At 51.8% G+C, this 115,343-nt stretch carries 105 protein-coding genes and 1 pseudogene (1 of these 106 running past the window's edge); 51 read left to right on the top strand and 55 right to left on the bottom strand.

Annotated features, from left to right (window positions below):
- Together OPC11_RS19910 and OPC11_RS19915 are read right to left on the bottom strand one after the other, a co-directional pair.
- A partial coding sequence (locus tag OPC11_RS19910; protein ID WP_264783096.1) for a hydantoinase B/oxoprolinase family protein occupies nt 1–1,303 on the bottom strand: 1,303 nt, incomplete at its 3' end.
- Between the two features lie 156 nt (nt 1,304–1,459).
- Complete coding sequence (locus OPC11_RS19915) at nt 1,460–3,631, bottom strand: hydantoinase/oxoprolinase family protein (RefSeq protein ID WP_264783097.1); 2,172 nt, start codon at nt 3,629–3,631, stop codon at nt 1,460–1,462.
- Between the two features lie 303 nt (nt 3,632–3,934).
- Here OPC11_RS19915 and OPC11_RS19920 point away from each other — a divergent pair, with 303 nt between their 5' ends.
- Entirely contained in the window at nt 3,935–4,219 is a 285-nt protein-coding gene (locus OPC11_RS19920; protein ID WP_264783098.1) for an SWIM zinc finger family protein, read from the top strand.
- A gap of 24 nt (nt 4,220–4,243) precedes the next feature.
- Nucleotides 4,244–4,813 carry a SprT-like domain-containing protein gene (locus OPC11_RS19925; protein WP_264783099.1) on the top strand — a complete coding sequence of 190 codons (570 nt, stop codon included), beginning with the start codon at nt 4,244–4,246 and terminating at the stop codon, nt 4,811–4,813.
- A 231-nt stretch (nt 4,814–5,044) separates the two neighbouring features.
- On the opposite strand, the gene OPC11_RS19930 is transcribed toward OPC11_RS19925, so the two are convergent.
- Together OPC11_RS19930 and OPC11_RS19935 are read right to left on the bottom strand one after the other, a co-directional pair.
- On the bottom strand, nt 5,045–5,404 hold the full coding sequence (locus OPC11_RS19930; protein ID WP_264783100.1) for a HalOD1 output domain-containing protein: 360 nt from the start codon (nt 5,402–5,404) through the stop codon (nt 5,045–5,047).
- A 255-nt stretch (nt 5,405–5,659) separates the two neighbouring features.
- Nucleotides 5,660–6,022: a HalOD1 output domain-containing protein gene (locus OPC11_RS19935; RefSeq protein ID WP_264783101.1), complete on the bottom strand. Its 363-nt coding sequence runs from the start codon at nt 6,020–6,022 to the stop codon at nt 5,660–5,662.
- A 946-nt stretch (nt 6,023–6,968) separates the two neighbouring features.
- Between OPC11_RS19935 and OPC11_RS19940 the strand changes: the two genes are divergently transcribed.
- Nucleotides 6,969–7,226, top strand: a complete 258-nt coding sequence (locus tag OPC11_RS19940) for a hypothetical protein (protein WP_264783102.1) — start codon at nt 6,969–6,971, stop codon at nt 7,224–7,226.
- A gap of 1,043 nt (nt 7,227–8,269) precedes the next feature.
- Nucleotides 8,270–8,782: a helix-turn-helix domain-containing protein gene (locus OPC11_RS19945; protein ID WP_264783103.1), complete on the top strand. Its 513-nt coding sequence runs from the start codon at nt 8,270–8,272 to the stop codon at nt 8,780–8,782.
- On the opposite strand, the gene OPC11_RS19950 is transcribed toward OPC11_RS19945, so the two are convergent.
- The 5 genes from OPC11_RS19950 to OPC11_RS19970 all read right to left on the bottom strand — a co-directional run bounded on the left by OPC11_RS19950 (nt 8,774) and on the right by OPC11_RS19970 (nt 17,880).
- Nucleotides 8,774–11,599 carry a type IV secretion system DNA-binding domain-containing protein gene (locus tag OPC11_RS19950; protein ID WP_264783104.1) on the bottom strand — a complete coding sequence of 942 codons (2,826 nt, stop codon included), beginning with the start codon at nt 11,597–11,599 and terminating at the stop codon, nt 8,774–8,776. The two genes, OPC11_RS19945 and OPC11_RS19950, sit on opposite strands and share 9 nt — an antisense overlap.
- Before the next feature lie 83 nt (nt 11,600–11,682).
- A complete protein-coding gene (locus OPC11_RS19955) occupies nt 11,683–12,750 on the bottom strand; it encodes a hypothetical protein (protein ID WP_264783105.1) in 1,068 nt (355 codons plus the stop codon).
- Nucleotides 12,735–15,953 carry a hypothetical protein gene (locus tag OPC11_RS19960; RefSeq protein ID WP_264783106.1) on the bottom strand — a complete coding sequence of 1,073 codons (3,219 nt, stop codon included), beginning with the start codon at nt 15,951–15,953 and terminating at the stop codon, nt 12,735–12,737. Before OPC11_RS19960 ends, OPC11_RS19955 begins: the two co-directional genes overlap by 16 nt.
- 55 nt (nt 15,954–16,008) lie before the next feature.
- Nucleotides 16,009–17,361: a hypothetical protein gene (locus tag OPC11_RS19965; protein ID WP_264783107.1), complete on the bottom strand. Its 1,353-nt coding sequence runs from the start codon at nt 17,359–17,361 to the stop codon at nt 16,009–16,011.
- A 27-nt stretch (nt 17,362–17,388) separates the two neighbouring features.
- Nucleotides 17,389–17,880 carry a hypothetical protein gene (locus OPC11_RS19970; protein ID WP_264783108.1) on the bottom strand — a complete coding sequence of 164 codons (492 nt, stop codon included), beginning with the start codon at nt 17,878–17,880 and terminating at the stop codon, nt 17,389–17,391.
- 371 nt (nt 17,881–18,251) lie between these two features.
- Here OPC11_RS19970 and OPC11_RS19975 point away from each other — a divergent pair, with 371 nt between their 5' ends.
- The gene (locus OPC11_RS19975; protein WP_264783109.1) at nt 18,252–18,542 is read left to right on the top strand and encodes a hypothetical protein; all 291 of its coding nucleotides are present in this window, start codon (nt 18,252–18,254) and stop codon (nt 18,540–18,542) included.
- A 12-nt stretch (nt 18,543–18,554) separates the two neighbouring features.
- On the opposite strand, the gene OPC11_RS19980 is transcribed toward OPC11_RS19975, so the two are convergent.
- Nucleotides 18,555–19,679 (bottom strand): hypothetical protein, encoded by a 1,125-nt coding sequence (locus tag OPC11_RS19980; RefSeq protein WP_264783110.1) that lies wholly within the window; start codon nt 19,677–19,679, stop codon nt 18,555–18,557.
- 559 nt (nt 19,680–20,238) lie between these two features.
- Entirely contained in the window at nt 20,239–20,949 is a 711-nt protein-coding gene (locus OPC11_RS19985) for a phosphoglycerol geranylgeranyltransferase (RefSeq protein WP_264783111.1), read from the bottom strand.
- A 91-nt stretch (nt 20,950–21,040) separates the two neighbouring features.
- On the opposite strand from OPC11_RS19985, the gene OPC11_RS19990 reads away from it, so the two are divergent.
- The 11 genes from OPC11_RS19990 (at nt 21,041) to OPC11_RS20040 (ending at nt 31,346) form a co-directional block, all read left to right on the top strand.
- On the top strand, nt 21,041–21,730 hold the full coding sequence (locus OPC11_RS19990) for an SOS response-associated peptidase (protein WP_264783112.1): 690 nt from the start codon (nt 21,041–21,043) through the stop codon (nt 21,728–21,730).
- A 592-nt stretch (nt 21,731–22,322) separates the two neighbouring features.
- A complete protein-coding gene (locus OPC11_RS19995) occupies nt 22,323–23,081 on the top strand; it encodes an SDR family oxidoreductase (RefSeq protein ID WP_264783113.1) in 759 nt (252 codons plus the stop codon).
- 418 nt (nt 23,082–23,499) lie between these two features.
- Nucleotides 23,500–24,174: a helix-turn-helix domain-containing protein gene (locus tag OPC11_RS20000; RefSeq protein WP_264783114.1), complete on the top strand. Its 675-nt coding sequence runs from the start codon at nt 23,500–23,502 to the stop codon at nt 24,172–24,174.
- A gap of 135 nt (nt 24,175–24,309) precedes the next feature.
- Complete coding sequence (locus OPC11_RS20005) at nt 24,310–25,074, top strand: SDR family oxidoreductase (RefSeq protein WP_264783115.1); 765 nt, start codon at nt 24,310–24,312, stop codon at nt 25,072–25,074.
- A gap of 147 nt (nt 25,075–25,221) precedes the next feature.
- Complete coding sequence (locus OPC11_RS20010; RefSeq protein ID WP_264783116.1) at nt 25,222–25,512, top strand: SDR family NAD(P)-dependent oxidoreductase; 291 nt, start codon at nt 25,222–25,224, stop codon at nt 25,510–25,512.
- 52 nt (nt 25,513–25,564) lie between these two features.
- Nucleotides 25,565–26,713, top strand: coding sequence for an MFS transporter (locus tag OPC11_RS20015; RefSeq protein WP_342765962.1), 1,149 nt, complete (start codon nt 25,565–25,567; stop codon nt 26,711–26,713).
- Nucleotides 26,714–27,102: 389 nt separating this feature from the next.
- Nucleotides 27,103–27,504 carry a cupin domain-containing protein gene (locus OPC11_RS20020; RefSeq protein WP_264783118.1) on the top strand — a complete coding sequence of 134 codons (402 nt, stop codon included), beginning with the start codon at nt 27,103–27,105 and terminating at the stop codon, nt 27,502–27,504.
- Between the two features lie 189 nt (nt 27,505–27,693).
- Nucleotides 27,694–28,077, top strand: a complete 384-nt coding sequence (locus OPC11_RS20025; protein ID WP_264783119.1) for a DUF2255 family protein — start codon at nt 27,694–27,696, stop codon at nt 28,075–28,077.
- A gap of 700 nt (nt 28,078–28,777) precedes the next feature.
- On the top strand, nt 28,778–30,031 hold the full coding sequence (locus tag OPC11_RS20030; protein ID WP_264783120.1) for an MFS transporter: 1,254 nt from the start codon (nt 28,778–28,780) through the stop codon (nt 30,029–30,031).
- A gap of 286 nt (nt 30,032–30,317) precedes the next feature.
- Nucleotides 30,318–30,824, top strand: a complete 507-nt coding sequence (locus OPC11_RS20035) for a halocyanin domain-containing protein (protein WP_264783121.1) — start codon at nt 30,318–30,320, stop codon at nt 30,822–30,824.
- 138 nt (nt 30,825–30,962) lie between these two features.
- Complete coding sequence (locus OPC11_RS20040) at nt 30,963–31,346, top strand: DUF6220 domain-containing protein (RefSeq protein ID WP_264783122.1); 384 nt, start codon at nt 30,963–30,965, stop codon at nt 31,344–31,346.
- A gap of 138 nt (nt 31,347–31,484) precedes the next feature.
- Here OPC11_RS20040 and OPC11_RS20045 read toward each other — a convergent pair whose 3' ends face one another.
- The 4 genes from OPC11_RS20045 to OPC11_RS20060 all read right to left on the bottom strand — a co-directional run bounded on the left by OPC11_RS20045 (nt 31,485) and on the right by OPC11_RS20060 (nt 35,389).
- Nucleotides 31,485–32,480 carry a glycosyl hydrolase gene (locus tag OPC11_RS20045; RefSeq protein WP_264783123.1) on the bottom strand — a complete coding sequence of 332 codons (996 nt, stop codon included), beginning with the start codon at nt 32,478–32,480 and terminating at the stop codon, nt 31,485–31,487.
- 74 nt (nt 32,481–32,554) lie between these two features.
- Nucleotides 32,555–33,640: a hypothetical protein gene (locus tag OPC11_RS20050; protein ID WP_264783124.1), complete on the bottom strand. Its 1,086-nt coding sequence runs from the start codon at nt 33,638–33,640 to the stop codon at nt 32,555–32,557.
- Between the two features lie 169 nt (nt 33,641–33,809).
- Nucleotides 33,810–34,412, bottom strand: coding sequence for a superoxide dismutase (sod, locus tag OPC11_RS20055; RefSeq protein WP_264783125.1), 603 nt, complete (start codon nt 34,410–34,412; stop codon nt 33,810–33,812).
- Between the two features lie 338 nt (nt 34,413–34,750).
- Nucleotides 34,751–35,389 (bottom strand): SDR family oxidoreductase, encoded by a 639-nt coding sequence (locus tag OPC11_RS20060; protein WP_264783126.1) that lies wholly within the window; start codon nt 35,387–35,389, stop codon nt 34,751–34,753.
- A gap of 215 nt (nt 35,390–35,604) precedes the next feature.
- Between OPC11_RS20060 and OPC11_RS20065 the strand changes: the two genes are divergently transcribed.
- The 6 genes from OPC11_RS20065 to OPC11_RS20090 all read left to right on the top strand — a co-directional run bounded on the left by OPC11_RS20065 (nt 35,605) and on the right by OPC11_RS20090 (nt 40,567).
- Complete coding sequence (locus OPC11_RS20065) at nt 35,605–36,663, top strand: hypothetical protein (protein ID WP_264783127.1); 1,059 nt, start codon at nt 35,605–35,607, stop codon at nt 36,661–36,663.
- 182 nt (nt 36,664–36,845) lie between these two features.
- On the top strand, nt 36,846–37,067 hold the full coding sequence (locus OPC11_RS20070) for a hypothetical protein (RefSeq protein ID WP_264783128.1): 222 nt from the start codon (nt 36,846–36,848) through the stop codon (nt 37,065–37,067).
- 139 nt (nt 37,068–37,206) lie between these two features.
- Nucleotides 37,207–37,779 carry a TetR/AcrR family transcriptional regulator gene (locus tag OPC11_RS20075; protein WP_264783129.1) on the top strand — a complete coding sequence of 191 codons (573 nt, stop codon included), beginning with the start codon at nt 37,207–37,209 and terminating at the stop codon, nt 37,777–37,779.
- Between the two features lie 590 nt (nt 37,780–38,369).
- A complete protein-coding gene (locus tag OPC11_RS20080) occupies nt 38,370–38,708 on the top strand; it encodes a metalloregulator ArsR/SmtB family transcription factor (protein WP_264783130.1) in 339 nt (112 codons plus the stop codon).
- Nucleotides 38,705–39,208: an SRPBCC domain-containing protein gene (locus OPC11_RS20085; protein WP_264783131.1), complete on the top strand. Its 504-nt coding sequence runs from the start codon at nt 38,705–38,707 to the stop codon at nt 39,206–39,208. Before OPC11_RS20080 ends, OPC11_RS20085 begins: the two co-directional genes overlap by 4 nt.
- Before the next feature lie 261 nt (nt 39,209–39,469).
- Nucleotides 39,470–40,567 (top strand): MBL fold metallo-hydrolase, encoded by a 1,098-nt coding sequence (locus OPC11_RS20090; protein ID WP_264783132.1) that lies wholly within the window; start codon nt 39,470–39,472, stop codon nt 40,565–40,567.
- 65 nt (nt 40,568–40,632) lie between these two features.
- Here OPC11_RS20090 and OPC11_RS20095 read toward each other — a convergent pair whose 3' ends face one another.
- The 4 genes from OPC11_RS20095 to OPC11_RS20110 form a co-directional block, all read right to left on the bottom strand.
- Nucleotides 40,633–41,169 (bottom strand): thioredoxin domain-containing protein, encoded by a 537-nt coding sequence (locus tag OPC11_RS20095; RefSeq protein WP_264783133.1) that lies wholly within the window; start codon nt 41,167–41,169, stop codon nt 40,633–40,635.
- A gap of 509 nt (nt 41,170–41,678) precedes the next feature.
- Nucleotides 41,679–42,194 (bottom strand): thioredoxin domain-containing protein, encoded by a 516-nt coding sequence (locus OPC11_RS20100; protein ID WP_264783134.1) that lies wholly within the window; start codon nt 42,192–42,194, stop codon nt 41,679–41,681.
- 366 nt (nt 42,195–42,560) lie between these two features.
- Nucleotides 42,561–43,097: a hypothetical protein gene (locus tag OPC11_RS20105; RefSeq protein ID WP_264783135.1), complete on the bottom strand. Its 537-nt coding sequence runs from the start codon at nt 43,095–43,097 to the stop codon at nt 42,561–42,563.
- The gene (locus OPC11_RS20110) at nt 43,094–43,900 is read right to left on the bottom strand and encodes a DsbA family protein (RefSeq protein WP_264783136.1); all 807 of its coding nucleotides are present in this window, start codon (nt 43,898–43,900) and stop codon (nt 43,094–43,096) included. The genes OPC11_RS20105 and OPC11_RS20110 overlap by 4 nt, the downstream gene beginning before the upstream one ends.
- Before the next feature lie 106 nt (nt 43,901–44,006).
- Here OPC11_RS20110 and OPC11_RS20115 point away from each other — a divergent pair, with 106 nt between their 5' ends.
- Nucleotides 44,007–44,357: a winged helix-turn-helix domain-containing protein gene (locus tag OPC11_RS20115; RefSeq protein ID WP_069450037.1), complete on the top strand. Its 351-nt coding sequence runs from the start codon at nt 44,007–44,009 to the stop codon at nt 44,355–44,357.
- Between the two features lie 1,614 nt (nt 44,358–45,971).
- On the opposite strand, the gene OPC11_RS20120 is transcribed toward OPC11_RS20115, so the two are convergent.
- The 3 genes from OPC11_RS20120 to OPC11_RS20130 form a co-directional block, all read right to left on the bottom strand.
- Nucleotides 45,972–46,826 (bottom strand): hypothetical protein, encoded by an 855-nt coding sequence (locus tag OPC11_RS20120; protein ID WP_264783137.1) that lies wholly within the window; start codon nt 46,824–46,826, stop codon nt 45,972–45,974.
- Between the two features lie 788 nt (nt 46,827–47,614).
- On the bottom strand, nt 47,615–48,646 hold the full coding sequence (locus tag OPC11_RS20125) for an ArsR family transcriptional regulator (protein ID WP_264783138.1): 1,032 nt from the start codon (nt 48,644–48,646) through the stop codon (nt 47,615–47,617).
- Nucleotides 48,647–48,879: 233 nt separating this feature from the next.
- Nucleotides 48,880–49,731: a geranylgeranylglycerol-phosphate geranylgeranyltransferase gene (locus OPC11_RS20130; protein WP_264783139.1), complete on the bottom strand. Its 852-nt coding sequence runs from the start codon at nt 49,729–49,731 to the stop codon at nt 48,880–48,882.
- 134 nt (nt 49,732–49,865) lie between these two features.
- Here OPC11_RS20130 and OPC11_RS20135 point away from each other — a divergent pair, with 134 nt between their 5' ends.
- The 4 genes from OPC11_RS20135 to OPC11_RS20150 all read left to right on the top strand — a co-directional run bounded on the left by OPC11_RS20135 (nt 49,866) and on the right by OPC11_RS20150 (nt 53,525).
- Nucleotides 49,866–50,321, top strand: a complete 456-nt coding sequence (locus OPC11_RS20135; protein ID WP_264783140.1) for a helix-turn-helix domain-containing protein — start codon at nt 49,866–49,868, stop codon at nt 50,319–50,321.
- Between the two features lie 167 nt (nt 50,322–50,488).
- On the top strand, nt 50,489–51,331 hold the full coding sequence (locus OPC11_RS20140) for a ParA family protein (protein WP_264783141.1): 843 nt from the start codon (nt 50,489–50,491) through the stop codon (nt 51,329–51,331).
- Nucleotides 51,328–51,717, top strand: coding sequence for a hypothetical protein (locus tag OPC11_RS20145; protein ID WP_264783142.1), 390 nt, complete (start codon nt 51,328–51,330; stop codon nt 51,715–51,717). The genes OPC11_RS20140 and OPC11_RS20145 overlap by 4 nt, the downstream gene beginning before the upstream one ends.
- 557 nt (nt 51,718–52,274) lie before the next feature.
- Nucleotides 52,275–53,525: a transposase gene (locus tag OPC11_RS20150; protein ID WP_264783199.1), complete on the top strand. Its 1,251-nt coding sequence runs from the start codon at nt 52,275–52,277 to the stop codon at nt 53,523–53,525.
- Nucleotides 53,526–53,866: 341 nt separating this feature from the next.
- On the opposite strand, the gene OPC11_RS20155 is transcribed toward OPC11_RS20150, so the two are convergent.
- The 4 genes from OPC11_RS20155 to OPC11_RS20170 form a co-directional block, all read right to left on the bottom strand.
- Nucleotides 53,867–55,093 carry an orc1/cdc6 family replication initiation protein gene (locus OPC11_RS20155; RefSeq protein ID WP_264783143.1) on the bottom strand — a complete coding sequence of 409 codons (1,227 nt, stop codon included), beginning with the start codon at nt 55,091–55,093 and terminating at the stop codon, nt 53,867–53,869.
- A gap of 867 nt (nt 55,094–55,960) precedes the next feature.
- The gene (locus tag OPC11_RS20160; RefSeq protein ID WP_264783144.1) at nt 55,961–56,503 is read right to left on the bottom strand and encodes a hypothetical protein; all 543 of its coding nucleotides are present in this window, start codon (nt 56,501–56,503) and stop codon (nt 55,961–55,963) included.
- Complete coding sequence (locus OPC11_RS20165) at nt 56,504–57,106, bottom strand: helix-turn-helix domain-containing protein (protein ID WP_264783145.1); 603 nt, start codon at nt 57,104–57,106, stop codon at nt 56,504–56,506.
- A 126-nt stretch (nt 57,107–57,232) separates the two neighbouring features.
- The gene (locus tag OPC11_RS20170; RefSeq protein WP_264783146.1) at nt 57,233–57,652 is read right to left on the bottom strand and encodes a hypothetical protein; all 420 of its coding nucleotides are present in this window, start codon (nt 57,650–57,652) and stop codon (nt 57,233–57,235) included.
- A gap of 331 nt (nt 57,653–57,983) precedes the next feature.
- Here OPC11_RS20170 and OPC11_RS20175 point away from each other — a divergent pair, with 331 nt between their 5' ends.
- The 6 genes from OPC11_RS20175 (at nt 57,984) to OPC11_RS20200 (ending at nt 64,486) form a co-directional block, all read left to right on the top strand.
- Nucleotides 57,984–58,223, top strand: coding sequence for a hypothetical protein (locus OPC11_RS20175; RefSeq protein ID WP_253234971.1), 240 nt, complete (start codon nt 57,984–57,986; stop codon nt 58,221–58,223).
- 336 nt (nt 58,224–58,559) lie between these two features.
- Nucleotides 58,560–59,015 carry a hypothetical protein gene (locus tag OPC11_RS20180; protein ID WP_264783147.1) on the top strand — a complete coding sequence of 152 codons (456 nt, stop codon included), beginning with the start codon at nt 58,560–58,562 and terminating at the stop codon, nt 59,013–59,015.
- Between the two features lie 1,640 nt (nt 59,016–60,655).
- Entirely contained in the window at nt 60,656–61,330 is a 675-nt protein-coding gene (locus OPC11_RS20185; protein WP_264783148.1) for a hypothetical protein, read from the top strand.
- Nucleotides 61,317–61,583 (top strand): hypothetical protein, encoded by a 267-nt coding sequence (locus OPC11_RS20190; protein ID WP_264783149.1) that lies wholly within the window; start codon nt 61,317–61,319, stop codon nt 61,581–61,583. The genes OPC11_RS20185 and OPC11_RS20190 overlap by 14 nt, the downstream gene beginning before the upstream one ends.
- A gap of 10 nt (nt 61,584–61,593) precedes the next feature.
- Nucleotides 61,594–63,693: a type B DNA-directed DNA polymerase gene (locus OPC11_RS20195; protein WP_264783150.1), complete on the top strand. Its 2,100-nt coding sequence runs from the start codon at nt 61,594–61,596 to the stop codon at nt 63,691–63,693.
- Nucleotides 63,694–63,847: 154 nt separating this feature from the next.
- Nucleotides 63,848–64,486 carry a hypothetical protein gene (locus tag OPC11_RS20200; RefSeq protein WP_264783151.1) on the top strand — a complete coding sequence of 213 codons (639 nt, stop codon included), beginning with the start codon at nt 63,848–63,850 and terminating at the stop codon, nt 64,484–64,486.
- A 35-nt stretch (nt 64,487–64,521) separates the two neighbouring features.
- Here the strand turns inward: OPC11_RS20200 and OPC11_RS20205 are convergent, their stop codons facing one another.
- The 6 genes from OPC11_RS20205 to OPC11_RS20230 form a co-directional block, all read right to left on the bottom strand.
- Nucleotides 64,522–67,386, bottom strand: a complete 2,865-nt coding sequence (locus OPC11_RS20205; RefSeq protein WP_264783152.1) for an HNH endonuclease signature motif containing protein — start codon at nt 67,384–67,386, stop codon at nt 64,522–64,524.
- A gap of 452 nt (nt 67,387–67,838) precedes the next feature.
- The gene (locus OPC11_RS20210) at nt 67,839–68,639 is read right to left on the bottom strand and encodes a hypothetical protein (RefSeq protein WP_264783153.1); all 801 of its coding nucleotides are present in this window, start codon (nt 68,637–68,639) and stop codon (nt 67,839–67,841) included.
- 381 nt (nt 68,640–69,020) lie between these two features.
- Nucleotides 69,021–69,353 (bottom strand): hypothetical protein, encoded by a 333-nt coding sequence (locus OPC11_RS20215; protein ID WP_264783154.1) that lies wholly within the window; start codon nt 69,351–69,353, stop codon nt 69,021–69,023.
- Entirely contained in the window at nt 69,350–69,730 is a 381-nt protein-coding gene (locus OPC11_RS20220; RefSeq protein WP_264783155.1) for a hypothetical protein, read from the bottom strand. The genes OPC11_RS20215 and OPC11_RS20220 overlap by 4 nt, the downstream gene beginning before the upstream one ends.
- Before the next feature lie 56 nt (nt 69,731–69,786).
- A complete protein-coding gene (locus OPC11_RS20225; RefSeq protein ID WP_264783156.1) occupies nt 69,787–70,281 on the bottom strand; it encodes a hypothetical protein in 495 nt (164 codons plus the stop codon).
- 554 nt (nt 70,282–70,835) lie between these two features.
- Nucleotides 70,836–71,390 (bottom strand): hypothetical protein, encoded by a 555-nt coding sequence (locus OPC11_RS20230; protein WP_264783157.1) that lies wholly within the window; start codon nt 71,388–71,390, stop codon nt 70,836–70,838.
- A gap of 280 nt (nt 71,391–71,670) precedes the next feature.
- On the opposite strand from OPC11_RS20230, the gene OPC11_RS20235 reads away from it, so the two are divergent.
- Nucleotides 71,671–71,850 carry an AbrB/MazE/SpoVT family DNA-binding domain-containing protein gene (locus OPC11_RS20235; protein ID WP_264783158.1) on the top strand — a complete coding sequence of 60 codons (180 nt, stop codon included), beginning with the start codon at nt 71,671–71,673 and terminating at the stop codon, nt 71,848–71,850.
- Nucleotides 71,851–72,011: 161 nt separating this feature from the next.
- On the opposite strand, the gene OPC11_RS20240 is transcribed toward OPC11_RS20235, so the two are convergent.
- Entirely contained in the window at nt 72,012–73,808 is a 1,797-nt protein-coding gene (locus OPC11_RS20240) for an ATP-binding protein (protein WP_264783159.1), read from the bottom strand.
- A gap of 971 nt (nt 73,809–74,779) precedes the next feature.
- Here OPC11_RS20240 and OPC11_RS20245 point away from each other — a divergent pair.
- The 5 genes from OPC11_RS20245 (at nt 74,780) to OPC11_RS20265 (ending at nt 78,265) form a co-directional block, all read left to right on the top strand.
- Nucleotides 74,780–75,040, top strand: a complete 261-nt coding sequence (locus tag OPC11_RS20245) for a hypothetical protein (RefSeq protein ID WP_264783160.1) — start codon at nt 74,780–74,782, stop codon at nt 75,038–75,040.
- 78 nt (nt 75,041–75,118) lie between these two features.
- On the top strand, nt 75,119–75,526 hold the full coding sequence (locus OPC11_RS20250) for a hypothetical protein (RefSeq protein WP_264783161.1): 408 nt from the start codon (nt 75,119–75,121) through the stop codon (nt 75,524–75,526).
- 52 nt (nt 75,527–75,578) lie between these two features.
- Nucleotides 75,579–76,217: a hypothetical protein gene (locus tag OPC11_RS20255; RefSeq protein ID WP_264783162.1), complete on the top strand. Its 639-nt coding sequence runs from the start codon at nt 75,579–75,581 to the stop codon at nt 76,215–76,217.
- Complete coding sequence (locus OPC11_RS20260) at nt 76,210–77,052, top strand: hypothetical protein (protein WP_264783163.1); 843 nt, start codon at nt 76,210–76,212, stop codon at nt 77,050–77,052. The genes OPC11_RS20255 and OPC11_RS20260 overlap by 8 nt, the downstream gene beginning before the upstream one ends.
- Nucleotides 77,036–78,265 carry a hypothetical protein gene (locus tag OPC11_RS20265; protein WP_264783164.1) on the top strand — a complete coding sequence of 410 codons (1,230 nt, stop codon included), beginning with the start codon at nt 77,036–77,038 and terminating at the stop codon, nt 78,263–78,265. Before OPC11_RS20260 ends, OPC11_RS20265 begins: the two co-directional genes overlap by 17 nt.
- A gap of 198 nt (nt 78,266–78,463) precedes the next feature.
- Here the strand turns inward: OPC11_RS20265 and OPC11_RS20270 are convergent, their stop codons facing one another.
- Nucleotides 78,464–78,661 carry a hypothetical protein gene (locus tag OPC11_RS20270; RefSeq protein WP_264783165.1) on the bottom strand — a complete coding sequence of 66 codons (198 nt, stop codon included), beginning with the start codon at nt 78,659–78,661 and terminating at the stop codon, nt 78,464–78,466.
- A gap of 345 nt (nt 78,662–79,006) precedes the next feature.
- On the bottom strand, nt 79,007–80,095 hold the full coding sequence (locus OPC11_RS20275; protein WP_264783166.1) for a hypothetical protein: 1,089 nt from the start codon (nt 80,093–80,095) through the stop codon (nt 79,007–79,009).
- 493 nt (nt 80,096–80,588) lie between these two features.
- On the opposite strand from OPC11_RS20275, the gene OPC11_RS20280 reads away from it, so the two are divergent.
- Entirely contained in the window at nt 80,589–80,786 is a 198-nt protein-coding gene (locus OPC11_RS20280; protein WP_264783167.1) for a hypothetical protein, read from the top strand.
- Between the two features lie 144 nt (nt 80,787–80,930).
- Here the strand turns inward: OPC11_RS20280 and OPC11_RS20285 are convergent, their stop codons facing one another.
- The 3 genes from OPC11_RS20285 to OPC11_RS20295 form a co-directional block, all read right to left on the bottom strand.
- On the bottom strand, nt 80,931–81,287 hold the full coding sequence (locus OPC11_RS20285) for a PIN domain-containing protein (RefSeq protein WP_264783168.1): 357 nt from the start codon (nt 81,285–81,287) through the stop codon (nt 80,931–80,933).
- Between the two features lie 47 nt (nt 81,288–81,334).
- Nucleotides 81,335–81,823, bottom strand: coding sequence for a hypothetical protein (locus OPC11_RS20290; protein WP_264783169.1), 489 nt, complete (start codon nt 81,821–81,823; stop codon nt 81,335–81,337).
- A gap of 299 nt (nt 81,824–82,122) precedes the next feature.
- Nucleotides 82,123–83,115, bottom strand: a complete 993-nt coding sequence (locus tag OPC11_RS20295) for an HNH endonuclease (protein ID WP_264783170.1) — start codon at nt 83,113–83,115, stop codon at nt 82,123–82,125.
- Nucleotides 83,116–83,175: 60 nt separating this feature from the next.
- Between OPC11_RS20295 and OPC11_RS20300 the strand changes: the two genes are divergently transcribed.
- Complete coding sequence (locus OPC11_RS20300) at nt 83,176–83,607, top strand: DUF6884 domain-containing protein (RefSeq protein WP_264783171.1); 432 nt, start codon at nt 83,176–83,178, stop codon at nt 83,605–83,607.
- Between the two features lie 94 nt (nt 83,608–83,701).
- Here the strand turns inward: OPC11_RS20300 and OPC11_RS20305 are convergent, their stop codons facing one another.
- The 3 genes from OPC11_RS20305 to OPC11_RS20315 form a co-directional block, all read right to left on the bottom strand.
- Nucleotides 83,702–84,187: an McrC family protein gene (locus OPC11_RS20305; RefSeq protein WP_264783172.1), complete on the bottom strand. Its 486-nt coding sequence runs from the start codon at nt 84,185–84,187 to the stop codon at nt 83,702–83,704.
- A gap of 38 nt (nt 84,188–84,225) precedes the next feature.
- Nucleotides 84,226–85,062 carry a DUF3578 domain-containing protein gene (locus OPC11_RS20310; protein WP_264783173.1) on the bottom strand — a complete coding sequence of 279 codons (837 nt, stop codon included), beginning with the start codon at nt 85,060–85,062 and terminating at the stop codon, nt 84,226–84,228.
- A 384-nt stretch (nt 85,063–85,446) separates the two neighbouring features.
- The gene (locus tag OPC11_RS20315) at nt 85,447–87,255 is read right to left on the bottom strand and encodes a DUF262 domain-containing HNH endonuclease family protein (RefSeq protein WP_264783174.1); all 1,809 of its coding nucleotides are present in this window, start codon (nt 87,253–87,255) and stop codon (nt 85,447–85,449) included.
- A gap of 210 nt (nt 87,256–87,465) precedes the next feature.
- Between OPC11_RS20315 and OPC11_RS20320 the strand changes: the two are divergent.
- Nucleotides 87,466–88,156: pseudogene (locus OPC11_RS20320) on the top strand (IS6 family transposase).
- 237 nt (nt 88,157–88,393) lie between these two features.
- On the opposite strand, the gene OPC11_RS20325 reads toward OPC11_RS20320, so the two are convergent.
- Entirely contained in the window at nt 88,394–91,888 is a 3,495-nt protein-coding gene (locus OPC11_RS20325; RefSeq protein ID WP_264783175.1) for a helicase-related protein, read from the bottom strand.
- Between the two features lie 799 nt (nt 91,889–92,687).
- Between OPC11_RS20325 and OPC11_RS20330 the strand changes: the two genes are divergently transcribed.
- Nucleotides 92,688–92,819, top strand: a complete 132-nt coding sequence (locus tag OPC11_RS20330) for a hypothetical protein (RefSeq protein WP_264783176.1) — start codon at nt 92,688–92,690, stop codon at nt 92,817–92,819.
- A gap of 46 nt (nt 92,820–92,865) precedes the next feature.
- Here OPC11_RS20330 and OPC11_RS20335 read toward each other — a convergent pair whose 3' ends face one another.
- On the bottom strand, nt 92,866–96,603 hold the full coding sequence (locus OPC11_RS20335; RefSeq protein WP_264783177.1) for a DNA methyltransferase: 3,738 nt from the start codon (nt 96,601–96,603) through the stop codon (nt 92,866–92,868).
- A 683-nt stretch (nt 96,604–97,286) separates the two neighbouring features.
- Between OPC11_RS20335 and OPC11_RS20340 the strand changes: the two genes are divergently transcribed.
- The 5 genes from OPC11_RS20340 (at nt 97,287) to OPC11_RS20360 (ending at nt 104,565) form a co-directional block, all read left to right on the top strand.
- Nucleotides 97,287–99,977, top strand: coding sequence for an AAA family ATPase (locus OPC11_RS20340; RefSeq protein ID WP_264783178.1), 2,691 nt, complete (start codon nt 97,287–97,289; stop codon nt 99,975–99,977).
- The gene (locus OPC11_RS20345; RefSeq protein ID WP_264783179.1) at nt 99,970–101,319 is read left to right on the top strand and encodes a hypothetical protein; all 1,350 of its coding nucleotides are present in this window, start codon (nt 99,970–99,972) and stop codon (nt 101,317–101,319) included. The genes OPC11_RS20340 and OPC11_RS20345 overlap by 8 nt, the downstream gene beginning before the upstream one ends.
- A 529-nt stretch (nt 101,320–101,848) precedes the next feature.
- Nucleotides 101,849–103,612, top strand: a complete 1,764-nt coding sequence (locus OPC11_RS20350) for a PQQ-binding-like beta-propeller repeat protein (protein ID WP_264783180.1) — start codon at nt 101,849–101,851, stop codon at nt 103,610–103,612.
- Nucleotides 103,613–103,896: 284 nt separating this feature from the next.
- Nucleotides 103,897–104,127, top strand: a complete 231-nt coding sequence (locus tag OPC11_RS20355) for a hypothetical protein (protein ID WP_264783181.1) — start codon at nt 103,897–103,899, stop codon at nt 104,125–104,127.
- Between the two features lie 9 nt (nt 104,128–104,136).
- Nucleotides 104,137–104,565 carry a PIN domain-containing protein gene (locus OPC11_RS20360; protein WP_264783182.1) on the top strand — a complete coding sequence of 143 codons (429 nt, stop codon included), beginning with the start codon at nt 104,137–104,139 and terminating at the stop codon, nt 104,563–104,565.
- Nucleotides 104,566–104,581: 16 nt separating this feature from the next.
- Here the strand turns inward: OPC11_RS20360 and OPC11_RS20365 are convergent, their stop codons facing one another.
- The 3 genes from OPC11_RS20365 to OPC11_RS20375 all read right to left on the bottom strand — a co-directional run bounded on the left by OPC11_RS20365 (nt 104,582) and on the right by OPC11_RS20375 (nt 105,839).
- Complete coding sequence (locus OPC11_RS20365) at nt 104,582–104,992, bottom strand: hypothetical protein (RefSeq protein ID WP_264783183.1); 411 nt, start codon at nt 104,990–104,992, stop codon at nt 104,582–104,584.
- 137 nt (nt 104,993–105,129) lie between these two features.
- Nucleotides 105,130–105,480: an SHOCT domain-containing protein gene (locus OPC11_RS20370; protein WP_264783184.1), complete on the bottom strand. Its 351-nt coding sequence runs from the start codon at nt 105,478–105,480 to the stop codon at nt 105,130–105,132.
- Nucleotides 105,481–105,542: 62 nt separating this feature from the next.
- Nucleotides 105,543–105,839 carry a hypothetical protein gene (locus OPC11_RS20375; protein ID WP_264783185.1) on the bottom strand — a complete coding sequence of 99 codons (297 nt, stop codon included), beginning with the start codon at nt 105,837–105,839 and terminating at the stop codon, nt 105,543–105,545.
- 327 nt (nt 105,840–106,166) lie between these two features.
- Here OPC11_RS20375 and OPC11_RS20380 point away from each other — a divergent pair, with 327 nt between their 5' ends.
- Nucleotides 106,167–106,910 carry a DUF4396 domain-containing protein gene (locus OPC11_RS20380; protein ID WP_264783186.1) on the top strand — a complete coding sequence of 248 codons (744 nt, stop codon included), beginning with the start codon at nt 106,167–106,169 and terminating at the stop codon, nt 106,908–106,910.
- A 130-nt stretch (nt 106,911–107,040) separates the two neighbouring features.
- Here the strand turns inward: OPC11_RS20380 and OPC11_RS20385 are convergent, their stop codons facing one another.
- Nucleotides 107,041–107,613 carry a MarR family transcriptional regulator gene (locus OPC11_RS20385; RefSeq protein WP_264783187.1) on the bottom strand — a complete coding sequence of 191 codons (573 nt, stop codon included), beginning with the start codon at nt 107,611–107,613 and terminating at the stop codon, nt 107,041–107,043.
- Between the two features lie 295 nt (nt 107,614–107,908).
- Between OPC11_RS20385 and OPC11_RS20390 the strand changes: the two genes are divergently transcribed.
- Complete coding sequence (locus OPC11_RS20390) at nt 107,909–108,238, top strand: hypothetical protein (protein ID WP_264783188.1); 330 nt, start codon at nt 107,909–107,911, stop codon at nt 108,236–108,238.
- Nucleotides 108,239–108,304: 66 nt separating this feature from the next.
- On the opposite strand, the gene OPC11_RS20395 is transcribed toward OPC11_RS20390, so the two are convergent.
- From OPC11_RS20395 to OPC11_RS20405, 3 genes are all read right to left on the bottom strand, one after another.
- Nucleotides 108,305–108,814, bottom strand: coding sequence for a hypothetical protein (locus OPC11_RS20395; RefSeq protein ID WP_264783189.1), 510 nt, complete (start codon nt 108,812–108,814; stop codon nt 108,305–108,307).
- Nucleotides 108,815–109,222: 408 nt separating this feature from the next.
- Nucleotides 109,223–109,654 (bottom strand): type II toxin-antitoxin system VapC family toxin, encoded by a 432-nt coding sequence (locus tag OPC11_RS20400; protein ID WP_264783190.1) that lies wholly within the window; start codon nt 109,652–109,654, stop codon nt 109,223–109,225.
- A complete protein-coding gene (locus OPC11_RS20405; protein WP_264783191.1) occupies nt 109,651–110,004 on the bottom strand; it encodes an HTH domain-containing protein in 354 nt (117 codons plus the stop codon). Before OPC11_RS20405 ends, OPC11_RS20400 begins: the two co-directional genes overlap by 4 nt.
- Before the next feature lie 183 nt (nt 110,005–110,187).
- Here OPC11_RS20405 and OPC11_RS20410 point away from each other — a divergent pair, with 183 nt between their 5' ends.
- Entirely contained in the window at nt 110,188–110,580 is a 393-nt protein-coding gene (locus OPC11_RS20410) for an SWIM zinc finger family protein (protein ID WP_264783192.1), read from the top strand.
- A 115-nt stretch (nt 110,581–110,695) separates the two neighbouring features.
- Here OPC11_RS20410 and OPC11_RS20415 read toward each other — a convergent pair whose 3' ends face one another.
- From OPC11_RS20415 to OPC11_RS20435, 5 genes are all read right to left on the bottom strand, one after another.
- Entirely contained in the window at nt 110,696–113,206 is a 2,511-nt protein-coding gene (locus tag OPC11_RS20415) for a hydantoinase B/oxoprolinase family protein (protein WP_264783193.1), read from the bottom strand.
- Nucleotides 113,207–113,266: 60 nt separating this feature from the next.
- Nucleotides 113,267–113,665 carry a hypothetical protein gene (locus OPC11_RS20420; RefSeq protein ID WP_264783194.1) on the bottom strand — a complete coding sequence of 133 codons (399 nt, stop codon included), beginning with the start codon at nt 113,663–113,665 and terminating at the stop codon, nt 113,267–113,269.
- Nucleotides 113,662–114,342, bottom strand: a complete 681-nt coding sequence (locus OPC11_RS20425; RefSeq protein WP_264783195.1) for a helix-turn-helix domain-containing protein — start codon at nt 114,340–114,342, stop codon at nt 113,662–113,664. Before OPC11_RS20425 ends, OPC11_RS20420 begins: the two co-directional genes overlap by 4 nt.
- 486 nt (nt 114,343–114,828) lie before the next feature.
- Nucleotides 114,829–115,251, bottom strand: a complete 423-nt coding sequence (locus OPC11_RS20430) for a VOC family protein (protein ID WP_264783196.1) — start codon at nt 115,249–115,251, stop codon at nt 114,829–114,831.
- Nucleotides 115,251–115,343, bottom strand: the 3' end of a protein-coding gene (locus OPC11_RS20435; protein WP_306421039.1) for an AMP-binding protein. 1,485 nt of this gene lie beyond the right edge of the window; the window shows 93 of its 1,578 coding nt (coding positions 1,486–1,578); its start codon lies beyond the right edge, outside the window; its stop codon occupies nt 115,251–115,253. Before OPC11_RS20435 ends, OPC11_RS20430 begins: the two co-directional genes overlap by 1 nt.

Raw genomic sequence — 115,343 nt, forward strand, 5'->3', positions numbered from 1 at the left:
GCGAGTAGTACCCTCGCGAGAGATGCTGCCAGAGTGGCGCCCACGCGGAGACGAGGAAGTGCCACGCATAGGCGTGTGCTGTCTCCGTGTTTTGTGTGTTGGCCCACGATCCGACCGGCAGGTGGAAGTCACAGCTGTAGTACGCGCCGTCGTTGACGTTCGAGTTGGGGATAACTGTCTGGGTAAGCATCACCCAGATTCCGCCTTGGATCGCGGCTGGTGTGCAATTATACGGATGCCAGCCCCATTTGTTCGCACCTTCGAAGGAAACCTGGAACGATCCATCTTCCCTGACGTGAAGTTCCGAGGGTGCGTGCATGAGATGGTTCTCGTTCGCGTACGCACGGGTTAAATTATCTTGACCCTCATACAGCGCATCGACGAACGAAACACCACGGTAGGTTCCCGGAAGCATCGTTTTTTGGATGCGACTACGGAAACCACGACGGCCGTCCTCGATCGCTTCTCGCGAGAGTTGTTTGAATTTCTCGACACCATACTCGTCGATGATATCGTTAACCGCATTACGAATCATTAGACAGCCGGTCATCCGTGTTCGTTCGTCCAGCTTCAGGAAGTCCGGCGTTCGGGTTTTGTCCGGGTAGTCTTTCTTCCAGGAGTTGTACAGTTTGAGATCTTCGCCGATCTTGCGGGCAGTGTAGTATGCCCCGTCACCGAATCGGGAAGCCTGCGAGACGTTCATGCTCCCTGGACCGATCGCCCCGGTATCGATGACGTGATTCACCCCTCCAGCCCAGGCAACGAGCTCTCCCCCGTGGAAGACCGGGATGAGCGTCATGATATCGCATGCGTGGACGTCTCCGACGTGGGTATCGTTATTTACGAAGACGTCTCCGGGTTCGATTCCGGGACTTTCTTCGTAATCGTGGTTGATCATGTACTTGATAGCTTCACTCATCGTGTGAATATGCACGATGATCCCCGTCGAGACGGCGATGGAGTCACCCTCCGGTGTGAACAGTCCGTAGCATAGTTCACCCTCCTGTTCGACGATTGGGGTCGCAGCAACCTCTTTGGACGTTTCACGCGCCGTAACGAGGTCGCCACGGAGTTGCGCAAACATCTGCTCGTACTCGATCGGCTGTTCCGTTTTCAGATCGAGTTTCTCGAAACCAGCGTAGTGGCCCGTTTCCTCCGTCTTGATCTCGAGGTCTTCAAGTTGCTCACGGAGCGTCTGTCCGCCCCAGCCGATTCCGATACCGTTTTCCTGTTGTTCATGAACCTTTTCCTTCTCACGTCGCATCCGGGGGAAGTTTTCCCCGTCCTGTTGTTTCGAACTCATAGTGTGGTTCTATTTACTTGTGGGTGTGGTGGACATCTGTTCGGAGCCAGATGCGGGCTCGCACAGTGCATCTCCCCCATCAGCGGACTCGCGCCATAGGTGCGAGAATCGCAAGAGAGGACAGATGCATTTCTGTCCAAAAACGATGACTCGGACTTATTGGGTCATGGTCAGGTGGTGGACGCGGTGTTCATCTAGCCACGTCTCACAGTCTGGTGGGAGTGCGTAGGTCGTGGCAGCACCTTCGAGAATTGCAGGACCGCTCAGTTCGTTCCCAGGTTGGAGAGCGTGAAGGTCGTAAATCTCGGTCTCCTTCCACTCTCCATCCCAGTACGCATCACGCGTTTCTTTGTAAGCCGCTTCTGGCGGTTCCGATCCCTGCGTCTTCTCCGTTGGAATCTCCGGCTTAACGACGTCTCGAACACCACGGACGGATGCTTGCGTGACGGTGTGGCCGAGCTCTGGTGAACGCGCCTCCTCGGAGTAGTGTCGTCGATATCCCTCTTCGAAAGTATCCAGTAACCGTTCGAGTTTCTCTGGTGTATCGACACGCCCCATTGGTGACTCGATGTCGATACTGTTGAGTTGACCTTGGTATTGGCCGAGAATGTGATACTGGAAATCGATCTCATTTCGACCGATGTTGCTGGTCTCGAATTCGTCTACGACCTTCTGTTCGAGATCCTTCCAGACCTCCGTTAACTCTTCTCCAGCGGTCTCGGCTGCCTCCTGCATCGACAAGTCGGCGTCGATATTGATGCTGGTGGTCTGGTCGTAACGATATTCATAGTCCGCGGCGCCACATCCGAAGGCAGAGAAGCCAGCCGCCCACTCGGGAATCAACACCTCGTCGAAGCCGAGGTCTCTAGTATATCCGGCTGTGTGAACAGGTCCGCCGCCACCGTAGGAGAGGCATTTGAAGTTCGACGGTGCGTACCCTTCACCAGTAACAACGGCTTCAAGATCGTTTCGGAGTTTGCTTTCGAGAATGTCGATCACTCCTTGGGCTGCCTCGTAGACACCCATTCCGAGCGGATCCGCGACCTGTTCTTTAATTTCTTGCTCGGCCACATCACGGTCAATCGGCATGTCGCCTCCCAAGAAATTCTCCGGGTTAATCCAGCCCATCGCAACGTGACAATCCGTTACTGTCACTGTCTCAACGTCCGTTTCAATCGCACTGACTCCCACTTGGTCGCCCGCACTTTCTGGCCCAAGCTCAATTTTCTCAAATGTTGGATTTACTCGGACGTAACTGCCCGTCCCCGCTCCGACGCTCTCCATGTTCACCATTGGCAACGACAGAAGCAGTCGTGCCATCTCCGGGCTGTAATTTATTTGCCAGTCGTTACCAATGATTATTCCCATGTCGAAACTCGTCCCACCGATGTCGGTACAGACCAGATTCTCGTAGCCGAGTTTCTTACCGAAGTAGTTGGCACCAATCATCCCGCCGATCGGTCCGGAGATCAATGTTCGAGCCAGCTCGTTTGCATGGATGTCTATGGTTCCGCCGTGACTCGCCATCACGCGAACGCCGACATTCCCGCCCTGTTCATCGACGGCGTTCTGGATATTCATCAGCTGATCTCGTGACGGTTCTGCTGCAAACGCTTCTGCTGTAACCGTGTTCAGCCGCTCTGATTCCTTTAGCGTCGGATAATACTCGCTGGACAGCATCACCGTCGTCTCCGCACCACGCTCGTCGATGATCTCTTTGGCGATTTCCTCAGTTCGATGTTCGTGGTCCCCATTTTTGTACGAATGGAGGAACATTACGACGATATGATCGACACCAAGATCCAGAAGATCGTTGACGCTTTCTCGAACGTCATCTTCGTATAAAGGAACTAGCGGGTTCCCTTTGACGTCGATGCGTTCTCGAACACCCCGAATTTGATTACGGGGGATAAGCGGTTTAGGATGCTTATGTGTATTGACGTGGAGACGATCCGAGTAGGAGTAACCAGTATATGATTGCCTGCCACGACCCATACGGAGTGTATCCTCCATTCCACCCGTGATGAGAATTCCGACGTCAACCTCACTTTCTCGCTCAACAAGTCGATTGAGCATGGCGGTTCCGGAATAAACCGTCGAAGCGAGATTCGGGAAACCTTCTTCCACGTTCAGATCCCAATCTTCGAGGGCATCCTGTGAGGACTTGATGAATCCTCGGGATTCGTCGTCCGGCGTTGTTTTGGCTTTACCCACAGTGAACTCGCCGTTCGAATCCATGAGAAATGTATCAGTCATCGTTCCGCCAGCGTCGATTGACAGTATCTCTGCGTTGTGATGTTCTGAGGGATTGTCTTCTGAGCTTGCCATCAACACTCACGAAACAATGTGGTAAGTTAGTCATTGCCACGAACTGCTATGAAGGATTTTGACGGCTCGTGACGGCCTTTGACATATGTTATTCTTTAAGAGCTCCTCCTTTTAGTGTGGGAGTGAGCAGACATGATATCTATTAAGCTCCCTACCAGGATTGATCACAATAGAAACCATTAACGAATGGGGCTGATCTATGGAAGGATCATCAGTCCAGTTGGTGGGTGGTATCGAAACCGACGAGAAATGCGCACCGTGGGGACAGTTTTCCTTCGACGTCAATGCCCCGGAATGGTCGAAATGACCAACGTGAGTCACGAGAATCCCACAGCGCACCAATACGTGGTCTCCATCGACGACGTGCCCGAAGACCTGATGGCCTGCATCTGCCCGCACCACGTCCACCGCAATGCCTTCTGCAAGCACATGGCCGCCGTCGAAAACGCGACCGACGACGGGACGCTCACGGGGTTCCCCTCCGAGGACGACGACGAGACCGAACTCGAAGACTGCGACTGTGATGGCCTCGATGGCTTCCCGTGCTGGCCGTGCGTGCGAACGGGACGAAAGGAACTACCGAACTAACCACCACTTCAGTTGTTTTTATTCATGGCACGCCAAGTGACGGTCTCGGATATCAGCGACCAGCGAACGCTGACGGAAAGCACGGATGCTGCGACCGACGATACACCGGAGACACCGACGGCCCTCCTCGACCGAGCACAGCAACACACAACGAACGTCGCCGCCGAGCAGTTCCCAGATCTGCCGGTCGAAGCAATCGACTGGGAGATTTCACATCGAGCCCAACGACAGGCAGGCGTCACGAAGTACGACCCATCAACAGAGGCAATTACGATTACACTGACCTGGACGGCTTACGAACAGCACGGATGGGAACAATTCAGCGAAACCGTCCGGCACGAACTCATTCACGCCTGGCAGTATCACGAGTTCGGCGACGCGGACCACGGGCGAACGTTCGCCCGCTGGACAGACCACCTCGATACTTCGCAACACTGCGAACGCTTCACTGCACCCAAGTGGTGGCTCGTGTGCGAGTACTGCGGCGGTCGGATTGGCCGGTATCGACGCTCGAAGACGGTCCGTAACCCGGAGCAGGACTGCTGTAGCAAGTGCGGCGGTGCAATTCGCGTTGAGGAGGGCGACGGCCACTGACTGATTCTCATTTAAGTAGTTCTCGCGATAAGGAGTAGATACGAGGAAGATTTTCGTGAGTTGCAGTGTTCTGCGTGAGTCTTTGCTATCCCTCTTGCTTCGGATTTTGAGCCTGCCGTGCGTTAGTAGATCATACTAACCTCAGTACACCCATCTCTTTCTCGCTGGCGACCGTCTCCGACCCTCTGTCCGGTAGCATTGGTGTCTACTCCGAGGGATGCCCTTTTCGCACTACTCGTCTGTTTCAGTCGGTGAACGTTCACCGTCTGACTCTGGTTCTGATTCGGTCTGGTGGAACGTAATCTGTCCACTGCTATTGATTCTGACGCGGTATGCATCGTACGTGAACGAAACTCGGCCATTCGTGTCACGCGGCGTTTCACCAGCTTTTGGTCCGAAGAGCGCATCAAGTGCCTCGGGGTCGACAAACTCCGAGAGCAGTGCGAGTTCAGTGAGATCAGCGTCGTTCACTGTCGCAATCGCCCTGATCAGCTCTTCACTGACGTTGTCTGTTATCGGATCAAACTCTGTCTGGTAGGCCGCATCGTCTGTCTGCTTGTGCTCGTCGTTGGAATGGGGATGTTCGGTCATGGTGTGGGTGCGAGAAGTGATAACTATAGAATGCACCCACACACGGCATGTGAAACAGCCAGACTGTTCCTGAAAGGTTCGTTTCCACCGCCTGGAAACGGATACACAGTATGTCCTTGCTTCTTCGTCGAAGACACCTATACACGCCAGTCACATAAAGCCCTGGCTGGGAATCGAACACTATTGAAGTGAAGGATACTCCGTGCCACTCGTACATCCGTCCCTCACGAACACAAACGATGCAGCAGAAGGTAGTCAGTCCCCGTACGCAGTAGGATCGGACACCGTAATCCAGCCGTCACTGGCCACCTCAACGTGATACTGGTTATACCGGAAGGAAACACTCCCTTCACTATCACGGGTATGCCCGGCGACTTCCTTCCCGAAGAAGCCGTCTTCAATCGCAGCGATATCTACACACTCGTATAACGGCGGATCCTTGATTTCGGTCGGCACAACGTCTTCGGCATCCGCGATCGCGAAGATGATTTCCGTGGTGAGATCGCGGTGACTCTCGCGGTCGTAGTGAGCCTGTGTTACAAACGTCATGTCGGGATCATCGTTTCCATCCGGTGCAAGTCTGGTACCATCCTCGGTGTAGTCATTACTTGAGGTCATCTGTCATCCTCCGTGTGAAAGTATCCTAGGGTGATGTCATCCGCAAGGTAGCGAAACCTCTGTGCGTAGCCATGAGTTACTGAGTGTCTTCCCGGTCGAACTCGCTGCGAGCGTGTGTTTCTTGGCGATTGTCGAGACTGCCGCCGGCACCCTCCAACGCGGTCAACACTTGCACTGCATGCGGCCCTGGAGTAATCGTCTCTGTGTCGCCATCAAACTCAATCACATCCAAGTCGACGAGTTTCGGGACGTGGGAGTGATAGAGGATCCAACGTGGTGTAAGCTTTGTCTCAGTAATAGTCCTCTTTCGGTAAGCACATTCTCTTCCAAACGAAGCGAACTGAACTGCTCTGTACTCCCCTGATCGAATGCTCGCTGCCGAGCGAATAACCGCTCCTCGTGACCACTGGACAGTCGGCCGGCAGAAACCAGACGGGGTGCCCACCCAGCTGAAACACACCGGATTTCATCTGTTTTTCCACCGGCCAGACAGCCAGCTCCAGCTCCTGACAGTCCTCCTGGTAACACACCAGAGTTCCGCTGTAAACAGCGCTCACTCGACAGTCCCACCGTTACTAAACCTACCACTCTCCTGCTGGTACGTAGAGGACAGTCCACCGGACTCTAGCCAGCTCATCTCTACTGTGCTGCTTAGTCGTGGACAGTCCAACGTGCTGCCCTATGCCGTCTCACGGCAGCCCCCTGACTTTCTGTGGACAGTCTGGCAGAGCTATTCACTGCCGCCTCCTCGTGCGTTTTGTGGAAGACGGTTGCTCTCCTGGTGGCATCTCAGTATGGCGCCCATGTGGAACCCAATAGTGCTGTGATCCGTGTTCTATCGTTGACTCGCTGTAGATAACTAGTGGTGAAACTCTCTACAGCTGTACTTAGGTACACAGCTAATATTTTAGAAATCTATATTATATCTGTCGTTGTAATATTGACTATGAGCTCAGTTGTTCAGTCACTCAAAAAGCCCTACACTCGGAACGTTCTCGAAGTCATTGGTGCGTTGCTCCTCGCACTGATCTTCATTGGGCCACTCATCTATGCAGCCCTCGGTAAGCTCATCAGCTTTGGGCTTGACCTCTTTGGGATCACCCAGCCACTGTCGCTGCTCTGGATAAATGTGGTCTTCATTAGCTCCATCTTCATCACTGTCTGGGCTGTCTTCAAAGTCGTTGAATTCTACTATCAACGCTAACTCTCGTTTTCTCGTGGCTATACTTTTCTAACGCCCATGTGGCACCCCACCTTTGCCGTCACACGGGCATTCCGTGAGTACGTGCTGCTGGCACCCCAGCCAGTGCACCAAGACTGGTTGGCAGCGTGTCGCTCGTCGGCACCCCATTCCAGTGCGGATACTGGCATCCCACATAGTCGCTTCGCGGTTTTCTCAGTATGTCCTGGCAGGGCAGACTGTCCCCTCTTTTCGTCTATCGCTGACTCAAGAGCATCACGGCTATACTCGCTTGTGTTGGTCATCATTTCGCTTCTGCTGTCGCTGTGCTGTTGCTGTACTGTTGTAGCCTCTCTGCTGTACGGTTTCTTGCTGTGCGGTACACTGCTTGGTGCTCCTCATGGCGGCTTGCCGCCAGTGCTCTGTCGCTGTCCCGGCTGGTAGTGTGCTCTCTACTGTGGCCCCGTTGCTCGCACTGTTGGACTGTCCCCTTTCGTCACTCTCCTGTTCTTCTCTGGATCCAGCACGGCCTGGCTGTCCCACTGTCTCGCTCTCTGTGTCCCTCGTGTGACCTCGGTGGATTGTCCCCTCTTTCGGTGTCCTTCTTCCCCGGTTGTTCTGTATGGTGGACTGTCCTGTTCTTCGTGTCTTGGTTGTCGTCGAGGATTCGCTCTGGTAGACTGTCCGGGTGCTATTGCTCCCGGCTGTCTGCACTGTCGCATCCTTACTGATCCCCCTGCTGGTAGCCTGTTGGGGTGCCCTCTTTTCGCGTGTGTTATGGATGTTTGTTTTGTGATAGATTGGAGGTGCCCACTGGCTTTTGCTGTCCTGGATTTGTCCGCTCTCGTCGCGGGTCGTTCTACTCTGTATTCGGGGGGTGTCAGCCCCCGCGTTGTGTCGCGCACACTCCTTTCCAGTTTCTGATAGAATTGAGGGGGTTCCCCCTTGCCGTTATTTTTTGGTGTTGATTTCCGCTTCATGCACAGCTATCGGGAATTGCTGATACAATTGGGTCCAACCATAATATTATAGTCGTCTCAGTTCATTATCGTTGCGTGTGTGCAATTATGGAATCTGATACATCCAACTCCACAACGGACCTCACTCCCGACGAGATTGAGCAGAAGCTGAATCATGGCAGCCCTCATCGGCGCAACATCCTCGGGGTGTTTGACGCCGCTGAAACGGACCACCTCAACACCTCAACACTCAGACAACGGGCCGACGTTCCCACCGGAAGCATGAGCCACCATCTGAAGACACTGGAACGATGGGGGTTGGTCGAGGACACCGGGCAGCGAGAATACAGCGGCGGCGGTGGGCGGAAGGCACGGGTCTGGCAACTCACCTCGGAGGGAAGGACAATTATCGGCGACAATCCAGATGTTCTCTCGCCACCTGCTGGAGCCGCGACAGCAGAGCGTGTCACTGCGTTAGAGAACCGGATCGAGGAGTTAGAGCGAGAAACCCGCCAACGTCGTGAGACGATCATCGATATTCTCCAAGTGCTCACCGCGACACACGACGATGCAACACAGCAAAAAGTAACTGAAATCGTGAATAACGCCGATCTATCGTAGTTCGTTGAGGGAATCCGCCGCATCCTCCTCTTTCTCACAGTCTCCGTTGTCGGCCCCTGCTTCGGTCACTGGTTCAATTCTGCTGACGGGTGCCGCCTCGATACTCTTGTTGCTACTACTCCAGTCTGTGTCCGGCTCGTCGTCTTCACTGGTCGACTGTTTCCGTTGGGTAGATGCGGCGTCCACCAGATCGGTCAGCGGCGTCTGTGTCTCGCCTTCATACAGCCGGATATCCATCGGTGTTTGCGTCTCCGGCGGCACCACGATCACATCCCATTCCACCGCGTCGAGGTCGCCATCCATTTCGTACTCGGGGATCACTGGCGGCTTGATGTTCCGCTCGCCACCGCTCGGATATACACTCGCGTCGGTGAAAATGTCCACAGCAGAATCAAACCGGGCGTGAATCGTCCCATCCCCGTCTCGAAGCACGTACTTCCCTGTCTGTTCGTCGTGTACCCACACGTTCTCACGGCCTCCTGGTCGAGTAATCGTCTCGCCATCGATACTGAGCGTATTCGTTCCTGTGTAGAAGCGTCGCTCACCCTCGACGCCGTGATTGCTCCGACAACAGAACGGAGCGTGAGCAACTGTATTGTACACCTGTTCGGCGACCTCTTCACGTGCAAAGAAGAGGCATCGATTTCCGTCGTTGTGTGCCTGGGCGAGATTCTTCACTGTCTGCGACGGCTGCGTACTACCGGTTGTGTGCTCACTTTCGATATAGACATCCTTTGTTCCTGCAAGCCGATTCAAGAGCGGGTAGTCCTCGCGGTAGCTGTTGACTATATCCGCCACTGTCTCCGGATCATCGTCCGGTGCAATGGAGAGGACGTCGTCCAGCTGGGCAAGTCCGTCCGGCATCGCCTCCCCCGTCTGCTCGGGAATCTCGAAGATGAACCCCAGCTGTGTCATTGGCACGTAGGCGTCGGCCATCGGTGCCCAATGTTCGGCCTTGCCGTCGTTCTCCGAGTCACCGAGATTCAAAAATCCGGTATCAAGCGGCTTCACTTCCATCTCGTCCTCGACCTCCCGATGATCGAGGTGTGTATCCGGCACTCGCTGCAGGACTTTGCGCCATGCCTTCCCAGCATCGGTGACGTCGTCGCCGGGTAGATACCGATTCAGCCGCTCAACACACGCCGCTATTTGCACCCAACCGCCCGGATCACCCTGTCGAATGCTCTCGTCGTAGACTGCTTTGAGCGTCTGATTGCGCAAGTGCTCATCCGTTCCGACCGGGAGATCTGCTGGATCGTCCGCAGTCGTTCCTTCATTCAACTCACCATACGGGAGTTCGCGCTGAATTTCAGCATCGGTAATCGGAGGGCTTCCATACTGCTCCAAACTCCGGTGTATCACGTCCTCGGCATCCGCTTCCGAGCGAAGCGGTGGATACGGTGCAAAGGTGTGAATCTTGAGCGGATCAGAGTACTGCATCCCGCCCTTGATCGGGATTCGCGTCCACACCTGGAAGTTTTCCGTCTCCATCAAATCCTCCTCGTTGTATCCCTTGAACAACTTCGCAACGGGGCGAGCGTCTTCGTCGTTCGGCAGACGGAAGATCACCGGGTTATTGCAATTCGCTTTGACGGCGCTCAGCACGCCCGCTTCTTTGAGTTGTTCAGGGTACTGGCAAGCAATCGTCACGGACAGGCGCATCGAGCGGGCCCGTGCGAGCATATTCTTGACATCGAGATTCTGACTCGCGATGGCGTCGAACTCGTCGAAAATCGCAAAGAACGGCTCGTTCTCCCCATCCTCAAAAGAGCGGTTCTGGACGGCACTCCAGATCGGACGCATCACCCCAAGTGTAATCATCTGCTTGACGTCCTGGTTCGACACCGGCGTGCGGACGATCACGATCTTGTTCTCGTCGATAACGTTCTGGAAGTCGATGGAACTCTCACGCTGGGCGATAATCCGACGAATGACTCCGTTCTCAACCCAGTTTTTCACTCGAGACAGGAGGGGACGGACGGCATCATCATCCATCTGGGCGATTTCGTTCACGAACTCCTTGATATACGGATCCTCAACTTCCTCGGCGAACTGTTCGCGACGTTCCTGATTCAACAGCACAAAGTAGAAATCGATCACCGAGTAGTCTTTGTCCGATTTCATCATCGCTCGGCCCATACTCTCGGTAATCGCCCGCATGCGCGGCCCCCAATAGTCGTCGTTATCGAGAATCGCTTTCAGGTTCTCAAGTCGATCCTCGATTTCCCGTTCCTGTTCAACCTGGCTATCTGTCTCGGGGATTTCGAGGAAGTTGATTCCGACATCCCGATCAAAGTCTTCGTCACCGGGTTCAATCCAAATCACATCGTCGAGGCGGCCCTCGGGGAGCAGTTGGAGGAGTTCTTTCGAGTCGCGTGCCTTCGGGTCGAAGTACACGAAGCCGTGGCCAGCGTACGCTAACTGTACCATCCAGTTCAGGAGTTCCGTCGTCTTCCCCGCACCCGTCGTTCCGCACACCCAGTTATGCTGAAAGAGTGACCCGAACTCGATGGGAACCTCGCGAAACCCCTCCTGAGCGCTATCGTTGTACCCAGTCCACAGTGGGCCTTCGGGGCGTGTTCGTGACCCTTCGAGTAGTCGGCGAACCTTCAGACCTGCAACGATTCCATGCTCTTCGGTGTGCGTAAGCACTTCAGCGCCACCAATTCGGTCGGTTTTCGTCGGCGTTATCTGATACGGTTCGCCGGTCGGTGCTCGAAGCTCATCGGGAATTTCGTCGGTGTTCTGCTTGTCTCGATCGTCGTCTACTGACTCGGTATCAGGGGTGTCGTCACCGCCGAATAGGTTGTTGAACATCGTGTGTCACCAAAGTCCCGGCGTCGGACTTGCACCGACGTGGCGGCGTGGACCATCCGGGAAGCGGGGGAGTTCCGTCGCTGTTACTCTTCTCGCTGGCTGTCGGCCGGAACTTCACCGCCGCGTTGGGAGTAGCGCCAATCGATTTTCGGCGTCTCAATCTCCTTGTTCGGGATATGTGCGGCACCGGCGAGTTCACTGACCGAGAGAATCATCTCGCGGTCTTCCCACTCTCGAGCGTGAAGTTTCTCGATGAACGCGCCGCGATCGCTGGCTGGGACAGGCTCATCAGTGAATCCCTGCTCGGTCATCGTGTTGTAGTAGCGAGTGAACATCCCTGCGACACCCCGTGCTCGTGATTCGGCCTCGTACTTATCGGGCGACGCGGCGAGAATCCGCATGTTCGTGTGAAAACCGTACTGTCCCCGCTGCATTTCGACGACATCCGCCGCTTCACGGTCCTTCTTGCTGGCGTCACGGGTGCGGGGATTCACCCAGCCGACGACGCGATCCGATCGGAGTTCTTCGGCGACATCGTCCACGCTCTCACCCCGAGAGAGTAGTCCACCATCTCCTTCCGTCCAATCGTTTTTCGCGGGCCGAAAGACGACCTGCACCACAACCCGTGTTTCCGGCGTCGAGAGCATTTCACTCGTTACTTCGCCGTAGGGATCGCGCTCGAAACCGTCGCCCTGGTGGTTCCGAATCGGGTAGTAATAGTGACGGTTCAAGTCGAGCTCAGCACCCGCAACATAGTCGTCAGCATGGATCTGAGGGAATGCGTCGCCGCCCTCCACTCGGAACACCTGCGTGTTCGAGTAGCTATTCGCGACGCGTCGCCGGAACTTGTTTGCGGCACTCTCGTCGGCGGCGTGCATGTAGAACTTCAGTTTCTCCTCATCGAACCACAGCTCGAACGTGTGGTGCTGGCTAATGTTTGTATCTCGGAGCCCTTTCGTCCGCACGTCGTGGAGCGATTGGAGCATCGCCGCACCATCGACGATTCCCTGATTGTCTTTGTAGGGCCGAATCCCAAGCAAGACACCCGGCGTTTCGTCTATTGTTTGGGTGTACGATTTGTCGAGTTGCGTCGCAGTGTAGCTCCCGTGTGTCTCATCACCGCCGAACAGCCCCATTAGAACTCGCCCCATTCGTCCGCGATGTACTCCTCGAAGGGACCGTGTTCGCTGGCTTTGTAACTGTAAACGATATCCTCGAACGGTGATGCTCTCACTTGTGCGTGCATCCACCCTTGGACGTCCGCATAATCGACGAGATAGTCGGTGTAGCCGAGTCCTTGCTCACCGCGTTTGGCGTGCTGAGTGATGAACTGTAGTTGCTCGTCGTTCATCCCGAAGCGCTCTTTCGCGTCTTGCTCTTCCAGCTTATCCGTGTAGAAGAACTCTGTCGTCGGAATTTGCCCCAAGATAGCGCGTTTGTACTCTTGCATGTCCGTGTCGTCAGCGCTCGCGAAGTCGCCTGGCCGGTGGGAGAGAAACCACAGTCCGGCGGTGAAGTGCCGCCAGTGGCGGGCCGATTGTTGGAGCCAGGCGAGGATTTCCTTCGATTGAAACAGATAGTGCGCTTCGTCGACGACGAACAGCGTCTCACCGGGTGCCCGTTTCACCGCCTGATAGACTTGGCCCAGCATCAACTGAAGCATCGTTGCTTTGTCCGCCGCAGCACCAAGCCCCTGAATCTGCTGAAGGTCGAGATACGACACCTGGCCCGGACGGATATGCGCTTCCGATTCACCGACGAGGGCGTCGTGCTCGCCATCTTCTTTGAACCCACTGAGGCGTCGGAGAAGCGGGCCAGCGTTCTCTTTGATCTGTGCCTTTTCGAGTTCCGAATCGACGTAGTCACCCGGGTTCTCGCCCATGTCGTTGACGATAGCCCGGAAGTTGGCCATCGTCGGGCTGTTCTCCGGTTTGTGTGTACTGACGTCGTCCTTCAGAATTCCCGCTTGTTCGTACGTAGCGTTCAACGCATCGGAGACGAGCGGAGCAAAGTCCCCGTTGGCGTCGCCGATCATATCAAGAATGAAGTTCCGCGCTTCGGTGAACTTCATGTCGTACGGATCCAGGTTCCCCGACGCTCGAAGCACATCTTCCGGCGTTTCCTCGATATGGAGCGGGTTGATTGTCTGCGATCCGTCCACCGTGATATGCTGGCCGTTCATGAGTTCGACGAGCCCGCCAAACTCGCCCATCGTATCGCAGAGAATCAGTGTACGGTCCTCGCCCGCTAGATACCAGCGTGTCGCTTGCTTGCCGACGTGGTAGGACTTCCCGCTGCCGGAACTTCCGATCGTAAGCCGATGACCCGGTGCAACTGAGAACTGATTTTTGATGATTTCACTGCCATTCTGCACGTTCCGGCCCTGCTCGACACCATCCTCTTGGCCGATGTACGCGGACACCGGCGGGAAAGCTGCTGCAACCGTCCCCGACAGCGTGAGTGAATAGCGTTCGCGTGTGGAGACATCGGCGAACGCGTCTCGGCCGTTTGGTGAGCAGGATTCGAACAGCTCGGCCTGGCGCTGTTCCGGTGAAAGAACCGTTAGGTGAGCTGGCGCGCTTTCGAGCGTTCCTCTTACTTTCTCGCAAGCGCTTTCGAGTGCTCGGTGCTTCGCGATATCCAGCGTGAGTTCGTCTTCGTTCGCCAGCCCTTCCTCGATTCGCTCTTCGGCTTCATCCAGCGCCTGCCGGGTACCAGCTCGAACTGTAACGTAGCCGCTCAAATCCCACGGTTGAGCCTGAGTGTGGTGGAGAAGCTTGTACATCTTCACGTACGGGTCGAGGTCGTCCTCGACGAGAATCGCGGAAACGTCGCTTACGTCTTTGCGCTCGTCGATGTTCGCGTCAATCTCCCCGATTGTGTCTTTCAATTCGAGTTCCGTTGCTCGCTTGTCCCGTGCCCGGACGTCTAAGCACACATCGACGTCGACCCCTCGCATGGTGTAGATCTCCTCAAGAAATTTCTCACGGGGTTCGACCGGCCAATCGGCGATCCAGTAGGTCCGACAGTATTGTTGGCCAGTGCGGACGTACCCATCGCGAGCGTCGAACGTCTGTGGTGCGAGGAGTTCCTGTACGCGATCGTGAGCTAGAGCATCACTGTCGTTTCCGTCATCAGCGAGTGGTACAAGTAAGCCTTCACGAACCTGCGCGAGGAACGATGCATCTTCGTTGGCGTCCTCGTCGGCGTGAGTACTCGTTGCGACCGGTTGCGAAACAGTGCCGCCATCGGTTGTTGCTTCGATCGTCGCGACATCTGCTACTCCCGTCGATGGTGTGTCAGTCGCATCTACCGCTTCGGGCCTTGGACTGTCGCCACCCTCGGTACTGTGAGGCCATACGGCTGCATCGATGTCCTTCGTCACACTGCTGGCGTCGAAGGAGTGCTCAGTCCCACTCCAGTACCGGCCCAGGAGGAGCGCATGCTCGGCTGGACCAACTTGCGTGGTCTCACAGCCATCGGTACTCCCAAACGCCCTAGCGAGCCGAGAGAGCCGGCTCTTCACTTCCCGCTGCATCCGGCGGCGTTTGGCGTCCCACTGCTCATCGTCACTCCCGAACAGGAGCGAGCGAATCTCGTTTTCGTCGGTCATGTCCGGCACGGCCACTTCGTCTGGGCGAACCTCGACGACGAGATAGTGCTGCCATTCCCGTGCATCGAACCGCGGAAAATCGGTGTCCTCGGTCCACGTGATAACGCTTCGCAGGAGCTCTCGCGCTAGCTTCCACTCCTCGTCAGCGTATTCCGACGAGTAGAGTTTCGCCCGATACTTCTCGGTGACATCGCGGGGGTCGATCTTTAGCGCCGTACTGAACAGACGGAAATTGAAATCGCTCACGTGTTGATCAAGTTCACCACGAATCCGGCCAATCATTTCGCGGGCGTCACTCGTCTCTTGCATCGTCGTATTTCGGCCAGAAATCCGCGCCATCGCGACGAGTCGCCCATCGTCCATCTCAGCCGTGCCATCGGCGTGGATTCGCTTTACGCCATGCACAGTCGCCGCTTCATCGCCTGACTTTGGAAACCCGCGTTTGGCCTTCACATAGGCGAGTGGGGTTTTGATGCGATCCAGCCCCGTTGAGTACTCACCCGATGAAACAGCCAGACCGATACTACCGAGTCCGCCGAGTACGCCGAGACTGGCACCCAGCAACGACGGGCCAAGCGGGGCACCAAATAGTGCAGCAAGTCCGCTAGCTCCGACGATACCGGCACCGGGCGTGCCGTAGAGCAAGTCGTTCACTTTGAACCCGTGATAGTCGAGCCCGGAATCGACGTACGGAGGGACGAGTTGACTCGGGTCTTTCGGTGCATCTGTATTGTCTGTCATGGGTAAGTCCCGTCCCCGGCCTTGCACCAGGGCGTCGGCGTGACCGAAACGGGGGTTAGTCGTATCGCTGTAGTATCTCGCGACCCTGATTCAACTCGTAGTCAGCACGTTCCTGCTCTTCTCGCACATCTTGGGCGTCGATACCGCCGTCTGCGTTCAGCGCATTGCTGACTGACCCGTAGTTCACGGTGTCCTCCCTTGCCGACGTGCCGGTGCGAAACGTCGAATTATCCGATTGTTCCCAACTGGAACCGTCGGTCTGGTAGTCTTGGTACTTCTCGTGAACGCTGTGGCCGACGCGCTCACCGGCTTTGTCGACGTATTTCCCTGCTTTCCGCTGATTCGATGCAGACGTCCCGAGGGCAATCGAGGCGGCGTCATTCGCGTGGGCGAGCATTTCCTTCGGGAGAACAAGCAACGCAAACACGAGCCCGCCAACGACGAGAGTGAACGTCTCTAGTACACCAAGTGCTCCGGATGTCCAAGGCAAGTCAGCAAGCAACCGAAGGACGAGTGCCTGAAAGAGCTTCGTGACGATCACGACGCCAAAGAGATAGACGAAGGTATCTCCAATGCTCTTCAGAAAGCCCGAATACGCACGACAGGCCCAAGAAAGCGGCCACAGGAACACACATACGTAGATGAGCGCGCGCTCGAGGCCAAGGATGAGAACCCCGACGGCAATCGTCCCCGATTGGAGAATGCCAAGAAGGGCACCAAGACCAATCCCAACACCGAGTTTCGCGAGCTTCGAGTTCGTCTGAATGAACTCAGCACCGTTGGGAGCAACCGATATCGCGGTTTCATTTGCGAGATGGAGCAAAAGCGGCGGTATAATCCAGGTCGTCGCAACCATGACCAGTGCGATGCCGACGCGCTTCCATGCTTGGCGCTTTTCGTAGGGGTCCGACCGATAGAAGGACATCCCGAAGGCTGCCATCAACGCAACGCTCGCGAGACCGGCTGTCCACGCCGAGGCTTTGTAGACGCCGGGCCACAGGCCGTTGCGAGGATTGACCCACGTACTCGGTTTGTCCGGCTGGCCGGGGGCAGGTACTGCAGCGACGCTGTCGCGAACCGTATTCGCGATGCCCTTCCCGACACCGAGGAAAATCCCGGCAATGGCTTTGAGTTGCCCCTTCGCCATGTCGACTGGATTGATTGACGGGACGAGTCCACCGCCAAGTCCACCAAGGAGACCGTCGCTATTGCCACCGCTTTTGCCGTTCGTCGAATTATTCGATGGTGCTGTCGTCTGGCCGCTGCCGGGGTTACCGATCCAGTGATTCTGGGACGTCGTGGTGTTGTTTGCACTGGCTGATTGTGCCGTGACCGGAGCTGCTAGTGAGGTAAGACTCACGACGAGAAGGAGCGCCAGCAGCCAGCTACTGCGTCTGTTCTGTATCATAGTCGGAAGAGGGGTGCCTGAAAGCACTCACATTATGTTCGCAAAATTCACACACGAGAGCGTGCTCACACCCGCCTTGTCAAGGACGACGGCGAACAGCGGAAAGAACCACGCACCACAGAACGTGATCACTGCTCCACGGGCCGCGTCACGACCCTCTTTCTTCTTGTCCGACCGGGCGCTCCCCATTTTCAACCAGGCCATTGCACCACGGAATGCGGCAAGCAGAAACATCCCAATCGTGATCATCCCGAAGGCGAGCGTCACGACGGGGCCAAGCCCAGACGAGCACATCACGTCGCTCGCTTCTTGGGTCGCTTGGGCCGCCACTGGCACTGAAAACGCCGCGGTTGTGGCGACGATCCCGACACTAGCACGAATGGATCGAGTAGGGGCTGCCCCCCACTTTGCAGCGACCACACGCTTCAGTGCCAGATATTTCTCGGTCCAATCATCCGTCAGTCGGTGAAACCGCTCAGAGATGTGTCTCTGGGCCGATTTCGGCGTTTGTTCATCCATTGTACTCACTTTCACATCTAGAGGGCTAGATAAATACCTTACGCACACACTGAGATGCCGTCTACTACCGGATACAGTCAGTGTGTCCGTAATCTATTTATGTCACACCCTAGGGCTGTACTACATGCTCCCACGCAATTCCAATCGAACGGTCTCTCTCACTGATGTCGACAAAGAGATTCTCGAAATACTCCGAGGTGGGCGGGCAACCCAATCGTACATCGTCGACGAGACCGGCCGCTCGCGCCAATACGTCCATAACCGACTTGGGATACTCACTGCTGCCGGGTATCTCAAGAACATCCATACGAAAACAGCATTGTACGAATTAGTCGGAGATCCGCTTGCTAACGAGGAAAATGGAGGATGAGATGATGCGAATCCCACCGTTGTCGATCGAAGCGCCGAACGAAACCGCACGAGACACACTTCGCCGACATTTCGCGATACTCATCGGCCTTGGGAAAATCGTCCTCGTCGGCAGCATCATCCAGATTGTTGTCCTCGGAACGACGGGTGTGATCGCACTCTACGTTCTCGGGTTAGAGGGTGCGAACGCCGGCTGGCTGGTGATTCTCTCGTGGTTCATCGCCGCGTACTTCATCAAACTCTACGGGCGGAGTATCTTCCCAGTGAATGCCGACCAATTCACTCGAATCTAAAAATTAGCTCTCTCAGGCTATTTGCTCGCCATCGAGAAACACGTTGTTGAGTGTTGCTCCACCGTTCCGAATGACTTGGGCCTTTGTCGCATCCCACCCTGGTGTGTTGATCACGAAGTCCTTCACCATCGCTTGATCAACGCCGCCGTCCACGACGAGCGCTGTCATCGGCGTCTCCTTGATCGTCACCTCCACATTTTTCACTACAGCTTTCTCGACAGCGTGCTGTATCGTGAGTGACCATCCCGTCGGCTTTGTCTGGACGATTTTCGTATTTGAGACGGTGCACGTCCCGTCATCAAGGCGGATTGGGCGCTGCTCGGAGTAGAACTCATCACCAAACGAGTGATCAGTCACGACCACGCAATTGTGAATCCGTGAGCCGTCACCACCAATGCGGATATTCGATGCTTGGCTGTTCGCTGCCACACAGTTCACCACGTCGACCGTCCCATTGCCTTCTCCGGGATGGCCGCCCTTGACGTAGATACCGTTGTCTGGCCAGCCACCGAACAACGAATTCTCGACACGGAGATACCCCTGTGTTTTCGGATGCATCGTGATCCCTGAGGTTGCCCACGAACGGCCGGCGTACGGGCCACCATCGTACGTATCCCGGGTGTTGATTGTCTTCTGGTAGGTGAGGCCACCAAACCGAAAATCGACGTTGTTCACGCGGGCTCGAGCCTGCTCTGTGGTGGGATTCACCCGAAGCGGACCTTGGCACCCGAGCGAATGCATTCCGACTTGGCGAAGGGAACGAATTTCAGATGTTCCCGCCGTATGGTGGTTCAGCACTTGCATCCCCTGGTTCTTGCCACGCCAATCGAGCGTGAACCCGCCAAAGACGAATTTACCTTGATGCGGATCGTCAGGAATCCCGATCTTGAAGTGCTGAGCGGGACCGTGAAATTCGCCCTCCGAGACGTCGAAGCCGTTGATCGCGTCGACGCGGCCGTGAACAAGCGTCGCGTTCTGGCCGATGATTCCGAGGTTTCGAAGCCCGACGCGGCGAACCTGGCTATTCATCTTGTAGCGCCCCGGCGGGAAGTAGAGGAGCGTATCACTCCTGATTTCCCGCTGGATCACCGATGAGACGTCTTGTTCACCGGTCGGATCCGCACCGGCCTTCGCCATATTCACGACATTCTGGAACCCTCCACGCCACTGCTTAGGATCAATCGCTCGAAAGTTACCGCTCGTCGCGTTCGTGCTGTTGTTGGTGGGTCCTGCTGGTGGAGCACCTCCACTGCTCGCGCCCGTTGGCAAGAGACACCCAGCGAGCGCCGTCACTCCAGCACTTGCGCCAGCAGCGAGAAACGCGCGTCTGCGTGTTGGTACATCACTGGAGTCTTGCGTACTGCTCTCACGAAAGTGCATAGTGGTTCACCTCGTGAGGGGGCAGCACCGGGCGTTTATACGAACCAGTGATTCGTTGTCTTGCTCTAAATCGTCTTGAGCGTAGTTCATATCTAGAAAACAATACTAGATATGACTAGATAGTATTTATGGACAATATAGAAAACCGATACAAAAGTTAAAAAAGGAACGCAGCTCACTCAAAACGGTAGCTGTAAAGCCCATATGGAAAACTGGTCGGGTGTGGGATTAGTATTTTATACTAACCTAGATGCGACCGATTGCAGGCTCATACTCTCGATCTTCTCAATTGTCTCATTGATCGTCGGGAGGACGATTATGACTCGTGGTTTGCATCCGTTGCGCCACGAACGGTTTCCTCGACTGCCTCGATACCAGCGTCGTGGAGCACATCACCGACAACGACCGTGTCAGCCACTTTCGCCATCTCATAAGCTGAGTCGTAGTCGTGAATGCCGCCCCCATAGAAGAGCTGCGCTGATGAGAGTGCATCTCGTACGGCAGCCACAACTGCTGGATCACCAAGCATGCCAGAATATTCGAGGTAGACGATTTCTTGGCCTAAGACCTGTTCGGCGAGTTCAGCATAGGCAACGACGTCATCGGTATCGAGGTTACAGTCCGCCTGCGTATACGTCGCAACTGACGACGCTGGATTGAGGACAATATAGGCTTCTGGGTGGATGTAGTCCCACTCAAGATCCGAAGAGCGAACCCATTCGTGGTGCGCTCCTGTAATCCACATCACGTTATCGGCATTCAGAACGATCGGGAGTAAGTAGCCAGAAAGTGACTCGGTATGAGACTGCGTTGGGCGATAGGTCGGTTCGACGAAGATGGGAATCTCGGTAGAAGAAAGTGTATCGAGAATCGGTTGTATGCGGGCTTCTGTGACGTTCGTGGTGCCACCGAGAATGATTGCATCCGTACCTATGTCCGCAATGTCTACGTAGGAATCCCCATCATGGAGTGGTTTGTCTGGGTCAACCTTCGTAACGTGCTCCCACTGTGCCCACGCAGCCGCCATAGCTTACGGTAGCTCCGTCACATGCAAACCATTTGCCTTCGATCCTCCCCGGTCACCATACGTTGATGCGCCTGTAGACCGTACATATTCTATGTGTGGGCGAACTGCGCTCTTCATCCAGCAACAAGACCTCGAGGACCGCTTCGACGCACGGGTCGTCACTGATGGTGGGTACACACCACGATACAATATCGCTCCCGGAGAGCCATTAGAAGTCATTACAAATGAAGCAACTGACGAGATCGACCAGTACCACTGGGGATTGATACCGTTCTGGGCAGATAAACCCGAAGAGGGAATCATCAACGCTCGCTCCGAAACGGCTGACGAGAAACGCGTCTTCCAGAATGCGTGGAAATCACGGCCGTGCTTGGTCCTTTCATCCGGATTTTACGAATGGCAGCAACAGAACGGTGGCCCGAAACAGCCGTATCGTGTGTATCGTGAGGACTCTCCAGCGTTCGCGATGGCTGGTCTCTGGGAAGTGTGGGAAGGTGATGGGCAGGCGATTCCCTGTGTGACGGTTCTGACGACCGAACCGAACGATGTGATGAAGCCAATCCACAATCGGATGCCCGTGGTTCTATCGAGTGAGGATGAAGACCGGTGGCTCTCTGCTGGACCGGACGAGCGGGAAGCGTTGTGCCAGCCGTATTCTCGTGATGATTTGGCTGCCTACGAGATTTCGACGCGAGTCAACAACCCCAGTCACGACGATCCGTCGGTCATCGAGCCAGAGGAACACGAACAATCGGGGCTTGGTGAGTTCTCCTCAGAGTGAATGGGGAAAAGCAGTAGTGAAAACGGCCAGATCGTGCTTCTCAAAGGGCGGTGATTCGAGCGATGCTACTGGCGGTTAGTGAATTCGGTGAAAGTGAACCGGGACCCACTCGTACTGAAGAGTAGTTAGTTGAGATTCGGTTTCTCCACTGCTCCATGTTGCACTAAGCAGACGTGGACATACTCGTCCTCAATGCGGTAAATTCTCCACCCGTAAGAACCCGCTCCGCCTGCCTACGCAACGTTGTACACTACAATCTAGCCGTCACTCTGGAAGTCGATGCGATGGCCATCATAGCGAAAGCCAACCCCTCACACCCTATCACGATTCTGGCTCGCGACGTCTGACTCAAAGAACGTGTCTTCGATGTCGGCGGCATCTGCGATCGCAAACATGGGTGTCGTGGAGTCGTCTGGCAAGCGGATGAACGCTGCGCCGTGATCTCGTCGGTCGTAGGGTCGTATCTTATCGCACCTGCTGACCGTTGTCGTCGATGTGGATACTCATGGGACCGTGTGTTTTCGCTGTTTTGTTAGTAGTGAACTCTACTGGTTTCGAGGCGTATTTAGTCATCAAGAGGTATTTTCGACGCATGGTTGAAACCCTAAATTCATCGGTTGCACTTGTGACAGGAAGCAGCCGCGGTATTGGTGCTGCTACGGCACGCGAACTCGCTTCACGTGGTGCGAAAGTCGTGATCAACTACCGAACAAGTGAGAAAGAAGCTGCTGAAGTCGTCGCTGATATCGAGGCTAGTGATGGTGATGCAATGGCAATACAAGCAGATGTGACCGATACTGATGCCGTCGAACAGATGATCGCTGAAATCGAAGCCGAGTGGGGCAGTGTGGATCTACTCATCAATAATGCCAATATGCCGTTTGCGACCAAACCAATAGTGGAACTCACATGGGACGAATTTAGCGACAAATTAGATGCGGAACTCAAAGCTGCCTTCACGTGCTCGAAGGCCGTTTTGCCGAAGATGGTTGCATCTGATGGTGGTCAGCTCATATATCTCTCCTCGGGGCTTTCCCAATCGCCACAAAGAGGCTTTGCCGCACATGGCACCGCAAAGGCCGGACTGAACGCATTTGCGAAATACGTTGCTGAAGAGTATGGTAAACACGGGGTTCGTGCAAATGTGGTCTCGCCGGGTCTCGTTGAAACTGACGCCACTGCTGACCGGCTAAATGAAGACGTTCGGACAGGGGTTTCGCGGGCGACACCACTTGGCCGGGTTGCTCAACCCGATGATATTGCAAAGACTGTCGCAGCGATCGCTGGTGAAGGCGCGCAATTCTTGACTGGTACCTATACGCCAGTTAATGGCGGCAACAGTATGGAATAACACTAGTACTCCATATTGGTTGAAGAGGTTCGTTAACGAGTAATATTCAATTTGAGTTCAAGGCTGGATTTTTAATAATTTGTGAAACAAGAACGAGTAAGTTTGGCAATTGGTTACAATTTATTTTCGCGCTCTCTTCTAGCACAGGAAGCCACCGAGGCCATCGCAATCGCAGGTTTCAGGTTCGGCATTGTTGTCATCCTTCGAAGAGAATGCGGTTCGTGGTTTTGTCGTCGGTTGCATTTTCGACGGTTAATGTGCTTACAGAAAGCGGTGCTGTAGGCGTGATGTGGGTACGTCCAGCCTAGTAGGGAAATCAGAATACAGTGGAAGGAACGACCAAGTACGAACCTACCGAACCCTACAAACAACCCGCTAACCCAGAAGGTTAACCTCTGCAAGAACATACTTATCTCCTATGACAATCACCACGGAATTCGTTATCCGTTCGCCCTCACTTCCGCTCGTCGATCTCGCCGAATCGATTCCCTCGAACCAAGTCGAGTGCGTTCATGGGCTTTGTCGCGAACGAACCGCTCGGGTATTTACCGTCTACTTCGATCCGAACGACGATATCTCCGAAGATGAGCTTTCAGCTCTCGACGAAGTCGTAGAAACGACGCCAATCGGACAAACGAGTGGCAAGGATGTCTATCAACTCACCATCGAACTGGAAAAAGTCGTTGCAGATGCATTCGCTCCCGAACGGTTCACTGCGAGCCAAGTCGAACCAACGGTCGTCACGCCTGACGGCTGGTATGAAAAGAAGCTGTTCCAGAACTATAATGCGTTCAATGGGATGCGAACCCGTTGTGAAGAGTATGGAATCGAAGTTGAATTGGTCTCCATCTCGCAGAACCCCCCCGAAGACGATGCGTCGTCACAGTACGGACTGACTCACCGGCAAGAAGAGGCACTCCAGTTGGCGATTAGTCGAGGGTACTATGAAAGCCCGCGTCAGGTCAGCACTGAAGAACTCGCTGAAGAGATGGACATCTCACAGCCCTCATTGTCGAGCCTTCTCCGCCGCGGTGAGCGCCAACTCCTCACCTCGGCGCTCGGTTCACAGCCGCAGATAGACTCCCTCTTGTGATAGCATCAAACTCATACACTTTTTCGTCGTTGTTATCGTTGATATTCGCAGGGTTGGGCTCGGTCACGAACAGTATTTAAAGAGGCTTTCTGCATAGCATAACTCCGAAGCCCATGACGGACCTTCCTTTAATCGATGTCAAGAGAATTCGGTTCGGAGCTAGATGGACAGGTCGCAATCGTCACCGGGGCATCATCCGGAATCGGGGGTGCGACCGCTGAGTCGCTCGCCTCACGAGGGGCGAGCGTCGTACTCGCTGCCCGGCGAGAAGACGAACTCACGGATCTCGCAGACCAAATCGAGAGCAATGACGGCCAAGCGCTCGTCGTTGCGACTGATATCACGAACGACGATGATATCGACAACTTAGTCGAGACCACACTTGAGGAGTACGGTGGTATCGATATCCTCGTCAACAATGCCGGTCTCATGCCGCTCGCACACATCGCAGAGGCAGACAGAGAAACGCTCCAGACGACAATCGATGTGAACCTCAGTGGGCTCATCAAACTCACGCACGCTGTCGTTCCGACGATGATGGAACAAGAGAGCGGACACATCGTCAACCTTTCCTCTGTCGTCGGTCGGTTCCTCCAGCCAAACAGTTCCCACTACAATGCGACCAAAGCGGGCGTGAAGATGTTCGGTGATTCGCTCCGACTCGACATCGCTGAGGCCGGAATCCACGTCGCCACCATAGAACCGGGTGCGGTCGATACTGAACTCCTCGACCATATTCCGGACGACGAGGTTCAGGCGGGGGTCAAAGAGCACGTCGGTTCGATGGACGCGCTCGCGCCCGAGGACATCGCTCGGACAATCACGTTCGTCGTCACGCAACCGGAGCGCGTCGACATCAACGAAGTTCTGATTCGACCGCTCGACCAAGTCCAGCCGTAGTCTCACGTTTCTCTCAATCTCCTTGGTCGGCTTCTTCCGCTGAGTCGAAGACCGACTGCCCAATACCCCGCTCATCACACAGACTGACTTAAACACGCTCTCTAGATAGGACCAATCCTATGCTCAACGACACCCTTCTATTGGGTAATGTCTTCAACTTCCGAACCCGCGGTCGACAAGCGGGTTTGGTTCATTACAGGCGCGAATCGCGTCATGGGTGTCGAACTCGCAATAGCCGCCTTAGACGCAGGACATGCAGTGGTGGCCACCGGTCGGGAGACTGTCACTGTGGCCGAGGCGACCGGCGAGCGGGATATTCTACTGGTCACGGAGCTAGAATTTACGAGTCTTCATGATGCCGAGTCGGCAACCCAGTTCACTATGGATCGATTCGGTCGAATAAACGTGTTAGTCAACAGAGGAACCTATGGCGCGTGAGCAAGCCATTGACTCTACGCGAAGCTGGGTTCTCGTCGCCCTTGGCGTCTGTATGCTCACTCTCATCTGGGGAACCATCTTCACCTTTACCGTCTACGTGGGACAACTCACCACCGCCTTCGGCCTCTCCGGGTTGCAGGCATCATCAGTTTTTTCGATTACTACTGCAGTATTCATGACCGCGGGTGGACTCTTCGGCGTGATCGCCGTACGATTCCCGCTTCGCCCCGTCGTCGCGGCGGCCGGCGTCGGTCTGGCGGTCGTCGCTGCCGTGTTTCAGGTCGTTAACTCGTACACCGGTATCGTAGTCGCATTCGCACTTCTCGGGATGGCGGGCGGCACCGCGTTCGTCATCGTTGTCTCGCTCGTCCCACAGTGGTTCGATGCCTATCAAGGACGTGCGATGGGTCTCACAATGACGGGCAACGGGCTCGGCGTCCTCCTCTTTCCGTTCGTGTGGCTCTGGCTGTTCGACCGCGTGACGCTCCGAACCGCGTTCACCGTCGTCGTCGGCGTGGCCGCGCTCGTCGTTCTTGCGTCGAGTTTCGTCTACCGACGACCGCCAAGCCAGGCGCAGTCCCCGACTACAGTCGGCCTCACGAGACTCCGGTTGCGACTCGCTAATGAGTCGTTTTCGGCTACTGTCGTCGGATACGGCGTTCTCTGGGGCTGGTATTACGTCCTCTCCTCCCAGCTCGTCGACATCCTCACTGGGAACGGTATCAGCGTCGATATCGCCTCGACCGCGTTCGGTATTGTCGGCGGCGTCAGCATCCTCGCCCGCGTCGGTAGTGGATTCATCGGAGATCGGGTCGGGTTGCGTACGGTCTTCGCGACCGCTGTCGCAATCGCTGCCGCGTGCGTCGTTGCACTGCCCGTGGTCCAGTCGCGCCTTTTTCTCTACGTCGTGCTCGTCGGTTTCGGTATCGGGAACGGCACGCTTGCCGCACTCTGGACGCCGATCGTCCTCTCGCGGTTCGGGACCGAGAACGCAACTGCGACCGTCGGTCTCCTTAATCTCGCCGTCGCCGGTGCGGCGTTCCTCTCGCCACTCTTTGTCAGCGCGCTCCGCGCTCTCACGGGCGGATACACCATCCCTCTAGTCGTGCTCGGTGTTGTCACCGCCGCCGGGGTCGCATTCTTCCATTGGGGGACCGCCCCTGAGAACGACCGTGGATTCCTAAATATGCTATTCAGCTAGCACCGATCGCACACTATCCGTGGTCCAAAGAGCGACTGCACACAAATCTTCTTGGTGGAGGTCCTTCAAGAGATCCAGTTGCAGGGAGCAATGCTGAGGACCCGGGAACGCGACTGCAACCGTCGGGTTGCTCAACATCTCGATGACTATCTCCACATTCCTCGGACCGCTCGCTGTGAGCGTCCTCGACCGTGTGACCCGCGCCACCTCGTTCCACTTGTCGCACTGAACGTCGTCACTATCCTCGGGGTAGGTCTTTTCTATCGGAGTACGACTTGGGTGAGTCAGTGATTCCAGAATCGCCTCCACAACAACCTCTATTTAAAGAGGCTTTCCAGATAGCACCAAATCAAAGTTGCAGGGCAGCCAAGTAGGGATGAGGATAATACATGGAAATCACAGACAGCCGTTCTCTACCGTCGACCGAAGGACCCGAAGACTACTTCACCGGAGACGTTCGGATCGATCCTCTATTCAACCCAGAGGACGAGGCTCGTGCGGCCGCCGCAAGCGTGACGTTCGAACCCAGCGCGCGCACCGCGTGGCACACTCACCCGCTGGGACAGCGACTCGTCATCACGAGCGGCTGTGGACTCGTCCAGCGCGAAGACGGCCAAATCGAGGAAGTCCGTGCAGGCGACGTCGTCTGGTTCCCGCCGGGCGAGAAGCACTGGCATGGCGCGCAACCGGAGAAGGCCATGACGCACATCGCCATCCAAGAGCAACTCGACGGAGAAGCTGTCTCGTGGTTGGAACATGTCACTGACGATGAATACGAAGGTGACGACTAGGTTGAGCAAACACTGGCCGTGAGAACTGAGAGAATCTCTCTTCACACGACCGGTTTCGCTGACCCACCAACGAGATGGATTACCAGAGTGACCAGTAGAGGGGCGAACCATGGGGACACGAATACACAGAGGAAAGAAACCCGGAGCTTCGAACATCGAGCAGTACCGTACTAATCGGGAGGACCGACGATGACTGTATGGCCAGACGACGAACTGAGCGAGATTGTTGAATCCGATGACCTACATATCGCGCCGTTCCGAGAGGACGGTGAGACGTACGGCACTCCGACGTGGATCTGGTCCGTCCGGGTCGGCGATTCCCTCTACGTGCGTGCCTACAACGGACAGAACTCCAGTTGGTATCAGGCCGCAATCCGAGAGAATGCGGGCCGAATCAAGGCCGCCGGCATGACGAAGGAGGTCACCTTCGAGTCGGTCGACGGAGCGATCAACGACCGCATCGACGAGGCTTACCGAGAGAAGTACGAGGGGAGTTCGTATCTGAGCGCGATGATCAGTGACCGCGCACGCTCGGCTACGATTGAGGTTATGCCCCGGAACCCCGGTATCTGAGTGCCAAGTGCGCTTCGCAATCTTGCCAAGGTCCTCCGTTTGTTGGCGGCTAGTTGAGTCACAAATGACACGAAACTCTCACGAGTTGTATTCGGGTCTTTGTTTCTTACAAAATGTCAGCAGATATCAGTCCGTTTCAGTGCCCGTTATCGACGGACTGCTCGTCGCTTGAACGATGAAACTACAAGCAACATCCGTTCTATCGCTCTATTCAATAGTATTTCCTGTCTCTTTGACTACCAATGAGCTTATACCTCTGTTTGCCATATGGTAAACTACATCCTAGCCGTGGGATGTACGGCCGCCAAACCGGTGGCCAAAGTACATCGTAATTGAGGGAGCCGTGGTAGGCATCACCACTGTACCTCTTCAAATCATTTGTACTGGCCTGTTGCTCCCTGCATGTACTGCTGTATATCCCCATCGAAGACACACGTAATGCACTGGTAGAACTACGATAGGTCACTTTCTCATATCGTAACGCTCGGTCAGCACGAAAGAGACTGGGTTGACGATTTAATCTACTCGATTCATCTTGAACGTGGGTGATGCCGCCCGGACTAGGCTACTTTCTCCCGTTACTCACTTTCCAACGGATCAACCTTTGTTTTCCATCTGGTAAATGCTTATTTGGCTCCTCCCCGAAGGCGAAACCACACGATGATTGAGCGAACCGATTTGGTGTGGAGTGATTTCGGATATGTTTGAGACAGATCGTCGCGTCGTCGCGCTCGGAATCGCTCGCATGGCTGATGCAGTTGGAAATTCATTTCTCATCGTCGTTCTCCCACTCTACGTCGCGAGTGGTGCGGTTACAGGGGAAGCATTTGGCTTCACCGAAGCATTCGTCTCAGGACTTGTTCTCGCGCTCTTTGGGCTCGTCAGTAGTGTCGTCCAGCCAATCGCAGGACGTCTATCGGACAGAGCAGGAATACGAAAGCTGTTCGTCATTATTGGGCTAGCTATACTCGCGGTAACCGACGTTGCGTTCTCCATCGCTGGAAGCTATGTGAGTCTGATGCTCATTCGAATGGTTCAGGGCGTCGCCGCCGCTCTCACAATCACTGCCAGTATTGCGCTCGTGAACGAGTTGAGTGCATCGACGAATCGTGGCGGGAACATGGGTATCTACAACGCCTTCCGGCTCACGGGATTCGGTGCAGGACCACTTGCAGCTGGAATCATTGTCGAAGGTGGACCGTATCAACTTCCGATCGGAAACGATATTCAGTTGAGTGGGTTCGATGCCGCGTTTGCAACAGCAGCATTTGCCGCGCTAGTGAGCATTCTGTTGGTCCACGTGCTGGTCTCCGATCCAGAGGAAACTGCCCCGACAAGTGATGACGTAGCTCTCGCCATTCAAGATCCGACAGGTCGTCACCTGCTGGATCCAATTTTCACATTGGGACTGGCTACCCTCGCCATGTCGACATGCATCGCGCTGTTAGCGCCGATACAACCGACAGTGAATAACCGGCTCGATCAGGGGCCAATTCTCTTCTCGATTCAATTTGCTGCGTTTATCGGAGCACTGGCGGTCACACAGCCAATCGTCGGGTCGGTCAGTGATCGCGTTGGACGGCGGCTATTCATCATCGCAGGGCTCGCCTTCCTCATTCCAACTACTCTCGTCCAAGGAGTCGTCGTCGAGCCGTGGCAGATGATCGTGGCTCGAGTTCTCCAAGGGGTGAGTGGAGCAATGGTCTTTGCACCTGCACTCGCATTAGCCGGTGACTTGGCTCAAAAGGGACAATCCGGTGCACAGCTTTCCGTCCTTACGGTTGCATTCGGACTCGGAATTTCTTTTGGGCAACTCGCGTCCGGTTTCCTCATCAGATACGGATTCATTACTCCGTTTGCCTTCGGTGGGGCACTTGCAACAATCGGAGTCATTCTCGTGTCGACGCAGGTTGAAGAGTCGACATCAGAAGCCACTGTTTCGACCACCGACTGAGCGGACTAGAAGCGATTCGGATATTATTGAAATCGAAGCGGACTCGGACGACATTGCACTTCTCAAAGTGGTTTCAACAGGTACTTACACTTGTTTTCCATATGGAAAACCAAGGACTACAATGTACGACAGTTCTCAATTGCACGCCAACAACTGTCGGGGAATCGAATCTCCAGAAAAGGAATGTCGTAATGCCACGCAAAGAGGCCAGAATGACACTCCTACGTCACCAGACTGGGCGACGCACCAGTTTCAATGTCGCTCTCCGGAAACATCTTCTCAGAGAATGGAGACGGAATGGGAGGGGTCGAGACGACGATTCATTGCGGGTGCGAGTAGTCTTACGGTAGTTGGTCTGCTCGCTGGCTGCGCTTCCAACGATGGGGAGAGCGGCGGTAGGGAGAGTGACAAGTTTGGTGGTTTCTTCGGAAACGTTGGCAACTACGATGGAGTTACTGACTGGACTGGGAAAGACGCGGTAACGATTACAGTCGGTGCTGATGGCAACGGAGGCCCGTATGCGTTCAAACCACCAGCTGTCCGGATCACTCCAGGGACGACTGTGACTTTCAAGTGGGTTTCGAACGCTCACAACGTTCTCCCGACAGACCAACCCGAGGAGGCGAACTGGAAGGGTGAGCCGAAAACGAAGACTTCGGGATACTCGTTCAACTCGACGTTCGACAGTGCAGGGACCTACAAGTACGTCTGTGAGCCCCATCGATCGATGGGCATGAAAGGAGCAATCGTGGTTTCGAATGACCAAGACCAACAAAACACCACTTCAAACTAGAACAATGTGTTTGTCAGGCTCCAAATCACATAGCTGTTTCAAAAACAGAAACAACCTTGTCAGTGTCTGTTCAGTTCCCGAAAATCGAGTATCAGCAGATACTGACTCTCTCGGTCACCGATTCGAGGTAGCTAAGTAATGACCTCAAGACGAGTCACTGGAGCACGATACGGGTATTTCATTGCCGCAGTCCTCTTCTTTGTTGGCGTTCTCGCACAAACGTATATCGCCGGCATGGCCGTGTTCATCGACCCAAGTCACTGGGAACTCCATACGACCTTCGTTCATCTCATCGAAGTTCTCTTCATCCCGCTGTTCATCTTCGGGTTCGTCGGTCAATTTTCGCGCTTGCTGAAAGGTGCGCCCATCGTCTTGTTTTTGCTAATTGGTATTCAGTATATGACGGCTGAGGCGTTCGGTTCGCTCGTTGCGGCGATCCATCCCGTTAACGCTGTTGTCATTGCATTCGTAACGCTATGGATGCCGAAGGAGTCCTGGGAATGGAGAAATATCTCAGCGTGAAGACGTATTGACTTCCTCCTGTGCCTAAAAACGGAAGAATCCCAGACGGGAAATGCCGACTAATACTAAAAAACTGGAGATCGGTGAATTCAGAGGGGTGTACGACAGACCTCTGAATAAGTCACGTCTTTCAATACCTCAGAGAGAAGCAAGTGAGTGGATACCGGCGGGAACGCTCCCCACGTGCTGCCATTCGCCCTCCGTCGTTCGTTGCAAGACGCTCCCGCTCGATCCGGCAGCCGTACTCATATTGATCGTTTGATCGGCCGTCTCCGAGCTGAATACCGTCCCTGCGACCACCTGTCCATCGATAACGGCCCACGCGTCGATTACTTCCTCCGGCCCACCGGGGTACGTCACCTCTGTCAGTGATTCGTAGTCAGACGATTCGTACAGTACCGCGTCCGCACCACCACTCCAGGAGGGTGGTGCATCACGTGCTGCAGAAGCGTAAAGACGGTCGTTGTGCGTGATTGCTTTCCGGAAATACGGTCTGTCACCCGTATCGAGACGGGACCACTCCTCACCCCAATCTTCCGTGCGATAGAGGCCGCCTGATTGCATTCCGTCTAAACCCAGATACCCAGTCGAGACGATGAACTCTTCCGGAGATACCATGTGCACGTGGTGGACGTCGTCTGGTACCGGGTCATCCCGCTCAACCCAACTCTCGCCTCCATCTTTGGTTAGATGAAGTTTACCAGCCTCGATGCCGACCACCAGCCTCTCGGGGGTAGTCGGATGAATCCCGAGCGCACGGAGTCGAGGGGGGATATCACCGGGAGCAGTCCACTTCGACCGTGACGGTTGCTCTTGGAGCGATTTCACTTCCGACCATGTTTGTCCACGGTCGGTGGATCGATACAGGTGCGCTGGCGCTGTTCCTGCATACACCGCTCTTGCTGTTGCACACACCGACCACACTGACTCGGTTGGGACCTCCAGATCAGCCCACGATTCGCCAGTATCGGGAGAGTGGTACAGCCCCGACGTCGTTGCCGCGAATATTCCATCCGCGCTATCGAAGGCCCGTATCTCGGTAACGAAGCCTGTCTCGAGAACCTGCTCTACAGTCTCGAACGGGACAGTACTAGCCCGATAGACGCCATCTGATGTTCCGATTAACACTGTCATGTTACTGGTGATTGGTGGTCGTTTCTAGGATATTCGTTGGGGACGTTCTCCTGGGAACGATTTTTTCGACTTGCTTACTCATTTTGAATACTGGTCGCAGCGACGGATCGAGGCTGTTGCTCACGGTAATTATCGTTCCAGGATATTTCTATTCCGTCCCACGTTTCTCCGGAATCCGTCGATCGATAGAGGCCACGGTTCGTCAGGGCGTAAAACGTACCCGGTTCATCGGATATCGTCGCGAGAACTGGCACGAAGAGCCCGGATGGATCCGGAAAGCCATCCGTACACTGCTGCCATGGTTTCTCGCCTTGACGTCGATAGGCTACCGAGTATGGGTCGTTGGGTTCGTCGTGCGTTCGAATCGCTTCGTCTTCGATGTCATGCGCTCGACCCGCACCTGGTGAGGTCGCTATAACACGCGTGTCTGGGTCGCCAGGATCGACTGCAACGGCCCATCCGTAGTGATGTTCGATGCCTTCCGAGGAGTATTTCCATGACTCACCACCATCGGTACTCTCCCTGTATTCGTGACCCTCCTCTAGCATACCATCTCCCGCAGCGGCATATACTCGATTCGGTGCATCTGGGTGAGTTGCCAGCGTGTGTGCATCAAATGGCCCATCGGGCACTCGATCAACCCATGTCTCACCTCGGTCGCTGGTCCTCACAACCGCTCCAGCTTCGATACTGACGTAGAGTCGCTCGGGATCATTCGGGTCAGGTTCGATCCAACGGACGTGGTGGGTGTCGGGGCGTCCAGGGAACGACCATTCTGTCGCCGAATCGAGATCCGTGAGACCGGGGCACTCACTCCACGTGTCGCCCCCGTCGTCTGACCGGTATACCGCACTCGGTTCCGTTCCTGCATAGACCGTCCCGTACTCCTCTGGTCGGTCCTCTGCAGCGACAGCGACCGCCATGACTCGTGACGACGAGAAATCGGAACCGATCTGTGACCAGGAATCACCACCGTCTACTGTTCGCCACAGTCCATCGTTGAACGTCCCAAGGTACGCGCGCTCGGGAGCGAATGGATCGACGGCAACAGCGTACGGCCGTTCATCGCCGTCGAAGTATTGGTTGACGTCCCAGTTCCCATCTCGTTCTTCGACCACGAGCAATGCGTAGTCCAATGCGGCGTAAATTCGGGTTGTCATGTGATTGTCGTTGCTTCAGTTATCAGGTCTGGTTTACTTCACTCAACCTCTCCGAGCTCGCTGGAAGCTTCCGTGGTTGCAGTGAGGTGCGAAGTCGAGGAAGTGAAATCTTCCCCATTGAGCGGATAGTGTGCGCGCGATACTCAAACTGGGTGAGTTCGTGGACTCGCTATTCGAACAGTTCGACGACTTGTTCGTAGCGGTCAGCGGGCACCTCCCAATCGACGACTTCGAAGAAGTTGTCGATGAAGTCACCGCGCGCCGGACCGTAGTCGTAGTAGTACGAGTGTTCCCACACGTCGAGTGCAAGGATCGGGTGGCTCCCCCAAAGTGCACCTTGATCGTGTTTGTCAACGACAACGTTGTGGAGTTGGTTCGAGAACGAGTCGTAAACAAGGAGCGCCCAGCCCGAAGCGTTTTTCGCGGCAGCCTCGAATTCGCCCTTCCACGCCTCGTAGGAGCCGAAGTCTTCGGCAATACGGTCGGCGAGATCGCCAGTTGGTTCTGCACCACCTTCGGGACTCATGCATTGCCAGAATAAGGAGTGGAGGATGTGACCGGAACCATTGTGAGTAACGTTTCGGAGCGCACTGCCGGTCGACCCGAAGTCACCCGACTCGCGGTTGCTCTCTAAGGTTTCTTCCGCGCTATTCCATCCATTAACGTAGCCTTGATGATGGGTGTCGTGGTGCCACGTGAGCACCTGCTCGGAGATGTGCGGTTCAAGTGCGTCGTAGTCGTACGGGAGCGGTGGTAGTTCGTGTTCAGTCATGGGTTTGTCCCACCGTTTTCCAAGTGGCAAACGAACTTAAATCCTTGCTGAAATTCAATCCGGTATACTGACGAACATGAATTTCTTGTCGGGATACTCCGTCCCCAGCGGATGAAAATTAGAGCTCACAAAGTACGATTACGTAGCGAATAAAGCAAGGAATGAGACATCACCTGCTGTAGAAAGTCAGTTGACTGAGGACACTATCTCGACCGACGACCGAGTGTAAAAGGAGGTAGTCGTCAACGTAGCTCTGTAGAACTGCGCTATCCAGTCAGACTCCGAACCTATGACGGTGACGTCTACTTAAAAACGGAAGTATGTGCTATCGATTTGTATCAAACGGTCACAACTGCTACACCTTCTCGGGGAAACTGGTTAGTCTCGAGTTCTTCGACGATGAAATCGGCCAGGTCGTCCCGCGTCGTCGTATTACTCTCCGCGAAACTGTACCCAATTTCTGTTCGATAGTTTCCGACCCCCTCATCGTTAGTGAGGCCGGACGGTCGAACGATCGTCCATTCCAAATCGTTATCCTGTATAATTGCTTCCATGCGCCGCATATCCTGATACTCTCCACGTAAGAGGATGCGCTTGATGAGTACCTCATAAAAAAGGGCGTTATTCCGGTCCCATCCCGGATGCGTACCACCCGACGTTATTGCTATAAGACGTGAGACCCCATGTTCCTTCATCGCACGTATGATATTCGTGATGCCTTCAGAATAGAGGTTCACGCGGCTGAGGTAGCTCTCCTTGCCGATCGTAGAGATGACAACATCTTGGCCTTGAAGCAAATCGGCGAACGATTCGTAGTTGAGGACATCGCCTTGTTCGACGGCGAGTGATTCGTATTTCAGATCCAGTTTTGAGGGTGTTCGGGCAATTCCCGTCACGTGGTGGCCGTCGTCAATTGCTCGCTCGACCACCCTCTGTCCTGTTCGTCCCGTGGCTCCGAAGACTACTACCTTCATCATTCAGTTCATTTCGCTCGTATTTGTGCATGTTCTGTCCTCAGCGCTACTATCTCTTCGGTGGTGGTGCTGCTGGTGGAATTGCCGTCCGGTCATAACTGATTTTCCATTCGGAAAACAAACGTATGTACCTTGTGCAAATTCATCGCAACCGTCCAACTTCGCTCTTTGTTTTCCATATGGAAAATTGCTTGGATTCTGGTACCTACAGTACTGGTATGGCAGAACGGCTCTATGCAACAGTGTCCGATCAGCTCATAACGGCGACGCAAAGGGGAGACAAATGGACAGTAGAGACAGCCCTACATGGCAAATATCCACGTGCTGTGGTGGCTGATCCCAAAGACCCAGACCTCGCCTTCTGTGGAACCACGGAAGATGGTCTGTGGCGGACGACAGATGGTGGCGAGACCTGGTCAAGGATAGGAGAGGGAATCGCTCACGAGAGAATCACAGCGGTCTCTCTGGACGAAGCAAAGGGTTCTGAAGGGCAGAGCGGAGTTTGGGTCGGAACGGAACCAACTGCGATCTATTATTCAAAGGATGACGGAAAAACGTGGACCGAGAAGCCAGGATTGACCGACCTCCGCTCTGAACCAGATTGGTCATATCCGCCACGACCCGAGACTCATCACGTTCGCTGGATCGAGACTGACCCGAACGACTACGAACGAGTATACGTCTCGATCGAACAAGGTGCATTCGTTCAGTCGTCTGATTGCGGTGAGACGTGGAACGATCGAATTCCTGGTAGTCCTCGTGATGCCCACACGTTTGCATTGCATGCCGATGCTCCGGGGCGAATCTATGCTGCCGATGGATTAGGGTTTATTTTCCCTGGACAAGGGTACTACGAGAGTGTGGATAGCGGTGAGACATGGGGGACCCCGAATGATGGCCTGAAACATCAGTATTTGTGGGGACTCGCCGTTGATCCCGGAGATCCTGATCGTGTTCTCGTGAGTGCAGCGGAGAGTCCCGAAGCGGCACACGTCCCCAAAATCTCTGAGTCGTACATCTACCGTCGAGACTCCGATGGAGCCTGGACACAGTGTCGCGAAGGCCTGCCGAATGCAGAAGAGACATGTGTTCCAGTTCTCACAACGAATGAAGACGAGCCGGGAGTGTTCTATGCTCTAACAGACCGTGGGATATTCCGGTCGGATGATACGGGAGGAACGTGGGACCGACTCGATATCGAATGGGAAGAGATAGCTTCCGAGTTCCCCGGTCGTCGAGGACCCAACGTTGGCCCCACTGGGCTATCTGTAGTCTAATCAGGTCGGGACTCTCTGAACACCTCATCCGACGGTGTGTCTCACACTTATCATCATCTAACCCGTAATTCACACATGGCCTATCGATTCGTTCGTGCCCGTCCGATATCTGACCGGCTTTCTGACCTGCGAAGGCGGCTAGACAAGGGTGAAATCGAACTAATGAATCCCTTCGGCACGCAATGACAAAATCACTGAATAACGTACGTCTCGATCCGGAGACGGGAGAGGCTGTGTGGGTAGAGGAAGATTACTGCTCTCCACCGCTCGCAATGGAACGCGAAGTCCTGGACCAGTACTTCACCGACCTCGTGATTGCCGAGGAGGATATGACAGAGACGGAGGGGTGGGGACGAATTGAGAAGTACCCCTTGCTATGGGACGAGATCAAAGGTGGAGTGTGAGCATTCGTCACATCTGTCCGATGAGCGATGGCACTGAATATCCCACACCGTTATCAGGGGCAACCTCCTCAAGTTATAGTAATTGAATATGACGACGACCAGTAGACCGCAGATTCCTGAAGACACTTACGAGGACCTGATGCAAGCGACCGCTCGTGCTTTGTGTGAACAGGGATATAGTCGTCTCCGGGTACGCGATATCGACGAATATTTCGGGAAGAGCCGTCAGCTCATCAACCACTACTACGACGGAAAAGACGACCTCATAGAGGCTGTCCTCAAGTATCTGCTGGAAGAATATGAGCGTGGTATTGCGGTTGGAGACGATGTCGACCCCGAACAGCAACTCCACAGCTACATTCAGCAATTTTTCTATGGGCCAGACATCGATGATTTCGATCACTGGGCATTTGTCACGGCGCTCATCGAACTCCGCTCACAGGCACACCATTACCCACGCCATCAAGAATTACTTTTGGAGAACTACCACCATCTCAGAGCGATTCTCATCGCCATCATCGAGACGGGTATCGAAGAGGGGGATTTTCGAGAGGTCGATGCAGACATCTTTGCAAACGCCATTCTTGCGGTCATCTCTACGTCCCGAATGCGAAAGGTATGTCTCGATGATGATGAGGCAGTCGAGAATGGACGTAAAATACTCGATGCCATCATTCTGCCTCAACTTTTCCGCGAACCAGACAGAGATTAACTTACTACCGAAGCTCCGGTGGCAGAGTTTGGTGGTAACATCGCTAACGAGAGCTTAGTACCTTGCACTAAGCCTCGTTAAAGTAGCCCACACCGCTATCTGGTGTGACGAGTACGTCAGCAACCTCCCCACACGGCTGAAAACATTGAGGGTACCGGGGCAGTTCCACTGCCGCTTATACTGCCCACAGGAAGTCAATCACCCAAATTGGACAAATTAGAGAGCTCAACCTCGCCGCCGTCGTACGTTCTACTTCGTTTATAGAATCAATCACGCATCTTAAAACGCGCCGAAATGACAGGGGACGGACTACTTTTCCCCGATTGTTCGGAGCTGCCGAATCCGATCGCCGGAATCACCGCCAATTGGCAGGCTAAATATGTACCACGAAATGCACAGTGATCGACTCGAGGGAACCTGAGGGGACTACTATTGTTTGCGATTTTGGGCGTCAGAAGATACGCTCCATACTGTGTAAAAAATCGTAATTCCGTTTATTTTTGTGGAGAGCTGCTCTCTCCGCCTGAATCGTCGAAGGCATTTTGTTTAACTTATAGGTTTAATATAGAGTACACTGTATATTCAACCGGATGGTTGAACAACAGTCGAACGGCCTAGATCTCGATGCGATCTTCAAGGCACTAGCCCATCCGATCCGCCGAGAGATCCTCGAACAACTCGCCGATGGCCCCGAAAGCGTCGGTGAATTGGCTGAACCACACGACGTCTCACTGGCGGCAGTTTCCAAGCACTTGCATGTGTTAGAAGATGCGGGTTTGCTTGATATCGAGAAGGACGGCCGGGTTCGACGATGTCACCTTGATGCCGCGCCGCTGAGTGAAGCCTTCGGATGGCTGACCCGGTATCGTGTGCTCTGGGAGGATCGTTTCGACGCGTTGTCCGACCATCTGGAGCAAGAAGACCAATGAGAGACAACACTGATGACGGAAGAGAATCGCGGGAAGAGGCCACCACGGATGAAGATCAAAGTATTACTGTCAACCGCGTGATCGAAGCCACACCAGAGAGAGTCTACGAAGCCTTTGTCGATCCCGATGAACTCACGACGTGGCTCCCGCCAGAGGGCTTCTCAGCCGAGGTTCACGAGTTCGACGCCACGGAGGGCGGCACCTTCCATATGTCGTTCACTGCTGACATCGAGGAGTTGGAACCATACGCTCACACGTTCCACGGGACATACGAAGAGCTGTCCCCTGGCGACCGGATCGTCTACACCGAGGAATTCGAGTCCGACGATCCGGGAATGGCCGGCGAGATGACGACCATGGTCACCTTCGAGAAGGTCTCCGGCGGGACCGAAGTCACTGCTCACCAGGCAGGAATCCCCGAAAACATCCCACCCCAGGACGCCAACGAAGGATGGAATGACTCCCTCGGAAACCTCGCGGACGTTGTTGAGGAGGCGTAGCGCATAGATCTTATCGAGGGTGCCGTACGGGCCTCACTTCCGTTTATTAATCAGTTGTGGGCATGTGCGCTACCGTGGTCCAGACCTATGGGATATATTTAGACAGCAAATGGCTAACTCGGTAATGTGGCTGTAGTTTCTACATTATATCAATTTAAAATCCGACTATTTCCATTTCATACTTATATGGGTTGGAGCATTTTCTAAGTCAGAAACCGATTGTAAGACTCACCTCATATCGGCATCAACCCACGCAACGCAATGAGTTTAGAAAATCTCGCTCGTATCGGGACTGAACGACGAACATTTCTCAAAACTGCAGGAGCGACAGGACTAACGGCTGCCGGTTTCAGTAGTACTGGGGGCGCAGAGCAATCCGACGACTCATGCTCCGAGAGGACCCAGCAAGACGCGGATGTGTACGTGACTGTTCTTGGGTCCGGGGCATCGGCGCTGAAAAATGGACGCTCGTCGGTCGGCTATGTCGTACACATCGATGGCGAACCGAAATTGCTGGTAGATGCTGGCGGCGGGACGGCATCGGCTATTAGTGAGACACAGACCGATATCACGAAATTAGACCTCGCGCTGTTCACACACCTTCACATCGACCACACTGTTGATTTCCCTGCGATTCTTAAGGCGGCCTATCAGCAAGGACGAGACGGTCGCCCATGGGAGATCTATGGCCCCTCGGGTAAAGGAATACGTCCCGGCATGAAAGAATGGGCCTCGAAAATGTTCAATGGGAGTAGCGGTACCTACAGCTATCTTCGGGAGTTCGTTGGACAGTACCTTGGAACGAATGTACGTCTTAAGGCACACGACATCGACGCACCAACCGACAGCCCGGGTAAGATTCAGAGGGTGTATTCCAAAGACGGGCTGACCGTTGAGGCGGCCCCGACAAAGCATGGTGCGATGCCGTCACTTGCATACCGTGTCTCGTACCAGGGTACTTCGTTCACCTTTACAGGAGATTATAGTTCCAAGCTCGGAAACGTCCCTACGTTGGCGAAGGGAACTGATGTGATGATTCAGAATCGACTGCTTGAACCGGAATCGAAAATGGGCAGCAGTGAACCAAAGCGCGTACTTCACTCGACTCCCCGCGAAATTGGGATGAACGCTCAAAAAGCGAAGGCAAATATGCTTGTCCTCTCGCATATCAGCCGCGATACAGTCACCGATCTCAGTGAGGAAATAAAGATTATCATTGACGAGTACGATGGCCCAATAGCGATTGCGAATGATCTCGTCGATGTGTACCCCGACGGGCGCATTCTTGAAACGAAGATGAACGGAGACAGTGGGGCGTCCGGGACCAGCGGAGATGGTCTCATGTTTATCCCTCAGTAAAGCAATCCGAATCGGAACGAGTATCGATGAAGAAGAGGTAAATGCCACTCCCATCCGTTTTTTGACTATTTTTTGTCGGCAATCGCCTGCTCGAGCTGGTCTTCTGTATTGCCAGCATCTACGGTCGGCGCTGTGATGCTCTTCCCAACCACAACTCGCGGTACGGCGCCGAGTTCTAACTCGTGCACCTTCTGCATTATCGCCTTGATTTCTTGCTGATATGCATTGTTCTTGATATCCTGTTGGATCTTGTCACGGTTCGAGACGCCAGCAACTTTCGCGATTTGCATTAGTCGATCAGTCGTTGCCCACGACTCGGTCGTACTCTGTTGATTAGCGAACATACGGGCGAAGAACGACCAGTATGCGCTGGGTGAGTGATTCCAGACGGACAGTCCAGCGTGGGCAGCAGTGAGCTCATCAGGTCCATGAAATGGCTCTCCCTCGTCATACGCGACTTCTCGAAAAGCAAGCCGAACGTCACCAGGGCGAACGAATTTCTCGATTATTGTTTGCAAATATCCTTCTACGAATTCTTGTGTATAGGGACACTTCCAACTACCATACACAGTCGCTGTCACTGGTGCATCGTTTGCCCCCATATGTGCGTACGTGAATCGGGTCGGTCGATCTGGGACAGATGCTTGGTTGATAATACCGGGTGCTGCCTTGACTTCCTGTTTCTTTGTTGTTGTAGTGTTCGTCGTCGTGTTTGGTGTAGTGGATGTCGGTTCTCCGTCAGTCGTATGCCGGGTTTACGTCGGCTGATTACCGGTTGTCGTCGATGTTGTATTATTACGGCCGAAGAGGCTTGTACAGCCACTCAACGATGCAACCGCCGTTACCCCCGTTAGTTGGACGAATTTCCGCCGTGATTTGTTCATGTTTAGAATGATATTTCGTCTCTATTCTGTATGGAATGTTCTACGTTTAATCCTTGTTAGAAATATAAATAAACTCGGATGAGCAGTTTCTCATCGAGAAATTAGCCGGTGTTTTTTAAAGTGAAAGTCACAGCTTCCATCGTTTCTGCGTACATGGTATTACAGAACTGGGGCAGGAAGGTTCAGTAACGTATCGTCCATCGATCACAGACGATAGGTTTCATGCGTCACTGATCTTCCGAAAGGCCTTTTTTAAAGAGCGAATACGGCTGTGCGCCGACGATTTTGCCTGCCTTCGTCGACTCCCGATCAAAGATAATGAAAGCGGGTGTTCCTCGAAGACCGTTCTTTTCAGATGCCTTGACATCGGCATCGATACTTGCAATCACAGCATCTCTATTCTGTTTCATACAGGACTCAACGGCGGTAGCATCGACACCTCGAACGTTGTCCGTTATCTCCAACAGGTTCGACCGCTGAGCCCATCCCGAGTTTTCTTTTCCCTGTTCATCAAACATCGACGAATGCCATCGTCTGAATGCATCAGGGTTCTCGTCGCGTACCGTCCGCCACACACATTTTGCCATCCGAGCCGCCGTTTCTGATGCTTGGCCAATGTAGGGTTTATCAAGGACCACAATTCTGACCTTTCCCGGCTTTACGTAGTCCTCGAGGAGTTTGGGAAAGGTGTTTTGCTCGAATTTTTGGCAAAATGGGCACTGATAGTCGCTCCAATAGTACATATCGAGTGGTGCATCTGCTGACCCGATAACTGGATTGCCCTGCAAATCGATACCGAATTTTGTCGTCTCCTCTGTCGCGTACAGTAGTGCGGTTCCGTTGTCGTTCGAACTGTGCCTACTGGTGGTGTTACTCCCAGTATCTGAATCGTTGCTGGACGACTGCAAAATGCTCGTGCAACCAGTTATCGCGGATAGGGATCCAGCCACACTCCCGAGAAATAGGCGTCGGGACGGTGGCCCATTAGTATCACGCATTGTACTCTCTCTTTCCTAATTCCATTTCACTGTGCTGTTCGCTTGCGTTCCGGATTCGATGCCGATCTCCGACAGTTCTTTCGTATTTGGTGTGGATCATGATTGAATCGTTTATATGTTGAGTCGACATTCGCGAGGGTCGCCGGCACGGACAAGGAATCCAAGGAGGAGAAGAATACCACCGACCCGAAGTAAATCTCCATGGAACGGCATTGCGGCCAGGGCACCAGCAAATCCAAGGAATCCGAGCAACCCGGCACCGCAACTGGCACATCCCGATGCAACGAGACCTGGTAATACACCGAGCAAATCCGACAGGCTGGACACGCCAGTCACACTCACTTGGGCAGTCACGTTGACGATGGCGACAGCGGTTAGCACCGCGTACGAGATAATGAGCGCAAGACCGAACCACCCATTCGTTGCCAGCACATTTTCGGTCAGAAGTATCATCGCGTCGTCAAACCATTGTACTCCTGCCCCAAGCATCTGAATCGACATCTCAGGAAACGTCGAGAGGATGAGTAGGACATAGGTTACGAGCGCGATGAGAATCGCACCGAGAATTCGGGATGCTGAACTCATGGGATAGGCAAGCGCACTCTGTAGATCCGTACCCCATCGATGGACTCGCGTTTCCCTGCTCATTTTCTCACCTCTTCGATCGTCGCTTCAAAGCGGGGGTACGGTTGTGCACCCTGAATCGTCGCCGTTGCATCGCCCGAATCGGAGTTGTGGAAGACGAATGTCGGTGTTACACTGACGCCTTTGTCGTTTCCGGCTTTTTTGTCGTCGGCAACGCTCGCTGCCAACGACTGTTCGTTTTCTTGTAAGCACGATGCGACTGCATCGGCGTCGACGCCCTGTACGCCTGCAGTGATGTCGAGCAGATTCCGTTTTTTCGCCCACCCTGAGTTCGGTTTCTTTTGTGCGTCGAATATCGACGCATGCCAGCGTTTGAATGCGTTCGGATCGGTCTCTTTGACCTGCCGCCAAACACATTTTGCCATTCGACCCGCTGTCTTTGAGGCGTCTCCGATGGTTACGTATTCGAGGATGACGAGTCGCACGTCCCCCGGTTTGATATAGTCTTCGAGGAGTTTCGGAAAGGTATTTTGCTCGAATCGATTACAGAATGGGCACTGATAGTCGCTCCAATAATACAGATCCACCGATGCATCAGGTGATCCCATCAAGGGATTACCTTCTAGGTTAATCCCAAATTCGGTCGTTTCGGAGCTCGCATACACCAACGATTGCGGTTTAGCGGTGGACGGGGTGGTCTGGTTAGTCTGCGTACTCCCCGTCGCAGTACTTTGCTCTGTTTGCTCTGACGTAGTTATATCCTCAGACCCGGCATTGGTATCCGTACATCCTGCTAACCCGGTGAGTAGTATTCCGGTTGTTCCGAGGAATGTTCGCCGGCCAGTTCTATCGGCACTGTCGGACATAATCGGTAGCTCAAGCGAAACACGGAGAGGTGATAGTCCACCCGCTCGTTTTCAGGATTAGAAGTACCTCACTACCTTTTAAAGGTACACCATTCCTACTTCGAGTGTGAGTGAGGACCCGAGTCCAGCCGACTTGTTCAGTTTGCTGGACGATGAGTACGCCCGTGCGATCCTCACGAAAACAAGTAACCAACCGATGTCAGCCCAGACTCTTAGCACCGAATGCGATGCGTCGCTCCCGACCATCTACCGTCGGTTAAATGATCTAGAGGAGGAGAATTTAGTCGAAAAACGGACACAGTTGGAGGCGGATGGTAATCACCGGGCAGTTTACGAAGCCGCTGTGGAGCACGTCGAGATTGACATCGTTGATGGGGAGCTGACGGTACACATCACCGAGCGTGATACTGCCGACCGATTTACACAAGTGTGGGAAGGAATGAGAGGGAATCGATAATGCGTATTGAACTGTTCGTCGGAAAATTACTCGTGATGGGACTCGGGCTCCTTATTGCATACCAGGGGTTTCGTGGTTACCGTCGCAACCAGAGTGAGCCGATGTTATTCGTCGCAATCGGCTTTATTTTCCTTACTATCGGGGGAACGATGGGGTGTTCACTTATACAGTCACTACAGATTTCGGCCACTACGTTCGGTGCTGCCCAAACTGTATTGGTTGCGATGGGGATGGGATGTGTCCTCTACTCGTTGTACGGATGACGATTTTCGCACAACCAACGAAGTATAGCAACCCAATTTGAAAAGCAAACAGTCCGTTGCTAACTCAGATAGCCAAGTAGAGTAAATCACGCGTACTGGTCATCAAGGAAATGGTCTGCAGCGTCACCAACGTCATATCACAGATTATGATAAGAAACCCTCTAAATACAGGGGTGCTTTTGCAGAACCAGCAAATCGTCACTCAGTTTTATACCCACTTTACGTGTCGTTTGAGCCGATGTCGACACGCACAGCAATTGTGAGGGGAATGGCGGTCAGCATCGGGTCGTTTCTCCTATTCGGTGTTGTAACAGGACTCCTTTCAAATCCACTGTACACTCGGATGGTTCCACGAACTCCATTCGATTACACATTTCTCGCTCTCACGTCACTATCTGTTGGGATATACGTTGGCCAACAACCCACGACAAATCGCCCTGGTGACGACCGCTTGGCTATCGGTAGTACTGTTGTTGGCTTCCTCGCCTTCAGCTGTCCGATCTGTAATGTATTCTTACTCGCGCTGTTCGGCAGCTCCATGCTGATGACGTATCTCGATCCGTACCGTCCCCTCCTAGGAGTAGTCTCGGTGTTGCTCTTCACTGGACTACTGTACTACCGATCTCAGCGTAGTTGTGAATCGTGTGGATGCGCGGCCGAGTCGGGGACGACCTAAGACTTCATGCTATTGACGCTCCCAGAAAATGAGTAGCAAATTTACTAACTTATCTCTGTAAAAATTGGTGTTCTCGACCAAACTCGGCAGCCGTAGCGATCGTGCTGGGCAGAAATTACGAGTTGCACATAGATTGGTTTGGGGGTACCGTGGTGTTCTCACTTCCGCTTATAGTCTTATGCGGCAGTGGACGGGTTGCCACCACTCTCCATAAAATCACCCGATAGAAGCCCACTATCACACAATATCAGCAGTTTAGAGACTCATAAATCGTATATCGCTACATCGAATGAACCAGGCGCCGGAACCCTCAATGAGAAAAACGACCGAATCATAGAACTACCAGATGATAACGAGTAAGGCAACCCGCTGGCACGGCTCCTTGACCGATAGCTGCCTAAACAGAAGCGCCCTCAAAACATGAACGCGACTGAATTCAGCAAATCACCCAGGGGATGACAAGTCACACCCGTTGTGACCGGACACGAAAGCGAAACCACGAGGTAGCTGTAACATACACCTACACCACTTCTGAATAAATTGAGCTTTTTTCTTAGTTGTGACTCGAATAAGAAGCGTCGGAGACGTGAGGAACCACCCCAAGCCGCAACCAGAGGCAGTCTACACGTCACGTCTCGTCCAACGTATCAACCGTGTTCTGTTTTCTCGCTGTTCTCACACCCCACTACCGTCACGTCCGGTCACAACAGGTGTGACGCCACCCGTGACCGCGACATCCTCGAGGAGATCGAACTCGTGATACCGCATTTCCTTCAGCCCTTCAACTGTATCCATGTCCATTGCCACGATCTTGATTTTCTCCTGTTGCTGGCTCACACGGCGCTCTTTGACTATCACGTCCGACCCACCGAGTTCGACGAGTGCGTCCCACACGCGAGTGATCGTCGTCCCGTGCGGTTTCTCGCCATCGATGGCAGTGATCGCTTGCTTCAAATCTGCACGCGTCCAGAAGACGCCCGAGCCGTCTTTCCGTCGCGTGGCGAATTCGTCCCATCGTCGGGCGGCCGTCACTGCACGCCACGAGTTCTTTTTGTTCGTCTCGTCTACGAGCCGCTGTTTCACTTGGTACGGCGAGCAGTTCGCGTACAGATCCAGGGGGGACGTAGCCGGATCGACGTCACCTGGTAGACAAGCGGTGTTCGACGATTCACCATCGTCTTCGATTTGGGCTTCGAGTTGGCTCACCTTCGCTGTGGCCGCTTTCGATATCTCCCGCGCAGTCTTTGCGTTCTCGTTCGCCTCGTGAGCGTTTGCGGCGAGATCCGTCCGTGACGTACTCGCCTTTTTAGTAGCCGTTTCGAGGTCAGCAACGCGCTGTTCAAGCGTGTTGATCTGTTCGGCCTGCTGCTGAATCATCGCCCACATCGTTTCCCGACTTGGGACCTCCTGTTCGGTTGTGCCCGTGTTCGACGTGCTCGGCTCTTGCAGGTCCATCCCCATTGCAGCGGCAAAGTCATTGTCCGAGACCGCGTTCTCGTCAACTTCGTCGGGCGACAGTCCGATCGACATCAGTATTCACCTCCGAAATCCGTGGTGCTCATCGGCACTCACCCAGTGGGGAAAGTCCAAGATCCTCGGGTAACAGATCTTCCAGTCGGTTAGCGACTTGGGAAAGTCCCTGTTTCTCGGGATCGTACATCTCGTGAATAATCAGCCATAGGCGGGCTGTCGTTTCTGAGATGTCAAAGTGGGCGGCGGTGCCAGCGATTGTTCCAGCTTGCTCGTAGGCCGTCTGCAATCGATCTGGATCTCGGTACGGATGCCGCTCGAGTTCGTCGGCTGTCGTCAGCGACGAGAGTGCCGTTGAAAAGCAAACATTCGACGTAGGTTGGTTGGATAGACACGATTTACTCTTGTCTGTCGTGTCTGTCCACTGGTCTAGTCGGCACTGCGTGCCCGGCAGCGGGGAACCTTTACAAGAACTGGTTTCGAAGCTTTGGGTACTCTGGGACATAGCTAAGCGTGGTGCTTGGATGTGTTCTGTGCCAGAGGTGGCCGGTGCGTCCGCGAACAAGTGATTGGACCCACGTACGTTCGCTGCTTTGCGCACCGGCGACAGTTGACCCGAGAGCCATGCGGTTCTCTTTCGTCGCCCGGATAGCATCAAGTGACGAGACGTCCAGGCCACCGGGTCGGGAAATGACCTCCGGCGTGGCTATCGCTTCTCACTGGGGGGTAATATCGTCACCGCCGTTTACGGTGTTAAAGTGTGTAGGACACTGAAAATACTGCTAACACATTGGCGAGAAGTTCCTAAATTTCCCATCTGCTGTAAAAGAGCTTCTGAGTACCATCAACTACCTTTTTAGATCAATCTTGGTGGCATGAATGGATTGCTCACGGTAAGAATCATACAAACCGATTCCCCAATCAACCAACTTTTCATTGGAACTGATAATCATTGCGACATGGTTACCATTGCCGGATTCATTGTACGCTCCGATTGCAACTCGTCGATCATCGTAAATTCCGATGCCTAACGTATGCGCATAATCAAGTGCATATATATCGTAATCGCTTAGATCCAGAGAATCGAGAATATAGTGGGTGTCATTCGTATTAGCGATTTTCACGAATGTGGGCCAATCAAAGATGATTTCGCTATCAATGCTAAAGTTGAGTAATTCGTACGCTGTCCGATACGCACTGAATAGAACCGGATGATAGATTGAACAGAGTCCTCGAAATCGGCTGGTATCCCGATCATAGAGGTTGAAAACTGTCGAAAGTACCGACCCAGGGTTAGCAGGATTTGAGACGATCAGTTTGGCGCCCACGAGCGCATGGATAGGGAAAGTGGCGTCTTCAGGAGGAAGGCGCTGAAGCCAAGGTGCCTTTTCAATTAGCTGTTGTACTGCGAGCGACAATTTTCGGTATTCATTCAAAGCGTCTTGTCCGGCAGTTGTTATCTTTTGTTTGCCACCCTGGTCCTCCGTCCATCCAAACTCTATAAGATCACCGAGGACTCGTCTTATCGTAGGTTGTGAGGGTGGATCGCCTACTACAGCGTGTAGATCTGTGAGTCGATAAGATTCATCTTTCAGCTCTTGGAGAATATTGAGCGGGTGATCGGATCGGGTCAGAAACGCTAATTCTTGGAGTGGAATCGTTTGGAGGCACGTTTCAATGACGTCCAAGAGCAGAAGACCGCCAGCAGTAAATTTGATCACCGTTTCATGGTTTCGGACAAATCCTCGATCTCGAAGAACCGCAAGATGATTCGAAACAGCTTGCCGAGAGATCTCGGCATGAGTAGTAATGTCAGTCCGTGTAGTAGGGTTTCCAAGCGAACAGAGGGCACGAAGTACCGAAAGACGCGTAGTATCCACGGTCTCATTGATTACATCACGTACGACCAATTCTTCACCTGTAAGCGGGTTTGTGGCTTGGCGACAAGTGGAATTCACAGAGATCTCTGTGGAAGAGTTCGCTCTACTTCTTTTAGATATTTGCTATTCAATGTATGAAATTTAAATCGACAAGAAATACCTGTCTCATTTTGGTTAAAGTCTAACAATTGGGTTGTTCCAACATATTCAAAGATAAATCAAATTCCAAGCCATCAAATAGGGAGAGTAATTCGCCCGCCGATAAACGCCACCGCAGAGATGTACATTGCATATTTGAGGATTGATTGTCCTACCGACGGATTATCAAAGCTCAAGTATCCCGCATAAATCGTCACAAGAATAGCTGGCGTCACTAGCACGAGATACGCGACTCCAAATATCCCAAGAAGGTACGGGACAGGGCTTGCAAGCACCGCGATGAGTAAAACCGCTAAAGCGATCAGTAATGAAGGTCGATGTCCGATAGTGATTGGCAGTGTCTTCATGCCTTCCTCGCGATCGCCTTCGATATCTTCGATGTCTTTGATTAACTCTCGAGCAAACGTCGATAGCGCTGCTAAGAGGAATAACACGATAACTGGCGTGTTTACTTTGCCAACAGCTGCTGCACCAAAGAGGAACGTACTCCCCCCAAGATAACTCACGAGCAGGTTCCCGACGCCGGGCAATCCCTTGAAAAGCTCCGTATACATGATGAGGGCAACAAGGTTCACGACCGCGATCGCTGCCGCTAGCAATGGAAGTAGGAAGGCAAGCACTCCGGCAATAGCAAACAGGACGAGACTGAAGATGAGAACTGTTCTGGGGGCGACTGCACCACGAGGGATTGGTCGCTCAGGATCGTTGATGCGGTCGATATCGCGGTCAAAGTAGTCGTTGATGGCCATTCCCGCACCGGTTGCAAGAATCGTTGTGATGATGGCTGCACCAATTGCCCCGCTATTGCTGAAGATAGCAGTACCTTCAGCCACGAATGCACCGATGAACGTCAAGACTCCAGCTGCAATAGCATTCCCTGGTCGGGTGAGTTCTAAGAGTGCTTGAACGCGTTCGGCATGGGACACACCTGCGATTTGCTGTGGCCTTCCAATAAAGAGTACGAATTATGTATCGTCAAAATCGGAATAGAGCGGATTTTTGAGGATGATTTAGTCGGTGTGTGAGAAAGAACTATTAGACGTCACTAATCCTCTTATATATGAAGGCGGAAAATGTCGATACGACTGAGAAGGCAATACTCACTGATGGACGTGGTGAGGACACCTCTGAACGTGTAGCCAGATTCGAGCAATTACTAGATGAAAAATCTGAGTTAGAACTCACGGAGACAATGGCCACGGTCTGTGGAGTCCATAAAGCAGCATTCCGTGTATACCTCACCGTTCTCGATAATCCCCGCAGTACGATCGCTGAAATCTCGGAAATTCTCGATCGTGATCAGAGTACGGTAGGAAAGCAACTGCAACCACTGTATGACCAGGACTTGGTCACTCGCTATCCGCGTACTGTCAGTAGTGGTGGTGTCAAGTATTTGCATGTCGCTCAACCACTCGCAGAAACCACAGAGTGGCTACAGCAGGAGATAGACACTTGGACAGATGTGGTAGTGGCCCAACTTTCGCAACTCAGTGTGAACGAGTCCAGTGTCTGCTAAGCAGTACAGTACGATAGGTGGTGAGAGGAGACCACTGTTCACCAAATAGAGAATCCTATAGGAATAGCCATAGTATAGGCTATAGGAATAAGAATAGACAATATTATATGATTAGCCATATGTCTGACGCAGTTTTATGCCTATAGGATATGCAATAGGCAAATAGGATGCTGAATACAATGCGTATTGCGTCGTTCCTTGACAAAGGAGGAGTCGGAAAGACGACCACTGTTGCTCATTTTGGCGTTGCTCTCGAGGAGGATGGGTTTGACGTCCTCCTTATCGATCTCGCCGGAAAGCAAGGCGACCTCGCGAAGCACTTTGGTCTTTGGGACGAGGTACAAGCGAACGAGGAGAATTGGCCGAACATCACGACCGTGTTCCAAGATGAATGGAATATCATCGCCAAGCAAATTGACGACGCTGTTGATCAACTTGTTCTCGAAACTGGAGAGGGTCCTGATCTGATCCCGGCACACGAGGGACTTGATGGACTAGATAGTATGCTCGGAAACATCGATGATACGCAGGAACGATACTCTCGCCTCGACACGTTCCTCACCGAGTTCATTGATGGCCACTACGACATCGTGCTTCTCGATTTGCCAGGAAGCACATCCAACATCACCTATAATGGGCTGTGGGCCGCAAAGAACGTACTCGCGCCTGTGAAAGCAGGACCGTTCGAAGAAGGCCAAGCGGCACAATTACGCGACGATTTAGACGAAATCCGAGAGGAGCAAGATACGGACATTCAGCTGACGATGCTCATTCTCAACGAACTTGATGAGCGTACGAACGCTGGCAAGCATTTCAAGCAGACGTTCACCGAGAACTACCCGGATGCGATTGCTCCTCGGCAGGTCAATTATTCGCAAGATATCGTGAATGCACAGATAGACGGCCAAACAGCGTTTGCACTCGAAGAACCATCAAAGACGGCCGCTCGTGCGTTAGAAGCGTATCGAGAAAATGCAACTGAGCTCGTCACTCGACTGGAGGAACAATGAGCGAAGACGTCGATCTTGAGGAACTCAAACAAAAGACGCAGGTCGGGAATCGGAACCAAGAATCAGCGAAACAATCAGAATCAAAATCGTTCCGTGAAGATATTCTCGCAGTGCTCTCTGAGATTGAGAATGGAGATCGGCAGAAGACAGTCTCGTTTTGGGATGGCGATACGGCAGCCCTTATTTCTGCACTCGAATCAAATCCCGAGATTCAACAAGACGTCGGGTCACGACTGCAAGAAGAACTTGGACGGGAGATCAATGAGGAAGCGGTAGATCGAAGTGAAGTACTCCGACTAGCGATTCGGGCGGGGCTTCAACGAGCGGCACCGGATGTTGTTGAAACGTGGTTAGACGCCAAAGCAGAGTCTGCACGACGCCTATAGGGATTAACATAGGAAATGCCATAGGAATTTCCATAGCCAGTTCTATTGAATAAGGTTTAGCGATAGTAGTAGGTACAACTATAGGATATGTTGTAGTCGGCTAACATTCGGGTGACGAAAATCAAGGTCATCATTTAGAAAACGATAGTAATCAAACACGAACTATAGTATATCCTATAGCCATATGACGAGAGATGTATTGTCTGAATCTCACCTATAGGACAATCAATAGGGCCAACCATAGGAACGCATACTCACTCAGTTATAGAATATACCCTAGAAATAGCAATAGGGAAAACTATGGCTGAAACAATAGCATATCCTATAGACAATCGGTGACCGCTCAACTGGGAAGAAAACCGATCGAAGGTCAACAAGAGAACCACTGGATAGTATATTATACTAACAGCGATTTTGTCTATCTTTCTGCGAGGAGAGAATCCCGCCGTCTACGGCGGGAGTGAATCCGACAACTTCGACACCAACCACCGTCGATAGCAGACAGGATATTCACTATGACCCACATATTTAAGTTGGTTTATCTAGATAGACTATGTATGGCGATTAAGGCCACTCGGACTTACGTTGGTTCCATTCAGAACCACCGGCAGGTCTGTGATGGCCTCGATTCGCTCGGAGATTCCGCCTCAAAAATCTGGAACGTCGCACGATGGACAGCCGACCGCATCTGGAACGCAACAGGAGAAATCCCCGATGAAGGTGTGCTGAAAGCGTATATGAAGACCCGCGAGTGCTGGAAAGATTTGAACGCGCAATCCAGTCAGAAAGTCATTGAAGAACTTTCCGACGCTTTCCAGTCATGGTTCGATCTGCGACACAAAGACCCGAAGGCGAATCCGCCCGACTACCGCAAACACGGTAACGAACGACCGCGAAGCACGGTCACGTTCAAAGCAGACGGGTTCAAACACGACCCAGAAAACAACCGGGTCCGACTCTCGAAAGGCTCAAATCTCAAAGAGAACTGGTCGGACTTCATTCTCTGTGAGTACCAGACCCGCCCCGACGTTGACCTCTCCGAAGTCAACCGAGTGCAAAACGTTCGTGCTGTCTGGAACGGCGATGAGTGGGAACTCCACTTCGTCTGCAAAATCGAACACGAAACCAACGACTCAGCAGGCGACGAAGTGACAGGAATCGACCTCGGCATCACGAACATCGCCACGGTCGCGTTCCCTGACGAATATGTCCTCTACCCCGGGAACTCGCTCAAGCAAGACAAGCACTACTTCAAGCGAGCCGAGTACGACACCGAGGGCGAGGACGGCCCGTCAGAGAAGTCGATATGGGCACGCAGGAAACTCGCTGACCGGGAAACCCACTTCTACCACACCCTCACGGACGCCATCATCACCGAGTGTGTCGAACGCGATGTTGGGACGCTCACGGTGAGCTGGCCCGAGAACGTTCGTGAGTCTGATTGGGGCAAGACCGGGAACAAGAAGTTACACTCGTGGGCGTTCGACCGTATCTACCAGTACCTCGAATACAAAGGCGAGATACGCGGCGTCAAGGTGTTGAAAGAGAACGAGTGGAACACCTCGAAGACCTGCTCACGGTGTGGTGACGACACAAAGTCAAATCGGAAGCACCGTGGGTTGTACGTCTGTTCGTCGTGTGGATTGGTCGGGAATGCGGATTGCAACGGGGCAGAGAATATGCGGCAGAAGATAACTCCGAGTCCTCACGGCGAGGATAGGAGTAACGGCTGTGTGGCACAGCCATCGGTACACCTGTTCGATTCAGAAAGTGGGACGTTCGCCCCGCGGGAACAGGTTGTGTCGTAGACCATCAAATATCCCAACGCGGCACGGGAAGCCCCGCCGTTCACCGCGGGGAGGATGTCACTCAACACAAACGATTTCGTGATTATGCGAAGAAGACGGTGTTCTGTTGACTAAATAGATATCCCTTCAGCGAAGAAATTCCCCCATCCTATGGATAATCCTATAGGAATACCCATAGCCATTCCTATCGTCATTTCCATTGTACATCTCTCGCGGGAATCCCGCTACAGTATCAGCGGTTATGGTTCGGGGAACAAATGATTACTTTTGATCTCACGCAATCAGACCGGTACTACTAATCTGCCATCGTCAGACACCACTATTGCAAGTGAAAATGGGAACTACAAAGCGTCATTTTGCTGTGCAAGTGTTTCTAACTTTGTCAACGTATCCTCTAAAGACAGCACATCAGAGAGCGCTGACAGCGCACTAGAGAAGGGAACGTCTAGTGCATAACTGTAGTAATTTCCACGGGAGCCACTCCGATTCTCCTCGGCAGTCAGAATACCAAGCATTCTAAGATCAGACAGATGGTTATGTACGGACCGCTGAGCGAGTGGATCGACGCCTGCGAACTGACAGAGGTCGGTATATTCCTCATAGATACGTCGAGTACGACATGGCGTATCACCTTTTGCAGCCATTGAGACGACTGCTAGAAGAGCGAAATGGCCGTTGACGGTTAGTTCTCGCATACCTTCTTCAACGCGCTCCTGTTCGAGCATCTCTTTTGCTGCCTCGACATGTGATTCTGTAATGACGTCGTCGTCGTTGTTTTCAGCATGCTCTCCTGCAAGCCGAAGCAGGTCGAGTGCTTGACGAGCACTGCCACTATCCTTGGCAGCGAGCGCAGCACAAAGACGTGGGACGCTATCTTCGAGAGACCCTTCTGCAAGCGCAACATCGACGCGAGACTCGAGAATATTCTGGAGCTCAGGCGCGTCATACGGCGGGAAATGAAGTTCACGCTCGCAGAGCGTGTCTTGGACACGAGGATCGAGTCGATCTCGAAACTTGAAATCATTGCTCACACCGATCAGGCCGACTTTCGTCTCGGTGAGCTTGTCATTTGATCGCGCACGAGGAAGTTCATAGAGAAGTTCGTCACGAGTGCCGATAGAGTCAATCTCATCAAGGATAATGAGGACAGTTCCCCCAAGCTTGTCGAGTTCTGTGTAGAGCTTTTTAAAGATAGTTTGCTGCGGATATCCTGTCGAACTGATTTCGGCCCCCTCAGGTCGGAGTTCGTTCACTAGTTCGATAGCAACTTGATAGGATGAGTTGAGTGTTTTACAGTTGAGAGAGAGTACATGGAGGTCGATGTCGTCGTACTGTTCGATGTCTTCACGGAGTCTATCAAGGAGGAAATCGGTGACTGCAGTTTTCCCGACTCCTGTATTCCCGTATACGAAAATATTGTTTGGCTCCCATCCGTCGACGACGGGTTGTAGAGCGTTCATGTACGCGTCAATCTCCTCATCGCGTTCTTGGATACGCTCGGGTTGATAGGACTCGTTGAGCGCGTCCTTGTTTGTGAAAATATTTTGTTTTCGGGTGAACCGCCGCATTCTGTCTCAATACTTATGTTCCATCCATATAAAACCATGGCTGCAACTGATTCAAGTGAACAGTAACACAGACACACACCACTGTTACAAGTGAAGCTAGAAAAAGAGAGTCTAGTAAGAGAACAACAGTGCACAATTACAACTAAAGCGTTGACATAACGTCTAACACACCACCGATTCAAGTGAAAATGGACGATACACAGCGTTTATCCTTTGAATCTCCGGGAATTGTTATAGTCGCCGTGAATCTGTCTTCTTCGGTCAGTACCGACAGTCATTCGTGAGTTCACTTGCAGCAGTGGTGTGCGACTGCTTCTTTTGTTAGTATGTTGATGTAAATCATTCTCCCGTTCAGTTGTATCCGTGGTTTCGATGTATTTCTCATCACCTCCCCCTTTCTGCGACTAGCTTCACTTGCAAGAGTGGTGTCTCTCTGGTTCCAGTACTCTGTCTGAATTGGTCATGCGACGATGTTCACATGCAAGAGTGGTGTGTTCTGCTCACGGAATGTCGTTTTCGTTCACGTGCAAAGGTGGTGTGGCCTCGCTAAGTAGAGCAAGCCGAGGTGATACTCAATACTATCGCGCCAAGGAAAAGGGCGAGAGAACGGCTTGCTCATTCAATATCCAGGGCGACGCCAACTCTAACCCCACTATGGCAGGTCAGCGTTTCGAGGTCACGACTCACTTGCCCCTTATCGCGATTGAGTTGTCGTGCAAGATCACGAACTGACGCAACTTCGTTCTCGGCGAGGTAAGTAATGAGGTCACGGCACCTTCCATTCCACCGTATGCATGCGCTCGTGCCATCTGTTTTCGACGAAACACAGAGACGGTTTCGATTACCGCAAAGGAAGTGACGAAGACGTTACGGAGATTCGTATTTCTCTCGTGCTTCACGTTGAAGCGCGAATGTATCGACGGTCTTGATTCGATCACCGTACCCGTGCTTTGTGAGTGCAACCTCAATTCCACGGCGAGCAGCTTTATCGGCGGTGTAGACCGTTACCGACTTCGCCTTATTTTGATCGAGGAGCTGTGCTGCGACACCACCGATTGCAGAGTCAGCCTTTTCGACCGTATCGGCGTCCTGTTCCGTTGCAGTCGCAATATAGCGCTGCACGATATCCATCGTACTCGAAACGACCGGATTCGCATACGCAATCTCATCCGCGAAGGTTGCCCAACCACGATCCAGTGCTAGATCGATCGGCTCATCTGCTGTCGTGTATCCATCTGGTCCACCACCCAACTCCTCGTACACTCGTTGTGGAATCGTGAACACGATATCGTGCTCTTGGGCAATACGCTCTAGCAGCGCGAATCGGCCAGACTCAGGGCGACCAAAGGCGATGAAGAGATTAGTGTCGGCGATATGGGCCTCGGTATCCGGAATAATTGAGAGAGACATTTATTCAGGGTGCTCTGAGAGATCTTCGTCGCCGAGATTCACCTCTGCATCGATTGCATCGAGATCCAGATCGTCCTGGGCGTCCGGCTCTACATCGACAATGATCTCGCGGAGTTCTTGGAGGATCGTTTCAGCCTCGAGTACAGAGAGATCCAACTCACGAGCCATGATTCGTGACGTCATCTTGCCTTTGACGTACGCACGGGCATACTCGGTCGCGATTGCGAGTCCTGCAGTGCCATGGCGATCACGGTAGAGTTCGAGATTTTGATTGTCCGTGCTGCGGGCAAGAGCGGCGATCAGTGTTGGTGTGATCTCGTACGAGCCCTCATCAGCCTGCACGGTGATCGAGAGATGCGGCGCTCGATAGCGATGGGGCTGCGTCTCAGTCACGCGTTCGAGTAGACCCATGTCAGTGAGCCGATTCACATCCTCGTAGATCGTCGTTGAGGAGCTGTCGAGACCGGCTGCAAGTTCATCGACCGTTGCGGTATCGCGTTCTCGGACACGTGTGTAGAGTTGGGCAAGCCGTGGGTGGGTAAGCACATCCGAAATCGCAAGCATCGTGTCGATCGGATGGGTATCGCGTTTGGTTGCCGCCATACTTTCCACTTTCCGCGGAAAACGTATAGTTCTGTCGCAGCCTCAAACGTGGGTTACCTACGCTTGTACGGGGGGAAGTGGACTGTTCGAGTTGAGATGACCAGGACACCGAGTAGTTTGCCAATTTCAGACTTGCTCACGCCGAATCGTCACGATATCGGCTGCCACTCGTTCGGATCCTTCGGCTGCAACTACAAGCAGATTTGGCGCTGGCGTGCAGGGCGCTTGATCACCAATGTAAAATCCTGCATCTGCAGCACCGGGGAGTTGCACCTGGTACCCATTGCCTGCAATTTGGAGTGAGGCGTTTGCAACTCGGTGGATCGAGACGGTGTCTAAAGCGGCTGACGTCGCGAGTTCGACGATATTCTCATCGGTGATGCGGTCGAGGTCGACGACAAGAAGGAGGCCGTCAAATGCGAATACGCGGATGTTTGCAAGACGGGTGGGCTCATCGTCAGTCTCTTCGACAAGTCCAGCGGCTCGGGCAGGCTTTGTGACCTGGAGAGCAAAGCCATCGCCGGACCGTTTGATCTTGTTGGGCATTATGGGTTAGTATTCCATACTAACCCAAAAAGATTCGCCTTGGAAGATGCATTCTTGACTCGGCATTGTTCGTGAGAAGCGTTGGGGTCTCAAACCCTCTCATATGTTCTCAGTTTCACTTCCACTCTGGTTGGCTGAAGTCTTTACCCGTCGGGTACCAAGTGTTGAGTGCAGTCAGCGTAACCCAGCAGGCGATGTGGGTTCTCGTACTCATCCCAACCCATGTTCCCATGGCGTCTGCTTTTTCCCCTTGTCACAATGAGATAGGTAGTGTCACGAGTGGACTCTGTCCGAGGGTTTACCTATCGCGTCCTCGAATTTGGGAGTACGAATGGGTCCAAACGAGACGTCGCCACTCACACCACTTGCGCAAGAAGCACTTGAGGCACTCGCGAGCACGATCCCACCCGGTGGTGAACTCACCTACGAGCAAGCATATGCGATTCTAAAGGAGAAAGAAGATCTTGAGCGGCCTGCTGCCGAAGATATCATCGAACGACTGTACAATAAGGGCCACCTCTACGAAGTCGAGGAGAAACTCCGACTCACTGATTACGGCTCTGATCAGTAAAACTGGACTCATTTTGAGATCAAACCATTTAGTATCAATGTGAAACTTCTTGTATTAGGATTCGACAACTGATAGGTATCAATGACACGAGAGGATGATACCGGTCGCTTTTACTCCTTGCTTTCGCGGCTTGAAGACCGCGTGGGTGGAAAACAAATACTCGAAAACTGCACTGGCTACATGGATTGGCCTGATCGAGGTGTCTATTTCTTTTACGCGTCTGATGAAGCATGTGAGACAACTGATTGCCTTCGAATAACTCGTATCGGGACACATGCTGTCTCAGAAGGCAGTAGCACATCACTTTGGGATCGACTCAGAACACACCGTGGAGCAGTGAGTGGAACGTACGAAAACGGAGGCAATCATCGTGGCTCGGTGTTCCGAAAACGCATCGGTGAGGCCATTATCGACCGCGACGAGTTGAATGATACGTATCCAGAATGGGGCAACGGATCGACTGCAAAACGAGACCTTCGATTGGAAGAACTCGAGATGGAACAGCAAGTGAGTGGCTACATTCGGGAACTTCCCTTTCTCTGGCTTAACGTGGATGACGAACCCAGTGCAGACAGCCAGCGGGCCTACATCGAACGGAATACGATTGCACTGTTAAGCAACTATCAACAGGATCCGATTGATTCGCGTTCCGATGACTGGCTAGGGAAATACAGTCGAAGTGAGAAAATCCGTCAATCGGGTCTATGGAACGTAAACCACGTTGATGAAACATATGACCCTTCCTTCCTCGATACGTTCGAGGAATACATCCAAGAGACATCTTCTCCATGAACTGCCGAAAAATCTCTCGTCATGAAGACGAACGATGATGCAGGAGATTCAAATCGATTGGGAGGAGCTGACGTCTGCAGCGACGCAGTGTGTTGACTGGGCTGGGTTGTCGTGGTCTCGATGGCACGAGCTCAACTTGATCCGGTCCGTAAAACGACCGTACCTTCCAGGAGTCTATCGTATTCGTCACGCTAACTATGCAGGGCTGATATACATCGGCGAAACAGGCCAGAAGAAGGGACTCAATGGCCGACGACTTCCAGCACTTGCTGACAATGTCTATGCTGATAAGCAAACACTTGCGTTAAATCCGGATCCGAAAGGCGAACCGCACACTGCCGCCCCGAGCCTCGTTCGCCTTTGTGAGCGTGCTGGTGATCACGAACTACAGGTTTCGTATGCCACTCCTCGAGGTGCGGAGCATGGAAAATGGAAACGACGGGGTATCGAAGCAGCACTCATCGCGCTCCATCGATTGGCTACTGAACGATCACCATGGGCGTTTGAGCGCCGACCTCAACACGATGATTGGAGTGATCATGCGCCATCGCTATCTTGGGACAACTGGCGTAATCCCCAGAGTGGTAGCTGGATGGGCTTAGATTGGACGCCAGTTCAACGGCTTAGTAGTCTCTCTGCTAGTTCCGTTCCAGAGGTCGGCGTGTACCGAATCTGGGACGAAAATGACGATGAGACACTCCGATACATTGGGGAAGGAAGTGTCGTTTCACGGCTTGAATCTCACGTCGCGATTGACGGGCAAGATGCTTTGTTTTCAGCTGCATCCCTTCCGGACCCTGCGAGAGGAACTAACGAGAAACATCGGAAAGATATCGAGGTTGAACTCATCGGTGCACATACTTTCGGCACTGGCGTCCCACCGGCTCGACAATTCAATCGTGACCCAACAATGGGTTCGTTTAGTGGTTTCTCTCAATCGCGACTATTTTAGCTCGAAACTATCTTATTTTCATCCTAATAAACGGAACCGACAGTATCCATGTAAGTCGCCACCCGTAGACGCTTAAACGGCTAATTCGGTATTTGAACTAACATACTGGCTGTCTTGCCCCTTTTGTATTGGTCTCCTTTTGCGAGAACCAAGCAGTGTGGTTGCTATTAGTATATTATACTAACCAAGTCCCGTTCGATGTCTTGTCTGTTTAGAGCCAGTATTTCGGAAATCCGAATCGGAAATCGATAGAAACTGTTGAAATCTGCTGGCGCTGTCAGGCATCGTTGGCGGCAGTTGACTGCCATTGAGTCGTGTATAACTGCGTCAGCTGAGGTGAAGTTGAATCATCTCCAACCCCTTTGAACTGTCCGGAGGTGCGGTGTGTAATTCACTACAAACTCATCGACCAATTCACTCGTGTTCATGCTCCCTTCATCGAGATTTTATAGATTGGTTGTGGGGCTCAGACTGGCCAATTAATCTATTATATCCCGAGATTCTGGCGAGCTTCTACTGATGCAGTGAACCAGTCCACTTCACCAATTGCAGAGGGAGTGTTCTTGCGTTACTGTGGCGTCCAGTATGGTGGTAACTCGCTCTGGTTGACCTCGGTCGTTCCTATATTGGAATATTCGGAAGCGACCCTGGCTTGCCTATCTGATACCCTGGTGAAATACGATCTGTGATGATGCGCCAGACATCGCCAGAACTCCCGTCACTTGACCCCGGCATTACACTGCTCGAAACCGACGAGCGAATGACGGGCTCATTACAGTCGCTGGTTCTCGACCAGTTGCTCCTCGAACAGGGTTCGGCCATCTGGGTCGATGCTCACGGGCACGGAACAACACAGCCGCTGACACAGATTACACCCTCGATGCGTGTCCTCGACCGAATTCACATCGCTCGGGCGTTCACCCCGTGGCAACACCAGCGTCTCGTGCAGGAGCTTACTGGTGAACTCTCGGACGAGACTGCGATTGCAGTCCTTCCAGCTCTTGACTGGTTCTACCGGTCGGAGGATCTTCCGCGTGGTGACGACGAGCGAATGCTCTCGGCTGTGACCGAGCGGATCAACGAGCTTGCCGAACGGTTTGAGATTCCAGTACTTCTGACGCTGCAGACGGATGATACACTGACAGCACCGATTCACGACATTGCTGATCAGACGATTCGGTGTGAACGGACTCAGTTCGGACCACGGTTCGCCAGTGAGGAGTACGAGACGTTGGTCTACCCGCTGGAGAATGGGTTGGTACAAACGACACTCGCGTATTGGAAGGGTATATTGGCGAATCGGCATCCGGCGGTCGTTGATGCTGACGTTTCACCGGAGGTGAGTGCGAATGGGGCGTACTAACGCGACGTATCGTGATTTGCTCCGGGCAATGGAATCGCGGTGGCAGGAGTATCGGCGGGCACTCCGATACGATGACCAGGGCGTCTTTGATCGGCTCTTCGAATATGCCAGGGCGCATGCGGACGCGAGTGAGCTCCAGAACCACCAGTTCGTCGAGATTCCAGCGCTGCTTTCGATGCTCATCGAGCAGCAAAAGCAGATTGAGGATCTCGAAGACCGCCTTGATCACGTTGAGGACGATTTGAACCGGTAGTGATGGGACGATGGTGTACAAAATCGACTCCGTCGACGGCGACGTCCTCACTTGGTCGGTAACTGAGTCTGGGGTGGAGTGTGAAGTCGATGAGTCGTATACGCCGACGATCTACGTGTCGGTGCATGGTGACGTCGATTTTTCGACGGCACGTGCTGCACTCCATGACCATCCTGCCGTTGTTCGGGTTGCTATCGTCGATGAACGCGTAAGCTTTCGGCACGACCACGAGCAAGTGCTTCGGGTGGATGTGGTCGACCTCAAGGCGGTGAATTCGGTGGCGCGAATGGTGAGCAAGTGGGGCTCGCCTGGTGAGTATCGGTGCTATAACGTCGACTTCTCGCGGGAGTTCCGCTACTGTCTCGAAGAGGGAGTTGACCCACTCCCGACCCACGAACTCTCGCAGATGCAGCTTGCCGTCTCGGAGACGGAACTCGCGAGTGAGCAGGTTACTGAAGTCACGATCGACGATGAGACGGTGACCGGGAGTGGTGAAGACATATTAACAGCATTGTCGGATCGAGTTGAGTCGGTTGACCCTGACGTTCTCTTTTTGAATACGAGTGACCTCATTCCCGTTCTTTTCCAGCAGGCTGAGCGGCTTGATGTAGAGTTCCAGTTGGGACGACGACCTGGGTGGCAGCAGTTGGCGGGTGAGTCGACCTACGAAAGCTACGGGCAAGTCGGCCACTCACCAGCACGCTACAATCTCCCTGGACGGGTGATCATCGACGGGTCGAATACGTTCATGTGGAATCAAACGAACCTCGATGGCTGTCTGTATCTCGTTGAGCAGTCGGGCAAGCCACTGCAGGAGTTGGCGTGGTCGTCGATCGGAAACATTCTGACCGGGATTCAAATTCAGGAAGCCCGTGAGCTAGACGTGCTTGTTCCGTGGCGTTCGTGGCGTCACGAGAAATTCAAAACGATGCGCCAGCTGCACGACGCCGACCGGGGTGGGTTCACATTTTCACCGGACGTCGGGCTGCACGAGGACGTTCATGAACTCGACTTCTCCTCGTTGTATCCGAATATCATCGTCACGCGGAACGTGAGTCCGGAGAAGATTCGATGTGAGTGCCATGCCGAGAGAGAGGATGTACCGGGCATCGGGTATTCGATTTGTGACGAGCGGGGGTATCTTCCTGACGTGCTTGAGCCGTTAATCGAGGATCGGGATGCAATTAAAGCCGAGATTCGAGCAACTGAGGATGAAGAGCGTCGCGAGGAGTTGGAGGGTCAATCGAGCGCGATCAAGTGGATTTTGGTCTCGTGTTTCGGCTATCAAGGCTTCTCGAATGCGAAGTTCGGACGAATCGAGTGCCATGAGGCGATCAATGCGTATGCTCGGGAGATTCTGTTAGAGACGAAAGCAGTGCTCGAGGAGCATGGATGGCGGATCGTGCATGGCATCGTCGATAGTGTGTGGGTGACGCCGATCGATGGGGAGGAGCAGACATCGCTGTCTGCGCTTGTCTCGAAGATTTCTGAAGAGGTGGAGATTCGACTTGAGCATGAAGCCCACTACGACTGGATATCGTTCGTGCCGTTGCGTGATTCGGATGCTGGTGCGTTGACGAAGTATTTCGGAAAGGTCGCTGGCGAAGATGAGTACAAGTATCGGGGTATCGAGTGTCGCCAGCGGAGTACGCCGTCGTATATCGATGCGGCGCAGAAAGCGTTGATTCGAGCGGTCGATGCGTATCGTGATCCGGAAGCTGTTTGTGAGGAATTGCGGTCGTGGGTTGATCGACTGGAGCGGGGAGCGATCGATCCAAATGCGTTGGTGATCACGAATCGGGTTTCGAAGAAGAAGGAGGACTACACGCAATCGACGCGGAGTGTGGCGGCATTAGAGCGAGCGGCTGATTTGGGGTTGGGGCGTGCCCCTGGTCAGAGTGTGTCGTATGTGGTGGTGGACGATGCAAAGCAGTCGCGAGAGCGGGTGCTGTTAGCGAGTGAGGAGTTGAACGAGTATGATGTCGGGTTCTATCGGGATTTGTTGGTTCGTGCGGCAGCGAGTGTGTTGTCACCGCTTGGATGGCGGGAATCGGATATTGAGGAGGAATTAGGGCAGTATACCGAGTCGAGCTTACAATCATTTGTTTGAAAATTGTGGAATGTAGTTGTTAATACAACTCTTGTTTCAAGCGGTGCCAGATCAGAGTTGACGGTGAGTCAATTTCTATACTCTTAATTAGATACAGAGTAGTCAATACAGTAAATAACTGAATATAAATACTTCTAACTGCTACATTTTTCACATGAAAATAGATTACTGGATATCCGAATTAGGACGGATTTTCGAGCGAAGTACAGAAGCAATTGAAAACGAATATGAGGATGCGACCGAGCCATTGGCCGAGGATTTCAATCGCGTACTATTAAAACTACAAGATGAGTTCAAAGACAATAAAATAATCATCGACACAAAACAAGTAGAAGGACGTACAGAAGGAGGATCTGTTAACACTCCCGAATTTAGTACGTATATACCTTCCAAACGGCGTGACGAAGCTCTACATGAAATTCGATCAGGATGTGAGCGAATTGCAAATGCGTTAGACTACGAACTCCCTGAGCGGAAAAATGGAAACGATGCCACGAATAGAATGGTGATGGTATCTGTTGATTCAAATCAAAATGTCCAGCAAGAAGTAAACCAGCAAGTGAATATTGAGTCCATCATGGAATTGATACAACTTGATCCACAAGCTGCTGCTTATCAAGATGAACTCCAAGATATTACTGAACAATTCGAAGATGAATTAGAAAGTGATAATCCTGACCCAGGTAGGCTGAGGCAGTTTATTCACGATGCTAAAAGGTATAGTACAAGTGTTGCTGCCAAACTTGCCATGCTTGGACTTCAGGCAGGTGCAATCGGCATCCTTGGCCTCTAAATTATAAAAGAATTTAGACTATATAAAATCTCGACTTATTTAGTCCCAATCTCTGCTAGTCCATTTTGGAGTTTGTCACGAAGTTCTTCGTTGATTTGTTCGCCCTTTTGTCCGTGATGAATTCGTTTATGACATGTTGGACACAAAGCAACGACTTTTGACGGATGATCTTCACCGCCTTTTCCAAGTTCGTCGATGTGGTGAACCTCTAAATATGGTTCCCCAGCTCTATTCTCGAATGGCGCGGCTTCTCCACAGGCCTCACACATGCCATCAGCACGTACCTTAACGAACTCCTTAATTGGCTGTGCTCGCTGATATCTTGATCCACCACCAGTTTGAAACGTATCTCGTGACGGATCAGTGGAGGCAGCCTGTTCGGCTTTTCGTCTCAACGACCTAAGTTCATCAGACTCCCTAGGAGTTTTTGGATTCTCCCTTTCGACTACTAGTCCATCTTCATCTGTTGGTTTCATTGTCGAATTGGACTCTCTAACGGAAACTGTGCTATCACTCACCCCCGAATTGGTGTCTGTAATCTCTGACAGCTTGTTGTTTTCGACAGTATCAGTAGTGGTCGCCACACTTGCTTCAGAATCGTGTTCGAGTGAATTCCTATTGTCTGGTTCGCTGCTGGAAACTTTTTGGGAGTTTCGTTCCTTGTTGAGTGGTGATGAAATCTCCTCTTCATTGTTTTGTTGCCCCTGTGATTGGGGATTTTGCTCACTAACTTCAGACAATTCCAGGGGGATCGACGGTTCGTCAAGCGAACCAGTCGGTTGAGGTTCCTCTTCAGAGGCGGGTGGTACCGACCATTGCATTTCCTCTAACATAGGCGCATTCGTAAGGATGTTTTTCGCGGCATCTGGTATCGAATCAAACTTTTCACAGAGTTGTCTTATACGGTCAACCACAAACGGATGTGGGAAAACCATGTTCCAGTCTTGATCTTGATCCCGCGGAGTAATCGGGATTTTAGCTGCAGCCTGATTGACCTGGGGCCTGGAGCTGATATTATATGCGATTCGCTGTAATCCAGTAGCTGAATCTGGTGCACGCCCGCGAGTCGCTGTTATTAATTGGGTATAAACGTCCAATTCGATATCGAGATTGTGGTGATACTGTGCCAGAATATTAGTGTTGGACAAGTATGATTTAAAATCATTAATATTCGATTCGGCCGTCTCATATTGCCCATCATTTAGTGCCATCTCTGCCTTTCCGTACGCTGATGCCCGTCGAGCCTCCACTTCTCTGAGTTCGTTATTTGTCTCTTTGGCGGCGGCTGTCCAGGCCGACACAGCTTTGCCTAGCAACCGATTCCGAACTGCGATGATTGCTCGCTGGGTTTCCGATAGGTAATTCGGAACTAATTTCGTGTCTGCTCCCACGCCAGTCGATCGGAGAACCCCAAGTAGATACGGATTATTTTCGGCGACGATTTCGACGCCAACTTCTCCTTTGACGTCAGTAGTGATTGGAAAGATTACTGGAACAGCATATGGATCGGTTTCACCGGATATTTTCAAAAACGCAGTCGCAGCAGCCAGATCTTCAGCTTCGACTTTCGCAGGAACGATTTCACCTTGACCTGGCAGTGCTCGATCCGGGAGTGTAGCGAGCGAGGCGAAGATACCATGATTTGTAATTTGAGTAATGGTGACGGTTAGTTCGGATGGCACTATTTCCCCGTCGAACGGAATCCACACCGGAAATCGTCGATGTTCCGCGAGTAGATACCCTTCTTGCCTTTCGTTGATTGATAACGTGATTAAGTCCTCCTCATTCAGTGATTCAAGTCGCGGATGGGGCTCGATACTTGCTGATATCTCATTTGGAGAGATATCGGTGATCACGACATCGAGTGAGTCTGGATCAACAGGCGGTTTCTCAGAAACAGAAATAGTAATTGGCACGCCATCGTGTTTCCCGATGAATCGGTCTCCATACCAATTGAAGGTCTTAAGTGTCAGTATTTGGCCAATCTCGAATCTGACCCCATCCCATGCTGTAAAATCGACTTCCGCGATAACCGTGTTCGGTTTAACGTCCGTGACTACGAGTGGTACCTCGCCATGTATCGGGAGAGCCGGTGCGGTAATCAGAACTGGTGAGCCTTCTATAATCAGTGCTGTCTTTTTATTAGCAGGAGGCATATCATGTTTCACTTCGAATGAATCGCCGCGTGCCAACCGGCTATCCTCCGATAACGCCGCCACTTCTGCCCGTATGGAGCCTGTTTCTTCCGATACGACTTGGACGTGTACTTGATCTCCCACAGTGGCAGCACACTCCGGTAAAACCACAGGAACGGATTCGTGGATCGCATATGCAGTAGACTCTTTTTTACCCATAATCTCGACAGTAATTTCCGTCCCCGAATTAGGTCCATCTCCTATTATCGACTCGGCTACTACTCCCGTCGGAATCAGTGAAGTTGAATCTGTTATCTCAATAGTTGTCTCATAACCTGGTGGGAGGAATGGAACATTGACTTCTATAACGTTTCCATCGTTGAATATGACATAACTCATAGCAGAATCGCTAACTACAATCTTAATGTCCAAAGTTAATCCCACTACAAGGTCTTCTGGAAAATGATTTGGAAGATCCGTTTGAAAGTACTTATTGATTGGTCCTTCCGTATTTGCGAATACCTCCATTACCTCGTTCAGATTTTTCCCTGTCGCTGCCAAGAACTCTGAAAGGTACTCGTCTTTCTCAGTATAGGGCGTGAGACAAACAGCCCAGGTTCCAGAAAGTGGAACTGCAACCACGGAATTTCCGACGGCAGTATGGGGAAGAGGGCCAAGATTGAATTCAGTGTTATCGGCTCGAAGCATCCCGTTTCCGCTTCCACTAATTCGGTCGATTACTCCCGATATGATCGGCGAACCCATCTTTTTAGGACTTAATATTTATCAGCAGCGAATATGATACCTTCGCTTTTCTAATAATACAACTGGTTATATGGCTGTGGACATCTTCTGTAGAACCAGTCTAGTTCTGGTAAAATGACTATAATAAAACGAGTAGATAAGCATGGACATCGACTGCTAGTTTACGTCTCGATTGCGAAGCAAAACATCGAACGACACAAAAGAACTCTCAATATTGGATCAACAATTAGACTTCTGTGTCGGCGGTAAAAGGAGTCGATTATAATATTGTAATAGAGGGGGATCGCGAGAGCGACCCCCTCCGTTTCGCAGAAAATGACGCAGAAAAAGACGCACTCCACCGTAGCCAACACACTACTACCACCATGTGTCACCGGCAAAGCGGTGTGAATCTCGTGTGGTGGCTTGTTTGAGAGGGGGTTCTGCGAACCCCCGTGATTACAATGCTATAATTAGCGCCCTCCGTTCGCCGCATTGGCTTCGTGGGCGCGCATCCATCCGGCTAAGTTGGGGTGTGCGAACGTAATTTCGATGTGGTGACCACCGACACCCATGGCGTCATCCACGGACAGCGTCCGTGACTCTTTGTACGTCACGCCGGGCACCCGTTCGGCCATCTCTTCCATTACCCGATAGCCATCGTTCTTGTACGCACAGCCATAATGAGTTGCAACCTCCCGATATCCTAACCGTGCAACCATCACGTCATTCGTCTTGGCGACGTTCTTCGCGTACTCGAGGACATCAAGATACTTGTCCTCGACTTGCTGACTCTCGGCGCGCTTCTCGCGGAAGTTCACGAGCTCTGTATTCTGTTCCGAACGCTGAATCGTCTCGAAGAGCTGGCGACCTGCATTGGTTGCTTCAGCGGCGAGGTTCGGCGAGTCATCGTCAACACTCTCTTCAGTCTCGTAATCGCGAACGAGATTGATTATACGCGAGACTGACGCCCGAACTCGTGCATTCTTCTCCTCTGCTTTGGTGAGATCGTCAATGTCCGATTCCATGGTCTCGGTCGTGTCTTCGAGACTACCGAGCTTCTGCCGGTCCTTGGCATGCTCTTTCGTCGCTTCCTCGCGATAGTCTTCGAGGTCGTCAACTCGCTGTTCGAGGTCGTTGATTCGCTCGTCTTTTTCGGCGACGTCCTGTTCGAGATCGTCAACACGATCACTGAGCGATTGGACGTGCTTAGCGAGGTCACCGATCGAGACATTTTCGAGAGTGGTAGCTCCGGACGTAGTGGTGTCACTCATTGGCACACGCCTCCACTGTGGCCGCAGTGTCCTCTGCTGGCGTCGAAAGACGCGGCAGGTGAGCGATGGTGGTGAGCGTGCCGATACAAAGGATAGTCGTGTCAGTGGCGGTGTAAGTGTACTCGAGAACAGTCATGGCAGAATCGGGCTGACTGGTGCAATGGAAGGTGGGATACTGTAGTTCGTCCTGTGCCGTCGTGGTGATCGGTGGAGTCGTCAGAATGAGGTGCGGTCCACAGCGTGTCCGAGAGTTCGTTGCTTTGACGGTGCAAACCGTCCGTGGCAACTCTGTAGTCGTGATACGAACACAATCACCGGGCGAGAGACGTTGAACGAGTGCCTCGGTATCGCGTGGGTTCAACGGCTTTGGAGCGTATCCGCTCACGCCTGCTCACCTCCCGTGGGGTTGACGATGCACTCGACCGTGGCGTACGTGCGCAACCACGCGTACTTCCCGGAGGGGGTGCGTCCGTAATGATCGAGCTTGGTGTCGGTGTGCTCGTACTCGTCGTAGTACCGGTACTGCAATCGATACAGATCGTTCGACGGCGTGACAACGTACAAGACGTGCTCACCGGGTTCAGGACCACGACAGGACAGTTCGGGTTCCGAATGCTCACACTGATAGACGATGCCCGTGAGCGTGCGCTGCTGCGTGTGGATCTGAATCGGATCCGCACACTCTAGACCGAGAACCGTCCGCTGGTTGGTCATTGCTCGGCCTCCTGTTTTTCCCGCAGGCGCTGACAGAGCTGGCAGGGTGCGTACTGATCGTCTTGTGCCTCTGCACGCGTGCAATAGGCGAGTGGGTTGTCGGTCTGCAGCGTACAGAGCGAGTGGTTGTCCCCGTCGAGTTCGTGATAGGCAAAGGCGTCGCCTGCAGGCTGATCGACGATAGCGACCGTCTCATCGGCAGGATACGGGTCGGCAGTGATGCGCTGGTCGCGTTCGCGGTCGGTGAGACTGCTGGTGAATCTGGTATCACAGTAATGGGAGTCGGTGATCTTCACCGCGTAGGTTCCACAGTGGGGACAGCGTTCGAATGTGTTCTCGATCTCCTCGGGGGTGATCGAGGTGGACGTGCGAGTCATCGTCCATCACCGCCGATGGCTGTCGCTCTTCGGGAAGGGCGTTCTGTGGGGGACATCTACGCGGGCACCTCGGTTGTGGTGGTGTGGGTGGTAGCGTCGATGCCGTAGCACCGAGCGAGGATCCGCTGGTAGTGTGCGCGGGTTTTGGCGTGGGTTTCGCCCGGTGGTGTCGAGGGGAGGTTTGGATTGCCCGTTTTGGTGGTGGCGACCGAGCGGTAGGTGTCGGTGTCCTCGGGAATTTGGAAGCCCTCCTCGTCGTAGTCGATCGGGAGACGGCGTTCGAAGAATTGCTGGCAGTCCGGCGTGGCGTAAATGCAGTACAGGTAGGGCGCTTGGCTGGTAGTCTTGGTTCGGGTTTGAAAGCCCACGCGGAGTTCGACGAGGTATGCGCGGGTGATTGGCTCGTCGGTAGTGGGCGTGGGTTGGTCGGGGTCCTGGGCGGCGGTTTCAGCTGTGGGTTCGAGGCGCTTGACTGGGTGGAAGACTTTTGTGCCGAATTGGGCCTCAAGGGAGAGCAGCCCGCCGTTGGGTTTCTCATCGAAGGACGCCATTAGTGCAGTCCTCCGATGCAGGGTGGTTGGTAGTCGATGCGTTTTTCTACGGTAGGGGTATTGCTAGTCATGCTTCTGTGTTCCAGAAGCGCGGTCGGGTGTCCCACCACCCGGCCAGAGTTTCTGACCATCCACGCTTCTATATTACTGTCTTATAGCGCCATCCTAATAAGCGTTACTTAGTAACGGACTATAGGATTACTCTGGAAATCACTAAGTAATTCTGCACGAAAGGACTAATGAGGTGACGGAATGAGTACTATAGTAACTATGGTTAATGAAGAGTTTAGACCCACTGAGAACCAGGAGGTTGTTCTGCAAGTTTTCAAAGAAGAACAGCGAGCGAACCCGCTTCGAATCAGAGATGTTACAGACTTAGAAAAACAGCGCGTTAACGACGCACTCGGAAGTCTGGTTGATGCAGGCTGGATTCGACGTGTGAATAGAGGCCTCTACGAATTTGTAGAAGACCCACGGGACTAATTTGTTCCTATTTTTCATTATGGAATCAGTAGTACCTATTTAATGGTTAATAAGATTGAGACAGGTCGACCTCACCCGATAATAGGTGCATCTTGCTGGACCTCTCGGTAGATGTTCGGGTGGCCTCTAACTTCTCCGTTTTTGACCTTCAGAACGCCAACACGAGCCAAATCGCGGCAACGGTCTTCGACGACATTGCGACCGAGGACGCCGGCACGAGTACCACCACTATTGACGAGCTGGTCGCTGCGGCTCGTGGAGCGTCGGTCGTGCTCCAGTGTGTCGCACTCCACGCCGACACGTCGGTGTTCTTGTCGCTGTCGCCCGATTCGTCGTATTTCACGCCGCGGAAAGGCACTCGCGTCAGGGAACGCCAGATTATCGGCGTGTGTAATAATCACGTTCTCGGTGTCGTCACGGTCTACGAACCCTCCAAGCGTGTCTTTCTTGCCGCGGTCGTTCTCGTACGTCGTGAGTGCGTCTGATGGCTCTCCGGCAGGAATTTTCTGGATATGTCTCGGGCACAACGCGACCTCGACGTCAGCGACCTCGACAAGATCGGCGTCAGCCCCGCACGTGCGAACCGTGTCAGTGCAATCCTCGACGAACTCGCACTCGTGGGTCACGCGGAATCGCCCTCGTCATCCGCTTCACCCTTCTTGTATTGTTTCCAGTCTGTCCCACCGCACCGTTCCCTCTGAAAATGAGGTTTCTGGGCTTTCTCGATCGGTTTCCCGTGTCATAGATTACTCACTCGGCCGGAGAGGCCGGCCGATGAAACAGCCTTCAAGCACGCCTCTGTTAAATTATATTTTTCTTGAAATTTGCTGACTCATTACTATGGAGCGGCTTTGTAGAGCCTCAATCTTTAAGCGAAAGACGGTCCGCAGGTGGAGCATAGTTACTATGGGAATCCAACGACAGTTCGCAGATACGCGGAAAGCACAGCAAGGTGATGGGTGTATTCAGATTACGGTTCCTTCGGATGTCGTCGAGGAACTCGGTATCAAAGGTGGCGACGACGTCCTTTGGACGGGAAAGGAAGGTGAAGATACGGCGGTGATTCACTCACCACATCGTAACTGAGAGTCTTCTAAAAGACGCCCACTTACGCTAAACTCCGTGATAGAGGAAGCGGTGAACCCCATTATTGTCGAGCAATTCGTCGCAATTCGCAAATAGGAGAAGTCGCCCAATTAATCGGTGCCGAAATGACAAAAAACCGCTTGAGAAAATGAGACCGCTATTTAGTTCCGGAGGTTTGGAGCGGCCTCCTCGATGCCGTCATCCATATACTTGATGAACGAACGCAGGAACTCAGACCACTCCGAGCGGAACTGATATATGTACTCTAAGGCATCTTCACCGAAGCGATCCTGCATCATGAGTTCAGCACGGGCTGCTGCCAAGAGCATATGATCGATGAGCACGCTCTCCTCGGTCTGAGTGCCCATCTCTTGTTCGACACCACCATCCGTTGAGACTGCATCAGGATCGCGGTATCCTCCCGTCCGGAGTTGCTCATAGACTTCGTAGAACCGATGACCGTCATTGATGATAGCGTTTACTTGGTTCCCCTGGAACTCGGCCTCGTAGAAGTGGCCAGTACCAAGAGTTGCAGTCGTGACGTTGTGCGAGTTCTCGTTCTTCTGGCGCTCGTACTTCTTCTCTTCCTGTTCGATTTGCTCTTCCTTCTGTTGCTTGTCGAGTTCCGGGTCTTCTTTGATTTTCTCGATTGTCTCTTTCTTTTCCTGTTCGACCTGCTCCACAATTTCCTCGCGTTCCTCATCTGTCTGGTTACGAGGCTTCTTCATGAACTTTGCCGCCTTTTCGGCTGCCCGTTCGCTAGGCGACGGCTCGGCATCACCCTCGGCTTTCTGCTCCTCGGCGATGACCTTCTTCCGGATCTTTTCTGTCTTTCGGGCGATCTGATTCGGAGAGTTTTCGAGCCCGTTTTCGATCTTGTCCTTGACGGACTGTTTGAGGGAAAGACGACTCTTGTCCGTCTGGATGCCGAAGCGTTCGTCTAGCTCGGGTGGGAACTCAATCTCGGCTCGCATGAAGTTCTTGCTGGCGTGACGCTTGAAGATGCCAAGTGTGAGACCGTTCCTTATCTCCCGACCGTTCCGCACGATGCTGAACCCCTGATTGGCCTCCGTGAGGTTGTGGTCAGACATCCACGTCCTGCTATATGCATCACTGGTGCGGATCGCTTCTACATCAAGCTGGACGACAGTCAGCTTCACCGGATATTTTTTGTCTCCCTTCTTCTCCTCTAGATGGATCGTTTTGGAGAGGTAAGGGTCCTCGACAAGAGGAACTTTCTCCGGCAGTTCGCCGACGTTGCGTGCGTTTTCCATCATGAACAGCGGATCTATCGGTTCCAAGTTAGTGCCGTTGACAGTGATGCTAATATCACCGTCGAGGTAGTTTCTGTAGACACGTGGAATGTTCTTAATCAGCTGGCCCTCGATACCACGAGCCGTTTTTGGGTTCGTGTTGTCGCACTTCTCGAAGGAGACGATTGTCCCCGAATCGGGGACTGGATTCGCGAGGTCGAGGTGATCTGGAGCCTTCTTTTTTGAGAGCGGGGGGGTAGTATTGTTCGTGCTTTCCATCTCCTCGAGGTCGAGATAGGTGTAGCGCCAGTCGGTTTCGTCCTCCTGTTTCGTGTAGACCTCTGTCCGGACCGATGTGCAGGTCGCCGACGCAGAGAGCCCCCAGCCGAATTTTCCGATTTGTGCGGCTCCTTGATTGTACCGATCGCCAAAGGCGAGGACGTATGTGATGCCGTCATATGTAGTTCCGTCATCGTCGATGGTCTCGGTAATCCCTCGGCCGTCGTCCTCGACGTAGATTCTTACGAACTCTTCACCGTCTTCCTCGATGTCTTCTACGTGAATATGGATGTTCTCGGCATCCGCATCGAGAGAGTTGTCGATGAGTTCATAGACCGCCGAGAGGGTTTCGATTCCCATGTCGCGAGCGCCCATGATGAACGTTGTTCCGTGCGCGAAGTCGCGTGATTCAGCTTTAATTGACATTGTTGATATCGGTGTTTTGGTGTGCTTCCGTTGCGAGGGTCTTTTCGTGTTCGCAGTAGGGACAGTACAGGTCGGTGTGGGCGGGACGGGCAGGATGGACCTTGTTCCCCGTTGTCTTCCGTTCCAGGTGATAGAACAGACACTCCTGGTAATACGCTTCTTCGAGGGTTTTCGTGGGGCGAGAGACGAAGTGGGTTTGCCACCTCCGCTGCGTGTGTCTGATCAAGCGCGTCCTGAGACAGGTGTCACTTCGACCGACATAACTAGTAAAGAAACGTCCGTTGATTATGTAACCAAGTCGGTAGAAACCAGGTTGGTCTTGCGGTGCTGCCTGCCGTACCCGTTCCCGGGTAAGTTCGTAGGCTTCCATTTGGTCATCATCACGCCACTTGTCCAGAGTACACTTTGACCCCGGAGTGGGTGAGGGCGTGTTGTTGCGCTCACGCCGCTTTGCAGAATACGCTATGATCCTGCGCGGCAAACGCTTGCGTACATAAACCAACAGATTTGAGGTATATAGATATTACGGTTAGATATCTGATTAGTATCGCGAAAGTACGCCAGCAGCCACTAAAATGACAAAACAAATTCTTTTTATATATACTATGTGAGCATGGAAAATCATGGATTGTCACTAGCCAGATTAGATTTCATCATACAATATGCATTTTCGGAATCATTGAACTTAGTTTTTTGAGGATTCGCCGTTTTACTCCAGCCAAATCAAGCATCTTCGACGCAGGCACACACACTCGGCCTCCTTGGAGATGTAGAACGCGAAAAACGAATCCGCGAAATTGCACACGTTTACTCGAAGTAGCGTGTGCAAAATCGACTGGTCGCGATTGGGACGAACTCGATTCGACGAGGCGAAGCGAGCGATTTTTGGAGCCCTTTATATACACTTGCTGTTCCAGTTAGTCGATAAAACTAGGTTTCGGGGGGACGTGTGCAAAAATATGCGTCTCCGAATGACCGACACGCGAGAACGACGGATGGAGTATCTCCTCGAGGCGACCGGCGAGAACACGAAGAGTAAGGCGCTCGACCGTGCAGTAGAGTTCTATCTCCAGATGCGTGGCGACACTGCGGTCGTTCCCAACGGAGCGTTCGTCGGACTGATGGAGAAAGCAGAGCGGCAGGGAAGCGTAACGCCGGAGGAGATCGCGGAAGTGCTGGATACCGACGAGCTTCCTGTTAATGTTCGATTTTCGTGGTCGGTAGGAGAATAACACTGTTCTTCATTCTTTCCTTTTAATGACAATACCTAAACTATGGGGTATATATGTCTATAATATAATTCAAAATTAATGGGTAAAAGCGAGCCCGTACCGAACACCAACGAAGACAACTCTGAGGGATATGACTCTAATTCGTCTGATGCGGATGAGAACGAGTACCAAGTCATAAAATCAACAAAAATAAGAGAGATGCTTAGAGATGAGACAGAACTACAGGTTAGCCCTGAAGCAGACGAGGCCATGATTAAGGCGCTAAATGAGGTTGCAGCAGTCATCACGGCAGAGACTATAAAAGTGGCCGAGCGGAAGAGTGAAGGTTCGACAGTAAGATCTGGTCACGTTGAAACAGCGTATAGCCAAATTAAGAAGCCACATAATTCGCTCTTTCGTGCTATAAATCAAATTGATGACGCTAGAGCCAAGATAAAGGCTATGGCGGACTCCTCACCATTCTCAGACAAGAACATAAATGACTAGTAACAAATTTTTCCTTCGGAAAGAGTACACTGTAGAGGAAAAGGAAGACAGAGTGACTGCAGACAATTTTACGATAGATAATAAAGAGGTATTTTCTATAATTGAAAAGACATCAATAAGCCCAGAGCAGGTTTCACAGAATGGTAAACGATGGTTTCTAAATAATCTTTCCAATGAGCTCACTTGGCAAGAGTATCGCGAATTTATTGATGCTATGTTCCGGGAGTATGGGAAGGAAGGGAGTGTGTTTAATCAGCAATTAGTTCACTTCCCAAAAAATCTGGAAACGAATGGATTGTATGAAAAACTTAAAAAATATGAGGAAAATCCTTTGACGGAACCATTTGGTGCCATTCTGACTCAACCACTATTCATCAATCAACTCGAAAAGCAGGATAACAAAATCGACGTATCCTTCTATACTGCAGTCAAATTTGAAGAATACGAGTCTACAGAAGAGATTCCTATTCAAGTTCACGATGAATCTGGTGAAAAAATTAATGAATTAAGTCCCGAGCAGAGCGTTAAAGTACCGATGAGACGCCGCGTAGAACTTCGGATTTATACAAATCACAAGTTAATGTCCATTTCAAATTCAGAAATACCCGGCAGATTACAGAAGGAGATATACAACATAGTAGTTGCCCTCGCTCGGGATAGTCCTGTGATTGGAGGAGAAGATAATGTCTGACACTATCAAAGCTCTTGAAGAGATTGATCCAATAGATCTCTCGATCCAATTCGAAGGAACAGAGCTTTTAGCAATTCAATATCTTCTTGGGGGGCAGAACTCAAGCTACGGCTTTAAATTTGACTTACTCAGCCTCGATAAGGCCGACTTTTCCGGATCGAGAGATGAAGAAATGCTCAAAAATAAGCTAGTTAGGGACGCAGAGCAAACAGGGGACCTACGTAAGGTGACCTTCTATGTTCCTCTCGACGAACGCTCTGAAATGCGTGCTGTCCAGCTCAACTTCTATGAGGATGGTCACACAACCTCTTCTGCGGAAGTCACCCCAAACGAATATGACCAATTTGTAAATGCGATTTACACCGCAGAAAAATACTCAGACTATATGACCTCATTGGATGAATTATTGAATAAATATGTATATAATATTTCATTGGATGCCGAAAAAGAGATGAAAAAGACTGACGTTATAGGTGAATTTACTGAAATATCTACCACAAAATTGGGTGTCTCGAACGATGATGTCCTCGGAAGATATATGCACAATATGGTGTTAGCCAATATCGGTATCGAGATCTATAAAATCGTGACTGAGGAAGACAAATATGAAGTAGAACATGAAGTCTCGGAGATTTGGGACGGAAATATTGCGAACTTCTTCAAGAGATATGCACAACACAATATCCCTCAGTCTGCGGATCAGGACTACCAAGTTGTGGCATTAAATATAAATCGTCTTATCACAAAATGGCAAGACAGCGAAGACTACCAGAGCCCAGGGAACGCGATTTCCCTTTTGGAGTTCTTCGTAGAAGATTATGATCTCCAACTCTGAGAAAGAGGTACTTCGTAAGTGTCTCTCGGAATGTCCGACACCGGTTGGAGTCGAGAGTAAATACTTCACAAAAGAAGAGATCTGCTCTGCAGCAAGAGCTGAATCAGGATTTAAATTTACTTCGTTCAAGCGATTCCTGACCACTAAGACGAAAGGGTTTTGCGAGCAGTGTGACAAACCATTCTCTTCGAGCTGCAAGGAAGTATATAGAACCAAGAGAACGGTATACACGCTTGATCCAGTAGGGATCTCAGAAGGTGTGATACGGACCGCTTCAGAGGCAGGACCATTAGAATTTGTAGAAGAGATTTCTCCTATGGATGGACAATACAGAGCAAGGTGCAGGTTTGGTGAACATAATCTAATCTTTGAATTTTTTAGTGAAAAAGATGCGTTCTTACAGAGTAAGATTGACCCTTTCGACATGGAGTTTCCCGTTCTACTCCGTGGCATGAATGCAGAAAACCACCAAGGACACCGATTTAGGTGGGAAGAGCTCCTTTCCGAGCAGTTTAGGAATCAGCTTTCATCAATTATTACCGATGTACGAAATAAGGTAACCGCGGTTTTTGCAGAGTACACCGAGGAGTTTGTAGAAAATCATAGAACAGAGATTAAGAGATCTCTGAGGGATTACTTTACCCGGTCTGGTTATTCTGTACATTCAGAAGTGGCCGAACACTGTCCTGAATTGGAGGAATACGGTATCGAGGTCGAGACTGCAGATTACGTTTGCATTGGAGACAACGAGAAAATCCTCGTAACACATGGAGACACGAGAGACGGCTGGTATATGCAGCGGTTTGTTGAAGGTAGATTGACCTCTGTTGAGAATGAGCCAATCTTTAGTGATTTTCAAGAGCAGATAGATGAGAAGATAAGGCGCTATAAACGGATCTCTAAACAACTTGGGTCGGCTTCTCAAGTGATGCGTGGTCTTGGTGGTATCATAGCTGTAGTGACTATCATACTAGCGGCACTCAGTACAAATGAGATCGAGAATTTTGTACAGTCTTTGCCAATCGTCTCTACGTATAGCTCAGAGTTGACTGTAGGAATTATATTTTTGAATATATTTGTGATGATCATATTCATCATAATGCTGCTATCTCCGTATATAAAGGAGAAATCTTTCACTTGGAAGATGTATTCATGCGGAGCAGACAGGTCTCGTGTGAAAATTCTTCGTCACTCGAAATACAGATTAGATTGATCTTGTTGAGCCATCTTCACAAGGAAGAACAAACGAGCAAATAACGAACGATCTATTCTAACTCGTTCTCGGTATCTCTCATGTCAGGATTTACTCCTGCACCTCGATGGAGTTGATGCCCATATGATTCCAGAAGGCCCTGAATCGTCAACGCGATTTCTTGGCGAGCTTTAGCTTCGCTGATCGCGGCTGCACGATCTACCTCGCTCTCTCTCTCATTCCTGCTGCTCTAGCTTGACTACTCATGTCAACTTCATTTCCTTCTTCGATCTGTGCTTGTGCATAAGCATCGAGTGCATCTTGCACTGATTCGTAGCCGTTGTAGTCTTCAATAGATTCTCGACTTTGTTCTCTGACCTGTTCCATCTCTGTGGCGGGGTCGTCGTCGGATGGCATACAAAAAATTCTATCTGGCAACATCTTTTACTTTCCGACCACCCCTCAAAGCGCAAAATCAATCTCGTCACTAAGTACGGATAGTGCAGGAAGTAAAACAGCGATTTATGATCCGTCTCTGATTCGTCTATGATGGGGTCATCAACGAGATCCTGCTGACCTTTCTCTTTGGTTTGGTATTGCCTCTTCAGCTCATCTACTCGTTCGATAAACTGTTCCAAAAGTTACGGCCCCTGCGTGATGCCACATCGAAACGTCGAAAAACAACCACAAGGGTTGCTTCGATGCCGAATCAATGAATCAGTCGTCCAACCATTGGGGCCTGATAGATATTGGAGAATATTATTAATTTTTCATGAATGTGCCTAATGTTTCAGCTGGATCAACATCTTCCTCGTCATTGACTTCTTCGGTTTGTTCAATCTGGTCAAGGACAGAAGGGATATCTTCTCCGTTCTCATCGTGAGTAGCAATCACTTGTAAAACGGAATCCGCGGTCAATGCAAAGAATAACATCGAGGTTGTCGCAATATTCATGTCATAGGTTGCATACACATCACCGTGCATAATCGAATGACGATGGGCCCAGAAACAGTCCCATTTATAATCTGAGAACTTGGTATTGTCTCCTTCATCTACACCAAAATATGAATTGTAGTACTTTCTAAGAGCATTTTGCTTGTGTTCTGTCTTATATTTCGGCAACCCAACATCATTTGTCTCATTTGATGAAATCTGTCTATCTTGATAACAAAGCCAAAATAATAAGGCATCTTGCATAGATATGAAAATGTGTATCGTTGAATATGGCCGATCTGGTTCCTTTTTGAATTCATCAAAACCATCTTCGACTCGCTTGAATAGCCGCTCAAAATACTCGTCATCAACGTCTTCAAAGTCAGAAATGAATCTTTCTACCCAATTCTCAGCAGCGGCCTTCGCAGCCGGATTCGGATCAGTTGATTTGTAGTTCCATGGCATTTCAAGCGTAATTTGTTCCTCGACGGCAACTTTAATATCATCATGCAAACTGTCAAATGCGTCTTCGATCGCCTCCCATTGTTGATTATAGGCTTGAGCAATCGCACGTGCACCCTGAACAGCGCTGACAGTTTGTTGTAACTCTTCACTTGGCGTTGAGACTGCCTGAATTGCCTGATCTAACTGATTAAGTGCTCTATTTGTCTGTTCTATTTTCCTAATTGGGGCAGTCACTTCTGCCATTGATTGTTGCCACTTATATACTCCGTCAAGTCCTTTCGTGAGATTTTGATTGGGGACTAATACCTTATCAAGGTCTTTCAATGGAAAATTAATTTGGGACATTCCAAAGACCCCATTCCCCGATTGTCCACTCGTAGATTGTTGCTCTTCATTTGATTTCTCAGCCGTTTCCGGAGTATTCTCGTCGTGCTTTTCGTTATCATCTACCATATCGAGACGAGTGTATTCCTTGGTGATAAATTTGACTCATAATAATACATTTTCTCTCACCGAGCGAATAATAGATAAAAATATTAAGAGGAAATAACATCTGTATTAATATATATTATATAATCAATCATCTAATTTCTACTAGGCCGTTAAGAATCAGCTATTATTCCAATTCGTCCGCATCAAGGTCACCAGCAGGTACTACTTAATTTTCTTTGTAAGTTGATACATAACCACTAGCTCATCTACGCGTTCGAACAAGCTATTCTCAGAGCTACAACCTCTGCGTGATGTCACACTCGAAACGCCGGAAAGCAACCACAAGGGTTGCCTCGACGCTGAATAAATGAATCGGTCGTTTCCAACCATTGAACTCTTTCAATTCCAGTAAAATAAATGTTGGTCAGAACCTCACGTTTTCGGCACCATCAGCCTACAAACTAACCCTGTCATCAGAAATATATTTCATAACTGACACACTGGTTCAAGACAGATGGAACGCCTCGCAGACACGTACGACCGAGAACAACTGACTTCTCGCGCAAATTCTTCCCTTCCGTCAAAGACATACTTTGCGTTCGACTTGTTCGCACTCGCCGCGGTCGCGGTCGTGCTCGTCTTGGTCATGAAGACTCTTGCCTCGTTCCAAGATCAGCTCGTTCTCTACTACGATCACCCCACGCTCCAATGAGCAAGCCAAGCGGGGTTCGTGGTGATCGGTATTCGAAGTTGGTCATTAGTTAGAATGACACGCCATATAATAGTAATACTTTCTACTAATTTTGGGAGAGAATTAGGCGTCACTCCGTACGGTCACCACTACTGAAGCCACGGCTCACTTTGGGAAGTGAATATCCGCAGGAACCGGAGTCAGCCCAAGCGTCGTGAAATCCCGATCAAAGGCAAAGATATGGTCGATATCGTACTCATGAGCAAGTACCGCACTCGTGTGATCAACAAACGAAATCTGCTGGTCGTCATACCGCTCGAACTCATCACACGCCGCAGCAAACACACCCTCACCAACGGGAAGAATATTGAAACTCTCCGAACGCCGAATCGTCTGAAGCACATCCACTGCTGTCTTGTGGTTAACCTTCCGAGTGGTGAGTGTGGCTAACTCCGAGAGCACGTACCGACTCGTAAACAACGGCTGATATGGAATCGCTTCATGACGAAGCGCATCGAACACGGGGAGGACTATCTCGTGTCGTCCGACACGCGTGTTTCGGACGTCGCTTATATGTCGGTCTCTTCAAGAAGTTCGTCGGGGCAACAATCGCGGCAAAGCAATCTTTCGCCGTCATCGGGATCATATAGGGGCATTAGGTTTGCGCCGGTTCCTTTGACGCCAACACTCGGGAACTCAGGAACTTCGTCCCAGGACGTCCCACATTTGTCACAACAGCGCTCCTCTGGCGGGTTATCCATGTGCTCGAACAGCGTTATACCGATTGATCCCATGATTTCGCCGTTCATGCGTTCGAGGAAGTCGATTTTAGCTGGGTTGCCTTCTATGTCAATAATATCTCCCTCTTCGGCACTGTCGTCTATCCAATCCGTGCTAATCATCGTAACAACTTCGCCGCTGTACTCTATAGTATCTCCATCATCCGCCAATAACTCGTCCACATCTTCCCACACGTAATGAGTCATCGTTTTCGCGTCAAACGTCTCAATAAGGTTTGTTCTCTGTTCTGGACCGGAATGATCAAACACTTCAACCATGGTTCTATTATCGGATTGTTTAGGTTAAAGGTTGCGTGGGCCTCGGTGAAAGTGAAAATCAAGAGTGGCACCGAGACCGGCTTCCGGCAAAGAAGTGATTGTGGTATCCAGCCGCTGAAGAAGAATGAGTAATAGCTAATCTACCTCTTATCGGTGTTGATAGCAGAACATGGCCTTGTGAATCCCTACGGAGGGATCAAGCAGTTCCTTATCAAGTACGATGAGTTGCGTATGCAAGCATCAATGTGGGTTTGGGATCTGCTTCTCATGGCTAAGTTGGATGGAATACTATTCTGGTTTCACAGCTCTTCAGTAGCGAAAATTTTCTCGACTGGAACCTCCTCGATATTCGCTAGCCGATGGGCAAGCTCCCGATTGTATACTGCTCCGTCGCGGCCGTGGTGCACGCGGAAGTGGCAGTTCGGACAGAGCGCGATCACGGTTTCGGGCGAATCCGACCCACCTCCAGCGACTTCGTGGATATGATGAACATGAAGATACGGCTCGCTTGTCCGACTAGTGAACGGAGCTGGATCACCGCAGCCTTCACAGACACCATTAGCCCGACGTTTTACGTACCGTCGAATTGCACCCGATCGGTTGTATTCGGTAGTCGTCCGCTGTTTACTCGACGATACGGAGTCAGTTGCCGCACGCTCGGCTTGTTCACGGAGTGATGCAAGATCAGTAGATTCCTTGCTTGATCCCCGTCGCGATGGCGGTGTATCGACTTCCCGCGTCTCAGAACCGGAATTGAGCCACTGATCCGGATCTAGCTTTCTCACTTCTGTTTGTCCGAAACCAGTTAGGAGATACTTCCCGTCGTGTTTCTCGACGGCACCGACCGCGCGAAACCATTCGAGATGCCGTCCAACGATTGACGTCGGCAAGCTATACCCGGGGTACATCCGACGGAGGTGTTTCTGAATCTCTTCTATCGTTCGCGCTCCACTATCGATTGCAACGAGGATCGTCTCGAAGCCTTTGACGTGTTCGGTGAGCGCGATGAAAATCAATTGCTGGTCACCGGTCTCAGTAAACGCCTTCCCGCGGGTGGTACTCGTATAGGTGTCCTCATGGCGTTCAATCAAACCGAGTGCACGAACGAACTGGACGTATTTCTCAATCGTTGAGTCACTCCTCGCAGCTGTGTTCGACCGTAACCACGCCCAGAGATCCTCTTGATCTGGTTCTTCGGCATGAACGTACGTGAGCATTGCCTGGAGGTTGGCGAGTCGTCCGTCAACGCCACCGAAGAATCGATCGGTGGTCATCCGCCGTTCGTCAGCCATAGCTAGTTTCTTCCTAGTGAAACAATAAATGAGTACCACTTCGAGATATCCTATAGTACCATGACTCGAACAATCGGCCTCGTTAGTTGCACGAAGTCAAAAAGCGATGAGCCTGCACAACCCAGAGACCTGTATGAACCATCGACGCTCTTCCGGAAAGCCAGTGATTATTGTGAAAGAACGTACGACGAGTGGTATATTCTCTCTGCGAAATACGGTCTCCTCGATCCGGAAGGTCCGCCCATCGAACCGTACGACGAGACGTTGACGAACGCATCTATCGCAACTCGAAGAACATGGGCAGACAATGTAGTCAAAGAACTTGCCGATCGAGGTTTTCTCTGCGATGATACTCATTTGTACATCCACGCCGGAAAAGCCTACTACGGTGAGCTTCTTCCTCGACTCGAAGGCGAATCAGTCAGTATTTCTCTCCCGACAGAAGGACTGATGATCGGAGAAACTCTTGCTTGGTATAACAAGCGACAATGAACCAAACTGACGTTACTGCTCTTCACTGGCTAGATCTCGACTGAAGTTCGTGACGTTCTAACTAATGCAAACACCATCGGGCAACAGCACACATTTAGCCCTCATTGACCAGAGTCCAAATCTGCTCGCTCACTCTATCATAGACCCGATCAATATACCCGCTAAAATCCTCAGTCACCGCTGGAATCGGAAATTCAATCAATGAAAGCGGATACTGATCTACCACCGAATACTCGGTCTCGATATCTCCTCCTTGCTCGGGATAAATCAATGCTCCCGGAACTTCGTGAGCAAACTGGTACGAAACCATCTGATAGAAATCCGAGTTCGATGGACGACCCAATTTCCACTTTGCATCCCCCACAAGCGCTACCTCCTCTTCGGAATCACGAACCAAGATATCGGGCCGAATAGATACCTTGTGCTTTCCATCGGTGACTAAGTTACGAGTCGTCACCTGCAACGCAACGCTCCATCCATCCCGTTCCGCCACCACCTCAGACACTGCTCGCTCGACAGCACGCTCGAAGATCTTGTTCATATCGATCAGCAGGGCAAACGACCGCTGCTTGCCGGTCATGAACTCACGAACGTAGATACTCCGTAGAACAAGCTTCGTTAACCGAAGCAAATCTGCACACTGGGAAATTGGCTAGCATCGTAGGAGCGATAACAGATCGTTGAATCGCCGTAGTATTTGTTTCGTCCCGTTAATAGCTGGGAGGGTAGGTCAATGCTCTCCATCTCAAAATTCTCGAGGTCAATTTGGCTTCGAAGAATTTCTGCACGATGCGATAGGACTTCTTTCGTGGGTCCGAGACCTAAATTCTCCTTCAGCTCGGTCATTCCCTGGTTGAGAGTCAAGAAGAGCCGATCTTCGACCGTATCGAATAGATAGACAACATACAGCCCATCTCGTGGTCCCTCAGCAACGCGACGGTCGAAGACACCGATCCAAGGAATATTCGCCATCCGTCCTTTCCCGCTTGATCCTCTTACTTGCAAATGCTCAGATGTGATTTCGTCGGTCTTTGTCGCATTGTGTTGTAATCGGGTTCGAAATTCCTCTGGCAGTTCAGAATTTATCAACGAGACAACGGAGTGATCCCAGTCCCCCTCTGACTTCGCCTCCGTATAGTGAGTCAGTGCATACTGGACTTTCACATTGAGAGTGGAGCCAGGTATCGGAGGATCTCTGGATGATGTCTTATCAGAAGAACTCTCTAAGTCCTTGATTTGATAGCGACCATTTCCAAGAGCTTCTAATTCATCTGCATCCCGCAACTCTTGAAGTGTTCGCCTGATGGATGCCTCCCAGGTATTGTTCTCCGGAAATTTTTCTTGAACAATGGATTTGGAGAATTCGAGAAAATCCTGCAAGCTGAACTCCTGCGTATCATTCTGGCTGCAGTAGCGCGTAATTTCAGTGCGGATCGTGTCACGCCACTCAGACATATCTCTATCACCTCAATGAGACCTTATGAAGATGGTGTCTGAGATTTTTCCAATACATCTGCTCGTTCTAGCTTCGGTGCTTGAGTCTGTGTTAGTATAATACACTAATATCGAGCGATCCGTACCAACCAGGCGACGAAGTACAGGTCTACGTCTCCGAGACTGATCTCGACAGTGAACATCATGAGAAAGAAAGCCCTATTACGGATGTCCTACAGAATAAAGAGTACCACGATGCCCTCATTTTCGCACCCGGAATAAAAGGAACGTTTGAAAGATGGTCTCGCTAGTTTAGCTTTCAGAATATGTAATTAACATACCTAAATTCACATTACGTGCTATAGTTATGGGTAATAAATTTGGGTTTTCAGACATATCTGTGGGTTAAAATCCGAACTTTTCCGATAGATGTTCTATCACCATCTCTTCACGCTTATCAATGAACTTTACAAAGTTTTCTACTTCGTGAAGATCTGGATCTTGAGGGATAAGATGAGAGTCAAAATATTCTTGATCACGACTTTTTAACCATTCCGCAAAGTCCTTATTCGACTTTTTCATATTCTCTGAATCTGTCAGTAGCTGTTTATTTGCCACACAGTTTTTCAATTCTTCACACTGACGTGCATACTCATATGTTAATCCTTTTTCCTCAATTAAATATTCAGTATCTAATTTACTGCGTGGGAAGATATGGTCTTCATGGAAGGTAGTACTTCCTTTAGCTGGCAAAGGATAGTGAATCAGAGATAGTAGCGAGAACGCTTTACTAGTCTGATCACGCAACAATGTTGAGATCGTTTCTCTATCCAACCCAACTGGACGGCCGCCACCACGAAGTCGTCGATTAATCTCCTTCAGAGGGAAGGTACCCTGCTCAGCATCATTAATAGCTGATCTAGCTTCAATTATTGGTGTTTCTCCAATTGCGAAAGTACCGTTAATAATCATTGATGCTAACCAGAAATGGATATCGTTCCGAGCCTGTTTACCTGTTTTAGATGATTGGCTAAGTCTTTTATTTTCATTATTATGATAGAAAAAATATGCAATCGGAAGCGGAGCGCGAACACTTGTTAGCCGCTGTCCATTATATCCAAATTCGACTAGTAAATCAATCGCTTGGCGGATCGATTCCTGAACCCCCTCCTCCATCCACATTTCCTTCATTTCTATAACATTACCGTGTGAAAATGATGAAAGACTATATCCGGCAGGAATGTCAGAAAGTAGCATCAACCCTCGCAATGCAAAGCTAATATCAAAGTTGAATCCAGCATCGTCATACTGACCGTTGAGGCCATCTACAAAAGAGGTCAATTCCTCACGTGCGTCAAGTTCGGGTTCATTATTAGTCCAGTGCGCGGTGGAAATCGATAATAGAATTTCAGTTTTACTAAGTTGAGTTCCACCCTCATTAGCTCTGATAAAAATATCTAGAACTCTTTCATGATTCTCTTTTGTCTCTGTGTGGTATGATATATTATTAGTTTCGTGAATAGAACTATAGAAATCTGACAAATTAGTGTAAATTTGCTGGAAGTAGCCCTCTTGCCATAACCCTTCTTCCTCCAGCTTTTCCTGGATATGCTTGATTTCCTCATCAATATCTTTATTTGAGGAATATCCGAGAATACGACTAACGTCATACCAATACTCACCAGTTGAGTTAGAGGGATCAGAAAGGAACCGGAAATCGTACCGCATTTGTGGGTCTGTATTTGAGATTGTACTCGGATCGCTGAGCAGATTGAAATACAGTTTCTTTCTAGACCAAGATTCTGGGTCGCGACGACGCTGATATTTCTTTTTCTTTGTATACGATCCACAAAGACCGATATAGAAGGCAGTCAACCGCTGTTGACCGTCCAGAACTAGACTAAGTTTGTTAGGAAGTTTATCAAATTTTTCATCAATCTTCGGGTTCCTAAATGATCTGTCCGAAAAACTCGGGGGATGCACACCATCTTCAATATAATGCTTAATAAAACGATATTTAATCTGCTCACGAGCAAATGTATCTCGAACTTCCCAAAACAAGAGCGATCCAATCGGATATCCTTGCATGATTGAATCAAAGAGTTGTCTAATCTGACTCTCAGACCAGACAAATTCTCGCTGTATTCCTGGCAGAAACATCCCTTCATTAAGATCTTTGACTACGTTTGCGATGGTAGTTGACTGGGAAGACATTTATCGATAAATAGTCTCTATTTTGAGTCCGTATAAATATTAATAAGTCGAAAAGTACTCTCCAAATAATTTTCACCAATATAGAAAATTTATTTTATATATAATGCTATATCATATCTTATTTTATATAATAAACAATTAAAATAAAAATAATCTTAGTATAGTGTCACTGTCTAGATAAAGACGAGCAGGTCGAAGAGCTAGTTGTTCATGCTACTCTCAACCCTGCTCAAAGAGAGTTTAGACACGTCTGCGCTTGAATGTTGGGAGCGTGAGCAGACGGCGACGTTAACGAGACGCGTAGCGTCTCGTTTGCACACCAGAAGTCTCCGATTTCTGGGGGGCGCCCGTCAGGGCGTTCGCCGTCCGGCTCCACGCGACCGGGTGTTCTCTCAGAGAAACAAAAGCGATCCTCGCGCTCCTCGGCGTGAAGCGGTCGCATCAAGCAATCTTTCACTAGGTCCATCGAATTGCTGACAGCGTTTCGGACCCGCCGTCGGCGACGCCGACGAGGGTCGCGGTCGACGAAACCGCTGTCAAGATCAACGGTGAATGGTCTTGGGTGTACGCTGCAATCGACACCGAAACAAAACTGCTGCTCGATGTCAAAGTGTTTGATCGGCATGGTACCGACCAAGCGGCTGCGTTTCTATCTGGACTGGCCGAGAAACATGATCTCTCAGACGCTGTGTTTCTCGTCGATGGCTACGACTATCGGACTATCCTCTTTCGAATTGGGTTGCGCGGTCGGCTCGATTACACAGATCGAAACCTGATCGAAAAATGGTTTCACACACTCAAACAGCGCATCGACCGCTTCTATACGTCGTGGGTGGGCAGTCAGCCGAGCGCCCAGCGGTGGTTTGAACAGGCTTCCGACTGCTTCGACAAATTCCGATGATCCTGTTACCCGAATATCGGAGATTTCAGTTGGATAATTGCTCCCAGTGAAGTCATTGGGTTTCTCGACAACAGATTCCCGAATCTCTTGTTCAGATGCCTCATCCGACCACTTAGCTATTCGACTGATTGCCGCTTCACTACATGCCCAGCATCGGTTGTGGGGAGTTGCTCTAACTGAGTCACATTACCGAATTCTGTGTGAAAATATTTGAACCTCATGTGCCTTATCGCCCGATTACTCCTGCCCTTTTAAGTACATCCCTGCGACGACGTGCGGAGGCTCTTCCTGCTCCTCCGCCCATTCCTGCCGCTCGTCGTATTTTTCTTGTAGATTGTACCGAGAGACGATCTCCCGAACAGCCGTCACCAGCTCTTCACCTGTGACCTCCTCGTTACGCAGGTCCCTGAATTCGTTGAGGATCTGATCTGCCGACACAGTCTCAACAATGTCCTGGAACTGTGCCAGTGTCCGCTGTTGATCGGTGTTTTCGACGGACGATGCCACCTCTCCGAGCTCATCAACGACATACTCCCGATCAATACTCGCGCCTTGACGAGCTTCTCGCTGGAACTGCCGACGCTTGCCCATATCATTTCCGAACTCCGTCCGCGCAACCTGCACCGCCCGTTCGTACCTGGTGTCGAACGTCTGTGCACCAACCGACGCAACCGGCTCGTCGATGGGACAGGAGATGGTTTGGACGATGGTGTCTTTCTCCTGTGATGCGAGATCTTGACCGCCTTCGTTCGGGAATGTAACGAGGTACGGATTTGTGTAGTCCCCTTGCCGGTAGACAATGACGACTCCATCGTACTCTCGGTCCCACTCCATAGCACTCCGAATCCCGTCGCGGTCTTCTAACCAACTGAGGAGGTCCGGATACTTCTGCCTGAGATCCTGGAGGCTACTAGTGGGGCCGATAAGATCGTCACTGCCGATGATCTCATTCACGTCGTCTTCGACCTTCTCGATGTCCTCCTCGGCGTAAATGTCCTCCATGTACGACCGGTTCACGTTATCTTCTGGACTCAGTATCTCTCCATCTTCGCCGAGGATGTTACTAATCTCTTGGACACGGGATCCAACTCGATCAACGATTCCGAGCTCTTCTTCGAGTTCTGTTTCCGGCAGGAAATTGAGCGCATAGATGTGGTCGTGTTCGCTCCCGAGGCGGTCAACACGACCGATCCGCTGAATTAGACGCAGTGGGTTCCAATGCAAGTCGTAGTTGATTACTAAATTCGCATCCTGGAGATTGACCCCCTCTCCAGCGACGTCAGTGGCAAACAACACGTCAATCTCTTCACTCGGGTCGATTTTATTACGCGCATCATTCGCTTCAGGGGCGAAGCGTTGGATGATTCCCTCCACGTTCGAGGTGTCACTCGTCGCACTCGCAAACCGAACGCCATCAGAGAGCAGCCCTCGGTATTGGAACTGTTCGAACGCAGCTTCCAGATACTTCACCGTGTCAGTAAACTGTGTAAACACGATAAGCTTCTCAGAGCGGTCACCGCGCTCAAGGAGATCGTGAGACCCGACGCGGAGATTTCCGAGCAGTTGTCGGAGTTGTTCGACCTTGTCATCCATCGCGTAGTCGTTTTGGATGTCTTGATGGAACGGCTCCAGCGTGGCTTGCAGATCTGAAAGGAGCTGGATGTCAGTCTCAAGATCGATTTTTAGGTCGTTGAGATGGAAGGCTTCCGTTTGATACGCCGCGTACTCTCCATTCTCAACCATTCCGTCAATCTGCTCAAGGATGTAGTCGATTTGCTCCCCACTGTTGATGAGTTCGGAGACGTCGCTCCCGACAGCAACCGTCCCTTCGTCGAGGAGGTCTCGAAACAGCCGGTAACTCTGAAGCATCCGAGTAAGAGATGTGTAGAAGGCATGGACACTGCTTTCCAACCGTTTCAGAAGGTTGGACTTCATTAAGCCCCGAATGCTCTTCCCCATCGAGGAGAGATTCTGATATGGGTCCTGATTCGCGTATCCTGTTTTCAGGTACTCTTCCTGCCCCAGCGAGTACCGAGCGAACGTGAGGTCCTCCAGTGTCTCCACAATCGCATCGTACAGTGAATCATTGACGCCGTCCGCCGTTGAGTACGTCTCGTGCAGATCGTAATCAACAGTCTGTAAGTGCCGATCCGGGAGGTACCGACGTTCACCACCCATCTGAAGGTACAGCCGGCCATCCTCGTCTTCCGCGCCGTATTGGTTGATGATGTCCTGCCGAGTCCTGCGGACCATCACGTGGCTGAGAAGGTTCGAGAGGTCAGTTTCGTCATTCTCCGCCATCTTCATGAAGTCGTAGAGGTTGGGGGGCGTAATCGGAATCGGCGTGATGTCCTCAATGTGGAAGAGCTTGATCTGATTGTAGACGTCCCAAGCGCTCTTCGTATACGGCGTCGCAGTCAGGAGGATCGTCTGATTGACCGTGGGAAGGAACGACTGCAGATTGTCGTAGCGATGCGTATCGTCGTTCCGGAAGTGATGCGCCTCGTCGACGAGACACACAGTTGTGTCGTCGTGCTCCTCCAAGAGCGTCTCGTGGAAGTCTTCCTTCGAAACCATCCCTAGGCTGACCACCTCCGCGTTGAAGTTGTACTGCTTGTTGACCATCCGCTCCCACATCGGTTGCAGATGCTTTGGCGAAATGATCAACATCTTCCCCTTGTTGCCACGGAGCCGGTTCCGCGCGTGGAAGTGTTCGAGGAGGCCGAGACCAACGAACGTCTTCCCCATTCCAACGACGTCGGAGACGAGGACACCATCGTACTTATTGGCGATACGAATGCCGCGATTCACTGCCCACTGTTGGAACTCGTAGAGGTCATCATACACGTCGAACGACTGGAGATAGTCCTCAGCGGTCTCCAGCGTCTCCTTATAAAGCTCGTAGAGGATCTTCGTGTACACCAGATACGGCGCTGGGAGACCAGTACCGCTGCTGACCTCACGGAGCGTCTCAGTCGTGTCGTCCGGGAGTGAATCTCCCGGAAGTGCCGGCGGTTCGTCGTCCGTTGAGACGTGTCCGGGATTGTTTGAAACCCACGAGTCCTCAAATGTGTCCAGCAGGTCCTCATCAAACTCAACCGCTTCTTCCCAGAGGGCGTCGAACCAGTTCTGCAGTTGCTTGACCTTCTCATTGTAAACTGGCGCGTTGAGTTCGGTGTTACTATGGAGGCCACTTAGGCTCAAGTTGGACGACCCAATCACACCAACCCCTTGTGGAGAGAAGATGTCACCGTCGTCCTTTTCAAAGAGATATGCCTTCGCATGAAACCGCTCTTGGAGATAGAGCCGCGGTTTGATCTGACCCCGTTCCAGCCAGTCAACCAGTTTTGAGAAGAACGCCTGATTTTCGACTGAGGGATCCTCGTAGAGAACTTGTTTTGAATAATTTTCCGCGGTCTCAGCACGTATCTCCGGCCGTTCACTCCACTTGACGTTGCTAGCCTGCTGGAACTGTGTTCCAGCGAGTCGGAGGTTTTTATTGGCCTCCACGAGTTCATCCAGTCCCTGCTGATTCGGGTTCCCCATCATTATCTGGAGCGACCCACCTCGATCTAGAAATTTGTCTAGCTCGGGACGGAGGCGCTTTAACCCGCTCATATAGAGATAGCCGACCGCGATCCGGATTCGGTCGACATCATCTCTCGCCAACCCAGATTTCAGAACATCATCAAGGCGAGAATATTGATCATTGTCGATGATCCCTAGTTCCATACACCGGTCAGACACAATAATTGCAGATGATTGTTTTGGTCGGCGTTCTCTCTGATTTGCCTGCCGCTTTCCGCGAAAGATCTCAGCGACGATTATAAATCGGAGCCTATCCGGTATATTAATGATGGGTTTCAATTCGACAAGTATCCATCCTTAGAAGAACGGGTTTCTGTATCAACGGATGAGAAGGCGATGCTCGTGTGGGGAGAAGCATCCAGATCGAACGATGCTTCCCTGCTCGGATTTACATACAATTATCCGGGTGAATTCGAAGATTTCACCGAGACCGACGAACTGCAGATGATGCAGAAGTTCGCCCATGGTAACCACGTGCCCCTACTGTGGAATGGAAAAGGCCGATTTGACTCTAGGAAGCTCGAAGTGGGACAGGTAACTGAGTAGTCCGATGGTGAACCCCGTGTCAATCGGGAGCGGTTAGACCTAGATCGTGGGGCGTCAAGATTCCAAGAATACTTCGGGACCGACTATAAGCAAATGGGAACCAGCAAAGCCAAGAACAAGCGAACGGTAGGTGGGTTCCACGACTGGAGCAGGGCCAATCTTCCTGAGCGGTTCAAAAAGCAGGATCTCGATATTGTTCTCACATCCGATGGCGTGAAACCGCAATATCTGATTGAACTGCAACGGAGCTACATCGATCTCGACAGATGGGCCCCATTCAAAGATGATCTGCGAAATTACGTGAAATTACGTATTGCAGGTAAAGAGTGCGACCGGATCAGATGCCGTCCCACTGATCGCTTATCAGAACAAAGAAACGATTGGCGATGATTCCAAGATGACATCGTTCAAGATCAACAACATCAACACTGATGCGGGCGGACCAAACTGGATCAACACGGACAAGGAGGACAGTATCACCGCCGCCGGGTTCAAGCGGCGGCTTCTCGAAGGCGATCTCAGGGTATAACCGTCTCCACCGCGGTCGAATGACCACATTGTGGGGCATGTTACCCTTAGACGCTATCAGCCTTTGAAATTCGCTGACTAACGAGTTCAAGGGTTCCTTCGTACACCTGTCGATGAGTATCTTCGTCGAAGCCGAACAAGTCCTGGATAACAAGTCGATCCAGTTCCAGACGATCATCTGCAACAGAATCAAACGACAATTCAGCTGGTGTCGACGTCCCGAGTTCGTCGAATATGGACGAGACGCTCCTCGTTCCGAGCGTTTCAAACTGCTCGGCGATTTTAGCCTTCAAATTCCTATCGACCTCTTCAAGCGGTGGGATAAGTGTGGCCTTGTGGTCATCGGTTGCAATGTCCAGCGCCCCTTGACCTAGGTTTACGCGGCCGTTTACCTCACAGGAGAGCGTCCCATAGGTGGAGTTCAATACGCCGGCAAGGAATCGCCGATTATGCTCCTCGCCAGGGACCTCAATCCCGTGAAGGCGGTCATCAATCCACGTCCGCTGTTCGGGGAACCAGTAGACGTGACGCGTGTTGATGTTCTTCATCGGAAGGACATCGCCTCGCTGTAGGTCCTCTGTGAGGTCGTACCAGTCAATACCACGTCCCGAGACAGATGATGGGAACCCAGTCCGCTTTCTCCCCAGATCATCCTGACTGGGATCGTACGTTTCGCCCCATTCGACATATTCGTTAATGTCTCCCTTGAGATCTGATTTGGGATCGTCTATCACGAGCAGGTACCGGAGTCCTTTCCCAAGTTCTAGTGAATCGAGGCCGAAGATCGTCGTGTCGAACGATTTTGAGGTCTTCAGCACGAGATTCGGTTCCCATCCATCGTCAGTTTGGTGCATCCAGTATTCCTTGGGGATGTGCATCTCCGTTTCGTAATCCTCGTCCGGCCATTCCCCGGTCGACTGCAGAACAAGATTTTCTCCCTCCCGACGTGCGTCGTAGTATTTGCTCGGAAGATAGAAGAACTGATTCGCGCCAGTACGAGTTCCTCGCCGGATCGTGCACTCATCGCCGAGCCGAGACAGCGGCCGGTCGGTTTTCCCAGCCAACTCGAAGAACACCGTCGGTGCACGGGTGTACTTCCCCCACTTCCCGGAGCTGTACCTGCCTTGCGGAATTGCCTCTTCGTCACCGTTACCGGTGAGGGCGGTTGTGCCCGCCCCAAGTCGCCAAAGAGCGGCGGCCGACAGTTCAACCGACCTCCAAGAATCCCGATTTCGTACGAGGAGATCGTTTTCTTGGAACGATAGGGTCTCCGATTCCTTTTCGTCACCAACGAGTACACTATTTAATGTCTCGATGTCTACAAATTGGCTGTACGGATCGTAAACCGAGACGAAGCTGGGCCGGCCGGCAAGTCGTTCCGGCGACTCTTTATTAATTATTGATATGATTGTGTTAACGTCTGCCTCTTCGAACGTCCGCTGTGAGCGGTTTTCTAGAATGTATTTGACATTTCCCTGTGTGAGGAGGAACTCTTGGAGCCGGACGCCGTAGTCGACGTCCAGCCAAGAATTTGATGTGACAAACGACAGTGTCCCACCTTTACGGAGAAGGTCCATCGATCTGAAGTAGAAATACAGATACAGATCACTGGTCTTGTAAGGCTTAACATCAAAACGGGTCTCAACGAACTCACGCAGATCATCTTTATATTCAGACTTGAGATCACTGATCTCATTTGAGGATAACTCCTCTAGGCGGGTTGGGTTGATTCCCTGATCGATAATGTCCTCCTGTCGCACATATGGCGGATTCCCGATTACGACATCGAACCCCCCGCCGAGCAGCACTTCGGGATAGTTCAGTTCCCAGATGAAGTCAGTGAACTTATCGGCCAAGATGCGCTCGCGCAACATCTCCAGTTGTTCGATCTGTGCTTCGGCCTCCGCGGCGGACTGCTGAGATGACTCCGTCGCCCCTCCGCCCAGCGTGCTTTGTGTCGTTGCAGCGCCTTCCAACGACTCAACCCTGTCGTCGATGTACGCAGTTAGCAGCTCTCTCTGTTTTTCTTCGATAATCGCTTGGTCTTCAATGTTTCCCTGAAAGAATCCATCTTTCGCCGCTTCAAGTTCCTGCAATTTCTTGAAGACATCCTCAGTTGCGTCCCTTCGAATCTCCTCGAACGATGGCAATTCGATGGATCCCGCCGACTGGATGAGGCTGTCGCCGGTATACAATTTAAACGAAAAGTTCGGGAGAACAGGCCTCTCGTCAGGGAGTTCGTCTTCACCTTGAATCAGCGAGAGCCAAAGACGAAACTCAGCAACGCGGACTGCCCAGCCTTTGATGTCGACACCATGTAAATTTTCATTGATAATCCGCTCTTTTAGGTCGTAATCGGGGGTCTCGCCCAACTTCCGATACAGTTCAGTGAGGACCTGCTTCATCCCTACGAGGAATGCTCCGCTTCCACATGCAGGATCAACGATATTCAGTTCTCGTATAGCGTCCAAGAGTTCTTCTCGTTCATTATCCGTCGTGGCATCCCATTTATGTGGTTCAGTGAATACAAACTCGACGAGCTGACGGACATCGAGGGAAGAAAATTCGGCGGATCGAGTGGCGAGTTGTTCGTAGACAGCCACCCGGCACATCATGTCAACTTCCGTACGTGGGGTATAGAAGATACCTGCCTCACCGCGTTCCTGCTCGGCAATCAGGGACTCGTAAATCTTTCCGAGCATCGCTGGATCGACGGCGACGTCGATGTCGTAAGGGCTCTCTTCGGTGACTGTGAAGTTGTACTGTTCGAGGAACTCTTTGGTCACCGACTTTAACGCGGAGTCTGATAGAAACGTGTCGCGTTCGTCCTCCTCAGTCGGCTGGAAGAGCCCACCGTTCATGTACGGGAGTCCCGCAACGGCGGACTCGACCTCAGTAGGGAGATCAGCATTGATTTCTCCTCCTTCCGGGCTGTTCATACCGTCGAAGAACAGCGCCGAGAGCCACTTCTCGTGGAACACGTCTTCCTCGTCAGACTCTTCGTACTGCTCGTGGAACCAGCGGACGAAGTTCTTCCGGTCACCGATCCAGCCCTTTTTCTGGAGGTAGTAGAAGAACATTAACCGGTTGAGCATCGTATGCGCATACCGGTCAGCGTCCTCGATCTCCAGTCCCTTCCGGCGGAGCTCCTTACTTAGTGTGTCGAAGACTCTTTTGTAGTTCTCGTAGAAATCTTCGGTAATGGGCTTGACTCGGAACGCCTCGTCGATTCGCTCGGCCAGTCGACCCTTGCTTGCATCCATACTCGACAGCGCATTGGCGACGGTGCGGTGGGTCTCACCTTCACCGAGCGTGTACCTTCGCAATACGGGTCGACCGGTCGTGATGTCCTCAGTGCCTTCTTCGTAGGGAGTAACGAGGTGCCAGATGTCCTCGTCTGGCGCATGGAATACAGTCAGGAAGGAGCCGTCGATGGCCCAGCCACTCGTTCGGTCCGTCCGAGTGAGGCTCTGGATAGCGTTCCGTTCGGCTGTTCGAGTCAGCTTCTCCAGCTCGACGTAGATGACGCGGAAGTTCCCCGATTCAGCGAAGAGACGGGCAGCGTTCGCCCGAGTTGTGTTCGGCCACTCGTAGACAGGAATGTCCTGCCAGGTTGCGTCACCCAGAGGCGACGTCGTTTCTTCGAAGTTGAGTACCTGAACGAAAAGGTCCTGGAAGAATTGGGTTGCCGCCTCCCCAGTGGATCGGTAATCACGTTCAAATTCGTCCAGGGAGAGGTCCTCGTCTAAACGCCGACGGATTTCCTTCGTTTGCTCGTCAGTCATGGATATTGAGTTTAGTGAAAATATCTGATTGTACGAGGTAGATGGCCATATGGCACTATGCTCATTCACCCAACTTAAATGTTGATTTGAATCAAAAGAACCCTAACATCCTGGCCGTGTCCTAAACTCGTCTAGAGTAACCCCATGAAAATGAGCACACCCAAGATACCCATACATGTCACAAGTGATGCGCAGTTCACAGATAGTCTTGGTCAAGACAAAACGCTATCGGGAAGTTGGGACACGACCGCCCGTTCACTTTTACGCCTCAGTCAACTGTTCGATTGATCCTCGACTAATCTGGTCGATGCAGGACGTTGGAGATTCTGGTCTCTTCCAAACTGGAGTCGGACGTTTAATATATTTAAACAACTAGGTTAAAATTCTGTATTTCGACCGTGACCTCTCGCCACTGGCTCACACTCGGTGGTCGACCAAATCTGCTCGCTCACTTAATCGTAAACCCGACCAATACACTTGCTAAATTCCTCAACCACGTCGGAATCTCGAATCAGAATATCGGGTCCTATAGAAATGCCAGGCTTTCCATTGGTGATCACGTTACGATCGTCGCCAGAGATACAACACTCCATCCAGCTTCTCTACCTCTTCCGAAAACTAGTTGTAAAAGATCACCATCGAAAACGAAAGTTTCAACCAGTATCATCGTTCTTTTCCTCTAAATGACCAAGCTCTATTTTCATCCAGTCAATGATCAGTGGTATTCTCACTTCGAGCGGACAGTCAAAACACCACTTGACCTTTCTGCCGCCGAAGGACTACCTACTACATTAAATCATCTCGACGAAGCACGCGTCTGGGGAACGACATATGAAACCAAAAAGGACCGCTACCACGAGGATATTGAATCAGGTGACATCGTTCTGTTCTCTCAGGAGGGCAAATTTTTCGCTGCAGGTCGTATTCAACATGCCTTTCGAAGCCGCGAATTCGGAGAGTGGGCATGGAATAATGCGGATAGCGAGCTCGTGTATACACTGACGGACTTTGAAGAGATTTCGATCCCGACGAATGCTATCACGGACCTACTTGGATACAGTGGTGGATTCCGTGTTCAGGGGTTCATGCGACCCACGAAACAGAGACTGCAGAAATTACGTTCGGAATTCAGCTCCATCAACAAGGCGTTCAAAACCCTCAAGGAAAAATACTCCCAGACCAGCGTCGATGGGGGACAAGAAACACTCGTCGGCGAATACGAGACAGAGACAGCCACAGAGACCAATCCCGATATAAAGACGAAAAATATACTCGAAGACGACTCCGTCACTGATACTGCTCCCTACTACTGGGTCAACCAGAGCCACGAAGAACTCGAAGCAGGCTATCTCCAAGCCCCTCGAACCAGTTTCCCGAACTACGACCTCCAGAAACTCGAAATCGACGATATCGTCTTCAACTACGTTGACGGTGAGATCGTTGGATACTCGAAAGTCACTCAATCAGCGTATCTTGTCGCAGACGAGGATGAAGAGAAACGACGAGTAGACATCGATGTTCACCTCTTCGATACCCCTCTCCAATTCGTCGATGTCTTTCCGTACCTCTGGCGAGAGGATGTGCGACTCGAGAAGTACTACCCGATCAATCGGGCGGGCGTCAATCAGCAATATCTGTTCAATTTGAGCAAAAAGGCAGGGGACTATCTACTCGAGAAGGGCAACGAGGCTGAGTCACTCTCCCATCCCGACCATCCACTCATCACGCATATTCAAAATACACACCCCTCCGTCTACAAGGTTACATCACCACCGGACTACTGGCTAACAGCCTACGAACACGCTGCTGTGGGCTTGGAGGACGGCGACCAACACCACTGGTCGGACATCGAAGCTGGCGACGTTCTTATTTTCCACTCACGGGAAAGTCCAAGCCGGAGCGAACTCGCCGACCAGGAGAGTTGCATTCTCGGTGCTGGCATCGTCCGAGCAAAAACGACCAAACCCGAGGATGAAGCATGGTGGCACGACGAACACAAAACCGGGACAGACGGCAAGAGACACTCTAATCTGATCACCTTCGAACGGCTGTACCTCACTGGCAACTTCGACGCGATCGATCACACACAGCCACTGACGGCAAAAGCACCCACGACGATCGACAACGACCTCGAGGCACTCACCGCAAATGCACTCAGCTTCAAGAAAGCAGATTCCATCTGTAACCAAGCCGCTGGAAGTGGATTCCCCCGCCATCGCGCAATCGAACCTCTCGGGGCAGTCGACGACCATGCCAAAGCACTCGCGCTAGCAGATGCACTCGCTGACCACCTCGAAGAAGTCCCACCAGTAGCACTCCACAAATCCTTCACTGGTGACATCGACAACAGCACCCTCAAGGGACTCTACTTCCCCAACAACCACGGTGAATCCATCCTTGCTCAAATTGAGGGTGCTCTTCGCTCCGGGAAACACATCATCTTCACCGGACCGCCCGGAACGGGGAAGACCGAAATCGCTCGCCGTGTCGCCGAATACCTCGCAGAGCAATACCCGTACCTCTACACTGGCTCGCAGCTGACGACCGCCACCTCGGATTGGTCGACCTTCGACACCGTGGGCGGATATATGCCCACTGAAGACGACACTGACTCGGGCAACAACCTCGAGTTCACACCAGGACTCGTTCTCAATCGCTTCAAATCACGACGAACGAATACCCAGAAGAACGACTCACTCGTCATCGACGAACTCAACCGGGCCGATATCGACAAAGCATTCGGCCAACTGTTCACCGTTCTCTCGGGGCAGTCCGTGCAACTCCCATATACCAAGGATGGAGAGGAAATTGACCTCGCACCAGCCAACGGAAACGCTCTCTCAGACCCTCACGAATACCGAATTCCCGAGTCGTGGACGCTGTTTGCGACACTCAATACCTACGATAAGACGTCGCTGTACGAGATGAGCTACGCCTTTATGCGTCGCTTTGCGTTCATTCGCGTTCCCGAACCCGACCTTGTAGACCTCGATGACAACGACCTCCAGTCACTCCTGGAAGCGTACACGGACGCGTGGAGCATCCACACGACAGACTTCGACGCCGCCCACTCAACACCCTTGCTTGACGTTGGACACGTCTGGCAGGCCGCCAACGGCGCTATCGATGACCGTGCTATTGGTCCCGCCGTCGTCAAAGACATCATCGCCTATCTCACCGAAACTACTGCCCTCGAGTGGGAACAACGACTCACCCAGGCAGTTATCAGCTACATCCTCCCCCAACTCGAAGGCGTCCCGAAACGCAAACAGGTCGTGACCGAACTCGCAGCCGTCGATCGAATCGACAAACAACTGCTCGACACGGCAGCACGCGATATGCTCCAAGTGAGCGTTACTCAGAGCGATGGATAGAGACGACCTCCTCGACCAACTGACCGAGGACATCCTCGCCTACGTGATGCACGGGGCGTTCCCAGAGCGGGAGTTCGCGAGTGCCATCAAACCCGATGCACTCGACGAGCGTTTCACCGAGTACGAACTCCTCTTGGATCTCCACTTCATCCTCTCACCGGACGTCATCGAATTCGTTGAACAACTCCCCCAACGCGTTCGCAACCTGCAGACCGATACCGAGTCGGTCACCCGGACGAGACGCGGGACGATCGATGGGAAGATCAACTGGAGTGCCACAATCAAACAGCGCTATGCACAGAACCCCGGCGATCGATCAATGTTCGTCTGCGATAATCGAACCGAGGATTACGATACTGACGAGAATCTGGTGTTCAAGCGTGTCGTGGCCATCATCTACGAGACGCTTCGAGAAGCGGACGAGTATCTCCAGAAAGAGTATGCGTGGGTGAACGACCGGTGGGATGCAACGCTCGTCAATCATCTCCGACGAATCGTCGAACAGAACGTCCACGTCCGCCGGATTCGCAAACCAAAGGCCTACGAACCAACCGACCGGATGGTCAACACCGCCTCCGAATCACGCCATCCCATTTACCGTGATGCGGCAGCCCTGCTCGAACAACGTCGCCGACTGTTCGAGGGCGACCGAGAGCAACTCGAGACATTGCTCACCGAGACGGCAATCACACCGGACGATGACGAAACACTGCTCGAACTCTTCGTCCTCTTTCGCTTCATCGCAACCCTCGAGGAGCTCCACGAGACGAACGCCCAATTCGAGACGATCAAAACCGGTCGGCAAGAAGTCGCCCAACTCACGAACGACAAGGGAACTGAAATCGCAGTCTATCACGACAACTCTGCTTCCAAGCGCGGTCTCTCGTTCCGCGCATTACCAGATGGTGACCAAGACGGGCTGTCTAGAACCGAGAAAGTACACACCACTGGCTTCGATATTGCAAACGACTACTTCCAAGACCGATCATTCCAGACACACACTGGACGCCCCGATATTATCGTCCTTGAAATCACCCACCCAGACGGTGAGCAAGACTACCTCATCACCGAAGTCAAAAACAGCACGAACACGAAGACGATTCGCCAGGGAATCAAGGAGACACTCGAATATCTCGCCTTCCTCCAGCAGGACGACGAATTCGTCTACGGTGATGGAGTAGTCACGGACGGTTATTTCGGTGATGGTTGGAACGGGCTCTTAGTCATCCAAGATCTCATTGAGGAGACCGCGTCGCTCGAAGAACAAGATAACGAAATCAAAATTTTGCAGGCCTCGGAAATTGAAGGTGAGCTTTCGACTGTTCTCAGCCGGTTCTTCTAACTGTGATACATAATCATATTTCAATCCTACGAGTTCCGGAGTAATCCGATGGGAGGACTGATCTCGACAGCGAATATCACGGGAAAGAAGGCACCGTCACGGATGTCCTGCAGGACACTCTCGGAGACGAGGCTGGGCGCGAACTTGACTCCTACAGCTACCGCATCGAAACCGGTAGCGAGGAAATCGATGTCTGGTTCCGGCATCGCGATTTGGTGCCTGTATCACAGTAACCAATCACCGATACTCCACTGCAATGGCCAATAACGAAACCAAACCTACGTGGCCACAGATCCGAGATGCACTCGAAGTTAACGAGGATCGCCTTTGCAGTGTGTAGCTCACGGGCAGCTTTGTCAAACTGGGATCATATTTAGCTCGGCAGTTTGATGGTAGACACCAAGAGATACGGGAGAAAAGCTAGTTCACAAGCAATAAACACATAGAGGATTCCGGACTCCACAACAATATCTTCTTGCCCCTTTATAATAGTCACAAAGCTTATTATTTGGGTTTGTAATTCAGCGGCATGGAACGAATTACCCGACGGACCTTCCTTCAAACGACTGGTGCTGCAACCGGAGCCATGCTCTTGAGTAGTGGCACGGGAGGTGCTACTTCTCCCTCAGAAGCAGAAGGTGTGTTTGCCCCAGAAAATAGCTGGTCAACACCACTGGGAACTGCCGGGAAAACACGAGCGACACACGCTGCTGGACCTGCTGGCCCGTATCTCCGGTCACGATGGAGAGACGGTCCTTCCGGTTACTTTTCTGGGGATTCCGATTCTCAAAGTCCAGTTGTCGCAAATGGCATCGCCTATCTTAGTATCACTGAAAATGTCGGCACAACGGATGGTGCAGTGATTGCGTATGATGTGGCGAGCGGTGAACAGCTATGGAAACTAGACAAACTTCCTGCTGAATCCCAACTTAGTTCTGAATCTCAAGCAGGTGGCCAATTGGGGAGACCTAACTCACAACCGATCATATCTGATGGATCAGTATATATCTCCTGTTCTGGGAAGGTACCTCCTTATGAGCATAAGGGTCATGTGGGCATCTATTCAGTAGATGCGACAACTGGAGAGATTCAGTGGCGCCGTGCGGATCTTGGTACACCAGTGATTGAAGTGGCGAACGATCGAGTGTATTTTGGAGGAGGTGCCCTCGATGCAGCCACTGGTCAGTCGATTTGGGAGATCGAAGGAGAAGATCGGTTGATTGGTGTCGCTGGAGGTACTCTGTATACCATTTCATGGTGTTCAACGGTATCCACAACAGAGATTATCGCACGTGATGCTACAACAGGAACAAAACAGTGGCGAGTCGAAAAGTCCCTTGATCAACCAGTAGGAACAGCAATAACCACAGATGCGATATATGTAACAAGTCGTTCTCACGAGGAGGAGCCGTCACTAACTGTTTCTGCGCTTTCCACAGTCGATGGAAGCATACTATGGCGATCGCCTGCTCCTGCGCGTGGAACAGCACCAACAACAGAGTACGGAACAGAGAGAGATACTTATACTGTTGAAAGGAACCCGTATATTAGTGTTCCTGCAGTCGATGAAAGTCGATTGTATGTTCTTACTCGTTCGTACACCGATGATATTTTCGACCCTGTCTACGAATCTCAGGGAGAATATTTCGATTCCCATAGTACTCTCTATGCGTTTGATCGGGTATCCGGCAACGAACTTTGGCGATTTGAAACACCTGCTCAAGTTGAAGCAGCACCGACAGTAACCGATGATACAATATATTTCGCAAGCAAATATCATGAATCCTTCGATGATTCTGAACCCTCCTGGGGAACTCCTGCAATTTATGCACTTGATACAGAGACAGGCTCAAAAAAATGGGTTTCTGCTATCAATGCCGAGTCTGACGCTTATTTAACACCTCCAACTATCGTAAACAGGGATGTATTCATAGCTACGATCGAGATTGGGGATTTTTACCCGGATCTCTATGCGTTAGAGAGCACTCAATGTGGTGAATCAATTCCCGACGATGGCTCAGAAACCGTGAGAAACAGTTCGGATAACAAACTGAACCGGAGGGCTCCAAGCGGATCTAATGCTATACAACAAAAGCCAGACATATACTCTGGTGACGTAGAGCCGTTAGTTTCTCAGGATTCTCATATTGCAAATGTGGTGTCAACACCACCAACGGCTGATCACTCCTTACTCTCTATCCGGGACCGTAGCTGGCACTCGCCTCTTGCCTTCATTGGCGGACTTGGTGCAAGTCTAGGTGCCTACCTTAACAACCGTTCACCCCTAAAGTAGTAATCTATAGCAGTTATTGGAAATCCGCTCAAAATATCATTCAAGAACTTACTCTTTCTCTGGAATCCACCAAATAACCTCTTGCGGACTCAATTTCCTCCGTTCTAACTCACCCTGCTCATGTAGGTCTTCGAGCCGCTGATGCACTGGCCGCCGTTTCATCTCGACCGTATCTGTCACCCACCGAACGGTCACTGCCGGAAATCCTGACTCGTGTATCACTGCGAGACCATCATCATTGTCAACCGAAAGACACAGTATTCTGTGTCTCTATAGTATTCTGTATGCCCACCATCACGGTCAACGTCGATGACGACCTCAAGCAGCGAATGGAAAACCATCCAGAGATCAACTGGAGCGAAGTCACTCGCCAGGCAATCGAAGACAAGATCAAGAAGCTCGACTTGATGGACGAACTCACAGTTGGCAGCGAACTCACGAATGAGGATGTCGAGGAAATTTCCGCCAAGATCAATCAGAGCGCGCGTAAATCCCTCGAAGAAGAGTCGAGGTAGTATTGACGAATGAAGCTGGTTGTCGACGCCAACGTTGTTATCTCTGCGCTTATCGCGAATTCGAAAACACGCGAACTCATTGTTACACTTGAACCCGATCTTCTAACTCCTGAAGTTGTCCACGACGAAATCGGGAACTACGAAGATCTCATCGTTGAGAAATCTGGCATGGATGCGGACCGAGTCAATCAGTTCATCGAACTACTCTTTCAATATATTGACATCGTCCCTGCTACAGACTTCTATCCGTTCATTGAGCAGGCTAACAAAGCGATTGGTGCGACAGACCCTGATGATGTATTGTATGTTTCATGTGCGCTCGCTTGTGAAGCAGGCGTCTGGAGCGATGACTCTGATTTCGATGAGCAAGATCTGGTACCGGTGTATTCGACGAGCGACGTTATCACTTCATTCGACACAATTTCAGAACGAGAATAGCAGCAAGCCACCGATCTCACAGAATGATGAGACGGCACAGAAACGCGCACAGACCGAACAATTTGCCTTCGACGTTGATGCCCCTGGACTCGTTGAAGTCACCAACGAGAGCCACGAGAACCCCGAAGAGCATGAGTACACAGTCTCCATCGACGACGTGACCAACTAACTGATGGCGTGTACCTGTCCGCATCACGTCCACCGGAACGCCGTCTGCAAACACATGGCCGCCGTCGACAACGCAACCGACGACGGCACACTCGATGCCTTCCCGTCGGAGGACGACAATGACTCTGAACCAGAGAACTGTGACTGCGACAGCCTCGACGACTTCCCGTGTTGGCCATGCGTTCGTGCGGGTCGCAAGGAGCTGCTGAATTAACCTCCGTTCGCTCGTTTTTCTCGATGACTTCCTGTTCGAGTTCATCGATACGGTCAGCGAGCGTCTGAACGTGTTCCACGAGCTTGTTGACCGAAACGTGGCGTTCCGCGAACGTTCGTCCCTATCCTGGATCTTACCGATAGAACGGACATCTGGCGATATTATAACAGATACCGGGAGGGTTACCCGGCACGTTCGAGTTGTTCACGCCGCCGTTCGAATTCATCGTCCGAGAGCTCACCACACGCGTAGCGCTCTCTGAGGACCGCCAGCGGCCGTTCGTCGGTTCCGTCTCCGTCACGCCTTGCGAGTGCCAAGACAAGGTAGAGTGGGATCGCGATGAGCAATCCCATCCAGAGGAGCCCCCAGAGGCCCATTGCTCCACCGAACAGTCCCCAGCCGCCGCCCATCATGCCGCCGCCGTAGCTTCCGCCCATGGCGGCAGCCGTACCGGTCGTCGCGACGAGCAGGGGGACGGCGAGTAGCGTGAGTCGACGATCGGTGCGTCCGAAGTGAGTGGTGAATTGCGTCATGATCGTGAGTTGTGGGGTGAGTTTCCGTGTTCGTTCAACGCGTTCGATACGGTCAGGGTTCGTTAGCAGTGACCCTGCCCGTACATCCCGCCGTCGTGGCCATTGTCAGCCATGTCCTGGGCCATCTCGTCGACGGTCACACCCATGTGTGACTCCATCCACTCGACACTACCGGGGCCCATGTGCTCGGTCATCTGTGCTTCCATCCAGGCCGCCCAGTCAGCTGCGTTCCCGTCGTAGGGGGGCGCGTCGTCAGCGGTCGTTTCATTGCCGTGTGCGGTGACCACGGGGGCGGCGAACGCGAGTCCGACGATCGCGAGTGCCAAGAGCAGCCAGCGGCCGATGTTGAAGTTCGTCATTGGTCTTCCCCTCGGTTACTCGTAGGACCGCTCGGGAGTTATCCCGATGGGTGTGAACCTAAGCAGGAGAACGTCCGAGAACGTTTATAGGGCGTTCTAATCGTTTCTCGCAAATAGAATCGTTCATCTCCGCCGAATTCGTCGGGGAGTGAATTGGCCCGCCTCGATTTGGTGGAACAGTTGAGGGCTGACAATAGTGACGTGACGAGCTTTGGAATCTTAACCACAACTGGGGAAAGTCCCCCTCCCCAACTAGGTCGTGTACCGAGTCATCGACCCCCGGACGATAACGCATCACTTCGAATTGCTGAAGGTATTCCGTAAACTATGCCACTCCAAGAACTCCTCACACAGATCGAACACGCACTCGCACCGGTTCGTCATGTGATGAAACCAATCCTGTCGGACCCACTCGTCATGGGGATCTGGGCGCTGTTCGTGCTCGCGTCCGTAGGCGTCCTTTGGTGGGATGTCCGTAATCACAATCAGGCGCTCCCGTCGATGATGAAAGGCGTTTGGACGCTCGTTGTCTTATACTCCGGGCCATTCGGACTTGCGGTCTACTGGTACTCCGGGCGCACCCAGATCAGCCGTGACTCGCTGTGGCGTCGTGGGTTCCGATCGACCGCCCACTGCTACTCCGGGTGTGGCGCCGGCGAAGTCCTCGGGTTCGCGCTCCTTGCGGGGCTGCTCGCACTCCAGAGTACGTCAATCGTTACCGCAGGAACGTTCGCACTCGCATACATATTCGGCTACGCGCTCACCGTCGGCCCGCTGATGCAGGAGGGCGTCGGTTTTCGTGAGGCGATGTTCGACGCTCTCTACAGCGAAACACCGAGCATCACCATCATGGAGATCGCCGCAATCGGGACAGATCTGCTGATCGCGAGCCAGGCGCACATAAGCGGCCTCCTGTTCTGGGGGGCGCTCGTGTTTTCGCTATCGGTTGGATTCGTCTTCGCTTTCCCCATCAATGCCGTCCTGGTTCACTTCGGCGTCAAGGAAGGAATGAAGAACCCTGCTGAGATGGGCCAGAGTCAGCCCAAAGGACAGGAACAGGCTGCCGATTAGTGACGTATCCAACCCCTACGAATATCAGTCCTCCCTGTATGTGACGAGTATGTCACATGGATGTAGCTCGTCTCAAGTTCGGCACCCACGACCACGGGTCCAAACGGTTCTAGCTCTGTGATAACGATTGCTAGTGCACCTGATTCTGCTGCAAGTCGTCGCTCGGATAGATGCGATACGTCCGCCCCTGGCGTTCGCGGTACAGTAGGCCACGCTTCTCGAGGGCACTGACCGTCTGGCTCACTTTGCTCTTCGAGAAGTCCGAGCGATCCCGTAGTTCGATCTGGGTGATACCGGGCGAAGAGAGGACTGGTTCGAGGATCCGGCGTTCGTCGTCCGGCAAGAGATCGAGGACGCGGGCTCGAGGCTGCTCCTCCGGGTTAATCGTACCATTCGATTGAACGTCGTCCTCCGGTGAGCTATCGATCTCTCTGTCGGCCGCACGCGATAACTCGTTCAGAGATTGTTCATTTGCCCCCGCTACCGGGAGATCGTCACGGACAGTGAGATAGAGTCCACCGACGACAGCGGAGATGAGCAGTGTCCCGAGGACGTACCAGAGCGGATTCGTCCCATGGACGGCACCCATAGACGTCCCCATCATCGAGCCCATCTGGTCGAAGGCTTGCTGCTGTTGGAACGCTTGCCAACTGAGCGCACTGCCGACGAGGAGGATGGCAACAATGAGAATCCCGACGACCATGTCGCCCCGACGTCGATTCATCCACTCCACCTCAGTCTAGCGTGTCGGTTGGTCATGCGATTTCGTTGGTGAGACAACACTGTACCAGTTTTGATTATCCGGCGCAAGACTTCGGTGGTGCCTGACGCGCGAACGGATACTGGAGTGCTGCGGTCAGCGATGGTCATGCCCTTGCGTTGACCTCGTCCACTGGACGGCGTCGAATCCTGAGGAACACTACGGACTCGAATACGATACCCCCGACAATCGCCCACGTGAAGGGGCAACATTCCATCAGCGTGAAGAGGTCGCCGGGATGGACGCCGACCTCCACGGCCGATTTCCGTACATCGATCATCCGAACGTGGCGGTCTGGAGTGGGACGGCGTACTATCCCCGCCTTTGCGGACTCGTTACCGTTCGTATTCCTGAGGGTGGTACCATTCGACTCGAAGAGACTGAAGCCGGAACTCGGATGTCACATGCCGTCTGGATGGATTTCCCAAACTCACAGCGGGAACGTGCCCTGAAGTGGCTGTGTACTACCGTTCTTGACGACAAATCGAAGCTCTATGACCACACCAATAAGGAACTCATCTTCTTCAAAGAACGACTGGAATCCACGGAGCACGCGCCGACATCATGAACATACCCCGTGAACCATATCCACACTCGGACGCCACTATTCATTTTACTATCTGAAATTATATTGTCAAGTTTTGAACCTGACTTCTGCAACATCCCGAACCGGTTCTGATCCATCTGAAGTCGTGTAGTGTGGGTCACTACCTGGATGATCAAATTCCTCGTCACCATCGTCCTTATGGAGTACCGCAGTAAGCGCTTGGGTGCCTGTCTCAGACGGGGACACCGCTATCTTGAGTCCACCGTAGTGACCCGGTTCAAGATACTCGGAGTGACCGATGATATTCATCATCTGATGATCACCTTCGCTGTGCATATGGTCTTCATGTCGACCTTCATGGATTACGATCCACCCACCTTCCGGAAGATCCGCCCGCGGAACTACGACGGTGGTCGGTTTATTTTCTTGGACACGATTGGTCTGTTTATTGAACGTGATACGGGGGAGTTCTGGAACGTGTCTCGCCGCTGCAAGCCCGCTCCCGAGTGCAGTAGTTATTCCTCCTCCAAGGAGACCTATGACTGTTCGTCGCGGTAATTCGTACATTGAGTCGTAACCCTCTGGTACATCCGTCACAATACCCCACAATAAAGATATTGCATATATGAATGATTATTTATATAGAAACACATTAATTGTATTTATTAGGGGAATTAAGATGAGTTGAGAAAGTCGGTCAGTCACCCTGCTTACCAGGGAGATTTCTAGCTGAGGATGACGATTAGCGACTATCTCGAACGACTCTACGATCGAGTTGTGACAAAACTAACAGCAGAGTTGGGACGTGATTTATCCGAAAAAAGAACTACTAAGCCGCGGTTCTCTACTCTTTTGCGAGTTTCTCGTACGTCTCGGCATGCTCTTTCCGCTCAAGTGCTGCCGTCGCACGCATCACTTCACGGCGTTCCTGTGCTGTCTCCGCTGCTTGCAGCTGCTTCCGAAGACTGGCACGTTCGGCCTTGAAGTTAGCTGCCTCATCCGAGATCATTCGATATCCACTGGCACCCGCTCGAATCCCATCGTCGAAAAATCACTGTCGAAGGCGAACAGATGCTCTATCTCGTGCTCTCGGGCAAGCACCGCACTCGTCTGATCGACAAACGAAATCTGCTGGTCGTCAAAACGCTCGAACTCCTCACACGCCGCGTCAAACGTTGCCTTTCCCACCGGCAGGATATTGAACGTCTTCGACTGCCGAACCGTCGAAAGCGCCTCTATAGCCGCTGAATGCCCTATCTGGTACAACATCAACGTCGCAAACTCCGAAAGCACATATCGACTGGTGAATACCGGTCCATACTCACCGGCTTCCATTCCATCGAAGACCGCATTCGCCTGTTCGTGATTCACATCATCCTTGTCAAAGGCAGCGTACAACCCACCAGTATCAACAAACAGCGGCAGTGGGCGACTCATTTTGACCTTTTCCCATAGAGAATGTCGTCCACATGTTCAGATGCATCAGTGGACTCTCCAGAGCAGTAGGTCGTCCGTGAAAAGATTGGATCGCTTGAATCCACCTCATTCACCGAATCCTCATCGACAAGCCACCAGACGACTCGACCAGCAGTCTGGCGACTCTTCACTCGACCCTGATCTTCGAGTTGACCAAGCTTCCGCCGAGCAGTCTCTCGTGAACACTCAAGCGAATCTGCGACATCACCAGAGGTCACTACTGGTCCCTCTACTTCCTCGAAAATGGCGAGTACGTCGGCGAGTGTGACCGTTTCGACGTACCGCCCTGAATCACTGCGATCTTTGGACATACCCAACAGTACACACTACCGAAGTATAGCCCTGTTGGTGTATGCCATGTGGTAAATACCAACCTTTATGACCATGTGGCGTATACAATATGGTAGGAAGAACGGTGCCCTCGGGCGTGTGTAGAAACGCGCCGGGTGCTCTAACACCCGGCATCGGTCTTCCGTAATGCTACCCAGAAGACCATGTCAACGAAAACGCCTCGTGAACTTGAAGCTGACGAGACGGCACAGAAACGCGCACAGGCCGAACAGTTCTCCTTCGACGTCGATGCCCCTGGACTCATCGAAGTCACCAACGAGAGTCACGACAAGCCCGCAGCCCACCAGTACACCGTCTCCATCGACGACGTGACCGTGGACCTGATGGCCTGCACGTGTCTGCATCATGTTCACCGCAACGCCTTTTGCAAACACATGGCCGCCGTCGAAACCGCAACCGACGATGGGACGCTCGACGCATTCCCATCCGGGGACGATGACAACGATGCCGAACCCGAAGACTGTGGCTGTGACGGCCTCGGGGGCTTCCCGTGCTGGCCGTGCGTGAGAACAGGACGGAAGGAACTGCCGAACTAACCACTGCTTCAATTTCTTTTTTAATATATCTCAATAAGAACTGTGAAAGGCTTTCAGCGGCGATAATGACGCTCAAGATTCGAGGCCTATGAAACGGAATGCGTAACTGGCTGTGTCAGTCATCGTCAGTCATTGACCGGCTATCACCAAAGGTTGACTGTGATCCCGAAAGATCCTGAATAGAGCGGTTTGTCCAGGTGTAGGGGACGTATGGCTCGTCTCCAATGTCAAGCCATGTTTTGTGTCGGAGTGTATAGTTATCCCACATAGGACGGAGACCGGTGTCAAACCGATTGTTGAGGGATCGCTGTGCCTTCTCGCTTAGTTCGAACTCAAAGTCCTCGGATAAATCCCAGAAGCTACGGAAGAACTTAGCGAACTGAGTGCTCATCCGCATGCTGCTCACGTATGTCTTTTTCACATCGTCGATGAGATCCTCGTCTTGAATTCGTTCGCGTTCTTCGTCGTACCACTCCGAGACCGGCTGGGCCTTCTGTGCTCGTTTATTCTGTATCTCTTGACGGCACTTCGCGGTTGCATTTTCGTCAATTGTCCATTCTCCTTGAACGGAGGAATTGTGCTTCGCCTTGCCGTTGATCTTCTCGACAACGACCCCATAAGCATCTTCGGCGTGCCGGGGAAGAATATATCCGTCGTGAATATCCGAGAGGACGTCCTTGGGATCGCGTTCAAGGGGATCACCAAGCCCCGATCCACCACGCAGATAGTTCAAATATAAATCATAGTCATCGAACTCCTTGGGGGTGCTGATACCCTCCGGACGCCGAGTGATCTCACCCTCAATCTTCGATTCAAACTCGCCACTTTCCGGGTCAAGATCATGTTGCGGATAGTCCTCACCGTTCTCAAAGCGCTCTTTCAGATCCGTATTTCGAGCATTAAGAATGTACCCTGAGGCCGCCGGATAACCGCCGAAGAGACCACTATCACTGGTCATATATCCGTTGCCCATTTCGTAGAGCAACCATCGGCTTACATCTTTAACTGTTCGCATGGACTCAAACCCGGCTCCACCTGCTCTACGGCCAGCACCACCCGTATTCGGTTTAACAGCACGCCCAAGGAACGGTAGTGGTTCGACCCGTTCCCATGCTTCGGCATCTCCCATATCTCCTTCTGGATTCCAGACAGCTGATGCATGTGGTTCCCCATCCTCAACATATCGAGCGCCAATTCCTTCACAGGCAGCTTCGAAGGAATTGACCGCATGGAGTTTGTCGAACTGGTCGATACCACCCCCTTGCAGCCAGTTCGAAGTGTTGGCGTTGCCAGCATTGATCTCCTCCCAGAATCCTCGCGAGTAGTACCCTCGCGAGAGATGCTGCCAGAGTGGCGCCCACGCGGAGACGAGAAAGTGCCACGCATAGGCATGTGCTGTTTCTGTATTTTGCGTATTCGCCCAGGAACCAACGGGCAGGTGGAAATCACAGGCGTAATAGGCACCGTCATTAACCAACTCGTTCGGGATAACTGTCTGAGTCAACATCACCCACACGCCGCCTTGGATAGCTGCTGGTGTGCAATTATACGGATGCCAACCCCATTTATTTGCACCTTCGAACGAAACTTGGAATGTCCCGTCTTCCCGAATATGGAGTTCTGAAGGTGCATGCATGATATGATTCTCGTTCGCATATTCGCGAGTGATGTTCTCTTGTCCTTCATAGAGAGCATCGACGAATGAGGCGCCACGATACGTACCGGGTAACATAGTCCGCTTGATACGGTTCCGAAAGCTCCGCCGGCCATCCTCAACGGCTTCCCGAGAAAGTTGTTTGAACGTATCGACACCAACAGAATCTATAATTTCATTCACCGAATCCCGTATCATTAGACAGCCAGTTATTCGAGTCCGCTCATCGAGTTTCAAGAAATTAGGTGTTCGTGTCTTAGCTGGGTATTCCTTTTTCCAGGAATTATATAGTTCGAAATTCTCGCCAATTTTGCGGGCCGTGTAGTACGCCCCATCACCAAACCGAGAGGCCTGCGAGACGTTCATGCTCCCTGGTCCGATTGCCCCGGTATCGATAACGTGATTGACCCCGCCAGCCCAAGCGACAAGTTCGCCATCATGGAAAACTGGAATGAGTGTCATTAAGTCACATGGATGAACATCGCCAACGTGAGGGTCGTTATTGATGAAAATGTCTCCAGGATTAATACCTGGATTTTCTTCATAATTGTGGTTAATCATAAATTTGATAGCTTCGCTCATCGTGTGGATATGGACAATAATACCCGTTGAAACGGCAATAGAGTCGCCCTCTGGTGTAAAGAGTCCATAACAGAGTTCGCCTTCTTGTTCAACAATAGGAGTGGCAGAGACTTCCTTCGATGTTTCACGAGCCGTAACGAGGTCGCCACGGAGCCGCGCGTACAGCTGTTCATACCGGATGGGGTCTTCATCCTTTAACGTCAATTTTGTCAGCCCGCCGTAATGATCCGTTGCTTCCGTCTTGTCCTCAAGTTCGGCCAACTGCTCGCGGAGTGTTTTCCCATTCCAGCCAATGCCTTCGCCTCGCAGTTGCTTCTTTCGTACTTTTTCCTTTTCGCGCTTTGCTTCGGCACGGCGTTCTTCGGTCTTGGTTTGGTCAGTCGGACTCATGGCTTGTCTGTATCACTCGCTTTCAGCTGTCGATGCGTCCACACGGAGGGGTTCGTTTGGCTATTCTCCATACTTCAGTTCCTCCAAAATGATGACGTGCTCTCCAACCACGAAGTCACCAGAAATATCATCGTGAAGAAGAATTGATTGAGTGAGCTCGTCAATTCGTGCCTTTCCAGTTAGTGTCTTTTCGGAGATCCCGATACAGATTCTATCCGCGTCGGTTTCGATTGCAAGTTCTACGAGGTCAGTTACGTCGTATCTCTCTGGGAGACAATTGATTGTGTAATCAACACCGTAGTTACTCATCGGGTTTATTTCCTGTATCAACGAACCGAGACAGCGTACAGTCGGTAAGCGGAGAAAGCAAACTTCGTCACCCACCGCAACCACTGAATCAAGTACCTCTCTGACAGTGGGCTGTTGTTCAGTCGATTTGATGATGATGATGGTAGTCATTTTCGTGGGCCAAAGAGCAGTGCACAGAAGTTGTGTTCAACACGACGAAGACGCTCACTCAGGGTCGATCTGCTGATATCTAACTCACTGGCAATTTCTTCCGCCGTCACTTCCTGTGGTACCTTGAAATAACCCATCTGGTAGGCCTTCTCAAGTACTTCTAACTGCTCGTCCGACAATTTCCCCGACATGCTTTGCTTGATTTTGTTTCCTCCCAGTGGAAACCCAATATTTTCAGTTTGAGTGGTTCCGATCAACTCCAGAGATCCGTGTTCGTCCTCGATAGTGCTCGCCACTTCCTTGAGATGGTTCCAGTCACGAACCGATGCCATCACATCGAGGTGATAGTTCTTACCGATGATTCTGTGCGGAATTGCCTGATTTTCGGTCAATAGCGACAAGACGGAGGCATCGGCAAGGTCTGCCATCACACCGAGATAATACGTGTGTTCGTTCACCTCTGCTTGTGCTATATCCACTATCTGCAAATTTGGTAGCTGATTGGAAAGTCTCTCCTCTGAAACCTCGGAATCAAATTGAACAGTCAAAAAGAGAAAAACGGCGTCACCAGTCACTGGTAGTGCATTATCGATCTCGATACTTTCAACTTGGTCCTCAACGGCGAATAATTGTGCTGAAATGCCTGCTAAATGCACCCGAAATTGAATTCTGAGCATGTCTTCAGAGCAGTACCACGTGTTTCTGAACTGGTGACATTAATTCATACACTCTGTAATCGATTTCTGTCCCGCATATTTGACGGTGTAACCGCGTGGTATTTATCATGGCAAACTCATACGGCACTATCGTGACTGGTTATCCCGCTTATTTTGGCGACCTGGGTTAATTGTTACCACGAACAAGAACGGCATATGTTTTGACCTTATAAATAATTTAGTCGGTCACCTAATTTCGATACGACGTTGAGAGCACGATCAGTTTTATCCAAATTAATTTTTCTAAATCCTATAAATATGAAATCACAATTGTGGTTAGGATATTACTCTTTTCTTAATTACAATGATTAATTCTGAATAAATAATGATTGCTCAATTATTTCTTGGAAAACATTACTTAGTGATAAGTCACTGGGATGGCGATACCCGCAGCTTCAGCTGTTAGCGGCCTTTGATGAACGTGGTACTCACCGGTCGTGACGGCATTCAATCGAATGTCACCTCGAATTTTCGTTCCACGAGTTCGATCCGAACTCCATTACTTGCACGCTGGGCGAGAAATGCGACTTTTGAGCCGCCTGCACCAGTGCGAGGTTCCGAATCAGCGAGTGGGATATCTGCCGCATGCAACAAGTCTAATTGAGTCTGAATGTCATCGACACGAAAGGCGACGTGATGGAGCAATGCGTCGTTATCTACCGCGTCCAAGTCAGCAGCGATGCTGGATTCGTCTTCAACTGGTTGGACCAGTTCGATAAGGCTTTCTCCAACCCTGATGAACGCGATTTCAACGCCAAACCCAGGAATATGCTCGATAGCTCCGGTTTCGAGGCCAAGGAATTCGAACACCGGTTTAGCGGCATCGATATCCTCGACAAGAATACCGAGGTGATCAATTTTGGTGACCATCACGTAATCTCGCGTGTTTGGGTTCCCCAGTAGGGTTCACGGAGCCGTTTCTTATCGAGCTTCCCGTAGGGTGTCGTTGGGAGCTCCTCTAC

The organism is Haladaptatus sp. T7 (assembly GCF_026008575.1).
In the GTDB taxonomy this organism is placed as follows: Archaea; Halobacteriota; Halobacteria; order Halobacteriales; family Haladaptataceae; genus Haladaptatus; species Haladaptatus paucihalophilus.

Coding starts and splice junctions, on each gene's coding strand:
- OPC11_RS20305 (WP_264783172.1), bottom strand. CDS start 84,187: ATGACCGGCAAGCAGCGGTCGTTTGCCCTGCTGATCGATATGAACAAG.
- OPC11_RS20205 (WP_264783152.1), bottom strand. CDS start 67,386: ATGGGTTCGCCGATCATATCGGGAGTAATCGACCGAATTAGTGGAAGC.
- OPC11_RS20060 (WP_264783126.1), bottom strand. CDS start 35,389: ATGATGAAGGTAGTAGTCTTCGGAGCCACGGGACGAACAGGACAGAGG.
- OPC11_RS20005 (WP_264783115.1), top strand. CDS start 24,310: ATGTCAAGAGAATTCGGTTCGGAGCTAGATGGACAGGTCGCAATCGTC.
- OPC11_RS19935 (WP_264783101.1), bottom strand. CDS start 6,022: ATGACCTCAAGTAATGACTACACCGAGGATGGTACCAGACTTGCACCG.
- OPC11_RS20345 (WP_264783179.1), top strand. CDS start 99,970: ATGGATAGAGACGACCTCCTCGACCAACTGACCGAGGACATCCTCGCC.
- OPC11_RS20290 (WP_264783169.1), bottom strand. CDS start 81,823: ATGGTTGAAGTGTTTGATCATTCCGGTCCAGAACAGAGAACAAACCTT.
- OPC11_RS20040 (WP_264783122.1), top strand. CDS start 30,963: ATGACCTCAAGACGAGTCACTGGAGCACGATACGGGTATTTCATTGCC.
- OPC11_RS19955 (WP_264783105.1), bottom strand. CDS start 12,750: ATGGGGCGAGTTCTAATGGGGCTGTTCGGCGGTGATGAGACACACGGG.
- OPC11_RS20350 (WP_264783180.1), top strand. CDS start 101,849: ATGGAACGAATTACCCGACGGACCTTCCTTCAAACGACTGGTGCTGCA.
- OPC11_RS20250 (WP_264783161.1), top strand. CDS start 75,119: ATGGGTAAAAGCGAGCCCGTACCGAACACCAACGAAGACAACTCTGAG.
- OPC11_RS20065 (WP_264783127.1), top strand. CDS start 35,605: ATGGCAGAACGGCTCTATGCAACAGTGTCCGATCAGCTCATAACGGCG.
- OPC11_RS20355 (WP_264783181.1), top strand. CDS start 103,897: ATGCCCACCATCACGGTCAACGTCGATGACGACCTCAAGCAGCGAATG.
- OPC11_RS20300 (WP_264783171.1), top strand. CDS start 83,176: ATGACTCGAACAATCGGCCTCGTTAGTTGCACGAAGTCAAAAAGCGAT.
- OPC11_RS19965 (WP_264783107.1), bottom strand. CDS start 17,361: ATGATACAGAACAGACGCAGTAGCTGGCTGCTGGCGCTCCTTCTCGTC.
- OPC11_RS19995 (WP_264783113.1), top strand. CDS start 22,323: ATGGTTGAAACCCTAAATTCATCGGTTGCACTTGTGACAGGAAGCAGC.
- OPC11_RS20095 (WP_264783133.1), bottom strand. CDS start 41,169: ATGGGGGCAAACGATGCACCAGTGACAGCGACTGTGTATGGTAGTTGG.
- OPC11_RS19930 (WP_264783100.1), bottom strand. CDS start 5,404: ATGACCGAACATCCCCATTCCAACGACGAGCACAAGCAGACAGACGAT.
- OPC11_RS20210 (WP_264783153.1), bottom strand. CDS start 68,639: ATGAGTGACACCACTACGTCCGGAGCTACCACTCTCGAAAATGTCTCG.
- OPC11_RS20390 (WP_264783188.1), top strand. CDS start 107,909: ATGGACGCCGACCTCCACGGCCGATTTCCGTACATCGATCATCCGAAC.
- OPC11_RS20240 (WP_264783159.1), bottom strand. CDS start 73,808: ATGTCAATTAAAGCTGAATCACGCGACTTCGCGCACGGAACAACGTTC.
- OPC11_RS19940 (WP_264783102.1), top strand. CDS start 6,969: ATGAGCTCAGTTGTTCAGTCACTCAAAAAGCCCTACACTCGGAACGTT.
- OPC11_RS20330 (WP_264783176.1), top strand. CDS start 92,688: ATGACATCGTTCAAGATCAACAACATCAACACTGATGCGGGCGGACCA.
- OPC11_RS20385 (WP_264783187.1), bottom strand. CDS start 107,613: ATGGTCGTCGGGATTCTCATTGTTGCCATCCTCCTCGTCGGCAGTGCG.
- OPC11_RS20150 (WP_264783199.1), top strand. CDS start 52,275: ATGGCGATTAAGGCCACTCGGACTTACGTTGGTTCCATTCAGAACCAC.
- OPC11_RS20410 (WP_264783192.1), top strand. CDS start 110,188: ATGTCAACGAAAACGCCTCGTGAACTTGAAGCTGACGAGACGGCACAG.
- OPC11_RS20085 (WP_264783131.1), top strand. CDS start 38,705: ATGAGAGACAACACTGATGACGGAAGAGAATCGCGGGAAGAGGCCACC.
- OPC11_RS20195 (WP_264783150.1), top strand. CDS start 61,594: ATGGTGTACAAAATCGACTCCGTCGACGGCGACGTCCTCACTTGGTCG.
- OPC11_RS20020 (WP_264783118.1), top strand. CDS start 27,103: ATGGAAATCACAGACAGCCGTTCTCTACCGTCGACCGAAGGACCCGAA.
- OPC11_RS20185 (WP_264783148.1), top strand. CDS start 60,656: ATGATGCGCCAGACATCGCCAGAACTCCCGTCACTTGACCCCGGCATT.
- OPC11_RS20375 (WP_264783185.1), bottom strand. CDS start 105,839: ATGACGAACTTCAACATCGGCCGCTGGCTGCTCTTGGCACTCGCGATC.
- OPC11_RS20200 (WP_264783151.1), top strand. CDS start 63,848: ATGAAAATAGATTACTGGATATCCGAATTAGGACGGATTTTCGAGCGA.
- OPC11_RS20415 (WP_264783193.1), bottom strand. CDS start 113,206: ATGAGTCCGACTGACCAAACCAAGACCGAAGAACGCCGTGCCGAAGCA.
- OPC11_RS20025 (WP_264783119.1), top strand. CDS start 27,694: ATGACTGTATGGCCAGACGACGAACTGAGCGAGATTGTTGAATCCGAT.
- OPC11_RS20175 (WP_253234971.1), top strand. CDS start 57,984: ATGGGTCCAAACGAGACGTCGCCACTCACACCACTTGCGCAAGAAGCA.
- OPC11_RS20220 (WP_264783155.1), bottom strand. CDS start 69,730: ATGACTCGCACGTCCACCTCGATCACCCCCGAGGAGATCGAGAACACA.
- OPC11_RS20280 (WP_264783167.1), top strand. CDS start 80,589: ATGGAACGCCTCGCAGACACGTACGACCGAGAACAACTGACTTCTCGC.
- OPC11_RS20380 (WP_264783186.1), top strand. CDS start 106,167: ATGCCACTCCAAGAACTCCTCACACAGATCGAACACGCACTCGCACCG.
- OPC11_RS20145 (WP_264783142.1), top strand. CDS start 51,328: ATGAGCGAAGACGTCGATCTTGAGGAACTCAAACAAAAGACGCAGGTC.
- OPC11_RS20405 (WP_264783191.1), bottom strand. CDS start 110,004: ATGTCCAAAGATCGCAGTGATTCAGGGCGGTACGTCGAAACGGTCACA.
- OPC11_RS20260 (WP_264783163.1), top strand. CDS start 76,210: ATGTCTGACACTATCAAAGCTCTTGAAGAGATTGATCCAATAGATCTC.
- OPC11_RS20100 (WP_264783134.1), bottom strand. CDS start 42,194: ATGTACTATTGGAGCGACTATCAGTGCCCATTTTGCCAAAAATTCGAG.
- OPC11_RS20105 (WP_264783135.1), bottom strand. CDS start 43,097: ATGAGCAGGGAAACGCGAGTCCATCGATGGGGTACGGATCTACAGAGT.
- OPC11_RS20010 (WP_264783116.1), top strand. CDS start 25,222: ATGTCTTCAACTTCCGAACCCGCGGTCGACAAGCGGGTTTGGTTCATT.
- OPC11_RS20430 (WP_264783196.1), bottom strand. CDS start 115,251: ATGGTCACCAAAATTGATCACCTCGGTATTCTTGTCGAGGATATCGAT.
- OPC11_RS20090 (WP_264783132.1), top strand. CDS start 39,470: ATGAGTTTAGAAAATCTCGCTCGTATCGGGACTGAACGACGAACATTT.
- OPC11_RS20170 (WP_264783146.1), bottom strand. CDS start 57,652: ATGCCCAACAAGATCAAACGGTCCGGCGATGGCTTTGCTCTCCAGGTC.
- OPC11_RS20075 (WP_264783129.1), top strand. CDS start 37,207: ATGCAAGCGACCGCTCGTGCTTTGTGTGAACAGGGATATAGTCGTCTC.
- OPC11_RS20245 (WP_264783160.1), top strand. CDS start 74,780: ATGACCGACACGCGAGAACGACGGATGGAGTATCTCCTCGAGGCGACC.
- OPC11_RS20315 (WP_264783174.1), bottom strand. CDS start 87,255: ATGTCTTCCCAGTCAACTACCATCGCAAACGTAGTCAAAGATCTTAAT.
- OPC11_RS20420 (WP_264783194.1), bottom strand. CDS start 113,665: ATGACTACCATCATCATCATCAAATCGACTGAACAACAGCCCACTGTC.
- OPC11_RS20160 (WP_264783144.1), bottom strand. CDS start 56,503: ATGTCTCTCTCAATTATTCCGGATACCGAGGCCCATATCGCCGACACT.
- OPC11_RS20165 (WP_264783145.1), bottom strand. CDS start 57,106: ATGGCGGCAACCAAACGCGATACCCATCCGATCGACACGATGCTTGCG.
- OPC11_RS19970 (WP_264783108.1), bottom strand. CDS start 17,880: ATGGATGAACAAACGCCGAAATCGGCCCAGAGACACATCTCTGAGCGG.
- OPC11_RS20225 (WP_264783156.1), bottom strand. CDS start 70,281: ATGGCGTCCTTCGATGAGAAACCCAACGGCGGGCTGCTCTCCCTTGAG.
- OPC11_RS20215 (WP_264783154.1), bottom strand. CDS start 69,353: ATGACCAACCAGCGGACGGTTCTCGGTCTAGAGTGTGCGGATCCGATT.
- OPC11_RS20015 (WP_342765962.1), top strand. CDS start 25,565: ATGCTCACTCTCATCTGGGGAACCATCTTCACCTTTACCGTCTACGTG.
- OPC11_RS19950 (WP_264783104.1), bottom strand. CDS start 11,599: ATGTTCAACAACCTATTCGGCGGTGACGACACCCCTGATACCGAGTCA.
- OPC11_RS19980 (WP_264783110.1), bottom strand. CDS start 19,679: ATGGCGAAGGCCGGTGCGGATCCGACCGGTGAACAAGACGTCTCATCG.
- OPC11_RS20425 (WP_264783195.1), bottom strand. CDS start 114,342: ATGCTCAGAATTCAATTTCGGGTGCATTTAGCAGGCATTTCAGCACAA.
- OPC11_RS20110 (WP_264783136.1), bottom strand. CDS start 43,900: ATGTCCGACAGTGCCGATAGAACTGGCCGGCGAACATTCCTCGGAACA.
- OPC11_RS20270 (WP_264783165.1), bottom strand. CDS start 78,661: ATGCCATCCGACGACGACCCCGCCACAGAGATGGAACAGGTCAGAGAA.
- OPC11_RS20135 (WP_264783140.1), top strand. CDS start 49,866: ATGAAGGCGGAAAATGTCGATACGACTGAGAAGGCAATACTCACTGAT.
- OPC11_RS20265 (WP_264783164.1), top strand. CDS start 77,036: ATGATCTCCAACTCTGAGAAAGAGGTACTTCGTAAGTGTCTCTCGGAA.
- OPC11_RS20080 (WP_264783130.1), top strand. CDS start 38,370: ATGGTTGAACAACAGTCGAACGGCCTAGATCTCGATGCGATCTTCAAG.
- OPC11_RS20140 (WP_264783141.1), top strand. CDS start 50,489: ATGCTGAATACAATGCGTATTGCGTCGTTCCTTGACAAAGGAGGAGTC.
- OPC11_RS19915 (WP_264783097.1), bottom strand. CDS start 3,631: ATGGCAAGCTCAGAAGACAATCCCTCAGAACATCACAACGCAGAGATA.
- OPC11_RS20370 (WP_264783184.1), bottom strand. CDS start 105,480: ATGACGCAATTCACCACTCACTTCGGACGCACCGATCGTCGACTCACG.
- OPC11_RS19925 (WP_264783099.1), top strand. CDS start 4,244: ATGGCACGCCAAGTGACGGTCTCGGATATCAGCGACCAGCGAACGCTG.
- OPC11_RS20340 (WP_264783178.1), top strand. CDS start 97,287: ATGACCAAGCTCTATTTTCATCCAGTCAATGATCAGTGGTATTCTCAC.
- OPC11_RS20035 (WP_264783121.1), top strand. CDS start 30,318: ATGGAGACGGAATGGGAGGGGTCGAGACGACGATTCATTGCGGGTGCG.
- sod (WP_264783125.1), bottom strand. CDS start 34,412: ATGACTGAACACGAACTACCACCGCTCCCGTACGACTACGACGCACTT.
- OPC11_RS20400 (WP_264783190.1), bottom strand. CDS start 109,654: ATGAGTCGCCCACTGCCGCTGTTTGTTGATACTGGTGGGTTGTACGCT.
- OPC11_RS20295 (WP_264783170.1), bottom strand. CDS start 83,115: ATGGCTGACGAACGGCGGATGACCACCGATCGATTCTTCGGTGGCGTT.
- OPC11_RS20120 (WP_264783137.1), bottom strand. CDS start 46,826: ATGTCGATCGGACTGTCGCCCGACGAAGTTGACGAGAACGCGGTCTCG.
- OPC11_RS20235 (WP_264783158.1), top strand. CDS start 71,671: ATGGGAATCCAACGACAGTTCGCAGATACGCGGAAAGCACAGCAAGGT.
- OPC11_RS20360 (WP_264783182.1), top strand. CDS start 104,137: ATGAAGCTGGTTGTCGACGCCAACGTTGTTATCTCTGCGCTTATCGCG.
- OPC11_RS20310 (WP_264783173.1), bottom strand. CDS start 85,062: ATGTCTGAGTGGCGTGACACGATCCGCACTGAAATTACGCGCTACTGC.
- OPC11_RS20335 (WP_264783177.1), bottom strand. CDS start 96,603: ATGACTGACGAGCAAACGAAGGAAATCCGTCGGCGTTTAGACGAGGAC.
- OPC11_RS19985 (WP_264783111.1), bottom strand. CDS start 20,949: ATGGCGGCTGCGTGGGCACAGTGGGAGCACGTTACGAAGGTTGACCCA.
- OPC11_RS20045 (WP_264783123.1), bottom strand. CDS start 32,480: ATGACAGTGTTAATCGGAACATCAGATGGCGTCTATCGGGCTAGTACT.
- OPC11_RS20365 (WP_264783183.1), bottom strand. CDS start 104,992: ATGAACTCGAACAGGAAGTCATCGAGAAAAACGAGCGAACGGAGGTTA.
- OPC11_RS20050 (WP_264783124.1), bottom strand. CDS start 33,640: ATGACAACCCGAATTTACGCCGCATTGGACTACGCATTGCTCGTGGTC.
- OPC11_RS20000 (WP_264783114.1), top strand. CDS start 23,500: ATGACAATCACCACGGAATTCGTTATCCGTTCGCCCTCACTTCCGCTC.
- OPC11_RS20030 (WP_264783120.1), top strand. CDS start 28,778: ATGTTTGAGACAGATCGTCGCGTCGTCGCGCTCGGAATCGCTCGCATG.
- OPC11_RS20070 (WP_264783128.1), top strand. CDS start 36,846: ATGACAAAATCACTGAATAACGTACGTCTCGATCCGGAGACGGGAGAG.
- OPC11_RS19990 (WP_264783112.1), top strand. CDS start 21,041: ATGTGTGGGCGAACTGCGCTCTTCATCCAGCAACAAGACCTCGAGGAC.
- OPC11_RS19960 (WP_264783106.1), bottom strand. CDS start 15,953: ATGACAGACAATACAGATGCACCGAAAGACCCGAGTCAACTCGTCCCT.
- OPC11_RS20155 (WP_264783143.1), bottom strand. CDS start 55,093: ATGCGGCGGTTCACCCGAAAACAAAATATTTTCACAAACAAGGACGCG.
- OPC11_RS20275 (WP_264783166.1), bottom strand. CDS start 80,095: ATGGTAGATGATAACGAAAAGCACGACGAGAATACTCCGGAAACGGCT.
- OPC11_RS20325 (WP_264783175.1), bottom strand. CDS start 91,888: ATGGAACTAGGGATCATCGACAATGATCAATATTCTCGCCTTGATGAT.
- OPC11_RS19920 (WP_264783098.1), top strand. CDS start 3,935: ATGACCAACGTGAGTCACGAGAATCCCACAGCGCACCAATACGTGGTC.
- OPC11_RS19975 (WP_264783109.1), top strand. CDS start 18,252: ATGATGCGAATCCCACCGTTGTCGATCGAAGCGCCGAACGAAACCGCA.
- OPC11_RS20190 (WP_264783149.1), top strand. CDS start 61,317: ATGGGGCGTACTAACGCGACGTATCGTGATTTGCTCCGGGCAATGGAA.
- OPC11_RS19945 (WP_264783103.1), top strand. CDS start 8,270: ATGGAATCTGATACATCCAACTCCACAACGGACCTCACTCCCGACGAG.